The following is a 114795-nucleotide window of genomic DNA, read 5'->3' as shown; positions in this document are numbered from 1 at the left end:
AAGGCCGTCAAGGCTGCGACGGATGCGCTGTTTCCAGACGATCCGCCGGATTTCTTCCGGCGGACACCGCACGGCTACTTTGATGCCGAGGCGATCCTGTCGGAGCTCGAGCGGGCCGGCTTCCAGTCGGCGACTTTCACGAAGGTCGACAAGACTGCCCGTGCATCCTCGGCAAGTGACGTGGCGACCGCCTTCTGCCGGGGTAGCCCGCTCCGCATGGAAATCGAAGCCCGCCAGTCGAAAATCGATGTCGTTGCCCGCGTGGCCGATACACTTGAACAGGTTTTCGGCAAGGGACCGATCGAGGGCCGGATGTCCGCGTTTGTGTTCACCGCCGAGGCCCCACGCCAGACCTAAGCTGCTCGGCGCCCCGTTTCCGTGGTACCGCAGCCACCGTGGCTATCGGCAGGGTTCGATTGCGCCGCCAGGAAGCGGCCCACGTGACGACGCAACACTGTCGGAACATCCTGTGTGGAGCGACGTTCCTTCTATGCAACGCACCCTTTGTCGTTGCACTGACTGCGTTTCCCTCAACTGCAGTCCCAGAGGCCCGGCGCTGTCCAAACCAGCACCGGGCTTTTCTCTCTCGGCTCACCATTCACCCCTTAGATAATTAAGCTCCACCTAAAATAAATCTTGAAATCGCCGTCTCGGTAATGATGATGCTTGGCGTCAGCCAGGAGGGGTATCGATGTCACAATACCAGGAAACGCGGCGGTTCAAATGCACCGGCGACGCTGGAGATCCCTGCATCGTCATCGAACAGATCAAGATTGCTGATGAAGCCATCGCCAGCCCAAGAACAGACTATATGACGGTGGATGGCGACGTCGCCAATCGCCTCGACAGGAAGCACTTTCTGATCCTGATGAAGGGCGAGGTCGTTAAGATTCAGAGGGCTCTAAGGAAAAAGCACTGAGCTGCTACTAAGCGGCGTTGCCATCGCGGCGCGGGCCGACGTCGTGGTGGGTCCCTGCTACCTCGGAATGGACTGAGGTGCTGCTGGGCACATGTCATCAGCGCGTCATGTGACGGTGATGTCTTAACGCACCGAGCGCTGAGACTCGTTTCCATTCGGCGCTGTTCACCGTTGGAATGACTGATGCTGTATATCATTGCCGTCGCCAGTGCCCTGCTGGCAGTCAATACCCTCAGCCTTATGATCGCCGGATGGCGGCTTCGGTCCCGCCAAGACAAGGCGCCAAGCGTCTCTGCGCGCCCTTCAGTCTCGATCGTGATACCTCTTTGCGGAGTGGAACAGTTCTCGCGGGAGACACTCCAAAGCGCACTTAGCCTGGATTGGCCCGACTACGAAGTCATCTTCTGCGTTGCCGACAGGAGCGATCCCATCATTGGTGTAGTCGAGCACACGCTCCGAACAAAGCCGCTGACAAGCGCAAAAATCCTTGTCGGAGACGACCGCATCAGCGCAAATCCGAAACTCAACAATTGCGTCAAGGGCTGGAACATGGCGTCCCATGAATGGGTTGTCCTTGCCGACTCCAACGTCCTGATGCCCACAGACTATCTTGCACGCCTGCTGGCATCATGGCGGCCCGATAGCGGACTTGTCTGTTCGACGCCACTTGGGTCCCGTCCCAACGGGTTTTGGGCGGAGGTCGAATGTGCGTTTCTCAACACTCACCAGGCGCGCTGGCAGTATGCGGGTGAGGCGCTCGGATTCGGCTTCGCGCAGGGCAAGAGCATGCTATGGCGCAAGAAGATGCTCGACGCACGCGGCGGCATCCAGGCACTTGCGGCTGAAATCGCCGAAGACGCCGCCGCCACAAAGCTGGTGAACAGCATGGGTCTCAAGGTACATCTCGTCGCCGGCCCGTTCGAGCAGCCCCTGGGCAGACGGACCTTCCGCGAGATCTGGGCAAGGCAATGCCGTTGGGCGCGGCTAAGGCGCGTCACCTTCCCGCACTTCTTCGCGCCGGAGATCCTGCTTGGTGTGGTGCCCCCCTTATTGCTGTGCACGAGCGCTGCCTTCGTATCCGGGAGTAGTCTTCCCGCAACAGCTTTCGCGGTTTTATGCGCCGCCTACACACCGGAGCTTATTCTTACGGTCCGTAAGAATTGGCACCTGTCCCCGCTGTCACTCGTCGCAATGGTTACGCGCGATGCCTTGCTTCCAATTATCTGGACGAGGAGCTGGTTGGCAGGGAGCTTCGATTGGCGTGGGAACAGGATGGTGATCGGATCGCAGGAGTCGCGTCTCGAAGCTGGCGTGGCTGGATCGACCGCAAGTCCCTAACAACGGCGGGTGCATTCGATACGGTGTCGTATGTGAGGCCGCCCCTTAGGAGCTGGAATGCTCCGAAATTGACCTCAGGTTGGCAACTTGGCCGACGTGCCCTTATCCGCGAAATCGGCACTATGCTTCCGATCCGTTCTATCGTCGCAATTGCGACGAGCGCGCCTCTGTTTGGCCGGCGCGCGCGCCTTCATCATTCAAAAACACTGATGATATCCATAAACTCTATTCGTTTGATTGATGGGAGCAAAACACCCATATTCTCACCATGAAACAAGCGTCATCCGACGAGGAAAGGAAACGGACATGACGACGATTACCTTCAGGCACACCAAGACGCCTTCAAGCGAAGCCCACCTGCATATTGTCGACTATGCCCGCAAGCTGGTACATACATGGCATCAGCGACAGCTTGCCCGCGAAATTGAATCCATGCCTTTCGACATGCGCAAGGACATTGGCTGGCCGTCGGCGGATGACGCGGATGAACGCAAGGTCATGTAATGAATCCGACATTCCTCCCCGTGTGAAAGCGGCGCCTCGCCTTCGTGCAGCGCCGTTTTTTCCGTTTTTACGGCCACCTTATTAAATCTTGAATTTCAGACACATATATTTTCCGCAATCGCCTTTTTTGAACTTTTGACGACAGCGATCGTCATTTGACCTTCGTCAATTTCAGCAATGTCGCAAATTTGCTCTTTGCGGCCGCATTTATCCATGAGAATGTCGCTTTCAGGATATCGAAACGACGTATTCCAAGCAACGAATAGTGCATTCGACCTCGAGCACGGATTTGTCTCATGAATAAGATGTCGCATAAGCAACGCTCTCTCGTCTTCTTCATGGTTCCGCAGTTTACGATGCTGCCTTTTTCAGCGGCAATCGATACGCTGCGCATCGCCAACCGTATGCTCGGCTACCAGGCCTATACCTGGCGGCTGACCTCGGTTGACGGGCAAAAGGTCTATTCTTCCTGCGGCATCGGTATCGAGGCAAATACGTCGCTTGCCGACGAGCGCCGCAATCTCGGTGGCGAGCACCGTCCGAGCATGGTGCTGGTCTGTTCCGGTATCGATGTCGAAGACTTCAATAACAAGTCCGTCAGCGCTTGGCTGCGCGAATCCTACAATCGCGGCGTCGCCGTCGGGAGCCTCTGTACGGGCGCACATATCCTCGCCCAGGCGGGGCTGCTGAATGGCAAGCGCTGTGCGATCCATTGGGAAAACCTGCCTGGCTTCTCCGAAGCTTTTCCGCAGGCCGAGGTCTACGCCGATCTCTATGAGGTGGACAGCAATCTCTATACATGTGCTGGCGGCACTGCTTCGCTGGACATGATGCTGAATTTGATCGGCCAGGATTTCGGCGAAACGCTGGTGAACCGGGTCTGCGAGCAGCACCTGACCGATCGCGTGCGCAGCCCGAACGATCGCCAGCGCCTGCCTCTGCGTGCGCGCCTCGGCGTCCAGAATGCCAAGGTTCTTTCCATCATCGAGCTGATGGAGGGCAACCTTTCCGAACCGCTCTCACTTCTGGAGATCGCCGATGGCGTCGACCTGTCACGCCGGCAAATCGAACGGCTGTTCCGCCAGGAAATGGGGCGCTCGCCGGCCCGCTACTATCTGGAAATAAGGCTGGATCGCGCCCGCCATCTGCTCGTGCAGTCCTCCATGCCGGTTGTTGAAGTGGCTGTCGCCTGCGGCTTCGTTTCCGCCTCGCACTTCTCCAAATGTTATCGCGAACTCTATCATCGCTCGCCGCAACAGGAGCGTGCAGAGCGCAAGATGACGATGGCAACCGCACGCCAGGCCATCGCGGCGTGATGTCAGTCGGGGCGGCTATTGAGCCGCCTCCTCCGTCATGCGCGCGTCGGAATAGACCTGATTACGACCCTTGTGCTTGGCCATATAGAGAAACTGGTCGGCGGCATTCAGATAGTTGTCGAAGGTCTCGTAGCCGGAAATTTCGGCAACGCCGATCGACACGGTGACCGAAAGCTCTTCGTCATCCGCCATCACCTTCAGACGTGAGATATCTGACCGTATCTCGTCACACAGCTTGCTCGCGGCAATCGAGTCCATCATCGGGAACAGGATCGCGAACTCCTCTCCGCCAAGGCGCGAAAGCAGGTTGTCGTCCCCCTCGAAGATCGTCCCCAGCCGATTTGCGACCGCCTTCAGCACTTCATCCCCGATCTCATGACCGTAGGTGTCGTTCAGCCGCTTGAAATGATCAATGTCCAGCACCGCAACGGCGGCCGTAGCCTTCTGACGCAGGCAGTCATTCACCAGCTTCGGCCCGAGATCGTAGAAATAGCGGCGATTGTAGAGCCCGGTCAGATAGTCGCAGGCCGCGGCTGCCCGAAGCTGCTTCAACTGTGTCAAGGTCTCGACGTTGTTGGCGATCCGGCACTGCAGTTCTTCGGCCACGAACGGCCTGTAAAGAAAATCGGATGCGCCGGCCTTCAAAAAGCTCACAGAAAGCATGCGATCGCTCGAGGATGAGACTCCGATGATCCGCAGCCTGTCCGAGCCGAAGCGCCGCCGTATCCGCCGCGTCAATTCGTAGCCGCTCATGTCGGGCATATGATGATCCGTGACGACAACCTCAATATCGTCGTAGGCTTCGAGCGCCGCGAAGGCTTCGAGCCCAGAAGCCGCTTCGACAACCACGTATTGCTGCGCTTCTAGCAGCCCGACAAGGACCTGGCGCGCGGAATCAACATCGTCGACCACAAGAACCCGCGTTTTCCTGTTCGACAATACCCGTCTGACGCTGGCGACAACGTTATCGAGCGCGAACTCATTGTCCTTCAGCACGTAATCGATGACATTGCGCTCCATGATGCGATTGCGCGTATCGAGGTCGAAAGTGGCGGTGAAGACAATGGCCGGAATACCAGCCTGTATAGTGCAGTCGAGCGCTTCACCGTAGGGCGCGTCCGGCAGATTGAGGTCGACAATCGCCATTGTGTAATCGCTTGGCGACTGGGCGATAGTCTCGTTCAGCACTTTGAGGGAGGAGCAAGGCTTGACGTTCAGCCCGAGTTCCGCATGAAGCCGGTGGCACAGAACGGCGGAAAACATCCGGGAATCTTCAACCAGGAGTACCCACTGACCACCAAAGCGTGGCCCGGCCCCATCCCGATGGAGATCCTCCTGGAACGCCATTCACCCCTATCCCCCAGAAAGCCGCAGCGGTCCGAATCGACCATCTTCTCGACTTATGTGAAGATAACTCACAGAAACACGCCTGAGAAGATATCGGGACTTGGCAATACCTGAAATTGCAGAAATCTCGACCTCGAACGCGTGATAGCGCTTCCGCCTACCATCGTCGGGCGGAGGCAGCGCGTCAGGCAACGGCACGCTCCTTGCGCATCGACTGGATTTGCAGCAGTGTGTCCAGGTTCTGGTTGACGCGGCAGTAGAACTCCTCATCGATGAACGGCCGCAGCATGAAGTCGTTGCCGCCAGCCTTGAGGAAGCGCGCCGACAGCAGCCGGTTCGACGATGACGACACCCCGATGATGCGGAGTTCATGTGAGCCGATGCTGGCGCGGATGCGCCGGGTCAGCTCGAACCCATCGATATCGGGCATGTTGTAGTCGGTGATCATCAAACCGATGTCGCGGTTCGCCTTGAGAATCTCGAGCGCCTTGGCGCCGCTGTCTGCTGTGCTGACCCGGAAATTGTAGCGCTTGAGACGGCTTGACAGCAGGGCACGAGCCGTCGGGCTGTCGTCGACGATCAAAACGTGGTGACGATGATTGGTGAGGAATCTGCAGATCGATTCCGCAAGCAGGTCGACTGCAAAGACATTGTCCTTGAGGATATAATCGACAATGTCCTTGGCCATCAGCTTGTCGCGCATGCCTTCCTGGAAGGTGCCAGTGAAGACGATGGTCGGGATGCTGAGATCGACCAGATACTCCAGAGCCTCGCCGTTCTCAGCACCAGGCAGGTTGATGTTGGAGATGGCGAGCGTGATCGGGTCGGTCGACTTGTCGTAGGACAACTGCAGCTCTTCGAAATTCCGGCAGATTTCCACGTCGATATCGAAGAGCTCCTTCAGCCGCTTGCCTATCATCGACGTAAATACGTTCGAATCCTCAGCCAGAATAATGCGCACATCAGCGAACATGCCTCCGGAATATTGCATTCCCGAAATACCCAAAAACGCCATTTCGAAACCTTTTGATGAAACTCCTGTCCCCGGCTGAAATCGGTACAGTACCCGGTTTGAATAAGTATTAATCGACCGCCTTCGCTGACCAACAAAAAGGCGGCCACGAGGGCCGCCCTGATATTCTTCAAAACATGCTTAAAAGACTATGCGCGCAGCGCCGCATTGTCCGGATCGAAGGGGCTCTCGCCGACGACGGTCGCGTTGTACGTCGTGCCGAGGATCTTGATCTTAAGCTTCGTGCCTTCCTTTGCGTAGTCCGGCCGCAGCATCGCCAGCGCAAGCGAACGATTGATACGGAAGCCGAACGTGCCGTTTGTCGCACGCCCGACAAGTTCGCCCGCCTCGTTGTAGATCGCTTCCGAACCGCGGGCATCGACATCATTGCCGGTCTCGACGACGAGGGTTGCGAAGTTCCACTTCAGACCCTTATCCTTGTAGGCCAGCAGCCCCTCGCGGCCGAGGAATTCCTTCTCTGGCTTGATGAAGCGATCGAGTGCCGATTCATAGGCGTTGTACTCGATCGACATCTCGCGCGGGATGAGGCGGTAGGACTTCTCGACCGACATCGACAGCATCGCGCGAATACCGAAGGGCTTGATACCGAATTCGGCTCCGGCTTCCATCAGCTTGTCGAAGATGTAGTTCTGCATCTCGATCGGGTGGTGCAATTCCCAGCCTAGCTCGCCGACGAAATTGACGCGCAGCGCATGTGCGCTCGCAACGCCGATCGAGATCTCCTTGCCGGAAAGCCACGGGAAGTCCTTGTTCTCAAGGCTCGTACGCGTGAGCTTCTTGAGCAGATCACGTGACTTCGGACCGGCAAGCACGAGCACGCCGAGCCGCTGCGTGATCTGCTGCAGACGAACGGAGCCGTCGGTGGGCGCGAGCTTGCGCAGATAGTCATGGTCGTGCGCCTCATAGGCGCCCGCCGAGACAAGGTAGAAGCGGTTCGGAGCCCATTCGTAGACGGTGAACTCGGCACGCACGCCGCCGTGAACTGTCAGCATATGGCAAAGAGCGATGCGGCCGCGCTTCTTCGGGATGGCGTTGGCGAAGATCGATTCCAGCCAAGCGCGCGCCCCGGGGCCGGAGACTTCCATCTTGGCGAAGGCGGACATGTCGAGCACACCGACGTTCTTGTGCACGTTCATGACTTCGTTGCCGACATGCTCGAAGTAGTTCGAGCGACGGAACGACCACCGCTCGAGGATGCGACCGTCCTCTTCCGGGTCAGAGTGATTATGGTTGGTGAGAACATCCTCACCGACGCCGATCTGATCCTTCGGCAGGTCGTAGCCTTCAGGCGCAAACCAGTTGGCGCGCTCCCAGCCGTAGACCGAACCGAAAACAGCGCCCAGCTTTTTCAGGCGGTCGTAGACTGGCGTCGTCTTCAGCGGACGGGCGCCGGCACGCTCTTCATCGGGATAGTGCATGGTGAAGACATTCGCGTAGGCCTCTTCGTTCTTGGCGATGAGGTAGCCTTCGGTTGCATAGGGACCGAAACGACGCGGATCGACGCCCATCATGTCGACGGTCGGCTCGCCATCGACGATCCATTCCGCCAGCTGCCAACCGGCGCCACCGGCAGCCGTGATCCCGAAGGAGTGCCCCTCGTTGAGCCAGAAATTGCTGAGGCCCGGTGCGGGACCGACGATCGGGTTGCCATCAGGCGTATACGCGATGGCACCGTTGTACACTTTCTTGATGCCAACCTCGCCGAAGGCCGGGACGCGGGCAATGGCAGCCTCGATATGCGGCATCAGGCGATCAAGCTCTTCCTGGAAGAGTTCGTATTCGCTCTCGTCCGATGGGCCGTTGACGTAACAGACCGGTGCTCCGTGTTCATATGGCCCGAGAATAAGGCCGCCGTTTTCCTCGCGCATGTACCAGGCGCTGTCGGATTCACGGAGCACGCCCATCTCCGGCAATCCCTTGGCTTTGCGCTCGAGGATGGCCGGATGCGGCTCGGTGACGATGTACTGGTGTTCGACCGGGATGACCGGAATGTTGATCCCGACCATCTCGCCGGTCTTGCGGGCGAAGTTGCCGGTACAGCTGATGACATGCTCGGCGGTGATCTCGCCCTTGTCTGTCGTCACCTTCCACAGGCCGTCCGGCTGCTGCTCGATTGCCGTGACCGTGGTATTGCGGTAGATCGTGGCGCCGCGGTCACGCGCGCCCTTGGCGAGCGCCTGCGTCAGGTCGGCGGGCTGGATATAGCCGTCGTCTGGGTGCTGGATCGCACCGAGCAGACCGTCCGTCTCGCAGAGCGGCCAGATTTCCTTGACCTGTTCCGGTGTCAGCACTTCGACCTTTACGCCGATCGTTTCAGCGATGCCGGCATAGTACATGTACTCGTCCCAGCGATCCTTGGTGCGTGCCAGGCGGATATTGGAGACCTGGCTGAAACCGACATTCATGCCGGTCTCCTGCTGAAGCTCCTGATAGAATCGAACGGAATACTTGTGGATCTGGCCGACCGAATAGCTCATGTTGAACAGAGGCAGCAGGCCGGCGGCATGCCACGTCGAACCGGAGGTCAGTTCCTTGCGTTCGATCAGGACGACATCGTCCCAGCCCTTTTTGGCAAGGTGATAAAGCGTCGAAACGCCAACGACGCCGCCGCCGATGACCACTGCGCGCGCATGTGTCTTCATGGAGAATTACCCTCTGTTCTACTAACCTGTCCGACGAATGCCGCCGACGGAAATCGCCTTTGCGAACTATGCAGCGAGGCCGGGTTTGCCAAATGCCTGTTTACGACATGGGAAAAGCTTGCCGCGACTGCGTGCAAATAGGCAAGCCACAAAAGGCCTCTGGCCGAAAATCGGTGGACAAAAATTGTGATCAGAGAGGACCGTCGTTCACTTTACGACGGCAGATCCCTTGATGATGTCGATTGTTTCGCCGCCATCGAGACCAATCCGATCACCGTCAGGCGCGGTGATGAAGCAGCCCGACCGGCAGAACGTCTCCGATGCGCCGGGATCAAGCACCAGCTGCATCTTGTTGCCGCCCTCGGTAAGGACGATCACAACAGCGGCACTGTCGGTGTTGGTAATGGAAGCTGCGTGAGTTTGGCCTGCGGCCACGAGTGAAAGAAACAGTACGACGGCAAATCTTGCCATGCAGTGCGGCGCGGATGAAGCGCCCTCCCTTGGAGCGTCTCGGCGCTGCTGCCCCAGCAACGAAAACCCGATTGCAGGCGGTATACAGCGACCGCTCTGAACGATCGCTGAACAACCCCTTCACCCCTTGAGATTGCCATCAGCCGACTTGCCGCGCAACCGGCGCACCGTGCCGGCCTCCTCGTCCAGTTCGCTCGTCTCGGAAACGTCCTCGGCCGGCGGCTTACCTGCGTTGGCCGCCGCTCCAACCTGCTCGGGCTGTCGATGGAACACGATGTCGCTCTGCGGAAGAGGTATCTCGATACTCTCCTCCCTGAACCGCTTCAGGATCGCGATGCGGAGATCATTCCTGACCTTCAGGCCATCCCCCATGTCGGCAAGCATGAAGCGAAGCTCGAAGTCGAGCGAATACGGCCCGAAGCGGAGGAATTCCACATGCGGTTCGGGATTGCGCAGGACCACGGGCACCGCGTTGACGAGCTCCAGCAGGATATCCATGACCTTCTGCGGGTCGGAATCATAGCTCACCGAGACCGGTATCTCGGAGCGTCCCATCTTGTTGCGATGGGTCCAGTTGCCGACAGACGCGTTGATCAGCTCGGAATTCGGCACGATGATCGACTGCTTGCGGAATGTCTCGATTTCGGTCGCGCGCACGGAAATCCGCTTTACGATACCTTCAGCAGTGCCGGAGACCACGTGGTCGCCAACCTTGAATGGCCGCTCGACCAGCAGGATCAGGCCGGAGACGAAGTTCGACACGATGTTCTGGAGGCCGAAACCGATACCGACCGAAAGTGCCGAGGCGACGAGTGCGAAGCTCGAGAGGTCGATGCCCGCGGCAGAAACGCCGACGATCGCCGCAAGACCAACGCCGAGATAGCCGATACCCGTCTTGACCGAGTTTCGAACGCCAAGGTCGACATGGCTGCGCGCCATGACGTTGCTGTCAAGCCAGCGCTGGATCCAGCGCGTCAGCAGGTAACCACCGGCAAAAAGCAGGATGCCGGTCATTATCCCGACCAGCGAAATGCTGATACCGCCCAGCCGGACCTCCGTGAGAAGGCGATAGGCGATGAGTTGAAGATCCTGGATATGGAAGCCCCACAGGAGCAGTACCAACGGGATCCCAACCATCAGCGCGATGGCGGAGATACACATGCCGACCAACAGTCCCGCCTGATCGATGGCGACCGGACCAAGCTTGAAGCGCTTTTGGAGGAAGCGACCAAGCGATGTCTCACCGAAGGTTTCGCTGCGCGAAATCGCCTTCCCCGACAGCAGACCAATATAGGTCGTGACGATGATTGCACCGGTGATGATCAACTGTGTTGCGACGAAGCGCGCAAGCCCGACATAGCCGGTCAACGCCGTTATGATCAGACCTGCACCCAGCACGCGCAGAATGATCGCCATGCCGCGGGGCCAATGGCGTCCCGGCGCATCGGGATCCCCGTTTCGCGCTAGCATCGGCCGGCCGAACGAAGCGGCGATGAGGATGAAACCAATGATCAGGGCCGCGGTCAGACTCTTGACGACGGTCAGGACGAGCGGAGACCCCATCGCTTCGCTGATGCTGCCGAAGAGGTAGTCAAGCGCATTGACGACCGCCATCGCAAGCAGGCAGGCGCCGATCGAGCTCGCACCGCGGTTGGAAAGCCTGACAAGACGCCAATGCGGCTCCCTTGGCGCGAACACTGCATTGGTGAAGCGCCTGACGAAATAAATCAGCCCGATCGATCCGAAGAGCGCGCCGATGATCGGCGCGATATCCGGCCTTAGAACGTTGAAACTATTGAGGAAGAAGTAAGACGTCACCAAGAGGGCAGCAAGCGCAAACGTGCGGATCAGCGTCGACCAGAAAGCGATCGAGAGGCGGTTGATATAGGAGGGCTGCTCGTCCGTCTCCTTGCGCTGAAGGTAGCGACCAAAAATGCGGTAGCCGCCAGACAAGAGCACCATTGCCGTCACGAGGGACATGAAGATGGCCGCAAAGAAAGCGAAAGCCTTGAACTTCAGTACGAATCCCAACCAGCTGCTCAGCGCCTGGACGAATTCCGAGCCTTCCTGAACGAAGGCGCGTGCTGCATCGCCGAGAACGGAAAACGAAATGTCGGTGCGCCGCAGCAAGGTGGCGGCAAAAAGCTGACGGCGGGTTTCGGCAATGCGGTTGCCGAGCTTGCCGATGGAGGCGGACAGCGTTTCGGCATCGCCCGTAACGGCGTTGATCTGGGCGCGCTCCGCCGTCAGGGCGTTACGCTCGGTCGTGACGATCTCCGCCTCCGCCGGCTGACCTTCCTTCGGTGGATCGCCGAGCTCGGTCAGGCGGTTTTTGATCTGGTCGAGCCGCGGTCTGAGGCCAACGGATATGTTGAGAACCGAGCGGCCAAGTTCGTCGGTCTTTCCAGCGAGAGCCACCAGCGCGTCGTCATCGTCACGCTTCTGCTTGACGCCATCCTCCAGCGAAGCGAGGTCTTGCTTTGCCTTCTCGATCGCTTTCGCGGCCTGCTCGATTGAGCTGTCAGCGACAGACGCCTGCTCGGTCGCTTGCGGCGGCTGCGAGGCCTGCGGTGCGGGCGTCTGGGCGCTCGCAAGGTTCGCGCCCACGCCCGCCAGCGCTGCGACTAGGAGAATGCGAAGCAAGAGTCGTGTCGGCCGCAAAATATCCCCGCTCGGGTTTGCTGGATCGGATTGGATTCCAGCTTTTCATAAGAAAGAAAGGCGACAGAAAGGCGACGCGATCAGAAGCCGGCGCCCGGCTGCGCCAGATATTCCAGCTCTGCCGCTGTCGATTGCCGCCCGACGAGGGCGTTTCGATGTGGAAATCGACCGTACACTTCAATCACCTCCCGGTGGCGAAGCGCATAGTCGATATATTCCTCATCGCCAAGCGCTCTGAACAACGCCACGGCACGCTCCTGCTCCTCCAGATCTTCGCAATGCTCGAAAGGCATGTAGAAAAACGTCCGGCATTCCGGGCTGACTTTCTGGTCCGCTCCAGCTTCCAGCGCAAGCTTTGCCTCGCTTAGCGCAAGCCCGTCGGTGGCGAATGCAAGCGGTGTCGCGCGATATATGTTGCGCGGAAACTGATCGAGCACGATCACTGCGGCAAGCCTGCTGCTCGGGGTCGAGCGCCATTCCTCCGTCACGCCACGCGAGAGTGCAAGATGGGTGTCACGAAAGCGCTGGCGAATATCCCGATCAAAGTCCAACGTCGCCTTGAACCATTGATCCCGCCCACACTCTTCGAACCAGAAGTCGAAGACCTCCTGAGGCGTACAGACATGTCCGAGTTCCATGTATCCTCCCGACAAAGGCCGACCGATTGCAAAGCGACCGACTATTTCGTGCCGATCTTGTGACCCGACACCTCGGCGCCGGCATCCGGCGCCAGCTGCAGGAAGCGCAGTGACGATATGATGCCGATTGCTCCCACGACAAGAAACGCCCAGCGGAAATCGATGAGCCCCGGACCTTCGACGCTACGCAAAGCGACAGAGATGTTCAGCGCCGCCGCCGCGATCGCGACGCCAAGCAACATCGAAACTTGCTGCAGCATGCTTGAGAGCGTCGAAGCCGAACTGCGTTGTGCCGGATTGATATCGGCAAAAGCCAGGGTGTTCAGCGCAGTGAATTCCATCGACCGCGAGAGGCCCGCAATCATCAGCAACGCGTAGATCATTGCGCGTGGCGTCTCGGGCACGAGAAAGCCGCAAGCCGCAATCGACAGCGCAGCAATCATCCCGTTGAAGAAGAGCACGGTGCGAAATCCAAGCTTGGCAAGCAGCGGCGTCGTCACGGCTTTCATACCGAGATTTCCAAGGAAGTAGACCAGCAGATAGGCACCCGCCTCGATCGAGCTCAATCCGAAACCGAGTTGGAAGAGGAGCGGCAAGAGGAACGGCGTGGCATTGATCGCGACACGGCTCGCCGTCCCGGCAGAAAGGGTCGCAATCGCATAAGTCTGCACCTTGAAGGCGGATAGATCGAGCAGCGGATTGCCGACCCGCAGGAAGTGTCGCGTCGCCATGACCGACAGCACAATGCCGGCCGCGAGCATCAGCAGGATCGGCAGCAGGCCACCATCCCATTTCACGGAAAGTTCGAGCGCCGCCAGCAGGAAAGTCAGCCCGCCAGCGCTGAGAGCGAACCCGAGTGCATCGAGCCGGCCGGCATTTTCTTCGCGCTGTTCCGGCACGAAGCGAAGAACCAACGCCATGCCGAGCACCCCGATCGGCAGATTGATGAGGAAATTCCAATGCCAGCTTGCATAGGTCGTAATGAAGCTGCCAAGCAGCGGGCCGATAACGGGAGCCGTCAGCGCAGGCCAGGTGATCAGAGCGATCGCTTGTACGAGTTCCGATTTGCGAGCATTTTTCAGGACAATGATGCGGCCGACCGGCGTCATCAGTGCACTGCCCGCGCCCTGCACAGCGCGTGCCACGACAAATTCGGCAAGCCCGTCGGACAGCCCGCAGAACAGCGAGGCGATCGTGAAGACAGCAATGGACGCCATGAAGACGCGCCTTGCGCCGTATCGATCCCCAAGCCATCCCGAAAGCGGGATGAATGCCGCCATCGTCAGCATGTAGACGGTGATACCGATACTCATCGAGACCGGTTGAACGCCGAAACTCGCGGCCATCTGCGGCAGCGACGTGGTGACAATAGTGCCATCGAGAATCTGCATGAAAAACGAAACGGCAACAACCAGTGCTACGATCTTTGCCCTGCGGATGCTCTCCGCATCGTTTTTCTCTGTCATCTGCATAGCTGTCATTGATCTGCCGATGTGAATTGGAAGCAGTCGGATAGAACGGGCGGAAGCCGGACCCGATGCGTGCCGAACAGCACGACCGCTAGATAGGCCGATCAGCGCAACGCGGAAAGAGAAAATCCTGAAATCTCAAAGGATTTTGATCGCCGAGAGGCCACCCAGGCACGCCGCAGGCAACTCGTTCTACGCGAAATTTCGAAGCAAAAACAATTGACAGCTACATCTTCTGCGGCCACCGTGGCGCGCAGGGGCAGCGTCAACGTCATTTCAGCGGCTGCGCGGTGACACCCGCCCTCCTGACACAACATCGCCTCGCCATTCACGTGACCGGACTCGGAGCACAATTCGATGATCGACACGCTGCTTGTTCTCAACACCGGCTCATCGAGCCTCAAGTTTCAGATTTTCGAGGATCAGACCCTAAACGTGCTGATGAGCGGCAAGGTCACCGGCATAGGTGACACGGCTGAGATGTGTGCCAAACTCCCCGATGGACAAGAGACGCGAACCTCCCTGCCCGCAAATACCAACCACGATTCGGCCCTTAGCGCCGTAGTAAACCTCATCGGCGGACACGACCACGCCTGGCACATAGCGGCCGTTGTGCATCGCGTCGTCCACGGCGGACAAGCTTTCGTAGAGCCCGTCATTGTCACGCCCGAGGTGATGCGTCGCCTCGAAGCGCTGATCCCGCTGGCGCCGCTTCACCAGCCGCACAACCTCGCCGGCATCACCGCTTCGACCAGACTCGCAAGCGGTGCGCCCGATATCGCTTGCTTCGACACCGCCTTCCACGCCGGGCACGACAAATTGACCAGCAACTTTGCCTTGCCAAAAGACATGCGCGACAAAGGCATCCGCCGTTATGGTTTCCATGGACTTTCCTACGAATGGATCTCGCAGGTGCTGTCCAAGGACTATCCGGACCTCCATGCCGGCCGCGTTGTCGTCGCCCACCTCGGCAACGGCGCCAGCCTCTGCGCGCTGAGGAACGGCATCAGCGTCGACACCACGATGAGCATGACCGCGCTCGACGGCATACCGATGGGAACGCGCAGCGGATCAATCGATCCCGGCGCCGTTCTCTATATGCTTCAGGATCTGAATCTTGGCGTCGAGACGGTCCGGGATATCCTCTATGAGCGTTCCGGTCTGAGGGGATTGTCCGGCATCAGCAACGACGTCGAGACCTTGCTCCGCAGCGACGATCCGCAAGCCGCCTTTGCCCTCGAATATTTCGCTCTGAGAACGGCCCAGCATGCCGCGATGATGGCCGTCTCCATGGGGGGCATCGATGCCTTTGTCTTTACCGGCGGGATCGGCGAACACGCCGGTCCGGTCCGCGATTCAATCCTTGGAAGGCTCCGCGTCCTCGGCGATTTCAAGACGCTCGTGATCCCGACAAACGAGGAGCGCCTCATGGCAACGCACGCCAAAAAGCTCCTCTGCTCGGCAGCCTGAGAAGGCTCCGATCAGGCTAGGGCCAGCTTGTCAATAAAGCCGCTGACCCCCTTGACGTTCTCCACCAGCACACGGATGGCGCGCCGCTCCAGTTCGCTGGATACCGTCCCTTCAAGTATTGCCCTGGAATCATGAACCGATACCTTGATCGCATCGGTGTCGAGACCAAGGTCGCCCTGCAGTCGCGCGCGAATGGCACGAGCGAGGGCATCGTCACCACTCGCCGTTCTTGCCGCCGGCGCCGCAACGATGCCCTTAAGGAGATCGATGCGGCTGACGATGCCGAGAAGGCGCTTGCCGCTGACGACGGGAACGCGCTTGATCTTGTGCTGAAACATGACTTCGGCGACGGCCGCCGCCGGTGTTTCCGGCGTAACGCTGATCACGCTCGCGGACATGACATCAAATACCCGCCAGCTGCGGCTACGGATGTAGTCGTCGAAATCGACGAGCGACGTATTATCAGGATTGCCGGCCGATCTACCACCGCCGAACTCGATGCGTCGCATGAGATCGCCCTCCGTCAACAGGCCACAAAGGTTGCCATCGTTGTCGATCACAGGCAGGCCGCTGATATTCTTGGCAACCATCAGGTCTATTGCCTGATGCACGCTGCTGTCGGCGCTGATCGTCGTGATGTCGGTGTTCATGATGTCTTGAGCAAACATGATAATCCCATTGCACTCTGGAGGAAGTCGAATGGTGCCCGTCTGATGCTTGGCGCTAACAGCGACACATCTGCCACGGAAAATATTGCGCAAATCAGCGCGCAAGTCGATCAGGGATCGCGACCTTAATTTCAACCTCAGAGATCAGTTTTAGATCATGCGCAAAGTAGTTGCAATGACACGGCGCGGACGGATCGGTCGTGAAGCGGAGGCGCTGCGCCGGATGCGGGACCTTCGCCTTTCTGCGATCGTCGGCCGGAGAGTTCAATGGCAGCTATGTGGCGCTTTCAGCCGAGAACGTTCCTGATGGCTCGCATGAAGGCCCGAGAACCGGTGGCAATCAGCTCATCGGGAAAGTCGTAGTCGGGGTTGTGCAGTCGGGGATGATCCTCGCCTGCCCCGAGGAAGAACATGGCAGCCGGCGCCACGGTCCGGAACAGACCGAAGTCTTCCGACGCTTTCATCGGCAGCAGGCTGCTTGCGCTATCATGGCTGACACCCTCGTCATCCAGCGCGCGCCGCAACTCCGTAACCGCTTCGGCGGAATTGTAGCACTGGTGAAACACGTCCTCATAGCTGATCTCTACCCGTAGCTGTCCGGCCTTCGCCTGTGTCAGCACAAGTTCCTCGGCGCGTGAAACCAATGCAGTCATCGCTTCATCCGTCAGCGTCCGTAAGGTCGCCCAGATTTGCGCCTCACCGGGGCTTATGCCGAAGGCCGGCTCACCGAGACGCGCATGTGTGACCGTGATCAGCGAGTAATCCGGTCCGAGCGGCTGATTGTTGCCCGATGCCGTCAGATCATTGAGCAGCCGGGCCAACACGAAAGTCGGTGCGATGCCCTGCTCCGGATAGGAAGCGTGCGATGTCTTGCCCTTTAGAACGATCTTCATTCCCCGCGACGCACAATTGACCGGTCCCTCCTTGAGAAGGACGTGGCCAAGCGGGATCCCCGGGAAATTGTGAAGCGAGAGCGACATATCAGGCGTTAGCGTCGCAAACTTCGGATCCGCAAGCACCGCCGCTGCGCCTGCACCGTTCTCCTCGGCCGGCTGGAACATCAGGATTGCGCGCCCTCTCGCGGGCCGCATCTGCCCGAGCCCCTTCGCGAGTGCGATCAGGATCGCCATATGGCCATCATGGCCGCACAGGTGGCCCTTGCTGGGTACGGTCGAGCGGTGTGGTATGTCGGCGATTTCCTCGATCGGCAGACCATCCAGTTCCGCACGGATCATGATCGTAGGACCTGAAATCGCCCCCTCGTAAACCGCTGCGAGGCCATGTCCGCCGATGCCTGTAATGATCTGATCGGGTCCAGTTGCACTCAGCTTTTCTGTCACCCGCAATGCGGTTTGTGCTTCCTCCCCAGAGACTTCTGGATTGCGATGAAGTTCTCGCCGAAACATCGCGATTTCGCTGAGCTCTTCATCCGTCAAAAACATCGTCTGCATCCTCGCAATACACATGGCCTTTACTGCGCGAAACGCGCGAGGCTCGAACCTAGCCTGTCCGTTTTTCGTCGTCGATGGCGAAGTTCGCTGCATAAACCCCCGCTTTTCCGCAACTTCACATTTGTATATGTAAGTTGGTATTCGCAGGAGAAGTTCATGGAAGCAGAAGACCCCGATCGGTACCGTGCTCCGGCGCTGGACAAAGGGCTCGATATCCTTGAGCTTTTGGCCGGCGTCGAGGAAGGGCTGACCCAAGCGGAGATCGCCAAACGCCTCGATCGCAGCCCTAACGAATTTTATCGCATGCTCGATCGCCTCGTGCGCCGCGGCTACGTGACCAAGCTTGAGGGTGATCGGTTCACCCTCACACTTAAACTCTTCGGCCTGTCCCAGTTGCATGCGCCAACGCGCCGATTGGCGTCCTTCGCCACACCACTGATGCGCGACCTCGCGCAACGAACCAAGCAGGCAAACCACTTGGTTGTCTTTGACCGCGGTTCGGCTGTGGTGATCGCCCAGCACGAGGCGCCGGACTATTGGGGTATCTCGATCCGCGTCGGCTCGCATATCAGCCTTTTCGACACCGGTTCCGGCCATGTGCTTCTCGCCTTCCGAAGCGATGAAGAGCGGAAGATGATGATCGCGGAGCATGCACGGAGCCGCGATGAGGTGAAACTTGGCCCGGAATTTTACGAGCGTCTCGCCCATATCCGCGAGCGCGGCTACGAGATGATGGCAAGCGCGCAAACAGCGGGCGTCCACAACCTTTCGGCGCCGATCCTTGGGCCAGACGGGCGCTGCATCGCAGCTCTCACCTGTCCCTATATTGCTCTGGTCAATGCGCCAACTGCACCCGACATCAGCCAAGCGATCACCATGGTCATGAAGACGGCGGGCGAGCTTTCGCTGCTGGCCGGCTCTGACGTCAGAACACCGGCATAGGCTCAAGAGCTCGCCGAGAGCGCATTTCGGCTAGTCGCTTGCCGGGGGCACCGTCTTGGAGCGCTCGTCACAGTATTTTTGAACGCGCCCCCACGCAGCTTTAAGGCCACTGTCAGCTAGCGGTCCCATTAGAATTCCTGGCGACGATTTGCGATGCCCCCAAGCAAAACCATCATCATGGCTGGGCATGCTGCCGCAAGGCAGGCAAGCAGCAAGGGAGATGACACATGAATGTACTATTGGTTGAGGATAACATCCTACTGGGAGACGCCGTGCGCGATCACATCGCCGCCGACGGTCATTCAGTCGATTGGTGCCTCAACCTCGCGGAAGCGACAGAAGCGGCCGGAACCGGCAGCTACGGAGTAATCTTGCTCGACCTGCGGCTACCTGATGGCAACGGCCTTACTCTCCTGAAGGCGCTTAGAAGACAAGCGAACGCCGTCCCCGTCATCATTCTGACGGCGCACGATCAGACCTCAGATCAGATCGAGGGCTTGCAAAGTGGCGCAGACGATTTCCTGGTGAAGCCGTTCGGGCTTTCCGAGCTCTCCGAGCGCATGAAAGCCGCAAACCGCAAGCACTGAGAGCTGACTTGGCCGCCAGAAGGAGGTGACCGGTAGAACGCTCTCGGGTAGCCACTGTGGCAGCACTGCTGAACCCCGGCTATCTCATCACTGGACGCTCGCGACCTTATCCGTCTTCCGCCGACACGCGGCGAAAACATCCAGATGCGGATCATACACCTTGGTCGCCACGTCCATCAGCCCAAGCACACTATGGAAGAGGTTGTCATGCGAACGGGAGTCATCCGTTTGCTTGGCCATGCAGCTCATCTCGAAGCCGGCGGACTTGGCGAGATCTTCACCGACCCAGACAAGGAACGGCACATGCGTCTGCTGCGACGGCGCCACGATATAGGGCGCACCATGCAGGTAGATGCCGTTCTCACCAAGCGATTCCCCGTGATCCGACACGTAGATCGCTGCACCCGCGACTTTCTCAGAATGCTGCTTGAGCTTGTCGATGACAGTCGAAACGACGTGATCCGTATAGAGGATCGTATTGTCGTAGGCGTTGGTGATCTCTTCGGCCGTGCAACTGCCAAAGTCATTGGCCCTGCAGTCGGGAACGAAGCGTCGGTACTCATCGGGGTAACGAGCGAAGTAGGCCGGCCCGTGACTGCCGAGCTGGTGCAGGACCAAGACGCTGTCGCCCTTCACGTGATCGAGCCAATCGTCGACCTTGTCGAGAAGGATGGCGTCGAGGCACTCACCCTCCTTGCAAAAGCGTGCATCGTTAGACTGCGGCAGCGAGGCATAGGCGACGCGGTCAGTCACGTGATAGCTGCCGGTATCGTTGTCCAGCCAGGCCACGTCAACCTTGGCGTGGCCCAACACATCGAGAAGGTTCTCGGTCGCGAGCCCCTTGCGATGGGTATAGGCCGTTCGCGGATAGATGGAAAACATGCAAGGAATCGAGATTGCCGTCGCTGTACCGCAGCTGGTCGTATTCGGGAAATAGATGACGTTCTGCTTTTCGAGTTCCGGATTGGTCTTGCGTTGGTAGCCGCCCAGGGAGAAGTCATCGGCACGCGCCGTCTCGCCCGCGACGATAATCGTCACGCGAGGCTTGTTGAGGCCGGCAGTGTTAACCCGGTGTGCATCCGTGCCGAGCGGTGCGGCGACCACATGCGCATCCTCCTCGGACGAAACGGCAAAGCCAATGGTGCTGCTGATCGGCGCAAACGGATTTAACCTCTCGAGGATGTCCCTATGAGCCCGCCCGACGCCCGCAAAGGCCCGATAATCGCCGAATCCGACTGTGGCGAAGACCGCCAGGCAAGCCAGAATCACGCCCGTATTGTGAGCAAGCTTGGACAGCACGGGGCGATGCCGGATACGCAGCCACATGATAAGAAGCGACGGCAATATCCCAGTGAGCAGCATATGAAGCACAAAGCGCGCGGTTATCAGATGCCCCGCCTCCGCGCCCGTCGACACTGCCGCGTTGCGGATCATTTCCTTGTCCACGATCACACCGAACTGATCGGTAAACCAGGAGCCGGCAGCTGCTGCGAGCACAAAGAAGATTAAAAACGGCTTGGTGACATACTTGGCCGAGAAAGCCGTGATAATTGCCGTGCTGATCGCTGAAATGCCGATCACAAAAAGCACGAATGACAGATGATCGGCAGCGAAATCACTGTATGCGGCGCTCCAGAACGAATGATTTGTCACCGAAAGAAGGTAGAGGGTCGTCACAAGGCAAAGCGTCACGCTACCGATTGCGGGCCGCCAGTCGATCAGGCGGGCCTTGGTGGCACTATCTTTCAATTGGTCGTCTCCGCGTCCAGATTTGGCGTCGACGGAACCAGGATTGGATCATAGGTAGTTCATGGCCGCCGATAATATTCGCCAGCCATGGCCGTGTTTTCTGACAGTCACCTGAACGCTTGAAGGCGAAGCGTCGCAGCCGCATCTAAAGGGCGGGCATACATTGAGCGATTCAGGCCAGCGGATTGCCGTATTGCGCGCCGGACAGCGTCCGCGACACGGCATTACGCCAGCCGGCGATCTTCGTCTGCCGTTCGGCCTCCTCCATCGACGGCTGGAACCGCCTATTGCAAGCCCAGGCCTTTCCAAATTGCTCGTGGTCCGGCCAGACCGCCGCTCTCGAACCTGCGAGCCAGGCCGCGCCCAGCGCCGTTGTCTCCAGAACAGCGGACCGGTCCACCGGATTGCCGACCACATCGGAAAGGCGCTGCATCGTCCAGTCAGAGCTGGCCATGCCGCCATCGACGCGCAGCACCGTCTCGATGTGATGGCCGCCCCAATCCTTCCGCATCGCGATCAGCAGATCGAGCGTCTGGTAGGCCACGGATTCGAGCACCGCATGCGCCAATTCGGCCGGGCCGCTGTTTCGGGTCAAGCCGAAAATTGCACCCCGCGCCTCCGGATCCCAATAAGGAGCCCCGAGCCCCGTAAACGCCGGCACCACATAGACTTGCTGATTGGGATCGGCCCGCATCGCCAGCGTGCCGCTCTCCGATGCCTGTGAAATAAGGCCAAGCCCGTCGCGGAGCCATTGCACGGCTGCACCGGCGATGAAAATCGAGCCTTCCAACGCATAGGTCGTCTTGCCGCCGAGCCGATAGGCGATCGTCGTAATCATCCGGTTGCTGGATACCACGCAGTCCCGCCCTGTGTTCAGGAGGGCAAAGCAGCCTGTCCCATAGGTCGATTTCATCATGCCGGGCTTGAAGCAGGCATTGCCGATGGTGGCGGCCTGCTGGTCGCCGGCAACACCGAGGATTGGGATGGCCGCGCCAAAGATTTCCCGATCGGTGACGCCGAAATCGTCCGCGCAGTCCTTGACCTGCGGAAGCATAGCTGCCGGAATCCTGAGAAGGCCAAGAAGCTCCTCGTCCCACCGACCCTCCGTTATATTGAAAAGCAGCGTTCGCGAAGCGTTGGTGGCGTCCGTGGCATGAACGCGTCCGCCGGTCAGATTGAAGATCAGCCAGCTGTCGACAGTGCCGAAACACACTTCACCAGCCTCGGCACGCTCCCGCAATCCGTCGACATTATCGAGCAGCCAGCGCAGTTTCGTTCCGGAAAAATAAGGATCCAGTAGCAGACCCGTCTTAGCGCTGAAGAGCTTCTCGTAACCGTCAGCCTTGAGACTGTCGCAGACTTCAGCCGTGCGCCGGTCCTGCCATACGATCGCCTTGTAGAGCGCCCTGCCTGACTTTCGCTCCCAGACAACGGTCGTCTCGCGCTGGTTGGTGATACCGATTGCGGCGATATCGGCCACTGGAACGTTGGCGTTTGCCAAAGCTTTCCGTGCCGTATTGACCACCGTGGTAAAGATCTCATCCGGGTCATGCTCGACCCAACCTGGTTGGGGATAGGATTGCTTGATCTCCTCCTGTGCAGACGAAATCATCTTCATCCCGGCGTCGAAGACGATCGCGCGCGAGGACGTCGTGCCCTGGTCGATCGCGAGAATATGGCCGCTCATTGTCTTCTCCGGCGCAATAGTTCGCCCAGCCGCCGCGAATGCGCCAGCTCATGCGATAAGTCGTTCCCTAGAGGCGGTTGGTGCCGACGGCGACTTTGCGCCGGCGGCATTGCTGTTGGCCGGGCCTCGTACCCGACCAAAAGTAGCCGATCAGTTCGACTGCCAGCTCTTGACCAGTTCGTCGTAGTTGACGGTAACCGGCTTTTCCTTCTCGTTCTCGATCTTCAGCTGGGGAGCGAGGTTGCCCTTGGCGACTGCGTCCTTGTTCCAGTATTCGAGATCATGCTCTTCGGCGAGCTTCGGTCCGATATCGCCCTGAACCTTGGCGCGCTCCAGGCGTTGCAGGACCTTTTCCTGCTCGGCGCAAAGCGAATCCATGGCTTCCTGCGGGGTCTTCGCGCCTGACGACGCATCGCCGATCGCCTGCCACCAAAGCTGAGCAAGCTTCGGATAGTCAGGAACGTTCGTGCCGGTCGGCGACCACTGCACGCGGGCCGGCGAGCGGTAGAACTCGACCAGACCGCCGAGCTTCGGAGCGCGTTCGGTGAAGCTCTTGTCGCGAATGGTGGATTCGCGAATGAACGTCAGACCGACGTGGCTCTTCTTGACGTCGACCGTCTTCGAAGTGACGAACTGCGCATAGAGCCATGCAGCCTTGGCGCGATCGTCAGGCGTGGACTTCATCAGCGTCCAGGAGCCGGCATCCTGATAGCCAAGCTTCATGCCGTCCTTCCAATAGACGCCATGCGGCGACGGGGCGAAGCGCCACTTCGGCGTGCCGTCCTCGTTCACAACAGGCAGACCCGGCTTGACGAAATCGGCGGTAAAGGCCGTGTAGGTGAAGATCTGCTGTGCGATCTCACCCTGAGACGGGACCGGGCCGGACTCCGAGAAAGTCATGCCCTGGGCCGCTGCCGGAGCGTAGGCCTTCATCCAATCCAGGTATTTCTGGATGGAATAGACCGCTGCCGGGCCGTTGGTGTCGCCGCCGCGTGCAACACACGAGCCGACCGGGCGTGAGTTCTCATCGACCTTGATGCCCCACTCGTCGACCGGCTTGCCGTTCGGGATACCCTTGTCACCATTGCCGGCCATGGAGAGCCAGGCATCAGTGAAACGCCAACCGAGCGACGGGTCTTTCTTGCCATAGTCCATATGGCCGTAGACCTTCTTGCCACCAACGTCGCGGCCGGTAAAGAACTCGGCGATGTCCTCATAGGCAGACCAGTTGACCGGAACGCCGAGCTCGTAACCGTACTTCGCCTTGAAGTCGGCCTTGTTCTTCTCGTCGTTGAACCAGTCATAGCGGAACCAATAGAGGTTCGCGAACTGCTGATCCGGCAGCTGATAGAGCTTGCCGTCCGGAGCCGTGGTGAAGGACTTCCCAATGAAGTCGTCGATGTCGAGGTTCGGGTTGGTGACGTCCTTGCCTTCGTTGGCCATCCAGTCCGTCAGGCTGCGTGCCTGCTGGTAGCGCCAATGCGTACCGATCAGATCCGAGTCATTGATGTAGGCGTCGTAGATGTTCTCGCCCGACTGCATCTGCGTCTGCAGCTTTTCGACGACGTCGCCTTCGCCGATCAGGTCATGCGTGACTTTGATACCGGTGATGGCCGTAAAGGCCGGCGCCAGGACCTTCGATTCATACTCATGCGTGGTGATGGTTTCGGAAACCACCTTGATATCCATGCCGGCGAACGGTTTCGCCGCATCGACGAACCATTGCATTTCCTTTTCCTGGTCGGCGCGGGGAAGCGTCGAGAGCTCGCCGACCTCCTTGTCCAAAAAGGCTTTCGCCTCGTCCATGCCGGCATAGGCGGAGCCCGCCATGGCCAGCAACATGCCTGCTGTTGTCGCTAGTAAATGCTTTCGCATAATATCCTCCCAGGGTTGCGATTGCAGTCTTCACGTTTCAGGCGGCCAGTACCCCCGGCCATCTGTCTTTCCTTGCCGTCACACGTAGCGAAAGACGCCAATGGCGTAGACTACGGAGAGGGCAAGAGCCCACCACAGGTTGGGTCCGACAAGACCCAGCCATGCGAGATGAATGAATGCCGCGCCAAGCAGCGATACGAAGAGCCGGTCTCCTCGCGTGGTTTCGAACCTGAGGATGCCCACCCGCGGCGAACCGCCCGGCGCGAAATACTCCCAGACACTCATGCCAACCAGCAGCATGAGAATCGTCAGGAAAAACAATGCGGTCGGCAGCGTCCATGCCATCCAGGAAAAGTTCATGAGTGGTCCTTCCTTGTCAGACGCGGCCGAGCGCGAAGCCCTTGGCGATGTAGTTGCGTACGAAGTAGATGACGAGCGCGCCAGGAATGATAGTCAGCACACCGGCTGCCGCGAGCACTCCCCAATCCATCCCTGCAGCCGAGACGGTGCGCGTCATGATCGCGGAAATCGGCTTTGCGGCAGTGGTTGTCAGCGTGCGGGCAAGCAGCAGTTCCACCCACGAGAACATGAAGCAGAAGAAGGCCGCGACACCGATGCCTGAGGCAATCAACGGCATGAAGATCTTCACGAAGAAACGCGGGAAGGAATAGCCGTCAATATAGGCCGTCTCGTCGATCTCCTTCGGCACGCCCGACATGAAGCCTTCCAGGATCCAGACCGCCAGCGGCACGTTGAACAGGCAGTGGGCGAGCGCCACGGCGATGTGCGTGTCGATAAGGCCGAAGGCGGAGTAGAGCTGGAAGAACGGCAGCGCGAAGACCGCCGGTGGTGCCATACGGTTCGTCAGCAGCCAGAAGAACAGATGCTTGTCGCCCAGAAACCGATAGCGCGAGAAGGCGTAGGCCGCCGGCAGCGCCGCCAGCACTGAGATCACCGTATTCATCACGACGTAGATGATCGAATTAATGTAGCCATTTTACCAGGACGGATCGGTGAAGATCACGCTGTAGTTGCGCAGCGTCGGGTTCTGCGGCCAGAGCGAAAAGGCGCCGGTAATCTCGGCGTTCTCCTTGAAGCTCATATTGATCAGCCAGTAGATCGGCAGCAGCAGGAAGATGATGTAGATCGTCGAAACGACCCAGGAGAAGTTGCCCGCAGGCTTGTATTTCATTGTCTGAGCCATGGTCCTCTCCTTTCTCAGGCGTTCGCGTCGCTGCTGGTCATGACGGTGTAGAAGATCCACGACAGCAACAAGATGATCAGGAAGTAGATGATCGACATTGCCGCTGCGGGACCGAGGTCGAACTGGCCGACGGCCATCTTCACCAAGTCGATCGACAGGAACGTCGTCGAGTTGCCGGGACCGCCGCCGGTGACGACAAAAGGCTCGGTGTAGATCATGAAGCTGTCCATGAAGCGCAGCAGCACGGCGATGAGCAAGACGCGTTTCATCTTCGGCAGCTGGATGTAGCGGAAGACGGACCAGCGCGACGCGCCGTCGATCTTTGCCGCCTGATAGTAGGCATCGGGGATTGACACGAGGCCGGCATAGCAGAGCAGCACGACGAGGCTTGTCCAATGCCAGACGTCCATGACGATGATGGTGATCCACGCATCAAGGGGATCGCGGACATAGTTGTAGTCAAACCCCATAGCCTCAAGCGTATGGCCAAGCAGGCCGATGTCGACACGACCGAAAACCTGCCAGATGGTGCCGACCACGTTCCATGGAATGAGCAGCGGCAGCGCCATCAGCACGAGGCAGACCGGCACGCCGAGCCCCTTCTTCGGCATGTTCAGCGCGATGAAGATGCCGAGCGGGATTTGCAACGCCAGAATGATCAGCGAGAAAGCGAGATTGCGCTGCAACGCCGCCCAGAAGCGGTCGGAGTGAAGCGTCTGCACGAACCAGTCCGTACCCGCCCAGAAGAACTCGTTGTTGCCGAACGTGTCCTGCACCGAGTAGTTGACGACGGTCATCAGCGGAATGACGGCCGAGAAGGCAACCAGCACCAGAACCGGCAGAACCAGAAACCAGGCTTTGTTGTTCCAGGTCTTTTCCATGCTCAGCCCTCCCTGCCGACGCGCCAGGAATTGGCGTAGATGTTGATCGCAGCCGGATCGAAGGTCACGCGTGCATCGGCCGGGATTTCAGAGTCCTCCGTGACGACGATGGCGATCGGCTGACCGGCAAACGTCGCCCGTACGACCTTTTGCCGTCCAATGTCCTCGACCCTGTTGACAGTAACCGGCATCCCCTCGCGGCCGAGATCGATGAATTCCGGACGGATGCCCAGCTCAATCTTTGCACCAGCGGCCATTTGCGGCGCATAGTCCAATGACAGTGTTTCGCTGCCGATGCGGACCGCGTTACCCTGCAGCTGGACCGGCAGAACGTTCATGCCCGGCGAGCCGATGAAGTAGCCGACGAATGTGTGGCTCGGCCGTTCGAAAAGTTCTGCCGGCGTGCCGATCTGGACGATTTCCCCCTCATACATGACGACAACCTTGTCAGCGAAGGTCAGCGCCTCCGTCTGGTCGTGGGTCACGTAGACCATGGTGAAACCGAACTGCTTGTGCAGGCGCTTCAACTGCGAACGCAGCACCCATTTCATGTGCGGGTCGATAACGGTCAACGGCTCGTCGAACAGGATTGCGTTGACGTCGTTGCGCACCAGCCCGCGACCGAGCGAGATCTTCTGCTTCTGGTCGGCCGTCAGGCCCTGCGCCTTGCGCTTGGCCATGCCGCCGAGATCGATCATTTCGAGAATGTCGCGAACGCGGCGATCGACTTCCAGCTCGGCAACACCGCGGTTGCGCAACGGAAAGGCCAGATTGTCGTAGACGGTCATGGTGTCGTAAATAACCGGGAACTGGAACACCTGCGCGATGTTGCGCGCCTGTGTCGAAAGGTTCGTCACATCGTATCCATCGAATAGGATGCGGCCATGGGACGGCTGCAGCAGGCCGGAAATGATGTTGAGCAGCGTCGTCTTTCCGCAGCCGGACGGTCCAAGAAGCGCGTAGGCGCCGCCGTCCCTCCATTCGTGATCGACTTCGCGAAGCGCGTAGTCCGTGTCCGACTTCGGGTTCGGCCCGTAGGCGTGGCGGATGTGGTCGAGCGTGATGCGTGCCATGTCCTTCTCCCTTACGCCTTTGCGCCAGTTGCAATAGCGCGACCGTCGGTGCCAAAGGCCATGACGTGACGCGTGTCGAGATAGACGTCGACCTCGGTGTCCGGATCGATGTTGTGAATGCCATGCGCGAGCATGACCCAGCGCACACCATCGAAATCCAGGTGCACGAAGCTCTCGGAGCCGGTGATTTCCGAGATCTGTGTGCGAGCCTGGAGCCTTGCTGCGGCCGGGGTCTGCGGCGAAAGACCGAGGTGGTGCGGATGGAAGGCAATTGTGACCGGGCCATCGGCCATTCCGGCCAGATGTGCAGGCACCGGCAGCATCGTCGCATCCTGCCTTTGGAATACTCCACCAGCCTTTACGACATCAATGAAATTGAGCGGCGGATCGGCAAAGGTCTTTGCTGTGACAAGATCGAACGGGCTTCGATAGACTGAAATGGTCGGTCCGAACTGGGTCACGCGGCCCTCCGAAAGGGTCGCCGTGTTGCCGCCGAGCAGAAGCGCTTCGGAGGGTTCCGTTGTGGCATAGACGAAGATCGCGCCAGATTGCGCAAAGATCTTCGGCAGCTCAGCCCGCAATTCTTCGCGCAGCTTGTAGTCGAGGTTGGCGAGCGGCTCGTCCATCAGCACCAGGCTGGCATGCTTGACGAGCGCACGCGCAAGCGCCGTGCGCTGCTGCTGGCCGCCGGAGAGATTGAGTGGCGTCCGGTCCAGATAGGGCGTGAGGCGCAACAGATCGGCGGCCTTGCGCACTTCCCGGTCGATCGTCGCCGCATCCTTGCCAGCAATGCGCATCGGCGAGGCAATGTTTTCGTATACCGTCAGCGCCGGATAGTTGATGAACTGCTGGTAGACCATCGCGACATTGCGCTTCTGCACCGGCATGCCGGTCACATCCACGCCGTCGAAATGGACCGAACCACCCGTCGGACGATCGAGCCCGGCCATCAGCCGCATCAGCGACGTCTTGCCGGACAGCGTCGGCCCCAGCAGCACATTCAGCGTGCCTTTTTCAAACGCAAGATTGGTCGCGTGGATATGATTTTCCCCACCCACCATCTTTGCGGCGTTGCGCAATTCAAGCATTCCGGTTCCCGTGCCTCCTCAACAGCGGGGACATTACCGCTTCAACCAGCCATCTGTGCCGGTCGCGCGGCCATGTACTCCTCCAACAGTGCAGCCTGTTCCTTGGTCAGACGCAGGCCGTCCTTCGTTCTTCGCCAAAGCACATCGTCCGCGCTTCTGGCCCATTCGTGATTGATGAGATAGCGAACCTCTGCCTCGTAGAGATCGCCACCGAAACAGTGCCCCAGGTCGTCGGTGCTGGCCGCCCGTCCAAGCAGAACCGACGCCTTCGTGCCGTAGCGGCGCACCAGTCGGCGCGCATGCCGGTCGGCCAGGAACAGATAGCGGCCCTTCAGCTTCGCGACTTCAGCCTCATAGCCGGTTGCTGCGAAATCGCCGCCCGGCAGATGGCTTTTCGCTGTCCACGGCGCACCTTTGGCGCCGATCGCCGCAGCAATCTTTTCCAGCGCATGCTCGGAAAGCCGCCGATAGGTCGTGAGCTTGCCGCCGAATACGTTGAGCAGCGGCGCGCTTTCCCCCTCGCCTTCGATTTTCAGCACGTAGTCGCGGGTTGCCTCCTGCGCCTTGGAAGCGCCGTCGTCAAACAGCGGCCGCACGGCCGAGTAGGTCCACACGATGTCGTCCGGCCGCACCGGCTCCTTGAAATACTCGCTCGCCGCGTTGCAGAGATACGTCGTTTCTTCCTCGGATATCTTCACATCCTTCGGATCGGCCGAGTAGTCGCGGTCAGTCGTACCGATCAGCGTGAAGTCCTGCTCGTAGGGGATCGCGAAGATGATGCGGTTGTCCGGATTCTGGAAGAAGTAAGCTCGTGCATCGTCGAACTTCTTCTTCACCACGATGTGGCTGCCCTGCACGAGGCGCACATGGTGAGCCTCGTTTTGCCCGAAAGCCGCGCGAATAACGTGATCGACCCAGGGACCGGCTGCATTCACCAGCATCCGCGCCTGAAAACTGTTCCCGTGCCCGCTGACGGTGTCGATCGTTTCGATCAACCACATCCCATTCTCACGTCGCGCCGAAACGACCTTCGTCCTCGGCATGATCAGCGCGCCGCGGTCGGCGGCGTCCCGCGCGTTGAGGACGACCATGCGCGCATCGTCGACCCAACCGTCCGAATATTCGAATGCCTTTGTGAAGAGCGCCTTCAACGGCTTGGCGGCCGCATCCCGGCGCATGTCGAGAACCGCGGTCGGCGGCAAAAGTTTGCGACCGCCGAGATGATCATAGAGAAACAGCCCGAGGCGGATGAGCCATGCCGGTCGGATGCCGCCCTTGTGATAGGGCAACACGAAGCGCATCGGCCAGATGATGTGCGGCGCCATCGCCCAAAGCACTTCGCGCTCCATCAGCGATTCGCGCACCAGACGAAACTCGTAGTGCTCGAGATATCGCAAGCCGCCATGAATGAGCTTAGTCGCGCCGGAGGACGTGCCCGAAGCGAAATCGTTCATCTCTGCAAGCGCGACCGAATAGCCACGTCCGACCGCGTCACGCGCAATCCCGCAGCCGTTGATGCCACCGCCGATGATGAAAAGATCGTGAATCTGACGGCTCACGTTCCCCCTCCGAGCCAGAATATACCGCATCGCAAAAAGCTTGCGCAGTTGCGAAAGTAAAAGCAGTTAAAACGAAGATTATTCGAATGTCAAACGAATGTTTTTCGAATTTTTGAAACCCACAGGTCTGCCGTGAACGTCAACGTCATATCGGCGTCCGGCGCGGATATCGTGCCGTCTGCCAAACCGCGAATCCTTCCTCCGGAAAACCCTCAATATTGTTCGGGTGCTCTGAAATAGGCGCGCGGAGCCGCCCCCAGCATCCGCCTGAACATCGTGGTAAAGGCGGCGACGCTGTCATAGCCGAGGTCAAGGGCAACGGCTGTAACAGCCTCCCCGGCTGCAAGGCGTGGCAAGGCAGTAAATACCGCTGCCTGCTGGCGCCACGTCGAGAGACTGATTCCCGTTTCCTTTCGGAAGAATCGGGTAAAGGCGCGCCGGCTCATAGCGAGCCGCTCAGCCCAGTCGTCGATAACCAGCCGGGCACTTGGATTTTCCATGAAGCCGCGGCAGAGGCCGGCCAGGCGTATGTCGGACGGAAACGGCAATCCCAACGGCCTGTCGGGAAGCCGCAGGACTTCCTCGAGCAGCAGGGCCATGACGAGATCATGCCGGCCGCTTTTGGCCTCCGGCAGCGCGACGGCCTCGATGATCAGTGCCCTGGCAAGGTCGGTCAGCGCAACGACGCGGACGGCCGTTGGCGGGTCGGCCAGAGCATGAGGCGCGACATAGGCGGACAGCATGGCAACGTCGCCCAGCATATCGACGGTATGGACAAGCCCGGCCGGTATCCATAGCGCATGCTGTGGCGGCACCATCCACCGCCCCTGTACTGACGACACCATGACGACACCGGCGCGGGCATAGACGAACTGCGCACGACTATGGCTATGCGGTTTTACATGATAGCCGGCGGGATATTCCGCGGGGATGGCATAGACCGGCTCGGAGGCAGCCTCGATGGCAGCAAGTCGCTCCACATGGAGCTTGGCCAGCTCGCTCGCCGCCAACCGCTGTCCGGATTTTGTCATTTTTGGCCCACTCGCGAAACAGCAAGACCAAAACACGAAAGCGGGACAGCAGCAAGTCGGCTATCTCCGGATCGTCAAAGGACGGAGTAGAATCGTGACAAACAGCGCAATGACGGCAGAGAGGCACTCTGCGGAACAGACGGTTTTCGGCATCATCATGGCCGTGAGCTTCTGCCACCTCCTCAACGACACAATGCAGTCGCTGATCCCTGCTCTTTATCCGATGATCAAGGACGGCTACGGTCTCGACTTCACGCAGATCGGCTTCCTTGGCCTCGTGTTCCAAGTTACTGCATCGCTTCTACAGCCGCTGATCGGCATCTATACTGACAAGCGCCCGTTGCCTTACTCGTTGACTGTCGGCATGGGCTTCACGCTGATCGGCCTGGTGCTGCTTGCCTACGCGCACGCCTATTGGGTGCTGCTCATTGGCGCCGGCGTCGTCGGCCTCGGCTCGGCCGTGTTCCATCCGGAATCCTCACGCGTTGCCCGGCTGGCTTCGGGCGGACGCCATGGCCTTGCCCAATCGCTGTTTCAGGTTGGCGGCAATTTCGGCTCGGCGATCGGTCCGCTGTTGGCAGCCTTCATCGTGCTGCCGCGTGGCCAGCATAGCGTTGCATGGTTCTCGCTTGCAGCGCTGACCGGCATGATCATCCTGTGGCGCGTCGGTGCCTGGTATGCGGACCACCGCAAGAACAATGCCGGTCGCAAGGCAGTGGTACCTGCCGTACATGTCCCGCGCGCGGAGGTCATTGCGTCGATCGGCGTCCTGGCACTGCTGGTGTTCTCGAAGTACGTCTACATGACAAGCCTTTCGAGCTACTACACCTTCTACATGATGGAGCGCTTCGGCGTGTCGGTACAGCACGCGCAGATTCTGTTGTTCGTATTCCTCGGCGCCGTTGCCATCGGCACGGTCGCCGGCGGTCCTGTTGTCGACTGGTTCGGCACCAAATTCGTGATCTGGTTCTCGATCCTCGGCGCCTTGCCCTTCACGCTTGCCCTGCCTTATGCCGACTACAGCTGGACGGTCTTCCTGACCTTCCTGATCGGCGTCATTCTCGCCTCCGCCTTCTCGGCGATTGTCGTCTTCGCCCAGGAGCTGGTTCCGGGACGCGTCGGCATGATTGCCGGCTTGTTCTTCGGCTTTGCCTTCGGTATCGGCGGTATCGGCGCAGCGGGCCTCGGCATGGTGGCCGACCACATGGGCATCGAATTCGTTTATCGCATCTGCTCGTATCTGCCGCTGCTTGGCCTGCTGACCATCTTCCTGCCCGATATCGGCAAGGGCCGCCGCCATGCTGCGAAAACCGGCAGTTAAGCCCGTACCGCAGGATACGAAACGACAAGGGCCGAGATCACGATCTCGGCCCTTTTAATTTAAGCTTGGCAAGTCGAACCGGACCTAGATGGCGGTGAACCCGTTGTCGACGAAGAGATGTGCGCCATTGACGAACAACGACTCGTCGCTGGCGAGATAGAGCGCGGCGCGCGCCACATCCTCCGGCTCGCCGATCCGACCCTGCTGAGCGGCAATAGCAGCATCCGACACATCGACGCCAAGGGCCTGCAATTCGCTCACCTCGCGTAACCCATGCGGCGTGCGGATAAAGCCGGGGCAGACGGCATTGCAGCGAATGTTGCGATCCCTGAACTCCACGCCGATTGCCCGCGCAAACATATGCACGGCGCCCTTCGTCGTGTCGTAAAGCACCTCCATCGGCGTTGCGGCCACTGCCGAGATTGACGACGTGCAGACGATGGAACCGCCGCCGGCGGCAATCATCCCCGGCAGCACGGCTCGTGTCATCAGGAACATGGACCGAACGTTCACCGCATGCAGCCATTCCCACTCCTGAAGTGTCGTTTCCAGGAACGGCTTGATGACGATCGTCCCGGCGTGGTTGAAAAGCACGGTAACAGCGCCGAAGCTTTCCTCCACTCCCTTGACCGCCTGGATGACTGCCGCTTCGTCGGATACGTCGGCTACCCAGTACTCCGCAACATGACCAGCAGCGCGGATTTCCTCCGCCGTTTGGCGCGCTGCCGCTTCATTCCGGTCAATGATCGCCACCTTGGCGCCCTCGGCGGCAAAGAGACGGGAGGCTGCCCCACCCATGCCCGTCGCGCCACCGGAAATGATTGCAACTTTCCCCTTCAGCCGGTCGACCATGACCAATCCCCTTGTTTTTTTGTTCCGCCGTCGCTCACTCTAGCTTGAGCGAACGCCCAAGCATCCAGTGTTGAAGGGAGTCCCTTCCAATGTCCAGACATACGGCACGCGGGGTCGTTAACCTTACCAAATAACCAACAGAACAGCTTTCGGTTGTCTCAACGCGCGACACCCGGCATTGGTATTTCCAGCGGCTCACCATCAGCCGCGGTCCGGAAGGGGTCCGGATCGATAGAGCCCGCCCCGAGGGGCCTGGGGCGGGCTTCCTCAAACACAACAAAGACATAAGCGTCGCCGGATCGTGCCGTACAGACTTGCAGCATACTGACTTGGCGCTGCGGCACTTCACGCATGACGCCGCCAACTGGCACACGCTAAGGCTGATCGGCCTCCCGCTGCAGCCCTACGTTACAAGAAAAGCGCGGAAATCATTCACGTTGGTACCCGTCGGTCCGGGTACAAAGAGATCGCCGGCGAGGTTGAAGGCCGACCACGCATCATGACCCGCAAGGAACGCGCGCGCATCGCCGCCGGCGCTCCTGATGCGCGCCACCGTCCCGCCGTCGCAAAAGGCGCCGGCATTGTCTTCGGAGCCGTCGATGCCGTCGGTATCCGCAGCCATTGCCACAACGCCGTCGACACCTTGAAGATCGATCGCGGCCGAGAGAAGAAGCTCGGAATTTCGTCCGCCCTTGCCGTACGTTCCAACTCCGATACTGACGGTGGTCTCCCCGCCAGAAAGCAGCACGAGAGGCTTTGGAGCCGGAGGCCTTGCGGAGAACTCACGAGCGAGCGCCGCATGCATCCGGCCGATATCTTTCGCCTCTCCTTCGATCGAATCCGAAAGAATGAGGGGGTGCACGCCAAGGGATCTCGCCCGATCGGCAGCCGCCTCCAAGGACACGCGCGCCGAGGCAATCACATGAACCTCGTTGTTGGCGAATACGTTGTCGCCGGCGGCTGGCGCTCTCGTATTCCGGATGCAGTCGATTACGCGCGCCGGGAGATCGATCCGATAGTCCCGAATCACTCGGAGCGCCTCCTCCGCATCGCTGTTGTCTGGAACCGTAGGCCCTGACGCAACGAAGGCCGGATTGTCTCCCGGAACATCTGACACAACGAGGCTGACTACCCTGGCCGGGTAGGCAAGGGCGGCAAGCCGTCCTCCCTTGATGCGAGAGAAATGCTTCCGCACGACATTCATGCCTGAGATGGGAGCCCCCGAGGCCAGCAGTGCTTCGTTCAAGGCGCTTTCGTCGGCGAGGGTAAAGCCACTCGGCGGTGCCGGCAGGAGGGCTGAGCCGCCGCCGGATATCAGCGCAATGACCAGATCGTCGGAGGTCAGCCCATGCACATGGTTTATCAGCGCCTCTGCCGCAACGAGGCCAGCCCTGTCCGGGACGGGATGAGCCGCCTGCAGAATTTTGGTCGACCGGCAGTCCGCGATTGGCCCATGCCTGGCAACAGCGAGACCTTCGAACGGATAAGACCAGGCACGCTCGAATGCAGCCGCCATTTGGCTCGCTGCCTTCCCGGCTCCGATAACAATTGTCCGGCCTTTCGGCGGATCTGGCAGGTGGCGGACCAATGCCTCGTAGGGGTCGGCAGCCTTGACCGCCTCATGAAACAGGGTTTGCAGGAAAGCTCGTGAATCGGAAATCAAACCCTACTCCATTTTTAAACTTCGCTGTCCGAACACTTAGCTGACGATCGCCCTCGCCCTCGGTCGCGTTTCGTTGCGCTCGTGAGCAAAGATCGCTGCAGGCAGTGGCGGCAATCCCCGGATAAGGTCAGAGCCTCGTTCGCCAATCATTATGGTCGGTGCGTTGGTGTTGCACGATGGAACCCGCGGCATGACCGACGAATCGCACACCCGAAGCCCCTCGAGACCATGGACCTTGAGATCGAGACCGACAACGGCTTCCGGCCCCGTCCCCATCTTGCAGGTGCCAACCGGGTGGTGGTCGGTTTTCGCGTTGGCGCAGCCGTAATCGAACAGCTGCTCGTCGGTCATGACCTTCGGGCCCGGCAATCGCTCGGCCAGAATATAGGGCTTGAGCGCTGCCTGCTGCATGATCTCGCGGGCGATCTTCAATCCTTCCAGTGACATGACCTTATCATGCGGGTCGGACCAGTAGTTCGGATCGATCAGAGGCGCAGCACCCGGATCAGCTGCGGAAAGCCGCACCGTTCCGCGTGAACGTGGGTGCAGGTAGGCCGAGTTCAGGGTCACACCGGCATTCTTCAGGCGCTCGACCCCCGCCTCGATCCCGGATCCAAGGCCAAGGTGGAACTGAATATCGGGCGACCGCGCATCCGGGTCGGCATACCAGAAGCCTCCGGTCTCAAAGAGGGAGGAGGCAACCGGACCCGTTCTAAACAGGACATACTGAACGCCGGCCCAGATCGTCCTGTGGAGCTTCGCGACGCCATCGTAGGTGTGATCGCCGGTGCATTCGGAGATGACAAAGAGATCGAGATGATCCTGCAGGTTGCCACCAACGCCTGGAAGATCGTGGTGCACCTTGAGCCCTACCGATCGAAGATGGTCAGCAGGACCGATCCCCGACTGAAGGAGGAGCTTCGGGGATCCGATCGCACCCGACGATACAAGAACTTCGCGTTCGGCGCGAACGATCTCGGAGCCACGGTCGGTCGCTATCTCGACGCCGACGGCGCGATGGCCCTCCAGGACAATGCGCGCCACCCTCGCGCCCGTCCGGACCACCAGGTTCTTCCGTCCTTTAATTGGGGAGAGGTATGCCAGCGATGCCGACGAACGGCGACGGTCGCGTTGCGTCAGCTGATAGAAGCCGACACCCGCCTGCTGCCGACCATTGAAATCATGATTATACGGAATGCCGAGTTCCTGGCCGGCCCGTATGTAGGCATCGCAAATCGGCAAGGGAGAGGCAGGCATCGAGACACCGAGGGGCCCCCCGTAGGAGTGATAATCGTCAGCAAAGCGCTGATTGTCTTCGGCGCGCTTGAAGTACGGCAGTATGGAGCGATAGTCCCAGCCCTCACATCCATCCTCGCTTGCCCACAGGTCATAGTCTGCCGCGTTACCGCGGGTATAGAGCTGGGCATTGATCGATGAGCCGCCGCCGATCACCTTAGCCTGCGTATAGCGCAGCACCCTGCCCTTCATGTGCTTCTGCGGAACTGTCTCCCAGCCCCAGCTCGCAACGCCCTTCGTCATCTTCGCGAAACCCGCGGGCATATGGAACAATGGGTTCCAGTCGCCTCCACCGGCTTCAAGCAGCAGCACATTAACGTCGGGATCTTCACTCAGCCGGCTGGCCAACACGCATCCCGCGGGGCCTGCTCCGGTAATAATGTAGTCGAAACGCATTTCTCTATCCTGTTACAAGCGAGGAATGGACAGGCCGCCATCGGCGTTAATCACCGTGCCGGTGGCAAAGCCGAAGTCGCCGGAAGCAAGCGCTGCGCAGATCTTTCCGAGGTCTTCGGCCTCGCCCCATCGCCTCATCGGCACCAGGCCACTTTCGATGAGGGCGTCATATTTCGATGTCACGCCGACAGTCATGTCGGTCCGGATGATCCCAGGCCGCACTTCGAACACCGCGATTCCTGAATCCGCCAGCCGTAAAGCAAGCCCCTGCGAAAAGGCGGCAAGCCCGGCCTTGCTGATGCAATAATCCAGTCGTTCCGGCGAGCTTGCCTCGGCGGAGACAGACGTGATGTTGATGATCGATCTCGGACGATGAGCCGCACCTGTCACGAGCATCGCCTTCACGACGGCCTGCGTGAAAAACACCGTGCCCTTGAGGTTCGTCGCCATGATCGTGTCGAAGTTTTCTGGAAGCAAGCCTAGGAAATCGCCGCGAACCACAGCCGCCATTCCGGCATTGTTGACGAGGCAATCGATGCGCCCAAAGCTCGACAGGACCGCACGCACGGTCTTGTCATGCCTGGAGACGTCGGAAACATCCGCTTGCAGATAGACCGCATCCACTCCCAAGCCCCGAAGCTCGTCGACGACGTCCCGGCTCTCCTGCGCCGCCCCGACACCGGTGATCACGATGTTGTAACCGGCCTTCGCCAGCGCGGTCGCGATCCCGAGACCGATGCCGCGGCGTCCGCCGGTGACTATGGCGACTGGCCTTTCAACCTGCTGTGTCATGCGCGTAAATCCTTCGATGCGATGTGGTCGGCGACCCGCAGCGCCTGACTGGCGACCGTCAGAGCGGGATTCACCGCAGCCGAGGTCGGCAGGAAGCTGGCGTCCACTACAAAGAGGTTCTGGTGATCGTAGGAACGGCAATAAGGATCCAGCGGCGCGCTCGCGGGGTCGTTGCCGATCCTGACGGTGCCGCACTGGTGAGACGGCGTGCGCTTGTCGAACGGCTTTGAAAGAACGATCGGGAATCCGATCGACTTGAGGACCGCCTTCAGCTTCCCGACCAGTTCGAGATGCGCATCCCAGTTCGTCCTCTGCCACTGCAGAACGATGCGCTCCCCATCCACCGTCACGCGGCTTTCCGGGTGAGGTATATCCTCGCTCATTGCATAGAAGTCGATCGCATGGCCCGTAATGTTCTGGAGCAGCCATTCCGGTGCCCAGGGCAGCGAGCCCTTGAGTACCTTTGCCGAGATTCTGCCCAGCAGCTGAACGTTCCCGAGCGGCGGGCCGCCGTTTCCATCAGACAAATAGAAATCATTGAAACCGAAGGTTTTCTGGTAGATCGACCCATTTCGATAGGTCGGCGAAACAGCGATCACCGCCGACGAATTATGGTTCATGAAATTCCTCCCGACCTGATTGGAGGAATTTGCAAGCCCGTTCGGATGGCGCATATCAGCCGAACGCAACAGCAGCACGGCGGATTGAACGGCGCCGGCCGATAGAATGACCAGCTTCGGACCGACAGCCAGGTCCTCGCCGTTCTTGCGGTAGCGGACGCGCTCGATCCTGCCGTTTCCATCAGCCTCGAGCTTCATCACCTTCGCGTTCGTCTCGAGGCGGACGTTCGGATATTCCAAGGCCTTGAGGAGAGCAGCGGTCTCCGCATCCATCTTCCCGTCGCGCGAATTCGGATGCGCATCCCAGGGTGTCTTGGCCTTCGACAGCCAAGCGTCGATATTCACCCCCAACGGCAGCGAAAACGGGTGCAGGCCTTTCGCCTTCAGTCGCGCTCTGACATCAGCAATAGGGGGCTCGTCGGGAACAGCCGGATAGTCGTAGTTGCTCGAATGGGCAGGCTCCGTGGGATCATCTCCGAGGTTTCCCCGAACCTCGTACATCCGTTCTGCGCGGCTATACCAGGGCTCCAGAACCTCATAGGGAAACGGCCATGCGGGCGAGACGCCTTCCCTGTGGCGGATCTCCTCGAAATCTTCCCGGCGATAGCGCGATAGCACCGCACCGTAGAACTTCGAATTGCCGCCAACATTGTAGTAATTGCCGGGATTGAAGGCCGTACCGTCCGCCTCGTACCACACCTCCTTCGGACGAAAATGCCCGCGCTGGAAAATGGCCCGTTGGTCGCGGTTCTCCGGGCGATCGGCAATGAAGTCGCCAGCCTCGAGGATCAGGATCTCGGCACCGGTTGCCGCCAGTCCGGCGGCAACGGTGGAACCACCCACGCCCGATCCTATGATGATGATATCAGGTGTGCTGCTCATTTCGAATATCCAGACCAGACTACGCTATACGCGTCTGGCTTTGAGGATCGAAGAACACCGCCTTGTCGAGATTGAACGCCAGGCGGGCGCTCTGCCCCGGTTGAATTCGGGCATCCGCGCGCAGACGGGCCACGACTTCCTTCCCACCGAGCTTCGTCACTGCGAACGTATCCGATCCCGCCGGTTCCACCACCTCGATCAGGCAGTCGCTTTCGGCGAGGGCCTTGGCGTTGCGGTCCGCGCCATCCGGGTCGGTCAGCGCCTCCGGTCGGATGCCGAAGACGATCTCCCGGCCGGCATGCGCCTCAAGCGCGCCGTTGCCTGATGTGACCGGGAGCCGGACCGGTTCTCCGTGCGGACGCGCCAGCGATACTGTCAATCCCGCGGCCCCCTTCTCGATCGTTCCCGCGAGAAGATTCATGGCCGGAGACCCCATGAAATCAGCCACGAACATGTTGGCGGGGTTGTTGTAGATCTCAGCAGGCGTTCCAAATTGCTGCACCTCGCCATCCCGCATGACGGCGATTTTGGTGGCGAGCGTCATTGCCTCGATCTGGTCGTGGGTCACGTAGACGATCGTCGTGCCGGTCGCCTGATGAAGCCGCTTGATTTCGATACGCATGTCGACACGCAGCTTGGCGTCCAAGTTTGAAAGCGGCTCGTCGAACAGGAAGAGCTTGGGATCGCGGACGAGCGCTCGCCCCATGGCAACGCGCTGGCGCTGCCCACCCGACAGCTGGCTCGGCTTGCGATTGAGCAGATGGCCGATCTGAAGCACCTTGGCGACCTTGTCGATCGCCTTGTTGCGCTCCTCGACAGGTACGCCGCGCATTTCCATGCCGAAGGATATATTTCCGGCAACCGTCATGTTGGGATAGAGCGCGTAGCTCTGGAACACCATCGCGATATCGCGCTTCGAGGGATGCAGGTCGGCGATGCTTCGACCCTCGACGCGGATGTCGCCCGCGGTAATCGATTCCAGGCCGGCGATGGTGTTGAGCAATGTCGACTTGCCGCAACCGGAGGGGCCGACCAACACGAGGAAGCCGCCCTTCTCCAGTTCAAGGTCGATACCCTTGAGGATCTCCAACGAGCCGAAACGCTTCTTGAGACCGGATATTTCGAGGAAGGCCATTGGATTATCCTTTGACAGCGCCCGCCATCAGGCCACGCACGAAGTAGCGGCCGGCGAGAATGTAGACGAGGAGTGTGGGCAAGGCTGCGATCATCGCTGCCGCCATGTTGACGTTGTATTCGACGACACCCGTGGAGGTGTTCACGACGTTGTTGAGCGCCACGGTCATCGGCATGGAATCGCCCGTTCCCGCATAGGCCGAGGCAAACAGGAAGTCGTTCCAAATATTGGTGAACTGGTAGATGACCGTGACGACGATGATCGGCAGCGAATTGGGGAGCATGATGCGGCGGAAAATCTGGAAGAAGCTTGCGCCATCGACCTGCGCCGCCTTCACCAATTCGGTCGGAAAGGCCTCGTAATAGTTACGGAAGAAAAGCGTCGTGAAGCCGAGACCATAGATGACGTGAACGGTGACGAGATTGACGGTCGGATTGCCGAAACCCAGCGATACGCCAATTTCGTTGCGCAACGTCGCCCCGAACCGGCCGAGACTGCCAAGGATGGTCGCCATGGGCAGAAGCACCGACTGGAACGGAATGAAGCAGGCAAACAGCATCAGGCCGAATACCAGCGTGTGGCCGGGGAAGCGCCACTTGGTCAGGATGTAGCCGTTGAGCGCCCCCATGATCGTCGAGATCGCCACAGCCGGGACGACCATCTTGATCGAGTTCCAGAAGTAACCCTTGATGCCGGCGCAGGTCAGACCGACGCAGGCCTCGCCCCAGGCCTTGAACCAGGGATCGATCGTCGGCGACTGCGGCAAGGCCAGCATATTGCCACTCTGGATTTCGTCCATCGTCTTGAACGAAGTCACAAGCATGACGAACAACGGCATCAGATAGATGATCGCGAATATCACCAGCAGGCCGTAGATGAAAATCCGACTGAACATTCTGGAGCGCGCCGCATTGGCCGCGTCGGACATGGTCGAGGTGATAGCGCTCATCGCGATTTCTCCCGGAGCTCGGAATAGAGATAGGGGACGATGATCGCCGAGATCGTCATCAGCATGATCACCGCACTGGCCGAACCGACCGCCATCTCGTTCCGCTTGAACGTGTATTCGTACATGAAGTTCGACGGCAGCCAGGCCGAGCCACCCGGTCCGCCCGATGTCAGCGCCACGACAAGGTCGTAGGACTTGATCGCCATGTGGGCCAGCACGATGAAGGCCGACAGGAAGATGGGTCTGAGCAGCGGAATAATGATGCGCCGATAGAGCTGCACCGTGGTTGCGCCGTCGATCTGCGCCGCCTTCATGATCTCGCTGTCGATGCCGCGAAGGCCGGCAAGGAACATCGCCATCACGAAGCCTGAGGCCTGCCAAACGCCGGCGATTACGACCGTGTAGATCACGAAATCCTTGTTCTTGATCCAGTCGAAGTGGAAGCTCGTCCAGCCGAACTGATGCAGTGTCTGCTCAAGGCCAAGGCCCGGATCGAGGAACCATTTCCAGGCAACACCAGTGACGATGAAGGAAAGCGCCATCGGGTACAGGAAGATCGGCCGCAGTATCCCCTCGCCGCGGATTTTCTGATCCAGCAAAATCGCCAGAAACAGTCCGAGCGCCAGGCATATGCCGATATAAAGGACGCCGAAAATGCCCATGTTGGTGATCGAGGTGTACCAACTGGAGGGCGGATCGCTTTCAAACGTCCAGCGCCAGAGCCGTTGATAGGCGCGCGGCCCGGTCAGGGCGTAAGACGGAAAGGTCTTGGAATTGGTAAAGGACAGATAGACCGTCCAGATGATGAAGCCGTAGACGAAAACAAGCGTGATGGCGAAACTCGGCGCGAGCACGATCTTCGGCAGCGCGTCTTGCAGGCGCGCGCGGATTGAAATTGGCGTTCCCCGGTGTGGCGTAAGAACGGTTTTATCTGTAGTGATGGTGCTCATGGGTTCATCTCCTCCGACGATGTCGTCCGTTGCGGAGCCTTCCCCGCCACGAGGGCGGGGAAGACCGCGGGAGGCCTTGATTACTTGGCGTCCTCAATTGCCTTGACGAGTTCTTCGACCGCCTGATCGGAGGTCTTGATCTGGCCATGCACGAATTTGGAGACGACGTCCTTGTAAGCATTGGCGACTGCCGGAGGAGCGCCATAGCCCTGCGCCAGCGAGCCGAACAGCGTGCCGCCTTCGTTCGCCTTCTTCAGGTCGGCGATACCCTTCTTGCCACAAGCATCGAAGTCGGTATCCGGCACGTCGGTACGGGCAGGAACCGAGCCCTTGACGACGTTGAATGCCGACTGGAAGCTCTTGGAAAGAGTTGCCGTTGCAAGCGCGACCTGGGCCGCCTTGCGATCGTCCGGCACATTGAACATGCCAAACATGTCGGAGTTGTAGATCACGCTGCCGTCAGTGCCCGGGAAGCGGTAGCACAGGAAGTCCGTATTCGGCGTCTTCTTCGCCGCTACGAATTCGCCCTTCGCCCAGTCGCCCATGACCTGAACGAGTGCATCGCCCTTGATGACCATGGCCGTTGCGAGGTTCCAGTCACGTCCGGAGAAGTTCGGATCGACATAGGTGACCATCTTCTGGAGATTGTCGAACGACTTCTTCATCGTGTCCGACTTCAGAGACCCCTCGTCGAGATCGTTCATGGCCTTCTTGTAGAACTCGGGCCCACCTGTCGACAGCACGATGGAGTCGAACATCGTCGCCTCCTGCCAGTTCTGGCCTCCGAGCGCAAGCGGGGTGACACCTGCCGCCTTGGCCTTGTCGAGCAGTGCAATCAGGTCGTCGAAGGTCTTCGGCTCGGTACCGCCGATCTTGTCCATGACGGCCTTGTTGATCCACAGCCAATTGACCGAGTGAACGTTGACCGGAGCGGCAACCCACTTGCCGTCATACATCGAGAACTTCTGCAAAGCAGCCGGGACCGACTTGTCCCAGCCCTCTTTCACCGCCGTCTCAGTAAGGTCGCCCATGACACCGGCCTGTGCGTAGTCGAGAACGGTATAGCCGAGCATCTGAGACGCCGTCGGATAGGTGCCCGCAGCAACCATGGCCTTGAGCGCGGTCATTGCCGCGTCACCACCACCGCCAGCGACCGGCACGTCCTTCCAGGCAAACCCTTGCTTCGCCAGATCCTCCTTCAGGACATTGAGGGCCGCGGCCTCGCCGCCCGACGTCCACCAATGCAGCATCTGCACTTCTTTCACGTCGGCGGCCTTGGCGGCGCCGAGGCCAGCTACCGTCATTGTCACCAAAGCAGTCGTCATCAAAAACTTGCGCATCGTTTTCCTCCCGGTTTGCAAGTTCACAAAAGCGGAAAATCCGCGTTCAAAAGCCCGTGCACACTCCCCGCACAAAGGCCCTGGTTATCACGGCGAAAACGCCGCTTGCGTTAATTTAAAACGTTATAAACTTAACCAAGTCAAGTCACACGCGTTGCCTTTCCACGTTCGAGAAAACACAAGTTACCGTATGTTTTTGTTTGTTTTTTAGCATGCACTGCAGCACAAGCGAAACTGAGCCGCAAATTTAAAACGTTTCCAGTCCGGCATTGCGTCGGCTTGGCTGTCGCGTTAGTGTCCGGCCATCCGACCCCTTTGGAGGAAAGCCGAGCGTGTCTCGCATCGCAATGCCGCCCACGACCAGATCGACCCGCAGGACCGGCAAACCAACGCTGCGTACCATCGCGGATATGGCGGGCCTTGCCGTAACCACGGTGTCGAGGGCGCTGTCGGACGACCCGGTGATCAATCACGAAACCCGCAAGCGTGTCCGCGAGATCGCGATTCAGGTCGGCTATTCCCCCGATCGCGCCGCCCAGCGCCTGAAGACCGGCCGCACAAATGTCATCGCCATCCTGCTTGAGCCGCACGAGGAAATCCTCGGCTATGGCACCTCGATCATGTCCGGCATCGCCAAGGCGCTGCAGGGCACCGCCTACCATCTGATCGTCATGCCCAACCTGCCGCACACAACCAACATCGAGGCGGTCAACTACATCATGCGCAACCACATGGCCGACGGCCTGGTCATGTCGCGCACCGAACCTTTCGACCCACGCGTGCGGTTGCTGATGGAGCACGATTTTCCGTTCGTCACCCATGGCCGCACCGAACTTTCGACCCCGCATCCTTATGTCGACTACGACAATTTCACGTTCGCCTACGAGGCAACCAAGCGGCTGATCGTCAAGGGGCGCCGCAAGCCGGCTCTGATCAGCGGCCCGATGCAGTTCAGCTTCGGCAGCCATATCCTGCATGGCTTCATGACCGCCGTTCGCGAAGCCGGCTGCGCCTATGAGGTCATCTCCGGGATCGACCTCGATCATCCGGCAGGCGCCATTCGCGACCGTATCGCCCGACGCCATCGGGAACCCGACCCACCCGATGCCTTCACCTGCGGCGGCGAAGTCTGCGCGCTCGCCACCGTCACCGGCATGAGCGACTGCGGTCTCACACTCGGCGTTGAATACGACATCGTCGCCAAGCAGACGTCCCAGCTCCTCTCCGCCATCCAACCGAAGGTGGAGACCATCTATGAAGACCTGACGGCCACCGGCGAGCAGATCGGCCGCATTCTGAAGAAACGGATCGGCGGCGAGACGGATATGGACCAGTTGCAGGTACTGCTGACGCCGCAGCCACCCCTTTCCGCAGAAGCTGGAAGCAGCTGACAGCTGCGTTCTTGAACTCCGACCAGAAGTGGCGCCGGTCAAACGCCAGCCCGCATCCCCACCCATCCGGCAGAGACCCAATTTGGCCCGGTCCTGGAGCGCGGGAATGAGAAAGCGAAAGGCACGCCAGTTGCCGCAAGCGAACGTGCGACTAGCGAACGTCGATCCAGCCATCTGCTCCCTCCCTTCTCCCACTTAAGCTCCCTCGGCAATCTTACCGCGGCATCCACCAGCCAGTGCGGCCGCCGATATGCATGTTGAGCGTCTTGGTTTCGGTGTAATCCTCCACCGCGTGACGGCCGAGTTCACGACCGAGCCCCGATTGCTTGTATCCTCCAAACGGCAGCTCGGAAGCCCCGTCCATGAAGGTGTTCATCCAGATCGTCCCGGCTCGCACCTTGCGCCCGACAGTCAGGCAGGTATCGAAGTCACGGCTCCAGACCCCTGCCGAAAGACCGTAGTCGATGGCGTTGGCGACCTGGATTGCCTCCGCCGTGGTTTCGAACGCGAGAACGGACAGGACAGGACCGAAGACCTCCTCGCGCGCAACCGCCATACCGGGCGTCACCGCCTCGAGGATGGTCGGCGCCATGTATTGGCCCATACCCAGGTCAAGTTTTTCGCCTCCATGCGCGACTTGCGCGCCGCTGCTGGTTGCGCCGGCCACGTAACCGGCAATCTTGTCCAGGTGCTGCGGCGTGATGATAGCACCAACTTGCGTGGTTGGATCGAGCGGATCGCCAACTTTGACGTCCTTCGAGAGGTCAGCAACGCGCCTGACGACATCGGAAGCGATGCTCTTGTGCAGGATGAGACGGGAGCCTGCATTGCAGCACTCACCGGCATTAAAATAAGCACCGAAAACGGCCGCATCGATGAACGCATCGAGATCCGCATCGGGGAATACGATCTGCGGGTTCTTGCCGCCCAGTTCCAGCGAGACCTTTTTGAGTGTCTGCGCGGCATTCGCCATGGTGAGTTTGCCGACACCGGTGGAGCCGGTGAAAGACACCATGTCGACCTCCGGATGGGACGTCAGGACTGCTCCGACCTCTGGTCCCGTACCGGTGACAATGTTGACAACGCCGTCCGGAACGCCCGCTTCCTGGAGGATTTCGCCAAGCACAAGCGTCGACCCCGAGGTCAACTCCGACGGCTTGACGACGGTCGTGCATCCGGCTGCTAGGGCAAAGGGAAGCTTCTGGCCGACGATCAGGAACGGAAAGTTCCAGGGAGTGATAATCGACACCACACCGATCGCTTCGCGCAAGACAACGCCAAGCGTGCCGTCTCCAAGCGTGTTGTAGCTCTCGCCGTGCAAATCGCGCGCAAGGGCCGCCGCGTAGCGCCAAATGTCAACCGAGCCCGCGATCTCGCCGCGCACCTGGGAGATCGGCTTGCCGGCCTCGATCGCGTCCAGGAAGGCGAGCTCTTCTGCACGAGCAGCGATTAAATCAGCCGCCTTGAGCAAAATGGCAGACCGCTCGGAAGCGGTCATTCGCGGCCACGGCCCATGATCGAAGGCCTTGCGAGCGGCGAGGATCGCGCGCTCGGCATCCGCTTTGCTGCCAGTCGGGAAACGGCTCACAACGACGCCATGGCTCGGCGCAACGCGCTCGATCGACTGGGCGGACCCCGCTTCCCACTTGCCATCGACCAGCATCTTGAAGTCGCGGATCTTGTGGTCGCTAAGCGCCTTTGGATTGACCAGAACCGTCATTACCATTCTCCCTTGAATTTGGCCGGGCGCTTTTCGCTGAAAGACGCGACGCCCTCCTTGAGATCGGCGGTCTTCGCGACCAGGATCGAACCCAGCGCTTCGACGGCAGTGCCGTTGTCCTCGCCATTTGCCGAAGCGATCATCAGCTTCACGATCTCCAGCGCGGCAGGCCCTCTCGACGCAACCCGTTGCGCATATTCCTTCGCGGCATTGACTGCGTTGCCGCTCGATGTGACCGCATCCACAACCCCGAGCACACGGGCTTCCTCGGCGGTGAATATCTCACCACCCAGCGCCATGCGGCGAACCACCTGCGCGCCGAAGCGCTTCACAAGGCGTTGCGTGCCGGACCAGCCGGGGACCATGCCAAGGCCCGTTTCGGGCAGCCCGATCTTGATGTGCTCTTCGGCGATACGAATGTCGGCGACACCGGCAAGCTCCAGCCCGCCACCGAGAGCGTGGCCATTTAGGGCCGCGATCAGCGGCACCCTGAGGGTCGCAAGTCTCTCGAACACTCGATGGCCGTGACGCACCCAGGCATGGCCGAACTCCTGCGGCTGCATACCGCCCCACGCCTTGATATCGCCACCAGCCGAGAAGCCCTTGCCCTCACCTGTCAGGATTGCCACTCGCACGTCGGCGTTAGCCTCGACATCGTCGGCGGCACCCGCGAGCGCCTTTAGCATGTCCAGATCGAGCGCGTTCAGCTTCTCCGGCCGCGATACCGTCATAATCGCGACGTGATCCTCGACCTGGATCCTGACCGTGCCGCTAGCCATTAAGGACACCCTCCAGAACGCCGGTGCTCTTCTTCGGCAAAGACAGGCCTATGTTTGCTTCGCCAAAGAGCTTCGCATCCATAACCTTGAGGTCCTTCGCTACGATCAGCGGGAATTCGGATTGATCGAGGATGTGGCTCTGCAGGTCGATGCCCGGTGCGATCTCCGTCAGAACGACGCCTTCTGGCATTAACTTCATCACGCACCGCTCGGTGACATAAGTGATGTCTTGGCCTTGCTCGATCGCCCGCTTACCAGAGAAGGTGACATGCTCGACTTCGTTGACGAGCTTCTTCAGCTTGCCTTCCTTCTCGATCACCAACTTGCCGTCGATGATGGCAAGCTTCGCCCCCGCGTTGAACATGCCGGAGAATACGATCTTCTTCGCCCGCGCTGTGATATCGACGAAGCCGCCGGCCCCCGCTGTCACGTGGGGACGGAACGAGAGCTTAGAGACGTTCACGGAACCATTCTTGTCGATCTCAAGGAAAGACAGCAGCGACGCATCGAAACCAGCGCCCTGAAAGTAGGTGAACTGATATGGCGACGGCATATAGGCATCGGCGTTCGATGCGCAGCCAAACGCGAAGTCCAGCAAAGGGACGCCGCCGACGGCTCCCTGCTCGATGACCCAGGTGACTGCGCCGTGCAGCCCCTCCTCAAGCAGGATGCGCGGCACGTTGGCAGAAATGCCGAAGCCCAGATTGACGCAGCTGCCCGCCTGCAGCTCCTGCGCAACGCGGCGCGCGATGACCTTCTGGATATTGAATTCCGGAACGCGAAAACTGTCCAGCGGCCGAAAGATTTCGCCTGATATGGCCGGATCGTAGAGCGTCTGTGTGGTTTGCTTCTGGTCCGGATCGACGATGACATAGTCGACCAACATGCCAGGTACACGCACGTCATGCGGCTTCAGCGAACCTTCCTTGGTAATCCGCTTGACCTGGGCGATGACGATGCCGCCATTGTTGCGGGCAGCAAGCGCCTGATCTAAGCCGCCGAGATAGGCGCCTTCGTGCTCATACGTAAGGTTGCCGCGCTCGTCCGCGGTTGTCGCACGGATGATGGCGACCTGCGGCACGATCGACGGGAAGAACAGCCAGTCCTCTCCTTCGAACAAGACACGCTTGACTACGGGCTCCTCTGCCCCAAGGTCGTTCATCGCGCAGCCCTGCCTCTTCGGGTCGACGAACGTGTCGATACCAACCTTTGTCAGAACGCCGGGGCGTTTGGCAGCAGCCTCCCGATGAATATCGAACATGATGCCCGAAGGAATATTGTAGGCCGGAATCTCATTGTTCGTGATCATCTGCCAGATCAGCGGTGGCTCCGCGCTGGATGGACCCGATGGATAGGAACCGCCGACGATCTTCTTCAACAGCCCCTTCTTGGCGATGTGGTCGACGCCCTTGATGCCGCTCATGTCACCTGCCGCGATCGGATGCAGCGTTGTGATATCCCGCGGATGACCGGTGGTGTCGAAGCGCTCGCCAATCGCCTTCAACATCAGGTCGGGGCAGCCAAGGCCGCTCGATGACGACACAGATACGACGGCTCCGTCGGGGATCAGTGCGGCAGCTTCGGCCGGGGTGATGTGCTTGCTCATTGGGATGACTCAAAGTCCTGTTTCGATTTTCACGGCAGACCCGCTTTTGGTCGCCTCGACAACGGCAAGACCTGTCGCGACCGACCAGATGCCATCCTCCGCCGTCGCAGAAGGACGGCCCTTGCCGGCCACCGCAGCGTGGAAGGCTTTCAGTGCGGTTTCGTAGAGATTGCTCGCGTTGGTCGGCAGTTGCTGCTCGCCATCCGCATTCCTCAGCGTCACCGTCCCATCCGGACGCTGCGTCATAACGTTGCGGCCGACGAGCGAACCTTCGGTGCCGTGCACCTCAAACCCGGTCTCTGCGTATTTGGTGGTGAAGGCATCGTGAAACTGCGCGAGGATACCGTCCTCGAAACGCATCACGCCCATGACGCCATCTTCGACGCCGGGCTTTCCCATGCCCGCCGCCTGCGAAAACGCGACCACCTCCACCGGATCACGCCCGAGAACAAACCGCAGCGTGTCGGTGTCATGGACCGTGATATCCAAAATGACGCCGGCACCGGCTTCGGGCTTATCGAGCCGCCAGCCCTGCAAGTGGACCGGCAGGTAGACGGCATGAAAGACGCGGGCGGCCAGTGGCTTGCCGATTTTTCCGGCGGCAATCGCGTCTCGCATGGCAATGTGAGTGGAGGCATTGCGAAGATGGTGATTGGTGGCGAGCACGACGCCGGCCTCCTTCGCCGCCTTCGCCATGGCGTGCGCATCTTGCAAGGACATCGCCAATGGCTTCTCGCAAAGAATATGCTTGCCGGCGCGGGCCGCAGCGATCGCCTGGTCACGATGAAGCTCGTTGGTCGTCGAAATGTAGACCGCATGGACATCCGGATCGTTCACAAGGGCATGGACATCTGCGACATGCCTCGGGATCCCGTTTTCCGTCGCATAGGACCGGCCGCGCTCCGCGCTCGAACTCATGACGGAGACGATATCGCCGCCGGTCTCACGGATAGCACTAATCACCCATTCGCGCGCGATGGTGCTCGCGCCAATCAGCCCCCAACGAACTGTCATGCCATCTTTCTCCCTGCCTTCTTCTGCGCGGCACCACAGCTCTCGCGAACAACAAGCCGGACAGCGGTCGTGATGCTTTCGGGCTCCGCTTTGCCGGCATTGATCTGCTTGAGGAGAAGCTGCGCTGCGCGTCTACCCATACTCTGAGGATCAACGGAAATGGTCGTGAGAGCCGGGACTGCCGTTTGCGCCTCGATCACGTCGTCGAAGCCGACGACAGCGAAGTCCCGACCGGGCTCCATGTGACGCGCGCGCAAGCCATCGCACACACCGAAGGCGACGGCATCATTGAAGCAAACCGCCGCCGTTGGCCGATCGGCCATCGCCATCGCCCGTCCGATCGCGTCGACACCGCCCGCCCTTGAGGGCGCTGACGAGACTACCAGCTCTTCATGAAAGCCGAGGCCCGCCGCCTTCATGCCGCCCGCATAGCCCGCCAGACGCTCTTCGAAGACCGCCGTATCGGGAAATCCGCCGAGAAACGCAATTCGCGCGTGCCCTAGGGATGCCAGGTGCTCGACCGCCGCTGAAGTCCCGCCCTGATTATCGGAAACAATTGACGAGACCTTCGCACCAGGCAGGCTGCGAACAACGACAACGACCGGAATATCGGCAGCAACGAGCGGCTTGAGATCGGCCGCTTCGGTAGCGCGCGCCGGAGAGACGATAAGGCCCGAGATTCCATGTTCTCTCATCGAGGCAACGACTTCCCGCTGCCGGTCGATGCTCTCGCTGGTATTGGAGAGGAACTGTACGAAGCCGGCGGACTGGACGACCATATCCACGCCAACCGCAAGTTCGGCAAAGAAGCTGTTGGTGAGGTCGTTCACGACAACACCGATGATCTTCGATTTCGCACTTGCTTGGCGCAGATTCGCTGCCCCACGGTTATAGACGTAGCCAAGCTCACGCATCGCTGCATTGACCTTGGATCGCGTCCCCTCATTCACGAGCGGCGACCCTTGCAGCACCAGAGACACCGTCGACTTGGAGACGCCGGCGGCCTTGGCGATGTCAATGACGGTCACCCGCCCCTTGGTCATGAAATTCCTCCCAGCGATCTCGCCAACTTGGACGCTACATAATTGGAACGTTCCAAATATGTCAAGCGCAATCTTCATCTGGCCACGACGGCGAAAATCGAGTCGAAAAGGCCATTATCATTTTGATTCTACTACATGTTCTATATTAGAAACAACCTCATTACGCTTGCCATCTACCGAAACTAAAGAATCAGAAAAACACTATTGCAATTTGGAACGATCCAAATTATTGCGTCGTTAGCTGTCGAGGAGGATCACAATGAGCTTGTCTTTAAATCTGCCGAACACCGACGGTTCCGCCAGCGAATACCGTCTTGTCGGGACGCCGATCGAGCGCCCGTCCGCACCGCCCAAGTTCAACCGGATTGCCTATGCGGCCGCTCACGTTGTGTCCGACCCGCGAAAGGACTTCGACCCCTGGGGTCGTCCGGCGATTGACTGGGACACAACAATCGCCTTTCGCCGGCACCTGTGGAGCCTCGGCTTCAAGATCGCCGAAGCGATGGATACCTCCCAGCGCGGCATGGGCCTTGATTGGGACGGCGCGCGGGAACTGATCCGGCGATCGTTGGAGGAGGCTCGCACCGTTCCGGGGGCTGACCTTGCATGCGGCGCCGGCACCGATCATCTCGCTGCATCCGATGCGCGATCGATCGACGATGTCATCAAGGCGTATGAGACGCAGATCGAATTCGTGGAAAAGAATGGCGGTCGCGCCATCATGATGGCCAGCCGCGCCCTCGCCCGCGTGGCGTCCTCTCCTGACGACTACACCAAGGTTTATGGCAGAATTCTCTCCCAGGCCAAAGACAAGGTCGTCTTACACTGGCTCGGAGACATGTTCGATCCGAACTTAGCAGGCTACTGGGGCAGCGCGCAGTTTGAACCGGCGCTCGAGTGCGTTCTCAGGATCATCAATGAGAACAAGGAAAAGGTCGAGGGGATCAAGATTTCGCTGCTCGATAACGCCAAGGAAATACAACTGCGCAATCGGCTTCCGGAAGGCATCCTTTGCTTCACCGGCGACGACTTCAACTATGCGGAACTGATCGAAGGCGATGGCCGCCGCTATAGCCATGCCCTGCTCGGCATCTTCGATGCCGTTGCACCATCAGCGTCGAAGGCATTGGCCTCACTTGCAACAGGTGATGCCGCTACCTTCCGCTCGGTGATCGAGCCGACCGTTCCGCTCTCCCGCAAGATCTTCGAGGCGCCGACGCAGTACTATAAGGCCGGCGTCGTCTTCCTCGCCTGGTTGAACGGCCACCAGAGCCATTTCAGCCTTCCTGCTGGATTGCAATCGGCGCGCGGCATCAATCACTATGCCGATATTTTCCGGCTTGCCGACAAGGCAAACGTCCTCGACAAGCCAAAGCTTGCCACCACACGCATGAGGCATTTTATGGGCGTATTCGGCATTGAATGAACCGCCGAGGAAGGCGAGCACGTTTTGACCTGCGGCTCATGTCGCCTCGGGGCAAGTCTTCTCCGAGGCGGCTCAAGCATCCATCGAAGCAGCTCAACTGCCTGTGAGCGCGTCGTTGTGCCTAGTAGCTGCAGGGCCGGTGATTGAAACAAACTGAAAAATTAGTGCGTCCTGGTGGCCCGTCAGGTAGAACGGAACCGGGCTGGCTGAAGTATAAGCAGCGCTATAGCCTCATTTGCTGGATATTGTCGTCTTCACAGTCGGCCTCGCTCCACCACGAATGAACGCAAGCGTGTAATGGGTCGCTGCGGCAAGCAGACCGACGATCGCTCCGTAGTTCAAGAAGAAACCCAGTGTGGACTCGTTGAAGTCCCACATATCAAGGCTGTAGGTCAGCACCAGCTTCGATCCGAATGTCATCTCAGCCCAGCTTTTGATCCCCCAGAGTGAAACCGCCGTAGCCGCAAGGCGGAGCGACCTTGTGCAGACCGGGTTGGCATCCCTGATACCAAACACCGCGCGACAGGTGTTCATGATTACGCCCCATCGTGTCCCAAGGTGGACAGAGACAATGAACAACAGCCAGTATGCCGCGAACATATGCACCTCACGCATGGCGAAGGCTCCATCAAGCGCCAGGAAGGTGAACAAGTCACGGGAGATCAGCACGCTTGTAACCATCATGATCGTCATCACCAGCTTGAGAACCGCGATCGTGATGATGTTGAGCCACCGCACGCCATCGTACTTCCCTCTAGCGACGCGCCCGTACCAGAGCCGGTTGAAGACGTTATGGCCGATCACGAGCGTGAATAGCACCGTGCCGAATACCTCGTGCGCGAAGTTCTCCAGCCACCAGTAGGCCAGGCACGCGATAATCAGCGACAACGCAACAAAATCGAGGAGCAGGCGGAAACGCAACATCAGATTCATTCGAACTCGAATCTGCGGATGTCATTGAAGGTGTACAGGAAGTCCCTGTCAGACCTGGAGCTATGGCATCGCTGGCAGCGCGCCGTGTTCTCGGCCATGTTAATGGTCCCGTCGGGCTTGAACCATTGGAACTGCCAATCGCCAGTTCTGCGCTCTTCGCCGTAGTCGTTACCCCAGCCGGAACGCTTCTCCATGACGAAATAGCGGTAGATGTCCCCGTCGCGGTAGTCGACCAGCACGAAATGAGTGCCGTCGGGTATGGCCTGTCCGTTCTTCACGGCTTCGATTGCCTCCCGTGTTGTCATGATGTGTTCGGTGACTTCGCCCCGGGTCACGGTCGTATAGTGCACGAGACTGTCGATGTCCGGCATCGTCGCTCGATTTGGTTCGGCATCGACCTGCCAGCCGGCAAGAACGATGGCACCCACCACCGAGGCGAGAAGCGGAAGACGAAGGATGAATTTGCGCACGAGTGAGGAGCCCTTGCTGGTTAGAGCGACGGTTAATCGGCCGCGAAGACTTCTTTTGCGACGGCAACCGCCGAGACTGCGTTCGGCCAGCCGGCATAGAACGCAAGATGGGTGATCGCCTCGGTCAACTCCTGTTCGGTGACGCCGTTCGTGCGTGCGATCGCAAGGTGGGACCTAAGCTGATCCGGGCGGTTCATCGCTACCAGCGCCGCGACGGTTATGAGGCTGCGGTCCCGCTTCGAAAGTTCAGGCCGTTCCCATATGTCGCCGTACAGGACGTTGTCCGTTAGTTCCGCCAGCTTGGGCGCGGTCGCACCCATCAGTTGTTGTGCTCTTGTCGGCATGGTCCTGTCCTCTTTTTCGCTTGGGGATTGGGCGCAAACCACGCCCGGGAGTGCCGTCACGACAATGGCTAACGTCAGGCACGCGTTGACGAGTAGATGCCTCATGTTGGGTCTCCGGGATTGAGATGTCGGGTCGCGGTCAAGCGGCAACGTTCAGTCGAGCTTCTTTTCCTTGAGGAATGCCCACACCTGGTCGGCGATTTCGACGTTGTTCAGATCGGAAAACATGAAGTGCGTGTTCCCGCGGATGCCGATTTCGGGGAGATGGACGAGCTTGGCGTCTCCCCCGAGCTTGTTGACGGCAGCGACCCAGAGTTTGGCCATCGCGAGTCGGACCCGCCAGTTGTCCCGACCGCGCTCCGTTGTGGGCTCTGTCGGGAAGTTGTCCCCGTAGTAGATGATGATCGGCAAGCGGGTCAGCTTCTCGAAGTCCGCGATAGACACCGTCTCTGGCGACAACGTGCCCGCTGCACTTGGCATCGGCGCAGGCACCTCGCCCTCCGGGAATATGAAACCGCTGCCTGGCTCGAAAGCGACGATACCTTTGACGTTTTGGGTCTTGATCGCCGTCAGCCAGCCGGGTCCGCCGCCTTGCGAATGCGTGACGAGGATGCCGGGTCCGATCTTGTCGAAGAGTGCCGCCATTGCATCCGAAATCACTCCTGCGTCGTAGGGCCCGGTATTCGGCGTGACGAATCGGAAGAATTGGTCGAGAGCCGCCGGGTTCCGGTCGAACTGAACGCCCTCGAAGAAGTTCGGCCATTTGCCCAGCCGGAACTGATCGAAATAGAGCTGGTCGTAAGGCGTCGGCTCGATGGTCGTCGCGACGGTGCTGTTGCCAGCCCGACCACGCCGGGGCTGATCGACGAGATATACGGGAAAGCCGCGGCGCAGGAATATGTTTTGAAAGCCCTCGCGGCCGTCCGGCGTCGTCTCCCAGCTTCGCGCTGATTGGTAGGCACCGTGCAGCATGACGATCGGCATCGGCCTCGCGTTCTCCGGTATCTGGTAGAAAGCGTAGAGGTGATCCCCGTGCAGGCTCTGGCCTTCCGCGGTCGGCGCGTTGTTGTTGTAGGTTCCGGGCATAGCCGCGACCTTGCCGCCCACCGCAAAGCTGCCCTGTCTGTGTATGATAAGAGGACCAGCCTGATCCGCTGTCTGGCTCAATGCTCCGGTGATGCCGACTTGCAACGACAGCAGCAGAAGTAGAGCGAGCTTAGTAAGACGTGTTTTCACGATATCCATCCCCATGGCGCTATATGGGAAGGGTACGCCAGCAACCATGGGCTGATTAGGTGGCGAAAATCGCATGAAGCCATTAGCAAGGCTTATTAATCAAAAATCGTTTATCGGAATGTGATCTGAAACTCGCGATTTTCGAGGCGGATGTCATGCATGAACGCTTGAAAGTACTTCGTCTGCAGCTCTCAAGCCGCTTTGAAACGCTCCATGCGCCGTAGAAAAGTCCCTCGGATCGGTGGCCTCGCCTGCGAAGAAAATCCGTCCATCGAATGAACGGGCTAACTGGCGACGAGCATCGCTCTGACCAGGGAGCGCGTGGCTGTAGGCACCGCCGACCGATGGAGTGGATGTCCAGTTCGAACACACAAGCGGGCGAAGGTTATTCCTTACTTCAAAACCAAAGAGATGCGCGAGTTCGCCGATCGCACCAGCAAACGCAATGTCTGGCCCAGCATCCACCGCCTCCTTGGCAGAGGCTCCGCCGAGGAAGCATTCGATAACAGGCCAGCCGAAAGGTCGGATGTAGTAGGCTCCGGTCCTTGCGTCTCGCGGATCACCTAGCACGAGCGTTTTTGCCTCGAATGGGCTGCTGCCTGAGACTTCGAGAAACAGTTTTTCGTTGTAGCCGAGCGGAAGGGACGCCGCAGCGTTCCGCCACGGATCGAGGCCCGAGGGCCACCTGATGGTGTCGCCCGCGAGAATGTTTGTCGAACAAGTCACCACGACCCGTTCCGCATTGATGGTCCCGAATGCCGTTGTCAAACCGACTTTGCGATCGGCAACCGAAACCGCCTCCACGGGTGTCGCGAGAAAGAGTTCGGCCTTAGCGGGAATAGCAGAACTGACCAGAGTGCCATACCCTTCGCGGATCCGGTAGTCGATGTGGCTGGACGCTTCATCGTAGGAGAGGTAGTCGCGGACGGAAATACGTTCCAACCCGTCGCCGCTCGTGAAGCCGCTCAGAGCCTCAATATAGCCGGTCCATTCGCCGTCTTCCAAAGCGTCTGAAGCAGAGTCACTTTCGGGCGAGCGCTCGGAAATGCGTTGGTACCAAGCCGCGTAGGCACCCCGCGCGGCCTGTTGCTCAGGTGGAGAAAAGCCGAGGTTGCGAAACTGAGTTCCCCAAGCGGGAGGGCTCCGATCAACAGATAGTCCTGCCTCCACCGCGATCTCGGTCCACGGGTTTCGATCCGCCGAATGGAGCCATCCGCATCCCAGATCAAGCCGTAGCCCTGCGGCCAAACTTGTGTAAGCCCGTCCTCCGCTTCGAGGCAGAGCCTCCAGGATAGTGACCGACAGACCAGCCCCTGAAAGTCTTCGAGCGGCTGCGATTCCTGCCGCTCCGGCACCCAAAATAATCACGTCGGCGTCTTGAACCATGCTCTATCCTTCCGCGTCAGCGGCGCAGCATCAGGGTACCGCCTCAATTCAATGAAGGCATTCTAGAACACCAGGCATTCGTTTAGGTATCGAATAGTGCTTGTGGCCATGTCTGGAATTCATGAATGTGGTTCGCCCGGCTCAGCCTTTGAAACGAAGCGCGTCCACCACCAATGCGAAAGCGGGAGAGGCATGGCGTCGGTTCGGATAGTACAGGTGGTATCCTGGAAACGGCGGACACCAGTCCTCTAGCACCCTGATCAACTCGCCCTTTTCGAGATGGTCCACGACCTGGTCTTCAGGAATGTACGTAAGGCCGAGGCCGCGCAGTGCCGCGTCCCGCCGCATCGCGAGATTGTTGAATACCAGCTGCCCCTCCACCCGCACCCGGAGTTCGCGCCCGTCCTTTTCGAACTCCCATGCGAATATGTTGCCATGTGTCGGGAGCCGCATGTTGATGCAGTTGTGTTCCGTCAGGTCCTGAGGCGTTTCCGGCCAGAGGTGCTCCCGGAAGTAAGAAGGGGCCCCGACGACCGCCATTCGCATTTCCGGGCTGATGCGGACGGCGATCATATCCTTGGCGACCTGCTCTCCCAAGCGAACGCCCGCGTCGAAACGTTCTGCGACGATGTCAGTGAGGCCGTAGTCGACGATGATTTCGACCGTAACATCGGGGTTATCAGGCAGAATTTTCTCCAGTGCGGGCGCAAGAACCGAGATCGCTGCATGCTCGCCGGTGGTGATACGGATGGTGCCCGTCGGCCTATCGCGCATTTCGCCCAATGCCGCGATCTCAGCCTGAATTTCCTCGAAACGTGGGCCTGCTGTCTCCAGAAGACGCTGCCCTGCCTCTGTGGGCGACACACGCCGCGTGGTTCTTGTCAAAAGTCTGATGCCCAGCCTCTCCTCCAGTCCGCGGATGGTTTGGCTCAATGCTGACTGGGAAACGGCGAGTTTGACAGCGGCTTTCGTAAAGCTTTCCTCACGGGCGACGGTGACGAAGGCAACGAGGTCGTTGAAGTTTTCCTGCGGCATTCATTAGCGGTCCTTATAGCTTCATCCCGATTACTGCATCTAATCGGAAGGATCGACAAGGGCTAAGTTTCCATCATCAACGCGCAGCCTCGCCGGGAGGACGGCTCTGCAAATCGCCAGATGGAAACAGCCATGCCAGACGTTCGACCAGCCGCCTCCAATCCAAATAAATCCGCCATTCTCGCGATCATATTGATTAGCTACGTGATGATTGTCCTGGATATCTCCGTGGTGCTCACGGGCCTGCCCAAAATTCATCACGAACTCGGTTTCTCGGATGCAAGCCTCGCGTGGGTGCAGAGCGCCTATGCCCTGGCGTTCGGTGGCTTCCTCCTCCTTGGGGCACGAGTTGGCGATATTCTTGGCCGACGCCGCATGTTCATTGTCGGGATGGCGATCTTTACGGTCGCCTCGGTTGCCATCGGTGCCTCGCAGTCGTCCCCATGGATGTTGTCCTGGCGTGCGATCCAGGGACTAGGCTCTTCAATCCTCGCTCCCTCCACACTTGCGCTGCTGCAAACGAACTTCGAGGATGGCGAGGAACGGACACGCGCGGTATCCTATTACAGCGCGGCCGCAGGAGTTTCCGCAACGGTCGGCCTCATTGCGGGCGGCCTGCTGGCCGATTGGCTGTCCTGGCGCGTGGGCTTTTTGATCAACCTGCCGATCGGGATCGCAATGATCTTCGCTTCGCGCACCTACATCACTGAGACAGAGCAACGTCCCGGCAAAGTGGACGCCCCTGGTGCCATAGCGTCGACGCTCGGCATGAGCGGACTGGTCTGCGGTTTCATACGGTCGGCCCAGCATGGTTGGGACCTGGTAACGTTCGCTTTGATTATCGCAGCTACCGTATTGCTGACGCTCTTCCTCCGCATCGAAAACCGCGCCGCGCAGCCGATCCTGCCGCTCCGCCTGTTTGCCGACGCGGAGCGCTCGGGAGCTTACGCGGCGCGTGTCCTTTACCTCGGAGCGATGGTCGGCTTTTTCTTCTTCACGACGCTGTACCTTCAGGAAGTCGCGGGCTTCCGCCCTGCGCTCACCGGCCTCGCCTTCGTGCCGGCGACGATGCTTCACGTTCCCTTTGCCATCGTCGTGCCTCGCCTCATACGCCGCTTCGGCCGCAATGCGATCCTCCTTGTCGGAATGGTCATCGGGATCGTCGCGATGGCATGGCTCAGCCGTGCGGGCGTCGGATCGAACTACTGGACGACAGTGGCGTTGCCAATGGTGCTGATCGGCGTGAGCCAGGGCCTCACTCTCAGCCCGTTGACATCGTCGGGCGTCGCCAGGGTTTCCACCGAAGATGCAGGTGCTGCGTCCGGCGCTGTCAACGTCGCTCACCAAATGGGAAGCTCGGTCGGCCTGAGCGTTCTGATCGCGATTGCCGCGGTGGGGTCGGTCGGCCTGACAGGTACCGAGCTAACCGCATACCGGGCTTCTCATGCGTTCGACGCCGGTACGGTGATGCTGATATTCGCGCTGGTCGCGGCTGTGACCACCATCGTGCCGGCCGCATCTCGTCAACAGTCTGACGCCCACAAAGCTGAATCCTTGGCCGCCGAGAGCGCGGCATAACTCAAGGAGATAAGCGAATGAATTTCCCGCACATCTGGCCGCCCGTGTCGGCAAGCAACCATAGGAGATGAACATGAAGATCAGGAAGATTGGAGACCTCGAAGTTTCCGCCCTCGGGCTCGGCTGCATGAGCATGAGTTCGGCTTACGGTCCGCCCGCTGACAAGGCCGAGATGATCAAGTTGATCCGTTTCTCCCACGAACGAGGCGTCACCCTTTTCGATACCGCCGAAGCCTATGGACCGTTCGTCAACGAAGAGCTGGTCGGAGAAGCGATCGCGCCGATCCGGGAACAGGTCGTCGTGGCGACGAAATTCGGTTTCGATATCAACATGGAAACGGGCGAGCGTAACGGGGGTACAAATAGTCGTCCCGAGCACATCAGGGCCGTCGCCGAGGCAAGCCTCAAAAGGCTCAAGACAGACCGGATCGACCTCTTCTACCAGCATCGCGTTGACCCGGCCGTCCCGATCGAGGACGTCGCAGGAGCGATCAAGGACCTCGTCGCCGTCGGCAAGGTGAAGCACTTCGGCCTCTCCGAGGCAGGCGTCAACACCATTCGCCGCGCACACGCTGTTCATCCGGTGACGGCAGTCCAGAGCGAGTATTCCTTGTTCTGGCGAGGCCCCGAAGCAGAGTTGCTTCCGACACTCGAAGAACTTGGAATAGGCTTCGTGCCGTTCAGCCCACTGGGTGCTGGTTTCCTGACCGGCAAGATCGACGAGAACACTAAGTTCGATGCCAGCGACTTCCGCAACCTCGTGCCGCGCTTCACGCCGGAGGCTCGCAAGGCGAACCTCGCTCTCGTAGACCTGCTCAAGGCAATTGCGGACAGGAAGAATGGAACGCCAGCCCAGATCGCACTGGCTTGGCTGCTTGCTCAGAAGTCCTGGATCGTCCCCATCCCGGGGACGACGAAACAGCATCGGCTTGAGGAAAACCTTGGCGCAGTCGAACTCGAACTCGATGCGACCGATCTCCATGAAATCGAAGCCGCGCTGTCCAAGATTGAAGTCGTCGGCGAGCGGCTGCCCGAAGCCGTCCTCAAGATGACCGGTCTCTAAAGTTGGAGTTTCCGATGTCCCGGTTCGAATTCGATGCGATCGGCACCTCCTGGGAAATCGACACGCCGACGCCGCTGTGTCACCAGACCCGGCGGCAAATCCTCGAACTCGTCGAACGGTTCGACAGGATCTATTCGAGGTTCCGCGACGACTCGTTGATCACGAAGATCGCCGAGGCTGAGCACGGCGGCACGTTCGTTTTTCCGGCTGGGGCCGCGCAGATGTTCGACCTCTACGACCGGCTTCACAAGATAACCGGAGGCGGTCTCGATCCCCTCGTCGGACGCGATCTGGAGCTTCTGGGCTACGATCGTCGATACTCGCTTGTGCCGCAGCCAGCGGAAGTGTCGACTTATGCAAGCAAGCGCACGAGCTGGGGCAGCGACGTTTTCCGCCAGGGCTCGACGCTGATCACTCGAAGTTCGCTTTTGATCGACCTTGGCGCGGTAGGCAAAGGCCATCTCGTCGACCTGATCTCAGGTGTTTTGGGGGTGAGAGGCCTCGAAGACTTTGTCGTCGATGGCAGCGGCGACATGCTGCATCGCGGAGAAGCGGCGCTCGGTGTCGGACTTGAGCATCCGTTTGATCCTACGAAGGTGGTGGGCGTCGCCCACCTCCGAGACGCCTCGCTTTGCGCCTCGGCGGTCAATCGCCGGAAATGGGGAGACAACCTTCATCATATCTTGCATGCCAGGACCGGAAGGCCCGTGAAGGACGTGGTTGCTACATGGGTCGTTGCGAAGGATGCCGCGACGGCAGACGGGCTGGCCACGGCGCTTTTCGTCGTTCCTGCCTCCCGGCTGGAGCCAAGCTTCGACTTCTCCTTCGTTCCGATGTTCGCCGATGGCCGTGCTGAGGTGTCCGACAATTTCGACGGCGAAGCCTTCACCTGAGAAAGGAACAAAATGCCCCGCGAGATCAGAAACGCGCTCGTCGCTTCGGCGCTAACCCTGATGGTGTCCTCGACGGCAGAGGCCCAAGGCGGCAAGCCCCGTCAGTATGCAGACGGCGTCTACACAGCGACCGGGACATACGGCGGCCAACCGTCGCATATAACCTTAAAGGTGACCCTGACTGATGGCGTGATCACCGCGGTGGAGGTCACTCCCCATGCATATGTGCCGGAATCGCTGGAACTCCAGCGACGCTTTGCGGCGGCGGTTCCAAAGGTCGTCATAGGGCGACCGATCGATCAAGTGAACGTTGGCAAGTTGGCGGGTTCAAGCGGAACTTCGCGCGGATTCAACAACGCCATAGGCCAGATCAAGCGCCAGGCGGCTCGTCGGTGACGGCCCTCCGCTTAGCACCCCCGCAGTCAAGAAAATCAGAGGAGTGTAAAGATGTCTACGAGGCACGAAATTGAACTCAACCGCAGAGGCTTGCTGCTGACAGCGGGTACGTTGGCCGTGGCCGCCAATCTCGGGGTAGCCAATGCTCAGGCGACGACCAAGCAAAATGCCTCAGACACAACGTCCGTCACCGAAATCGGACGGCGAAAGCTCGGCTCCCTGGAGGTATCCAGCGTGGGTCTTGGCGTTCAAAACATGAGCCGGACCTACCAGCAAACAATTCCAACGCGTGCCGAAATGCATAACATCATAAGGGCCGCTTTCGACCGGGGCCTGACTTTCTACGATGCAGCAGAGGCCTATGGGCCACATGAGGTCGAAAGGATACTCGGCGAAGGCGTTCAACCGTTCCGGGATCAGGTTGTTATCGCGTCCAAATTCGGCTGGAACATCGATCTCGAGACTGGAGAACGGCTTCCGGGCCTCAACAGCCGTCCCGAACATATCAAGTCGGCCGTCGAGGGAATGCTCAAGCGCCTGCAAACCGACCGCATTGATCTCCTCTATCAACACCGCGTCGACCCGCAGGTGCCGATCGAAGATGTGGCAGGAGCGGTGAATGACTTGATGAAGCAGGGGAAAGTCGTGCACTGGGGCCTTTCCGAGATGGGTCTCAACACGCTTAGGCGCGCCCACGCAGCGCTGCCTCTGACCGCGGTTCAGAGCGAATACTCGATGCTGTGGCGGGGGCCTGAAAAGGGCGCGATCCCAGTGTGCGAGGAACTGGGCGTCGGATTCGTCCCTTGGAGCCCTCTCGGCGTTGGTTTCCTCAACGGCGCGATCGACGCTCGTACACGGTTCGCTCAGGGTGATATCCGCGGCATCGAAGGGCGCTTCGCGCCTGAGAACCTGCCGACCAACCTTGCGCTCGTGGGACTCCTAAAGACGTGGGCGCACCGGAAACAATCACGCCTCGGACAGATCGCGCTCGCTTGGCTGCTGGCTCAGAAACCGTGGATCGTCCCGATCCCCGGCACGACGCAGATGGCTCACATGACGGAGAACATCGACGCGACTGGCATCACCTTTACACCCTACGAGATCGCGGAGTTGAATGCCTCCCTCGCGGCCATCCAAATCAAGGGTGCGAGGCTTCCGGACGCCGTTCAGGCATTCTCGGATGTCGAAGCTCCTGCGAAGTCCTAATCCTCGGAACCTTCGGATTACGACCATCCCGCCCGAAGCCCTTTGTCAGCTTTGGGCCCGAAGGCGACAACAGCCTCGTCCGCAGAGCGCCAAAGGCGTCACGAAGGCCCTACGATGTGTTCGACAAGGCGGGGCGCTTCCTCGGCGATCGCCAATATTATGCCTGACTTGCGCGTAGAGGCGAAATCCAACCCGGCGAAGTAAAGGCCCGGCAGGGTGGCCACGCCATCCTCGTGGACCGGCTGTCCCGCGGCATCGAGCGCACCGGGAAGCCTCATCCAACTGAAATCGCCCTTGAAGCCTGTGCACCACACCACGGTCGTTATGCCGGACCGGGAGAGATCAAGCGAAGCGATCGTCGGGTTCGGTTGTTGCATCGCGACCGTCTCCGCCGGGTCGGGTTCCGAAACGGGTGCATCGATTCCAGCGCGGCTGACATATTCGTCGATATGGCGTTTGATGTGATTGGAGGCTTCATCCGCAAAGCGAACATTCGCTTCGAGATCGTCGGCGAACGAGAGGCGGTCGCCATCCTCGACGCCAGTCAATCGCCCAAGAAGCACGACACCTTGGGCGCTGAGCGCTTGAAGGCTTATCGTGTGCACCGACCCAAGCACACCTCGAGGCGGGATGCGTCCCGCAAGTCGAATGACCTCCTCCCGTCGCACGTCGAGAAACCCACATTCGAGGAGCCAGACCATGATGTCGCGGCCTCGGTAGCGCCGCGGGAGCCGTCCGACACGACTGGTGGCAAGGAAGACTGTTCGGCCTGCTTCCGCCAACTCCTCCGCGATCTGGACACCCGACTGGCCACTTCCGACCACCAGCACCGCGCCGTCGGCAAGATCCGCAGCGCTGCGGTAGCCGGAGGCGTCGATCTGGCGAAGGACGGGCGGTAACGCAGCGGCCCAAACTGGGCGTACCGGACAATTCAGGCTGCCGCTTGCAACGATCACGTTCCGCGCTAAAAGCATGCCGCGTGAAGTGGTCAGCCGATACGCGTCATTCTCGTGCCTGAGTTCGCTCACCGCAGTATCCGGTTCGATCGGGAGCGCGTTGCGCCTGGCGAAGTCCTCGAGGAGAGCGACGAACTGGTCGCGCGTCAGGGCACCGGATGGATCCTCACCGTCATAGCAGTCGCCTGGCATGACGGTCTGCACGTTTGGGGTGTTCATCCGAAAGGAATCCCATCGCTGCGTGCGCCAGGTCTCTCCTATGCGGCCCCGCTCCAGGACGCTATGGCGCAAGCCCCTTCGTGCCAGCCAATAGCTGACGCCGAGGCCCGCCCAGCCGGCTCCGACGACGACAGCATCGAGAACATCGGCACTACCATTCATTTGCCGCGGTGATCTCATGATCGGCATCCCCAGCCATCCCCGCGCGGCATTAAGCCTTGTTCACGACAATTAGTCCAGCGTGGCGGATCTCCACCCGACTGGCCGAGCGCACTCGATTTCGCCAGCCCCAGTCACCGCATGAAACTGCGCCACAGCGCGCTCGCCAAACCGGAAGGCAAGGTCGCCTGATGCGAGGCAGTTCACTTCGTCGCTGGTGCGGATGGCCGTGCAAAAAGCGATGTGAAACTCGCGCCGAAGTTTGCTCGACTACCCAATTATTTCCTCGCCACCGCCTTTGCAGGATTGGCCTCTCGGCTAGCATTGGGTGGTCGGGTCTGACTGGTGCGCCGGGTTCAACGGCGGCTTCGGGCCCGATAGCGGAAGAGGCCTTGGCCGGCAAGCGCCCAATTCCGGTCATTGAAACTCTTATCTGTGCTACGTTTCAATTACATCACGGGCGGCCGGCTTTGTGACGCAAATCGGGGTTGGTAAATAGAGACTCTCCCTCAATCGCGGAATAGCTCTCTCAATCCATTGCAGGAATCAAGTGTTTCGTGTCCGCGCTACCAGCCTTGCAAAATTCTGCCAGCCAAGTCGCTTGCGGTAAACCGGCACATCTGGTCACGAGCGGGATTTTGCGGACGAAGAGAACACGGCATGGATCGCGGCGTCCTTGACGGTATCTTGTCTGCAGGTGCCCTAATTGCGGCTGTGACCCGTGTCCACAGAGTAACTTGCAACGTTGCTCAGGACTTTCGAGGTGAAGTCAAATTCCCTCTCCGATATCCGTGCAGAGGAAGGCGGCGGAGGACCGGGAGCGAATTGTCAGCGGAAGCTGTTCGAGTCGCAACCGCGGCGTCGCAAGTCCCTGAAGAGAGTGGCGACCCCTGCAGGAATCGAACCTGCGACAACCTGCTTAGAAGGCAGGTGCTCTATCCAGCTGAGCTAAGGGGCCGCGTGACCCGGGCTTCATGCCCTGGTCAAATCATCGCGTATGAAAGCGGATCAATGCGTCCAAGGCTGAGTCCGCGTATAGCGGAAATTATCAGGGTAAGCCACCGTCTGGCGTTGCGGATCCTTCGGGGCGATGACCCGATACTCGATGCCGTTGCGCTTCGCGTAAGCTTCAGCGAGTTCCTGCGTTTCGAAGGTCAGCTTCAGCTGCTGGCGCATGTCCGAGGAAGACGTGTAACCCATGATCGGATCGATGGTACGCGGCGTCTCCTGATCGAACTCAAGAACCCAAATATTTGTCTTTGCCTTGCCGGACTGCATCGCGGTCTTGGCTGGGCGGTAGATCTTGGCAGACATTGCTGCAACGCCTCCGAATTAGCGGGCTTTCGCACTCGAAACTTCACTCTGCCCCATATCCGAGGCTTCTCTTCATCCAAACCATCGCACAAAGAGATGAGTTTTGCTTACCGACGAATCCCTTTCTTTTCAAGAAAAAAGCCAAGGCGGCGGAGCGCTGGATCTCCGATCGTTTTCCGGCAGCCCTCCTCTTTTCGCGATCACTCGATAACTCGTGCTCATATCAATCACTCCGCACAGCAAGCTGAACGATGGGGTGCTTAAACCAAGCATGGGGATACGCGATTTATGTATTGCGGGCGCGAGGCGAACCGTGTATTGCCCTCCCTCGTCGGCACGGAGTGTAGCGCAGTCTGGTAGCGCATCTGGTTTGGGACCAGAGGGTCGGGAGTTCGAATCTCTCCACTCCGACCATTTTTCCCCATTATTCCACGGGCTAGTCCATGACGGCGCTCATTGGCGCCACCGGATCCGCCACCGTTTCCGGCCAATTTCTCCGGCATCGTACGCGCCGAGATGGATATCCATGCACGAGGCCGGGCACGCAGTCGCGGCGCACGCGCTGTCGCCGTCACAGCGGATCGAACTGTCGATGCGAAAGAGCTACCGGATATTCGACACAAATGTTATTGCGCATGGCGCGACGCGCTCCGAAGAAGACGTGGAGGACATTGTTACCGGCAAGGAGCTTCGGGGCCAAGGAAACGTTGCTGGTCGGGCGGTCGATTGGTTTCTCGGGCTTTCGTGGGGGTGATCTCGAGGTCGCCACGTGGAACGCGGTCCGGATGGTTTGCTCCTATGGAAGGAGCAAGCACTAGATATTCTTAAATGTCGAGGCATGGTCATCGACTGTAGACGTCTCGAGACCCCCGGCACTCCGAAATGAAATCGCACTCAACACGAGCTCTCTCACTTGTTTCGACGAACCGGCGACTCTCTTAGGCGTGACCGGCGGGGTCGGCAGCGCGAGTTTTGGCGAGAGCGACTCCCGGCCCACCATCCGACGTCGCCTCGATGAACACAACACCGTGCCCCTCCAGGGCGGCCCGCACCCGCGACGCGACTCCCCCAGGACCTTGCCCTCGCACTTTTCCAAGCGGACGACGACGGCGGCGCCTACCTGCGTCCGCGCAGCAGGACGCTCCTCGACCTGGCGACAACGCAACCGTCCGATATGCACATCGACTGTACGGCTCTCTACGCCCTGCGGCTTGGGCCAAGCGGACAGGCGGCTGCCCGTGGCGTTACCCTTGTCAAATAATCAAATGAATTGTATATTTCGTATAATTTGAAGGAGCGCCACGATGGAAAAATTCTCCACGGTAGAATTGCTGCGCGATATTAAGACCGTGACCATGGCGGCAGATCGCCAGCCGGTCGCTATTACTCAACATCGCAAGGCCCGCTACGTCCTCATGACCTACGACGATTTTGAGGCCATGAAGCAAAAAGGCGATCCGCGCAGGGCTTATGGCCCCAATGAGGCCCCCCCTGAACTGGCAGCGTTGATCGGTCCGGAACTGGACCGACTGATAGAGGAAGGAAGCGAGACCAATGGCTGATACTCCGGCCAATGGTTCGATCATCCGCTATCCTTATCTCTGGACATGGCAGCGCGACAAGGGAGAAACTGAGGGGCGGAAGGCACGCCCGGTTTGCATGGTTCTGGCAATCCCGAAAGGCAATCAGACAAACCTGATCTTATTGGCTATCTCAGGCACCCCGCCCCGCTCCGATCAAACCGCCTTGGAGATTCCCCAGCTTGAATGCCGCCGCGCTGGAATCCGTGAGTGGAAGGATGCGTGGATTACCGTCTCTGAATTCAATCATGACATAGCCGAGCAGTCCTTTTACTACGACCCGAGTGCAGAGGTTTTGGGATCGTTCAGCAAGGGATTTCTTGCGAAGATCGCAGCCGCTTTCAAGCCCTTCCTTGCTCAGCCGAGTGCGCGGGTCAGTCGAACCGATTGAGGGGAGGTCCGCCCTTTTGCGATGCCTTCCATGGGATGTCGTGACGGATAAGCTTCATCGTCCGAGCAGCGAGCGCACGGACGAGTTTAGGATTGATCGACGTGAGCGCTGACTGGCTCTTCAGCGCCTTGAAGATGCAATCGAACTCATTCGTGTGAATTGCACGAATCCTAAACTCCAAAGGAACGTTCCCCGCGACGACCATTGTGGTGACGCGCTCGCGTGCCGTCGGCAAGAAAGGTTCCTAGGTATGGGATCACTTGGTCGGGCTGTGATTGTCGCGCAGCGTCAATCCCTCGCTGCAGCGGCATCTCCAGGTGACTGAGCACGAATCGAGAGTTTCTGGGCCTCAAGCGCTACGAAATCGGAAAGCAGCTTGACACGTGACGGCACGGTCCGACCAAGCGCGTGAACAGCACTGAAGCGCATCGGCTTGAGCGCGCCCGAGGGTGTCACATCAATCAATATTCCCGAATCCAAGTCGTCTGCCACCACACAACGCAAGAGCAAGGCTACTCCGAGGCCGTGCCGCGCTGCCGAATGTAGAGCGATGCCGCTGTCGCAGTCTATTCGCCCGGTTGGGAGGATCTTGGACCCGTCGGCAAAGGCGATGTGTGCCGTTCGGCCGCCAACGGAGTACCGCGCAAAGGGCATGCTCTGAAAGTCATGAATTGTCCTCGGCACGCCCCATTTTGATAGAAGCGACGGAGCTGCAACCAGAACCATGTCGAGATCCGCGAGATGCCGAACAACCAGATCGGGTTGCACGACCTCCCCGACCCTGAAGACGACATCGTAATCGTCCCGGATGATGTCGACGAACCTGTCTGTCAACCCGATGTCCAGCGTTAGGTCAGGGTATTCCTCGGCAAACTTGGTGAAGATCGCCCCGAGAAACAGCTCTGACATTTCGACGGGCATACTGAATCGCAATCGTCCGGTTAGTCCGCTGCTACTTGATAGCCCATCGTCCGATGCATCGAGTTCCCGCAGCAGTGGACCGATCCGCTCGAACAGCATCTGCCCGTCGGGGGTCAGCGTAAGGGCGCGTGTCGACCTGAGAAAAAGACGGGATCCGACCAGCTTTTCCAACCGACCGACGCTCTTCGAAATGGCGGAGGGTGATGTTTTCAGATCCCGAGCAGCCGCACTGAACGATCCAACTTCGACCGTGCGCACGAACGCGATCAATCCCGACATCTCATTCAGCAAATGGGTCACCTGAATCTCCGAGGAAAAGGTTTTGTGCCGACGACACGGCTAAAATCCATACAGGCAGCAGCATACGTTCGCCCTGTCAACATGGAGAACGAAAATGCCTAGTCTCAAAGATAAGATCGCGGTCATTACCGGCGGCAATAGTGGCATCGGCAAAGCGACTGCCATGCTCTTCGCCCAAGAAGGCGCTCAAGTCATCATTACAGGGAGAAGGAAGGATGTCGTCGATCAGGCAGCCAAGGATATCGGCAATGGAGCCATTGGCGTCATCGGTGACGTAGCGAGCAGGGGCCATCATCATGACCTTGCAGAAGACATCCGCCGGCGTTTTGGCGCACTTGATATCTACATGGCGAACGCCGGAGTGATCAATCTCTTGCCCTCCGACGAAGTCACGGAGGACGAGTACGACCAACACTTTGCGATTAACACCCGCGGCGTATTCTTCGGCGTTCAGGCCATCTCGCCGCTTATTCGGATCGGGGGCACCATTATCCTGACAAGTTCGCTCGCGGCGACGAGGATACTTCCAAATCACACGTTGTATGCAGGTACGAAGGCGGCGATCGCAGCGTTCGCTCGCAACTGGGCTGTCGAGTTCAAGTCCCGAAAGATCCGCGTGAACGTCCTCAGTCCGGGGCCCGTAGAAACTGAAATTCTAGGCAAACTAGGCGTGTCGGAAGAAAATCGGCCGGAGATGATCGACCAGCTATCGAAAGCAATACCAGCCGGCCGTTTGGGTCGCCCCGACGAACTGGCAAAAGCAGCTCTGTTTCTCGCCTCTGATGCAGCAAGCTTCGTAAATGGTGTCGAGCTCCACGTCGATGGTGGGATGGGGCTCGTGTGACAACAAGGCAGTGAACGCGATCCGATCCTGAGTTCTGCCCTACTTCGAGAAGCTGGTGTGCGAACCCTGTCGCTCAGGGGCAGCACCGGCTTCAAAGTCCCTTGTTGCGGGTGAGATTATGATGTGCCCAACTAGAACGCTCGTATATCTACCGCTGCAATAGCGTCCGCGTAAATGCTGGAGACTATGGGTGTCGAACTAGACCTTAGATTTCGAGTGCAGATTCTGGACTGGCTCGCGGCCGGGATTCGGTACCAGCCGCGGGGGGAAAAGGTCTTCGCGGAGCTCTGTGCCCGCATCGTTGCATGTGGGATTCCTCTTAGCAGAGCGACGCTGCATCTTCGGGTCCACCATCCGCAGTGGCTGGGCACGCGGATGACCTGGATGCGCGGCCAGCCCGATGCCAGCGTTCAGACGATCGCCCATGACGTCGAGGCAACCGACGTATTTCTACGCAGCCCATTTCGGGTGGCGATCGATAGCGGAAAGCGTGTTCGGCAGAAGCTCCAGATCAACGGCCCGCATATTTTTGCAATATACGAGGAGCTGAAACACGACGGCCATACCGACTACGTGGCTTGGCCCCTCGATCACACGCAAGGTCGCCGCCACCTCATTACCTTCGCTACCGATCGTCCCGATGGTTTTTCGGATCAGGAATTGGCGCTCCTCGACACGCTGATGCCGTGGTACTCGCTCGTCACCGAAGTACGGGTAAAGGACCAACTGGCTCGAACGCTGTTGGAGACTTACGTGGGTGCGCACGCCTCCGACGAGATACTGCACGGCGCCATAACGCGTGGCAGTCGAGAGACGATCATTGCAGCCATCCTGATCTGTGATCTGCGAAACTTCACTCGTCTGTCTGACAGTCTTCCGCGTGACGAACTGATCGAAATCTTAAACAGGTACTTCGATGTCGTCGCGGAGCCGATTGAACGTCACGGCGGCGAGATACTGAAATTCATCGGAGACGGCCTCCTAGCGGTATTTCCAATGGATGGCACGGATGCCTGCCAGCATCTGCTCGCGGCGGTGCAGGAAGGATATCAAAGCGCGTCCTGCTTGCGACGAACTGCCGAACTGGTCCGCTTTGGCACCGGCATCCACCTCGGTGAAGTCATGTACGGGAACATCGGCTCCAAAAAGCGTCTCGATTTCACCGTGATCGGATCCGCGGTGAATCTGGCCTTCAAACTCGAGGCGCTCACCAAAACACTAGATCGTCCAGTCCTGCTCTCGGGAGATTTCGTACAAGCAGCCGCATGCTTTGATCAAACCGACTACCTGGGTCCGCAAAGGGTCTCCGGCTTCGATGTTCCGATCGGTGTTCACGCGTTGCGGTTGAACGCCTCTCAAATGCCTTGCTGATCCCAACGGTACTCCTTGAGGAACGCTGGGGCAGCCAGAAAACACGTCTTTGTTCTGGATCACGACATGACGACCCGGACGAAGATAGCGGACGTCCTCGCCGCAAACTCGATCAAAGTTAGCCTGGTCTCAGAAGAACGCCAACTTCGAAGGTTGGTCGCGATGGAAATCGCGGATGCGATGATTGTAGAAGTTAATTCATCGGAGGCTCTCGCCACGGTGCGGAATCTGGCTTCGCTGACCCATACACCGATCATCGTTACTAGCGCCGACTTGAGCGATGAAGACGACAAGGTTCGAGGATTGGAGGCTGGCGCTGTAGACTATCTCGTCAAGCCCTTTGGGTACCGCGAATTCATGGCTAGGCTGACTGTGGCGATGCGCGATAGGACGTCGCCGCTTCCGGCACGCGATCGACGCAGTTATCGCTTTGATGACTACAAGCTATCCGTTCGGCAGCGTTGCTTGATACGGTTGGACGGAAGCGATGTGAAATTGACCACCGCTGAATTCAACCTCTTGATCACGTTCCTCAATGCGTTGGCCGCAGGATGAAACCGGAAAAATCCCTGCGTTCATCGTCTCCATCGTGTCCGGTTGACACAGCTCACTTGAGTTAGCCGTTCGAAGCATCGCTAACATCCCAAAGGCCTGTGGAACTCGATCATGAAGTTCGGTGTTTCGGCGTCTCTCTACCAAAGATGGCCGCCTTCCGCAGGCGGAAGCTGTCGGCGAAGCGCGACCTAGCGACCGGCCACCATGAAATAGTTTCTCCAGCGTGGCGCGCGGGTAATGTTGTAAAAGCAGCTCGGCCGCCGTCGCAAACTCGCCGAAGAGAATGGTCAGACGATGCTCTTCGTTTTCAATGCGATAGGCTCTTGCAGGACCGTCGGATGCAGATCCTGTCGGTCTTGCTCGCGACAGCGATGAATTCCACGTTTCCGCCAATTCCCTTCCCCGCTGATGACCGCCGCGAGCAGTAAGAGCGCGCTGGAAACGCCGGTAGCATACTTAGGTTTGGATTGACGCCAATACTCCCATAGGTCGATGATCGTTCCTCTTGAACGTAGGGATCGAAGGCGCGGTCTCGGCCCGACTACCTGTGCTTGGTTCGGCAAGTGCGATTTTGCCTTTGGCCGGTGAGCATGCCTCCAATAGAGCAAAGAAGCTCTACATCACATGGAAATGCTTCAAATGCTGGTTGCCATCGTAGACGACGACGCAGTGGTTCGGGAATCATTGCTCGATCTGCTCGAGGTGTCCGGTTATTCCGTCGTGACATTCGCGTCTGCTGCCGATTTTCTGGAATCGCCCCGGATCCCCGAAATGCGATGTCTTCTCCTCGACATTTCAATGCCAGGCATGAGCGGCATCGACCTCTATAAGGAACTGAACCGGCGAAAGATCGCGATACCCGTCGTATTCATGACAGGCCATGCGCAAGAGGCGCTGATCAACGAAGCGAAACGGGCAGGAATCTGCTTGTTCAAGCCTTTTGCTGGCGCGGAACTTCGAAGGGCGATCGAAACCGCTATTGAGATCTAGCGCATGTACGAAGCTTCAAATGTGGGCGGCGTAATCTGCACGACGGATCCTTAAGCTTCTTGGCCCTCGACCGGCAAATCAAAGATGAACTTCGCTCCGGTCGGATCATTCTTCTCCACCCAGAGCCTGCCGCCGTGCGCTTCGACGATTGATCGGCATATTGCCAGACCCATCCCCATCCCCTGCCCCTTTGTGGTGTAGAATGGTTCGAATATTCGCTCTGGATCTTCGACGCCCGGCCCGGTGTCGGATATTTCCGTGTAAATCCGCTCGCTGTCGCGTCGTACGCTCAATTGGAGCATCCCGCGATCTGCAGCAAGGTCCATTGCTTCCAATGCATTCCGGATGAGATTGACGAAGACCTGTTGTATCTGGATAGGATCGAAGAACAACGGCGGAAGATCTTGCTCAATTCGGCATTCCATCCGTACGCCCCGTCGCGTGGCTTCTTCAGCCATCAGATCGCGGGCCTCCACCGCCACAGCGTCAAGCGCCTATGTCCTGCGCGCCTCCGGGGTATGCTTGAAAAGGGCACGGATTCGACCGACCACCTCTGTTGCGGTATTTGTCCGGAATGAATGGAGTGACGCCATTCTCCGGCAACGCGTTCATAGTCATCGGGATAGAGCAGTTGCTTCCAAGCGACCTCTCCCTCGCTCCACCAAGCGTTCAACTCGTCTGGCGTCTTGCCTAGAGCGGCTTGTAAGACAGGTGAGAGGTAAATCCACCTGCCGCTCGCATCGAATGCCCAACCGACGCCGGTCAAGTTTTCGACGGTCTTTGCGGCCTCGATAGGCGAATTGCCAGCTGTGACAGTATCAGGCGTCATCGGTTGCTCTCCATCCGGAGCTTCGCTGTGATCGCTCGACATGTTTTACGCCCGCGCCGCGCGTCAGTCCAACGTAGGCACACGATTGGCTGACGACGCACAAGTTCCTTCCGCAACGGAAGGCCATCGACCGCGGGCATCCTTCGACAGGTCCAGGACAGGAAACGATGGGATCGCAAGGGGGCATCGAGGCGGCTGTCACCGATCAAACGTACGTATAGCTTTTGCGCCAACGTGGAGATGCTAGCGTTGCGGCCGGTGTTTCGGCACTGGAACAGGACTAGCATAGGAGTTCGGAATGAACGTCAATTCAATAACCACGACATCCGAAAAGGCCGGGCATGGCTACGTGACATCGATGGACGGAACCCGCATCTTCTACAAGGACTGGGGGCCGAAGGAGGCGCAGCCGATCGTGTTCCATCATGGGTGGCCCCTCAGCGGCGACGACTGGGACGCCCAGATGCTCTTCTTTCTGGGAAAAGGCTACCGTGTTATCGCCCACGATCGTCGCGGACACGGCCGATCGGAACAGGTCGGCGGCGGCCATGATATGGATCATTACGCTGCCGATGTTGCCGCCGTCGTGGAACATCTGGACTTGCGGAACGCTGTTCACATCGGTCATTCGACGGGCGGAGGCGAAGCTACCCGCTATGTCGCCCGCTATGGCAAAGGCCGCGTTCTGAAGCTGGTACTCATCGGCGCAGTGCCGCCCATCATGGTGAAGACACCCGACAATCCAGGCGGACTTCCGACCGAGGCATTCGACGGATACCGTGCTGCGCTGGCGTCGAACAGAGCCCAATTCTATTACGACGTAGCCAGCGGGCCTTTCTACGGTTTCAATCGGCCCGCCACCGTTGCCTCTGAGCCGATTATCCAGAATTGGGTGAGACAAGGCATGATGGGCGCGGCAAACGCTCACTACCTAGGTATCAAGGCTTTCTCGGAAACCGACTTTACGGAAGATCTGAAAACGATCGAGGTTCCGACTCTCGTTCTCCATGGTGATGACGATCAGGTCGTCCCGATTGAAGATTCCGCCCCTCTCTCCGCCAAACTTCTGAAGAACGCGACACTGAAGATCTACAAGGGACTGCCGCACGGGATGGTGACGACCCATGCAGATATCATCAATCTCGATCTGCTGAGATTCATTGCCGTATAAAAACAATGCGGAGGGTGCTTCATGCATCCTCCGCGCCATTCGGTTCAGCCCGCGCTCTGCGGGCGCCCTCAGTTCCTTTGCAGTTTTTCGGCCTTGCGAACCAGATCGGCAATGGAACGGCTCTGCATTTTGCGCATCACGCTCATCCGATGCAGCTTCACGGTCATTTCGCTGATCCCGAGCTGATAGGCGACCTGCTTGTTCATAAGCCCGCTGACGACGCCGAGCATCACTTGCTGCTCTCGCGGGGTCAGCTTATCGACCAGCCTCCGAATCTGCTCGCGTTCGGTTTCAACTTTGCGTCTCTCGCCGTCCAGGCGAATGGCGTGGTCTACAGCGTCGAGCAGATCCCGCGTAACGAACGGTTTGGTGAGGAAATCGGTAGCGCCGGCTTTCATCGCCCTGACGCTGGCCGGAACGTCGGCATAGGCCGTCAGGAAAATGACCGGCATCTTACTTCCGAGCGAGATCAACTGGCTCTGGACATCGAGGCCGGTGCCTCCGGGCATTCGAAGGTCGACAACGATACAGCCAGGGGCGGTCGTATCGGCCGTGCTCATGAACTCAGGTCCACTGGAGTAAGCGGAAGCCCGCCTATTCGTTACCATGAAGAGGTCGAGAAGAGCGTCTCGCATGTGCTTGTCATCATCGATGACATAGACAATAGGTTCGGCGGATAAATCCTGTTTCGTATCTAGCTTTTCCATGATCGATCCTCCACTCGCTGCGGCGCCCTCTCTTATGAGGGGCGGAATGACGTCGATGCCAAGTGGGTGCCGCCGCTGGGTCTGATTATCACGAACGCCAAGCCTAGTGATGATAAACCTTGGTTTACTTGCTCTCCAGCGCCTGACCCATGCATGCGTGCAGCGGCAGCGACAGCGGAACTGTTCATCACCCGACCAACTCCGAAAAAGGAGTGACGCGCCGCGGTCCAATGGCGGTGTTCTCCGTCAGGATCTCTCCGGTTTCCAGTTCCAGCGCCGGCACGTATCCTTTCGGGGTGACGGTACCGAAATCGCGCCGCCTGCTGTCAGTTTCGTTGCGAGGTCGACGCGCTCAATCTCGAAATCGACATCGGCTTCCCTCAACGCGATGTGGTCTGCCAGGCTGCATGCCACAGGAGAGTAGTAGAGCTTCATCGGACGGTTCCTTTGTTGTTCGGTGAACGTGACGGGGCACGATTCAAGAACCGAGCGGCCTTGCTAGGATCCGTCCACGACGTCATTGAATTCCGGGTGCGTCTGCAGGAAGTTCTGCATGAACGAGCACCGGATCACGGCCTTTTGGCCTCTTTCCCGGAGATTATCGAAGACGCCTTTGACGAGGGCGGCACCAATGCCCGTCCCTCGAATTCCGGAACCTCGACGTGGACGAAGACAGGTCGTTCGCCGTCCACCTCATAGTATGCCGCGGCCAACACTCCTGCATGTATCTGGCGCTCAAACCGATGCATTTCAGGGTTGTCTCTCACCTTGGAATCCATCGTTTTTTCCTTCCGTGCTGGTCGTATAGGGTCGCCGGGCCACGACCGTCTGGGGCTGCAGAGCGAGGATACAGTCCGATGAGCGCGGCCGTAATCCAAACGTAAGTTTACTTGCTCGCCATTCTCTCCCGCCGTACCTAGGCCGCGGGCGGACAGCTGGCTTCCGGGGGCGCGTGCGCCGAATGGCCGACAGGGTGGCGCAGACAGACCGGTCGAGAAGCACGCACGTGTTCGGCCGAAAATCAGCGGAGAAGATGATTATTAGACAAGTTCGACGTGGCGGCGTCGCTTTTTGAGATCGAGGCCGATGGGATGCGGCACGGTATGTTTCGTCGCGCATCCGAGCCGTTTTTCACGACTAAGACGACAGGACTGCGGACTTGGCCTGACAATCGTGAGCCACTTCGCCAATGAAGCCGGAGGAAGCTTCCATCTCGCGAGCGAGCTCGGCTTCGGGGCGCGCAACGTGTCGCTGCCGGTAGTCTGAAGCGAGCAGCTTAAATCGACGTCTACCCCAAGTCACACGGGTTTGATGGTGACTTCGATTCACTCCCCTATAAAGTTTTGGGGCTGCACTTCTCACCAGAGGGGCTATAAACTCAGCATCGAGTGCGCCCTTAATTATGTAGAATCGTGCGCGGGGCCAGGAAATCTGCCAGCAAACCAGCAACGGTGGATGGAGTGGTCGACAACGCGGAGGATCGTATGTCGAGTAGACAGGCGCGAACGAGGACGATGTCCACTTCAACGGATTCGGGCGGCGGCACCTCAGATTTGACGGTGCAGCTCGCTGAGAGCATACCGGCGCATCTTTGGTGTGCTGATCCGCTTGGCAGGTTCACCTATATGAACCAGAGCATGCAAGCATACTTCGGCACGACACTTGATGAGGTCGCATTCTTCTTGCGAGGAGACCAATTCGGTTGGCGGCGATATATTCATCCCGACGATCATGAGAGCGTTGCGGCGAAATGGGGGCACAGCCTAGAGACGGGGGCGCACTTCGACAGCGAGCACCGCCTGCGTCGGGACGATGGCGAATATCGTTGGTTTCGAGCATCGGGCAGACCGTCGTACGATGACCGAGGTTTTATCAACGCATGGTTTGGGCAGACGATCGACATCGAAGAGCAGAGGCGCGCCGAGGAGGATCTGCGCAATCGGACGGCCGAGCTGTCATTGCTGGTCGATATGGTCCCGAGCAACTTGTGGCGACTTACACCAGACGGGACTACCACACTGGTGAACAAGCGCATGGCTGACTTTCTCGGTCTGGAAATCTTGGACCAGGCAACTCTCGAGACCGTGATGGATACAATCTTCCATCCGGACGACGCAGCACCCGTAGGGAACGAGTTGGGGCGTTGCCTGATGACGGGCGAAAGCTTCGCCATGAGGTATCGACTCCTTCGGGCTGACGGCATGTACAGGTGGATGTCGGGTCGCGCTGAGCCGATGCGCGACAAGGATGGGCACATCGTCACGTGGTTCGGCCTCTGCCACGAGATTCATGATCAGGTGCAAGCGGAAGATGCCTTGCGGCGCTCGGCCGCGAAGCTTGCCCATGCGACTCAAGCTGCAAACCTGGCCGAACTGTCCGCCTCTATCGCGCACGAGGTCAATCAGCCTTTGGCGGCGATTGCGGCCGATTCAGACGCCTGCACTCGTTGGCTTTGCGTCGATCCTCCGAACGTGGAGCGGGCAAAGCTCGCTGCCGAACGCATTACGACGGCGGCGGTATCCGCAGGGGATGTCGTCCGGCGGATCCGCGCCCTGTTCCAACACATTTCGCAACCTCGAACACTTGAAAACGCAAACCTCCTCATAGAGGAAGTCTGCCGCCTCATGGCCGACGAAGTTGGCGCGAACGCCGTTCGGATCACAACGGATCTGGATCCCAATCCTCCGATGATCGCCCTTGATCGCGTACAGATACAACAGGTTCTGATGAACCTCATCCGGAATGGCATCCAGGCGATGGATAAGACGGAGGATAGCGCGCGTTCACTGGATATACGCTCATGTCGCGATGGGTCCGGCGCTGTGCGAATTGAGGTTCGGGACGCCGGGAGTGGGTTCAGCGAGATCGATCGTGTCTTCGAGCCGTTCTTCACGACCAAAAAGGATGGCATGGGGATGGGGCTCGCGATCTGTCGTTCGATCGTGGAGTCCCATGGAGGCCAATTCCGGATGACCAACAACGACGCCGGGGGCGCGACCGTTGCCTTCACCCTTTCGATGGCAGAAGATCTGTCGCCCGGGCCTCAAGGCGGGCTCGGCTGATGACGATCATCGCAAGAATCCAGGCGATAGCCGTCATCGCGACGCAAACCGCACCAAGGCTCGTATAGCCGCTCGCCGCGATCACAACGCCGCCCAAGACAGGGCCGGCTGCGAAACCCAACAAGTACGCTGATCCCGCCGCTGCTGCCCAACGCCCGCTACGGTCGATAGCCGCGGCAAGGCCGAAGAGGTAGGGCATCGAGAAGTAGTAAAGGATAACCGATCCCACGAGGGCGATCACATAAGCTGTGGAATTTTGCCAGAGGCACAGCACCAGGGCGATAAGCGCATAGCCGAGACAGAACGCGGAAATGGGCATCGCCCTTCCCAAGCGAACGTTCAGCGCCGTGGCCGCTGCCGCGCCGATGAGACCGACGAACGAGGCGATGGTCAACGCGTATCCGACTGCGGTGGTCTCCATTCCTGCACGCTCGCCCAAGGGAGCGCTGAAAGCGTAAAGAGCGGCGGACACTGCAACGAAGAGGAGGATAGCGGCTAAGAGCAATGTGCCGACCAGAGGTGAAATGGCCTCAGCATCCGACGCAGCTTTCTCTTCCTTGAACGGCCGGGTATCCGGAACAAGGAGAAGCAGCGGAGCAAGTGCGAGGGTAACTCCGCCCATCAACGCAAAGACACCCCTATGCGCAAATGCGGCTGTTAGTTCGCCACCTATGCTGAAGAGTGGGACACTTCCAAGGGCCCAGACCAGTTGGAAGAAACCGAAAACCTTTTCGGGATTGCGGCAGTGGGAGGCGACGATGGTCAACGACATCGCATAAAGCGCTCCTTCTCCGACGCCTGCAAGGGTCCGCAGCAAAATCAAGGCTGTCCATCCGCCAGCAATGATCGAAGCTCCTTGAGCCAGCAACATCAATCCAACAGCCGCAATGCAGACACGCCGGTAGGAGAGCCGGGGCAAAACAGGAGCGATCGAGATCGCGGTGAAAGCGAGCGCAAGAAGTTCCACGGAGGTGACGATGCCCGCGTCGCGCTCTGACAACGACAAACCGTCCATCAACCCGGCAATAACAAACGGCGACATTTGGGCGAACAGTCCGCCGATCACCTGGGCGGCAATGACGCCGACAACGAGGGCCGCCGGGTCGCGCGCCGCAGACGGGTTTGAGATATTGATCATGAGACGATTGCCATGCCGCCGGTCTACGAGTGAGACCAGCAAATGTACGCGTTCGCGTTCGGCAGGTAAATCGTATTAAGGTCGCATGTCCGCCTAAGTCCGAGGCGCGGTCGTCCGCGCCGTCCCTAGCTATTCAAACTCAGGCAGCAGCTTTCGCGCGCTGCGCGAACCAGGTCTTGACGTTCAACCGTCCGAGCTTGGCGGTGCCCAGCGGGACCAGGGATTGGTCGTCGACGAGTGAGCCGAAATACCTGGCTTCCTTGTCGACCACCACGGTCCGAGCGTCATGAGTGGCGGCAAGATAGCCGGTCAGGAAGTCGCTCATCGGCTTCTTATCCGGACCTGCGATCTCGATTGTCTGGTTTGCCGCAGTACCAGTCGCAGCCTCCGCGACGAAGCCGGCGACGTCGTCCGCCGCGATCGGCTGGAACGCTCCAGGTGAAACGTGGACAGTCTTGTCGACCGTTGCGCTGTCGGCGATGCCGCCCAGGAACTCCATAAACTGCGTCGACCTGACGATCGTGTAGGGAACGCCGCCCTTCTTGACAATATCTTCCTGAGCGACCTTCCCAGGGAAGTAGCCGTTGTCGGGTGATCTCTCGATGCCGACGATGGAAAGCGCGACGTGATGGCGAACACCCGCCGCCTTCTCGGCAATGATGAGATTGGAGGTCGATTGTTTGAAGAACGAAAGCACGTCGGCCGGCGCGAATGAGGGCGAGTTAGCCAGATCGATCACCACCGCCGCACCGGCAAGTGCGCCGGAAAGCCCCTCGCCCGTTAGAGTGTTTACTCCGGTGGACGGAGAGGCCTGCACGACGTCATGTCCCTGGTTTCTCAGGAGAGCGGCAACTTTTGTTCCAATGAGGCCCGAGCCTCCGATGATTACGATTTTCATGTTTTCGACCTTTCGCTTCGTGATCCTTCGCGGATCATCCGGTTTTCGTAATCGGGTAGCGGCGAAGGGCTGCCGTGGCCCCCGCCGCATCGCAGCGACAACCTTAGTTGTCGGGATACACCAGCTTGGTTTCATCGGTATCGACTACAAAGACTGCGAGAAGCTTCGCAGGCTCGGTTTCGCTGGCATTGGCGCTCACCTGGTGGTGGTCGCCGGGGACTTCCATCCAGTTTTCACCATTCTTGTAGACCTTCACCTCGCCACCATTGACCTGGCTTTTGATTGAGCCCTCGATAACGGTTGCATAGATGAAGGCGCTCTTGGGGTGCATGTGCGAGGGATTGTAGCCACCGGGGCCATACTCGACCAGAACGCCGCGCATGCTCTTGCCGGGGACGTTCGGAAGCTTGTGGTCGAACACCACGGTAACATTGGCATTGTGCGATTTATCCGCGGCCGCGGCGGGAACCGCGATCATAGCCGCGCATAGCAAACCGATTGCCAGCGTTCGCATGGATTATCTCCTTCTCGAGATGATTGATTACGCGCAGATCGTAGGCGATGCCCGCATCGGATGGATAGCTATACGAAGGTTAGCCGTCGCCTGAACGTCACTTCGAACCTTGCGGATAGACCGCATCGAAGATGCGTACGAGATCTGCGACAGACCGGGCGTCAAGCTTCTTCATCATCCGACCACGGTGCAGTTTGACCATGATCTCGCTTATTCCCATCTCGTAGGCGATCTGCTTGTTCATCAGACCCTTGGACACGAATCCGAACACTTCCGCTTCTCGCGGCGTCAGGCTGGCAATGCTGTCTTGGGCATGAAGCAACGACGCATATTTGCCGCGCAGTTCGGCGTTGCGATCCAAAGCGAGTTTCGTTGCCTTGATCAGACTTTCCGAGCTGAACGGTTTCAATAGATAGTCGAAAGCGCCGGCCTTCATGGCGGATACGCTTGTCGCAACGCTGGCGTTTCCCGTCATGAAAATGATCGGAAGCGGGTATCCGAGACCTGTCAGTTTTTCCTGAAGCTCTAAGCCTGTCATCCCAGGCATTCTAATGTCGAGGAGGATGCAGCCGGGCAGCGTCAGATCGGCGTGCTCGAGGAAATCAATGGCACTCTCGAACGCAGCCGCCCGCTGTCCTATCGAGTCAAAGAAATTGAGAAGCGACGCTCGCAAGTGAGCGTCATCGTCGATGATGTGAACCGTGGCGAGCGGGTGCTTCGAACTGCCAGTTTCAGGCATATGGGCCTCCCGTCGTTGCGCCGAGAGCAACAATCGCACCGAAAGACTATGTCAGGTCATGCAGCATTCGCATCCAATGACGCCGTCCTGTCAATGGATTTAGCTTCCCAAGGTGGTGAGCGAAGCGATTAAGTTCAGGTGTTCACATGGTTCCGATGTATCTGGAACATCGACCTTATTCGGTTGAGTAGGTCCAGACGCCGACGCTCATGCTGGATCGACGGCGCCGTCGATCTCTCTCCTATCCGCTCCCTGTGAGCCAGGTTCGCGGCCAGGTCTTCGGCAAGCTCCGGCCGATCCCGCAGCAGCGCAGCAAAGGCGTCCTTGTCGATCTCGTACACGATGACGCGCGTGACAGCTTCCAGCGTGTGGTTTTCCTCCATACCAGCAAGCGATCCCTGTTCGCCGAAAAAGTCTCCGGGTGCCAACCTGGCGATTTCGTCGTTATCCTTCTTCATTGCCACGATGCCTGCCTGCACAATCATGAGTGTCGCGAGTGCCTTGCCCTCCCGGACGATTTCGGTGCCGGGGGCAAGTATTCGTCGGGTTGCGGAGGTTGCGAGAGCGACGCGCTCGTCACTGCTCAAGACAGAGAAGATGGGGATGGCCTCGATAAGGCCGAGCGCTGTTGGGGCCGTAGGCTGCACCTCAAGTCGAGCGTTGCACCCCGCGAACACCGAGCTTTCCAGTGGCGTCGCCAGTTGCAAGCCGTTGGCCCTGCAATGACGATAAACGAGATCGATGACTTCGCTGCGGGCCTCGCCGCGCTGCGCCGGGCTCGTGACGCGGAACTGCAATTCGGCGGTGACTGCGCTGGCGTCGATACCGACGAGCACGACGTTCGGACGGGGTTGCTTCACGATCATGTTGCTGCTGTCGAGCACTGTGCGCATCACCTCCATGATTGTTCGAGGCATCCGCGTCGGAGCCACCCTCACCCGCAGCGTGATTTGATGGTTCTCGTCGGGCTGGCTGACATTGGTAAGGCCCAATTTGGCGAGAACGCTGTTTGGCAGGACAACGACATTGTGAGCGCCGGTAAGGAGGTAGGTCGAGCGCCAGTTGCTGGCCATCACCCTTCCCTCGGTACCGTCGCTCAACTCGATCCAGTCGCCGATCACGTACGGACGACCAAGCGTTAGTGCGATGCCCGAGAACACGTCACCGAGGGTGTTTTGCAACGCCAGTCCGAGGATGATGGCGATGACCCCGGACGTCGCCATTAACGTTCCGATCGGGACGCCAAAGACGAAGGCCAGGATCGAAAGCAACACGCCGAGGTACACGACGGCCACGATCAGGTCCTGGATCAGCCTCGCCTCTCGCGGACGATGATCGAGGACGATGTAGATCCGCACGAAACCGATTACGGCCCAGGACAAATGGACCCACCAGAGGATCTTCGCCGAAACAAGCAGCGCGTTCGCCCCGTCGAGGCTGCCAGGCTCGTAATGGAAGGGAAAGGCATGAGCGTAGGCCAGAACCGCCGTCATCACCGCAAAGAACGCGATCTGCACGATAAGCCGGGCGGTTGGGCGAGACGGGCCTTGCACATGCCACACTACAATCCCGCCGACGCCCAGGACACTGATAGCCAGCGGCAACAATGGAACTTCGTGACCCATATCAAATCTCGCGAGGAAATTCCCACCATACGCACGGCCTGCTGGGGAGGCTATCAAACGAAGGTTTGCCCCTATGGTCTCCGGGCCGCTGCCTGAGGCTGTCGATCACTGATGGCATGCGAGGAAGGTGCGAAGTCAATCGTCCCCTAAAGGTTTGGCTTTGGTGTGATCAATTGCCTCTTGTGCCGCGCGTGCTTCGATCGCCATGGCTCGGTATCGCTCAAAGTATTGCAAGCCGATGTCGGTTACCGAGAAACGGCGGGTCGAACGGTCAATCAGCCGGACATCCAATCTTTCTTCCAATGCGGAGATCCGACGGCAGAACGTAGACCGCGGCGTGCCAAGTTCCCGTTCGGCGGCAGCGAAACCTCTTGAACAACCAACGGCGACAAATAGCCGGAGATCGTTCCAATCTCGCATACGATTTCTCCGACTTCAGACCCATTGGTCCGGTGACGGTCCACAGCCTGAGTATCCAAATCATTCGTTGGGTGTTTCGTCAGGAACCGAAATGGGAAGCGTGACCCGAAAATTCGCGCCTTTGACGCCATTGGCCACGCTGATCGTGCCGCCATGGTCATCGACGATGGATCGACATATCGCCAGGCCAATTCCCATGCTGTCCGTTTTCGTCGAGAAGAAGCCATTGAAGATCCGATCAAGATGCCCGGAAGGAATGCCTCCGCCGGTATCGCGTACAGACAGGGTCATGGCTCCTCGTTCGTCGATCGAAGTTTCGACGAAGATCTCTCGCATTTCTGGGGCGGAGACGGAGATGGCTTGTATACTGTTGAGCAACAGGTTTACGACCACCTGCTGGAGCTGGATGCGGTCACCCAAGACAATAGGAAGCCGATCATCGAGCCATGATGAAACGGCAATGGCTTGGACCTGACTTTCAGCCGCCACGATAGCCAAAGCCTCTTCGACAACGGCATTGACCTCGACTTGCTGTCGCACAGGATCCCGCTTGACGGTCATGTCCTGGATACGGCTGATCACCTGGTTGGCTCGGCGCGAGTTCTCCATGATTCTTGCCATGATCGCCTTCACCTTGGCAATGTTCGGCTCGTCGCGATCCAGCCACCGTGTTCCGGTGTCTGCATCGGTGAGGATCACCGACAGGGGTTGCCGCACCTCGTGCGCAATCGTCGTGACCAGCTCACCAAGCGTCGAAACACGAGCCGCATGCGCGAAATCCGATTCGACTTTGCGGAGCTGCCGCTCGGCTCTGCGCTGTGCCGTGACATCGACCATCATGATCAGCGCGAGGTCCGGGTTGTCAGGTGTTTGAGGGAACGTCGCGAAGAGCAGGACATCGAGGAGCCGGCCATCGAAAGCGCGGAGTTTCATCTCCTCGATATAATTGCAGCCCTCGTTGAAGCGGGCCGCGATGATGCGCGTGGCGGTTTCCGGGCTAGCGGAAAACAGATATCGAACAGGCCCTAGGAGTTCTCCTTTCCCGGAAGCATTCAGCAGCCTGATCGCGCTGTCGTTGACGCCCGTCACGAGGACCGACTCCTTGGCCAGCTCCACGCACCCCGGCGTTTCTTTGCAATGACCAACGATATCGCCAACTCCCGACGCTTTCAGTCCTTCAAAGGCCTCGATCATCATCCGCGCATCTATCTGCCAGAGTGGGAGCGGCACGTTGTTGATCAGATTACGATAGCGCGTTTCGCTGCCCTTCAGCTCCCGATAGACCTGGGGGTCGATCTGCAGGCAAGGCTCGCTGGTGGCTTCGGGAGTGGCGGCGAGACGACCGCTTTCGACGATGCTGAGGATCGCCCCTGCCTGATCACGATGTACCTGGACGCCTAGCCGCAGCTCAACGAATTCGCCGGCCGCGGTCTTTCTACGAGCCCTGCCCTGCCATAGGCTCTTTGCGACGACCGCAGACCAATCGACGCCGTCTTCGCCGACGAACTCAGCCAGCCGCCTGCCGATAACTTCGGTTTCCGCCCATCCGTAGGTAGTTTGCGAGGCCAAATTCCAATGGAGGATCCTGCGATCCGCATTGTAAACGATGACGCGCTCGCTCGTCATATCGGCTACCGACGCCTGGAGCGGATCGACTGGTGTTGCCGACTTGGAGTTTGGCGCGTGATCCATGATACCTCACGATCTGGATGGGCGGCCACCCAGGTAGAAGGCGATGCCGCTCAATCGGTTATCGGCGCAAGCCAGATCCGACCGTCGCCCGACTACGCTTCGGCGTCTGACTGCTTGGGTGACAGGTACGGTACTATACCGTACCTGTCAAATGGCCCACAAACTCACAAGTTATCGCTAGGACGTCTCAATCGGTCATTTCCTGCTGACCGCGCCGTGAAGAAATGTCTCGACTGCCTGGCTCACCACAATGACGAGATCCCTCCCACTCGGAATTGGCCCCCCTAGCAGGGCAGCGAAGTGGATCTGCCCCCGGACGAGAGCCAGAAACTGCCCTGCAGCCAGTTTGGGGTTACCGATCGGCTCCGCAGGTTGGCGCTGGTTCTGTTCTTCAAAATAGTCCGCCAAGAGTTGCGAAACGCGGTTCGTCGAGTCTTGTAGAAATCGTTCCCCGAGTTTCGGTAGATGTGGCGCTTCAGAGCTGACGGCGCGGAACAGCGACAAGCCGTCCGACGAAATGACGGTGCGCAGATAGCCTTCTCCAAAAGTCATCAAGGTTTGACGAAGGTCGCGATTATGCTTGACCTTAAGCCCTTCCATCGTGCGGTCAGCGACACCTGTCACCACCGCAAAAAACAGTTCGTCTTTGCTCGGGAAATACCTGTAAAGGGTCCTTTTGGAGCCGCCGATGATCGCTATTACATCGTCCATCGACGTCCGGGAGAACCCTTTCTCGAAAAAGACCGAGGCGGAGGCGGCGATGATCTCCTCTCGCCTGCTTTCCTCTTTTGGTGACAGTGCATTATGGGCAGGCGTTTTCAAAAGAACTCTCTGAAAAAGGAAGTGCGGTACCGTTCAGTACCACACGATCGCAAGCAGACCAAGCCGTTGACCGGCCTAGTAGCGACGGCTTTCGGGAATTTGGACGATCACTCGAGGCGGCGTCGGAACAGCCAAGACGCCGCACCCAGCGTCACGATGGCAATCGCCAGGAGGGGCAACGTCTGCCGCACAACTTCGGACAACGGAATGTCCTTCAGGAATATGCCTTTCACGATGACGAGAAAATACCGCAACGGATTGACGACCGTGATCGGTTGTAGCCAATCCGGCATGTTTTCGATGGGTGTCGCGAAGCCGGATAGAAGCGTCGCGGGGACAAGAAAGAGAAATGCGCCGAGGATCGCCTGTTGCTGGGTCATCGACAGCGCGGAGATGAAAAGACCGATCCCTGCGATCGAGGCGAGATAGAACAGCGAACTTGCGTAAAGCAGAATGAGCGATCCGCGCAAAGGAACCGCGAAGATGAAGACAGCCGCGAGAATGTAGACGGTCATGTGAAAGAGCCCGATCAGCATCGGCGGGGTGAGCTTGCCGATCACGATCTCATGCGTGCGGAGCGGGGAGACCATCAACTGGTCGAAGGTGCCGAGCTCCCGCTCGCGCGCAATGGACAGCGCGGTCACAATCAGTCCGATCAGAAGCGCGATGTTGGCAATGAGATTGGGTACCATGAACCACTGATAGATCAGGTTTGGATTGAACCAATAGCGCGGTACGGTTTCTATCACTGTCGCCGCCTTCCGCTGGCCCGCCGGTGTCTCGGCTGCCAGGCCGAGCACGATCTGGGTGATGTAGCCGGAAACGATCTGGGCAGCATTCGAGCGACGTCCGTCCAACAGAACCTGCAGATCCGCGGGCTCACCGGCTTCGATAGCACGAGAGAAATCCGGGCCGACGGTTATGGCGGCCGTCACCCTCTGGCGGTCGATCGCCTCGCGTACCGCCTGCGGACTGTCCGTGAGCATGACCTGCCTGAAACGTGGCGACCCCTGGATACGTGCGACAAGCTCCTCGCTCCAATGTCCTGCATCTCGATTGAGCAGCATCACGTCGACATTGCGAACCTCCAGCGTCGCCGCATAGGAGAACACCACGAGCTGCACGATTGGCGGCCCGATCAGAATGGCACGGCCCTTCGGGTCACGAAGCACCGCCAGCAACTCCTTCACCACAAGGGCTATCAGTCTCGACCACCACATCTCAGGCAATCCCTTTGCGCGTGCTGCGGGCAGCGAGGATGAAAAAGACGGAGCCGATCAGGAACATTGCTCCGATGGAGCGAAAGAACATCGGCCATATGTCACCGGCCAGGAAAACCGTCTGCAGACAAGGGATCAGATAGCGGGTGGGCACCACGAAGGTGATCCACTGGATGACTTGTGGCATCGAATTGATCTCGAACAGAAACCCGGACAGCAAGAAGGACGGCAGGAACGCCGTTATCAGCGCCATCTGCGAGGCCAGGAACTGGTTCTTCGTCACTGCCGAGATCAGCAGCCCCTGCCCCAGCGCCGGAACGAGGAAGACTGCAGACAGCAGGTAGAGCGCGCCTATGGAGCCGCGAAACGGGACGCCGAAAACGAACACCGCGAGAAGGACACACAGCGTCATCGATGCGAGCGCGAGCGCGAAATATGGAAGGATCTTGCCAGCGAGGAGTTCGATTGCCGTAACAGGGGTGGCCATGATCGCCTCCATCGTGCCGCGCTCCCACTCGCGGGCGACAACCAGCGACGTCAGCAAGGTCCCGACAAGCGTCATGATGATCGCGATGGAGCCGGGAACGAGAAAGGAGCGGCTCGTCAATTCAGGATTGAACCAGAAACGCTGTTCGACCTTGATAGGCGGTCCATCAGCCACAGTCTCCGACTGTCGAAGCTGCCGCCACGTCGCGACCGCCCCCTGGACGTAGTTCTGCACGAAATTCGCCGTGTTTGGATCGGAGCCGTCGACGATCACCTGGATCTGAGGATGGGTTACGGCCGTATATGTGTCCGTAAAATCAGCCGGGATGACGATGATGCCTCGAATCCGCGCGAGGACCAGATCTTCCTCGAATTCGCGGCGATCGCGTCCCGTCGTCACCGAAAAATAGCGCGAAGCCTGGAAGCTCGCTGCAAGATCGCTGGTGACGGGCGTCACATCCTCGATGACGACCCCGACGCGCGTCTCCTTCGTGTCCAGGGAGATGCCGTAGCCGAACAGGAAGAGCAGGATCAGCGGCAGCACGAAGGCGATCAGAATGCTGCTCGGATCTCGGACGACCTGAAGGCTTTCCTTTCGAACAAGCGCGACAAATCGAAGGGCGCGGCCCGATTGCGGTGCGTTGCGGTGGCCGGTCATTTGGCGTCCCTCGTTTCCGAGCCTTGCACCAGTGCGATGAAGGCGTCTTCCATCGTCGGATCGGGGTTTTCCGCCGTGACGACGCTGGCCTTGAGCTCGTCCGGGGAGCCGAGAGCGATCGATCGGCCGCGATAGATCAGGGAGATGCGGTCGCAGTATTCGGCTTCGTCCATGAAATGCGTCGTGACGAGGACGGTCACGCCTTTTTCGACCAGACCGTTGATATGGGTCCAGAACTCGCGCCGGGTAATCGGATCGACACCCGAGGTGGGTTCGTCGAGAAACAGGGCCTGCGGTTCGTGCATCACCGCACATGCAAGCGCCAGCCGCTGCTTTAAACCGAGCGGAAGGTCTTTTGCCGACATCGACAGGCGCGGTCCGAAGTCGAAAATCGACGTCATCAACTCGATACGCTCACGCTTCTTGCTACCTGTGAGACCGTAAACCCCCGCGAAGAACTGAAGGTTCTGCCGAACGCTCAGATCGCCGTACAAAGAGAACTTCTGCGCCATGTATCCCAGACGGTTGCGCGCCTGCGCGGCATCACGGCGCAGATCGAAGCCCGCCACACGTCCCTCGCCGCCCGTTGGCTTCAACAGACCGCAGAGCATCTTGAAGGTGGTTGATTTGCCGGCACCGTTCGGTCCAAGCAGCCCGAATATCTCACCGCTTGGAATGTCGAAGGTGATGTTGTCGGCTGCGGTAAAGTCGCCGAAGCGCTTGACCAGTCCTTTGGCTTCGATGACCGGCCCCTCTCGCCTGGCGACCAGGGAAGCCTGAGCCTCCGCGAGCCTGGAGCGTCCGCCCGGCCCTCCACCCAGCATGTCCACAAAGGCGTCTTCGAAGCGGCGCGCGGCAGGGCCCACTTTGGCGTCGCCACTGGCCGCAAATCGCGCTTCACGACCCGGCGTCGTTACCAGCCTTATCGCCTCGCCCTGGATCCCGCCATCGACAATGCCGTCTTCATCGAGCAGCTTTGCCAGCATCGTGCGCCTTCGCCCGGAGACGCCGGTCACCCTGAACACGCGACCCTTAACCCGATCAGTCATTTGCTGCGGCTTGCCCGAGAACAGCAGCTTGCCCTCGTTCAGCAGTAGAACGCGATCACAGGCCTCCGCTTCATCGAGATAGGCGGTCGACCAGACGACGCCCACGCCCTCCTTGATCAGGTCTTCGACCATCTTCCAGAGGTCGCGCCGGGAGATAGGATCGACGCCGACGCCAGGCTCGTCGAGAAGCAACAAGCGAGGCTTCTTCAAGAGAGCGCAAGCAAGACCGAGTTTCTGCTTCATTCCTCCGGAGAGCTTTCCGGACAGGCGTGTGGAAAAACGCTTCAGGTCGGTAAATGTGAGCAGTTCGTCGAAAATGCTCGCCCTGTCCTGCTTCGCAAGACCGCGCAAGTCGGCATAGAGCTCGAGGTTTTCCTGGACCGAGAGGTCCTCATACAGGCCGAAGCGCTGCGGCATGTAGCCGATGGCCGCCTGGATGTCGGCCGAGCGTTCGCGCGTGCCGAAGCCCAGAACTTCGACCCCTCCGCTGTCCGGCACCATCAGGCCGGTCATCAAGCGGATCAGGGTCGTCTTTCCAGCACCGTCCGGCCCCACCAGCCCTGTGATCTCACCGCCACGAATGGAGCCAGACACCTGGTCGAGCGCCGGCTTTCCCTGCCCGAAGCGCTTGGTCACACCGTCGAGGCGGACGAAGTCGGCAGCAAGGGTGGTTTCGGCTACGACGTTCATTTCGTCGCCGCCTTGATTTCCGGCAAGCGAAGCGTCACAGGCATGCCCTGGCGAAGATCCTTGCCGGGCGCGTCGATGACGACGCGCAGTCGATAGACGAGATCGGTACGTAGCTCGGGTGTCTCCACGGACTTCGGAGTGAATTCCGCGACTGGAGAAATGAAGCCGATCGTTCCATCGTAGGTCTTATCAGGATCGGTATCGGACGCGATTTTGACCTTCATCCCCGGATAGATCCGGCCGAGATCGACTTCGCCGATGTAGCTACGCACCCAGACAGGCGCTGTCAGGGACAGGACGTACACCGGATCGGATGACGATACGATTGCGCCCGGCTCCTTGATGCGCGACAGGATGACGCCGTCATTGGGTGCGCGCAGCTCGGTATCCGATAGAGAAGTTCTGGCCGTGAGAAGTGCGGCCTCCGCTGCTTTCACCTGTGCAGCGGCAGTGGCGATGTCTTCGACGCGACTACCCTCTTGCAGGAAGGCAAGCGCCTGCTTCGTCATATCCGAACGCGCTGCCGCCATCGCTCTCGCTGCAGTTGCCTCGTCCAGTCCGGCCTCGGAAATGGTCCCTTGCGGCCGTAGTCGCCGCGCCCGGTCGTAGGCCAAACTTGCCTTTTCGAGGTCCGCCACGCTTGCGTCATGAGTGGCCCGTGCCTGCGCGATCTCGGTCTGACGTGGGCCAACGACCAGTTTCTCGTGCGTCGCGCGCAGGGCGGCGACGTTCGCTTCCCCCGAGCTAACGGCATGATCGTACGTATCCTTGTCGAGGCGCGCCAGAATATCGCCGCGCTTTATGACATCGCCTTCATCGACCATCGCTTCCTCGATGCGACCATTTACGCGGAACGCAAGCGAGACCTGGCGGATGTCGATGTTGCCGTAGAGGACCAGTTCCTCGTCAGCGTTACGCGCAATCCCTAGGGCCGCGGGCACGTCGTACTTCCAGGCGGCAGCTCCCAAGGCGGCCAACACGATCACGATCGGTATGGCTTTGTTCATTTCTTTCTCCTGTGGCGAAGCCGATGACGCAACTCGCAAAAGCTCGTCGCAGCTTTATCCCGACCTTCCGGAGGATGAGGTCCCCAAGCGTCTATCCATAGGACGAGGCATGGTTTTCGCGTCGGGAGTGCAACGGGTACTTAGCTCCCGAAGCGATGTCCCCTGCTAGCCCAACGTTGGTTTACGTTGACGCGGTCTGGCCCAGAAAACGGATTGTAGGCACGTCCCAAAACCCATTTGACGCCAAAGATTGTTGCGGTTGTAGCATCGGAACGTCATGCACGCAGCGCGATCCTGCAATTGGCGAACGGCATGGGCGAAACTCGACCCTACCGGCTCACTGGACGAAACCGAGCTTCGCGAGGGTCTTTTGAGACTCCTTACCGGTCAGTGTAGGTAACCTTGACGCCAACTATGCCGAGCGTCTCCGGACAAAACAGACGTCCGGCTGATCCGCGTACCGTAGGTATGGGTTGCCGATCGCGCATCCGTTGAGCGAGCGGCATGCCGGACAGTCGGCCTCCGTACTGGCAGTCGAGACCGGTTGAAGGGAGGCCTTCTCTATTCCGCAATCGTGAATAGCTCGATCGGATCGGCAAAACCCTTCAGGCGGTGAAATTTGGTGGAGACAATGTTGTCGGCCCCGGAGCTACGGCGGAACGTGTCAGACATGAGAACCGACTTTCCGAGCCCCCCGCAGGCAGTCTGTATCCTGCTGAGCAGATTGACGTCCGAACCGATGACCGTGAAATCCAGCCTCCGTCCGGAGCCGATGTTCCCATAGCTCACCTTGCCATAGTGCAATCCCACAGTTGCATCGACGCGGGCACCGTTCTGTTCGAATCCGGCAAGATTGGCGAAGATCTCAGCGGTTGCTGCCAACGCGTGTCGACACGCAACCACAGCGTCGGATGTCGGGAAGAATGCGAGTGCCGCATCCCCCATGAACTTCAGCACTTCCCCGCCGTTGCCCGTGATCGCAGGGATCACCGCATCGAAGTAGGCGTTGAGCAGTTCCAGCACCTTTTCGTCAGGCAGACGATTCGAGAGTTCGGTGAATCCCTTCATGTCGCAAAGCAGAAGTGCTGCCTGCATCGTCTCGATCTCGCCCTGCCGGATTTTGCCGGCGAGGATTCGTTGAGCCGTCATCGGCCCGATGTATGTATCGAGCAGGGACAGCTCGGCGTGACGCATGACCCGCATTTCGCAGGTATTGCGCAACGAAGGCAGGATCCGCTCGATGACACGGATTTCGGACAGCGTGAAGCCGCCTGGCCGCTTCGTCCCAAATCCCGCCGCACTCACCGGCCCATCGACATTGCACAGCGGCGCGATCATGAGCTGGACGAGGTTCCGTCCCGCGAAGACGTCGATATGCTGCCATGGGGAGTCTCTGTCGCCCGCATCGACGATCATCGGCTCACGTGTCTCCATCACCTTGACCAGTGCACTGGAGGCGAACTCGACCTTGATCCCGTGATCCCTGTCATGGATTTCGACGGGTTCGGATGGAGCCCATGCGACCGTTCGGCCGAGGATCTCGGGATGAAGGGTCATCAGATGGAGCGTAAGTCTGTCGATCGGGAGGCCGATCTGTCGTAGCCTGAGACCCAGACCCGCAACCAAGCCGGCTTCGTCGATCGAATGGCACTCGTCGCCGGCGAGCCATTCCAGGACGGCAAGGATGGAGCCAGGATCGACATTGGGCCCGACGCTCCCGCGGTGTCTCCGGGAAATCGGTTCTCGTGTGATCGTGTTCATGGTGATCTCCTTGAGAATTGCTGTTCAGTGTGCGCCGCCACCAGACATCTGGCCGCTTGGTTTTTTGAGGAGAAGCGTTGCGAATAAAGCGACGACGAGGCCCACGCCAAGCAGAAAGAACGCATCGCTGAAGGCCATGATGTTGGCCTGCTTACGCACGCTGGACGCAATGGCGACAATGGCTTTGTGAGTAGCCGTGGCCTGGTCGCTGACGCCGTGATTCATGAAGTAATTTGTCAGTTTGGCGACGCGATTTCGCGTGGCTTCTTCGAAGATGCTGATCGAGTTCGTGAGGATATTGGAATGGAACTGCTCACGCTTCGATATGAAAGTCTGAAGCGAGGCGATTCCAACCGCGCCACCGAGGTTGCGCATCATGTTGAACAACGCCGATGCGGAGCCTGCATTCTCCTGTTCGATGCCAGCAGTCGCAACGACCGAGAGCGGCGCGAAGACAAGGGCTTGCCCGATGGCACGGATGACATTCGGCCAGAAAAGCTGGTCGGCCGCATAGTCTCCGGTCATGTGCACGTTCATGAAATTCGAGGCAGCGAAGAGGGCGAAGCCAATGGCGATCAGCAACCGGACGTCGATCAGCTTCATCAGCTTGGGAACGAGCGGAATGAGAATTAGCTGCGGGATACCGGTCCAGGCAAGCACCATGCCGATCTGTTCTGAATTGTAGCCCTGGATTCTCGCCAGATAGATCGGCAGCACGAACGCAGACCCATAGAGCGCGATGCCGAGCATAGTATTCGCCAAGATGCCGAAGCCGAAGTTACGGCGCGCGAGGAGCCTCAGATTCAGAAGCGGGTTAGCGGTCTTGAACTCGACGATCAGGAAAAGCGTCAGAGAGACTGCGGCGACGATCGAGAGCTTGACGATGAACTCGGATCCGAACCAATCTTCCTTGTTGCCCTCCTCCAGCACCGTTTGAAGGGCGGCAAGGCCGATCGCCAAGGTGGCGATGCCGGGCCAGTCCCCTTTGGCAAGCAGGCCTAGATTCATAGGAGCTTCGTCTAGCGAGGCCCAGAGCAGAGCGACCATCAGCAAGCCGGGGACGAGGTTCACGTAGAAGATGAATTCCCAGCCGTAATTCTCTGTCAGATATCCGCCAATGGTCGGCCCGATCGCTGGAGCGAACGTGGCCGAAAGCGCAAAGAGTGCCAGTCCGATCGGTTGCTTCGGTTTCGGCAGCAACGTGATGATAATCGTGAAGGCCATGGGGATCAGGACACCCCCAGCAAAGCCCTGGATGGCACGGAGCACGATCATCTGTTCGAGGTTTGTGGCGAACGCACAAGCAACGGAAAAGACCAGGAACAGAAGGGCGTTGGTCAGGAGATACTTCCGGAGGGAGAAGACCTGAGCGAGCCAGCCGCTGAGGGGGATGACCACGATTTCCGCAATGAGATATGAAGTCGAGATCCAGCCGCCGTCATCCTTGCCGGCACCGATCGCACCCTGAATGTCGGCGAGCGACGCGTTGACGATCTGGATATTGAGGACGGCCATGAATGCGCCCAAGGTCGATCCGACGACCGCGCACCACATCCGGAGAGGGCTCATCCCGGTTTTGGCGGATTGAGACGATGCAGCTTGCGGCGGCTCTTTGTTGTTCGCTACGAGCTTGAGTGTAGCCATGACATTGCTCCTGTCGCAGTTGCGGAATCGTCACCACGGTATTTCTGTGATCGGAGAAGAGAGACGGTTACCCGCCAGCGCCCCGTTACTTCGCTTCCGAGAGCTGCGCGAGTCTTGTGTTGATTTCCGGCTCTACGGACATTCCGGACCGGAGCTGAGCCGCGCGGGCTTCGTCGTCGATGATGATCTTCACCGGGATTCGCTGGACGATCTTTGTGAAGTTGCCCGTCGCATTGTCCGGGGGAAGCAGGGAGAACTCGAGGCCGCTCGCTGGCGAGACGCTGTCCACGTGCCCTTTCACTTCGAGGCCTGGAAAGCTATCCACCTTGATGTCCACCGGCTGCCCCGCCCGAACGTAGGTGAGTTGCGTTTCCTTGAAGTTGGCAACGACATAGACTGAATGCAGGGGCACCACCGCCATCAACTGCGTGCCAGCGGTGACATACTGTCCAACGCGGATCGAGCGTGCGCCGACTGTTCCGTCGACCGCTGCGACGATACTCGTGTAAGAGAGGTTCAGTTCGGCCTGTTGCGCGGCTGCGGCGGCTCGTTCCCGTTGAGCGACCGCCTGGTCGCGCTGGCTCTTGAGAACCGGCACCCTGTCGTGCGCGGCGATCAACGCAGCCTGGTCGCGTTGGACTGCGGCGGTCGCCTGATCCATCAGAGAGCGGCTTTGTTCCGCACGCGACTGCGTCCCCGCCCCGGTGCTGATCAGGCGCGTATTCCTCTGGGCCTCGGACTTTGCAAAGACAAGCGAAGCATTCGATGCATCGACCGACGCCTGAGCCTGACCGATGACCGATCTCTGCAGTTCGATCTGCGCGTCGATATTCGTGATCGCAGCCTCCGACGCCTTCACGTCGGCCCGCGCCTGATTCAGTGCCGCCTGGAAGTCACGATCGTCGATCCGCGCAAGAACCTGCCCTGCAGTTATGGCGTCGTTGTCATTAACGAGCACCTCCTTGACGTAGCCGGCCACCTTCGGAGCAACCGTCGTGTAGTCTGCCTTTACATAGGCGTTATCGGTGGACTCGATAAATCGGCCGACGGTCCAGTAGTGGTGGCCGAAGTGGACGCCATACGCCCCTCCGGCTAGCAGGACCAAGGCAAGCACACCCTTCTTGACGGCAGATTTCCGGCGGGGAGCGGCAACAGGCGTGGACGCGACCTGTTCGGCGGGTGTTGCTGCGGGATCGTCTCCGTTTATGCCGGGATCCGTGGACTCGAATTCTTCCTTACGGGGTAGTTCAACCATTGCCATCTCCTGCGATCATCGCTCGTGAGCAATCTCTCACGTCCCAAGTGCCCTATGTCGCAGCAATTTATAATTCCTCTCTCACTTTAAAGATTATCCGCTCAGAGTGGATAATCCTCGGATCTCTTCTGCTCGGCCGAGGTTGAGGACGCGCGCCACTTTTTGATTTTCGTTGATCACGGGCTCGGACGAATTTGGGCGCGAGGCCGAACCAGACTGATGAAAAGGGCCGTCGTCTAAAGGCTGGCTGATCTCGAACAGATGCACCCGCGCTGCCGGAGAACAAGCCGGCGCGGCGCGGGCGCGAGATGATCCGACCTGCTAGCGGTACTGAAAACCGAGGTCTAAGTCGGCGAGGATACAGGCGATGAGGCAGCGATCGAATGGTTGTTCAAACGCATGCAGTCGTCTAGTTCGGCCCTAACCCAGCAAGCGGTCAGTAGTCCCAGAAGACTGGCACCCAACGAAAGTGGTCACCGGTGACCGCCACATGGCCGACGGACGGAAACGGTAGATGAGTGGCCACCAGCAGTTCACTGTTCGCCGCCAACTCCCGCAAGAGACGCACCCGGACGCGGGCTGCCTCCTCGGGGTCATGTTCGAAGCCGTTGTACCAGTCGGGGTGTTCGAACCCGACCGCGAACACGGCGTCGCCGGCGAAGGTCAGTCGTTCGCCGCCGGACGCCAGGCGGACGACGCTGTGCCCTGGAGTGTGGCCGCCGGTGCGATGGACGACTACCCCCGGTGCCACCTCGTGTTCCTCATCGAATAGCCGTAGCTGACCACGGTACTCCTTCGAGAACTGCTTGGCGGCCGCCCGAAGCGCGTCCGGGAACCCCGGCGGCATGGAGACGTGAGAAAAATCGGGAGCCTCCCAGAACTTGATTTCGGCGGCCGCCACGTGGATGCGCAGGTCCGGACGCAGGCTGTCCTTCACCCCGTCGATGAGCAGCCCGCCAATGTGGTCCATGTGCATGTGGGTAAGCACCACGTCGGTCACGGACGCAAGATCGATGCCGGCTGCCTCCAGCCGCTTGATCAACTGCCCGGCCCGCGGCAAGTTCAGGTCCGGGTCCAACCCTAGCCCAGCGTCGATGAGTATGGTCTGCTCGCCGCTGCGCACCACGACCACGTTCAGCGCCCAATCATAAGCGTCCGGCGGCAGGAACATGTCGTCCAGCCAGGCGGCCCGGTCCGCGGCGTCGGCATTGTGTCCCAACATCTTGGTTGGCAGCGGCAGCACCCCGTCGCTGACCACCAGGACATCGATTTCGCCGATCCGCAGCGCGTAGCGCGATGGAACCAACTCGCCAGTTCCTGGCTTGCCCAGATGAAAGGTGTTTTCCAAGCTGCTATTTGTCTGCTGCGGATTCATACGGGGTGTTGTTTCGGCCTGCGACATGACGCGCTCCTGTTTTGCGTGAAGACTAGCCTGTCACTCTCCACCCGGTAGGACGCGGATGTCACATACCGTCATGGATCCGGCGCTCGAACCTATGTTTCTGAAAGTGTCACTTTCGAGCGCTCCTTGGTGGCGGCTCCAGCAACCCTACAACCACCCTCAAACGCCTGTAATCCAAACTTAGGTTTGGGATTGGCCGCTAGCCGCAGGCGCTGGGCAAGACTAATTAGCTCTTCTTGACGGCAACGTTATCAAGGACCGCGTGCAGGCCCTTCGCCAACTTCTGCGCGTCGTCATTTGCCGCCGCTCAGAGAGCGCTTGCGGAAAGCTCGAAAGAGACCGGCGCTGTGATCGAGAGCATCACCCTCAGCCTGCCCGGTCAGTCAACGCCGCCCTGTGGATAAGTGGAACGGCGTACAAAACGACGACCGTCACAACGTTACAAAAATTCCATTAACTTATTGCTTTAATTTATATTTTTCAATTTCGAATCTCTCCACTCCGACCATTTTTCCCTAAATTCACGGCATGACTAACGATCGCGGCCTGGCCTCCGAGCGAGAATTGCTGCGGCTTTTTGCCTCCCCCCGCTAAAGCACATGTTCTTGGCTCGCTCCGGAGCAGCAATGGTACTAACGCGCGAAAATTGCGCAGAAACCCGTTGTTAAGGCGGCATAAGGTATCATTCACCATATTCAGCTGCACTTTGTTAACTCTACGGGGAGTCTCAGTATGTCGTTCTTGCGGATTTCACTCACTCTCGTCGTGACCGCACTTGCCCTGCCGGTTTGCGCCGCGGACCTTGCACTCGATGTCCCAGAGATGCCCGTTGCACCTGCCCCAGTTTTCAGCTGGACCGGACCCTATGCTGGCCTGCGCGGCGGCATAGGTTTCCTGAGCAGCGATTTCAGCATACCCGGCGCCAGTTCTTCCGAGGATTTCAACGGCGGCCTGGTCGGCGGCTTCGTCGGCGCGAACTATCAGATGGATACCATCGTCGTCGGTATTGAGGGCGATCTTTCCTACAATTGGAACAAGAAGGATCTGATTGTCTTTGGCACGCCAACAGAGGCAGGTACAGATCTCTCCGGCTCAGTCGTCGGCCACGTCGGCTATGCCGTCGACCGCGCCCTGATCTTCGCCACAGCGGGCTGGGCCACCACGCGTGCCACCATCGATACGCCTGCCGGCGATGCGGACAAGACCTTCAACGGCTGGACGGTCGGTGCAGGCCTCGACTACGCCTTTACCGACAACCTCTTCGGTCGGGCAGAATATCGCTACAACGATTACAGCGACGAAGAGATCCAGGGAACCGACGTCGATCTCGACGAGCAAATCGTTTCGGCGGGCATCGGCGTCAAGTTCTAGCCGCCACCCAGGCTGCAGAGACGGCAAAGAACAGGCGCTCCGATGGGCGCCTTCTACTTCTTCCTTGTGGTCGTTGCGCTCATCGCCTTGTCGCCGGGCTTAATGCCGAGCTTGGCTGTCACGCCGGCATTGAGTTCGATCACGAACTTCACCTCCGTCATCGAATCGATGATGTCTCGTGAGTACGGCACCGCGTTCTGCTTTATGCTGCGGACCGTGCCCGTCGAATCGACAAACAGCATATCGAGCGGCAGGATGGTGTTGTCCATCCACATCTGCACCCGCCGCGAAACGCCGAAATCGAAGATCATGCCGGCGTCTTCGGCCATCTCCTTGCGATACATGAGGCCACGCTGGCGCTGTTCGTTCGTTTCGGCGATCTCGACGATGAAGTTCAGTCGCTTGCCGGTAGCCGTCTGAATGATCAACGGTTCCTTGTCAAAGGTCATCGGCTCTTGGGAAAGAGCCGGACGGGCAATGATGAAAAAAAGCGCCGCAAGGGCGCTTCTGATCCAATGGGCGGGCATACGCATCAGTGCGCGCGGCTCACCGGGCTCGGCACGTCTGGATGGATCTCGGCAGCCATCAAGCCCTTGTCGCCATCGCCGTAACGCACGAGCACAACCTGACCCGGGCGCAACTCGGTGAGACCGAACCGGCGCAACGTTTCCATGTGGACGAAAATGTCTTCCGTGCCTTCGCCGCGCGTCAGGAAGCCGAAGCCCTTGGTGCGGTTGAACCACTTGACCAGCGCGCGCTCAAGCCCGCTCGTCGCCGTCACCTGCACATGCGTGCGAACCGGCGGCAGCATCGAAGGATGTACGGCCGTCGACTGATCCATGGAGAGAATCTTGAATGCCTGATAGCCGCGTTCACGGCGCTGGATCAGCGCGACGATCCGTGTACCTTCGAGAATTGTCTGGTAGCCGTCTCGGCGCAGGCAGGTCACATGAAGAAGGACATCCTGCATGCCGTTGTCCGGGACGATGAAACCGAAGCCCTTGGCCACGTCGAACCACTTGACGACGCCAGTGATTTCAATGAGGTCGACCGCTTCCCCCGCGAGTTGATCGAGGTCGGTGAATTCCTTCGATGAAATCCTGTCAGCCATGTCGCCAGCCCCTCAATACGCGTCACACTGTTACGGTTAACTGATTCTTGAGATCAAGATTAACATGTTGGTAACGGATTAGCGCAAGTCCTACTTTTCGATTATTCCCAATTGCCGATCATACCCCGCTGTCTTGCCCGAAGCTGGTGTTCCGCCACATAAGAATCCAACGCCCCGCATTAGAGAGGAAATAGAATGCGTTATCTCCACACCATGGTCCGCGTGAAAGATCTGGACGCCTCCCTGCATTTTTACACCACGCTCTTCGGCCTCGAAGAAGTCAGGCGCACAGAGAACGAGAAGGGCCGCTTCACTCTCGTCTTTCTTGCAGCTCCCGGCGACAAGGCCGAGGCCGGCGCCAAGGGCGCGCCCTGCCTGGAATTGACCTACAACTGGGATACCGAAGACTATACAGGCGGGCGCAATTTCGGTCATCTCGCCTATGAGGTCGACGACATCTATGCCATCTGCCAGAAGCTCATGGACAGCGGCATCACGATCAACCGGCCGCCGCGCGACGGCCACATGGCCTTCGTGCGCTCGCCGGACGGTATCTCGATCGAGATTCTGCAGAAAGGTGGCAGCCTCCCGACGGCCGAACCTTGGGCTTCGATGGGCAATACCGGCGCCTGGTAAGCCGAGGCTTTTGCGAGGCTTGCGGCTTTTGCGATTTCGGACCTGCGTGTCCGCATCGCGCTTGCCGCAGGCTAATGGCGCAGGCACTCTCCAGCCGACTCAAGGCGAACGACGCGATTTTGGCGCGGCTTGCGCCATCCTCTGGAGAATGCTCGCGTGCTCGCTGTTGAAAAGCGGTTACCTTTCAGACCTGCCCTGCTGATCGCAACATCGGCGACGCTGCTGCTCACCGGCTGCATGTCGGACAAGAAGGCTGCCGATGCCGCGGCCGTCGTCGCCCCAGTCGAACCGGCAGCAGTGGCGCAGCAAGCCGCCGCAACCACGCCTGCCCAACCCGGCTATCGCGATCCCATGGTGGCGAATGTATCGGGCTCTCAGCCTGCGCAGGCTCTGAACGCGCAGCCTATGGCAGCAGGATCGGCCGTTTCTGCTCCCGCCAATATCGGCGGCTTGGCAATGCAATCAACCGGCATCAATGCGCAGGCGATGAGCATCTTTTCGGTACGCACGCTGCCGCAGAACAATCCGACCTCGACCCAACTGCAGCCGGCCGGTGGTAGCGCCTACGCGCCGGTTGGTGTCAGCCCCACGCGCTCGAGCGTGTATAGCAGCCAGGTTCCGGTCGATCAGTCCCAGCAAACACAGCAGGGCCAGCCGCTATTGCCACAGCAATCCTCACAGAACACGAGCGCCCCGACGCAGAGCGCCTCATTCTCGACGGGAGCCCTGGCAGGCCAGACGATGAATGCGCTCTACAGCGCGCCCAGGCAAAACTTGCTCGGCAGTCTTTCCGGATTGCTGCAAAAAGCCTCCCTGCCCGGCATGACGCGGATTGCGCCCAACGGCCTGCATCTTCAAAACGACAAAGTGGAAGTCGGCTGCTTCAAGCCGAACTTGCTGAACGTGATCAAGGCGGTCGAAACGCATTTCGGCAAACCGGTCGTCGTCACCTCGGGCTACCGCGACCCGGACCACAACCGCATGGTCGGCGGCGCCGAAGAATCCATGCACAAGACCTGTGACGCGGCCGACATTCAGATCGACGGCGTGTCGAAATGGGATATCGCAAGCTATATCCGCTCGCTGCCGGATCGCGGCGGTGTCGGCACCTACTGCCATACCGACTCTGTCCACCTCGACACCGGAAAGAACCGGGATTGGAACTGGGGTTGTGGAGGCAGGACTGCTCCGGCGACCATCGCGCACGCCCTGTGACGCTGCTGTTCAGGCGTTCACAACGCTACGTAAGTTCGCTGGATGAATTGCGAACACCGACCAATAGTATTTTGATTCGGCTGCAATAAACGGCATTTCGCACCCGCATAAAATTCCTGCGATTATTATGAAAAAAATCGAATTTGCCGCTTGCGGGATTTAAAGTGCCTGACTATAAGGGCGCCACCGCGAAGGAAGCGCCCTTCGTCTATCGGTTAGGACACCAGATTTTCATTCTGGGAAGAGGGGTTCGACTCCCCTAGGGCGTGCCACTTCAAATTCTCCATTCAATGTTTTCAATACCTTATGAGCGGCATTTGCTAGCGCCGTTTCCCTGCTAGCAGATTTTCGTTTTCGTCCGTTCTCATGGTCACTTCACCTTGCCCATGGCACCCTTAGCCAGCTTCTTCTGGTTGATGTCTGCCACGTAGCGGAGCCCGGTCCCGAGGGAATAACAAGGCTCCCGCTGCCAATCACGCCTCCGTCCGCAAGGGGTGGCACGCGTCCCGAGTTGATGGCATCTAGAAGAGCACGTTGTCGAGCGACCGCTGCGGCGTTGACGACGTTTCCCCGTTGCTGAGTATTCCCGCGCTCTTTCGGAGTCTCATAGCCCAGCCTTGCGTCCGTCAGTGTCCGTCGAATAAAATGGCGCAATGGCTAAGCAGGTCCTCTTCGTTCAAGGAGCAGGCGAAGGCGTCCACGACCACTGGGACAACAAGCTCGTGGCGAGCCTCGCGCGCGAGCTCGGCAAAAGCTATGCCATCCGCTATCCCCGAATGCCCGGTGAAGACGATCCTAGCTACTCAGTCTGGAAGGCTGCCTTGGCGAAAGAGTTCGACTCGCTGGGGGACGAGGCAATTCTCGTAGGTCACTCGTTCGGCGGCACCATTTTGATCCATGCGCTTGCCAAGCAGCCGAAGCTGAGATTCGGTGGGTTGTTTGTCATCGCTGCGCCGTTCTTCGGTGAAGGCGGATGGCCAAGCGACGACATGGGTGACTGCGGCGACGTCTCAGAACGCCCTTCGCCCGGCATTCCCCTCTATCTCTATCATAGCATTGACGACGCGGAGGTGCCCGCTACGCATGTTCATCTCTATGCGAAAGCGATTCCGCACGCCGTGGTTCGGATGTTCGAACGCAAGGATCACCAGTTCAACAATGATTTGAGCGACGTCGCGCGGGACATCCGTTCACTGTACTAAGCTGAGGGCATCGGTTCGCGCCCGGCCAAGCAAGACCAAACAAGTCGTCGCCATCTCCGCTTTCACAAAGCTCGAACGTCTTGTCGAACTGCCTGTTCGTTCCTATTTCTTTGCCTGATGCGCCCTTCGTCTATCGGTTAGGACAACAGATTCTCATTCTGTAAAGAGGGGTTCGATTCCCCTAGGGCGTACCAGACCTCTCGATTGTGGATTGCACGCAGGATGGCACGTACGCGCCACTGGCGCGATCACACTCGTCATGTTTGCCGATCATACCTCGCGATCCGTCTAGGTCATAAAAATCAGCCTAACCTGCATAATCCGCTCTATTTCGACGCGACGACAAGCAGACCCACCGTTTTCTGACGACGCTTTGCGAGCATCTGATTTCGCTCGAGAGCGAGCTGAACCGCCTGGATAGCCGCGTTGGCGATGGCGATACGGGCTCCACCGTGGCGACAGGAGCGCGCAGTATTCTTTCGCGCATCGACACGCTGCCGCTGAAGGATCCCGCCGCCTTGATGGCCTCGGCCGGTGAGATCCTGAGCACCAGCATGGGCGGCTCCAGCGGCGTGCTGCTCTCGATCTTCTTCACGGCCGCATCCAAGGCCATGGCGGAAAAGGCTGATATCGCTGCCGCCCTGCTTGCCGGGCTCGATCGGATGACGTTCTATGGCGGAGCCAGTGTCGGCGACCGTACAATGGTCGACGCACTGGCTCCGGCGCTTGCTGTTTTAACATCAGGTAATGTCGCCGGAGCGGCAAAGGTTGCGGCAGCCGGTGCCGAGTCGACAAAGGCAATGCGAAAGGCAAAGGCGGGCCGCGCCTCTTACGTCGGCGAGAAGGATCTGGAGGGCGTGCCGGATCCGGGAGCTGTCGCTGTGGCAAACGTATTCGAGGTGGCGGCAACGTTGATATAAACAGGGCGGACCTCCGTGCAATCAGAAGCCGCTGATCAGTTCTACCTTCGAGCCGTCAGTGAAGCGCGAGAGTCGGAACGCGCTCGCGTCCACGACAGGCGCCCTGCCCGTGACGATGTCAGCCATCAATCGTCCAGCTGCCGGCCCAATTCCGAAGCCATGCCCGGAAAACCCGGTAGCAATGTGGAAGCCGGGAATGGCGTCGACCGCCGAGATGACAGGCACGGCATCCGGCGTAACATCGATGTAGCCGCCCCAACGCTGCGCGATTTCCACCTTCTCGAACATCGGAAACGCCCTCTTCAGGCCTCCGAGTGCATCCTGCGTCAACTTCTTCGAGGGCACTGGATCGAGAACCCGGTGATACTCGAACGGACTTGCGTCATCCATCGACCAGCGCCGCGGAATACGCAACTCGTCGAAGTAGCGGCCAGCAAGGCGGAAGGAAAGCGACTTCCACTCCGACCTCAAGGCCGGCAGAAACGCTGAAGCATAGCGGAACGAGGCTGGCACGATATCGACGATGTTGTCGTGTCCGCAGGCGACGGTATAACCACCGTCCTGTCGCTTGCGGATCGCGAAATCCTTCGCCCAGATGGTCTGTTCCGGGCCACCCTCCAGCGGCTTTGTGCGCATCACGCTGTTCAGCACCTTGAGCTGCGGCAGGTCGATGCCGAACCGACCGGCAAACAGGCTGGACCAGGCCCCGCCAGCCAGAACCACAGCCTTGCAGGCGATCGCACCACGCTCCGTCACTACGCCGCTGACGGCGCCTGCCGCGGTCTCGATGCCGCGTACGGCGCATTCCGTCAGAATGGTCGCTCCCTTATCGCGCGCCGCTTCGGCGATCGCCGGTGCCGCCTTCTGCGGCTCCGCCCGGCCGTCAGCCGGAGTGTAGAGGGCTCCGGCGATGTCCAGCCTGGATTCGGGAACAGTCTCGGCGAATTCCCGCGCCGTCAGCATGCGGGATTCGATCTCGTAGCCGTCCAGATTGGTGCGCCAGCGTTCGTGGTCGGCCTGTTCCTTCTCGTTGGCGCAGATGAAGATGATGCCGGCGCGCTTGAATCCCGCATCGCGCCCCGTGCGCTTGTCGAGGCCATCCCAAATTCTCAGCGCCTCGGCCATCAGCGGCACCTCGCGCGGATCACGCATCGAAATCCGCACCCAGCCCCAGTTTCGGCTCGACTGTTCCTTTCCGATCCCGCCCTTCTCGCAGAGCGTGACGCGCAAGCCACGTTCGGCGAGCTCCAGCGCCGTAGAGCAACCGATAATGCCGCCGCCGATCACCACGACGTCGCACTCTTTCGGAAGTTCCTCGTCACCATGGACGGGAACGACATACGGACCGGGCATGAGGGATTGTCTCCTGGCAGGGCTTCAAGATCGTTCGACTATGGTAGCCCTACAACCCCGCCACGCGTTTAGAAACCCTGCCCACGCTTTTGTCAGATACCTGCCACTCTCAGGATTGCTTGAAGGCAAAGACATCGACGGGCTCGCCCAATCCCCTGAGGGGGAACGAGCCGAGGCTTTCCATGCCCTCCTCACACGTCGCCATCTCGACGAAGGCTCTGGAGAAGAGTACCGGACGCTTGATCTCCTTCGTCAAGCTTTCCAGGCGCGAGGCGACGTTGACCGCGGGTCCTATGACCGTAAAGTCGAGCCGCCGGCGCGAGCCGATGTTGCCATACATCACGTCCCCAACATGCACGCCGATGCCGTAGCGCAGGACCTCGCGACCATCACGCCCATTCTGCTCGTTCAGGGCGGCAACAGCGCCCGCTGCCTCCTTGATCGCCGCCAGCAGGTTCCTGCAGGCCATCGGATCGGCCAGCGGGAAGATCGCCAGCATGCCGTCGCCCATGAACTTGAGGATCTCGCCGCCATGTTTTTCGATCGGCTCCGACATCGCGTCGAAATAGCCGTTGAGCAAGTCGATCACGTCGTCGCGAGGCCACTGATCCGAGATCGTCGTGAAATCGCGTAGGTCACAGATCAGGATTGCCGCACCGACGGTCGTACCGCTGCCGCGTGTCGTCGCCCCGGCAAGGATCTGTCCGCTGGCATGGGGACCAACGTAGGTTTCCAGCAAAGTCCGCGCGAGAATGTTTTTGATGCGAATCTCGGTGACAAGCGTCAAGGCAGGCAAAATGTCCTTGAGGAAGGCGATATGTTCCTCTGCAAAGCCGCCGGGCCGATCGCTGGAAAAGGTCGCAATATGCCGTTTGCCAAGCGTGTGTTCCATTGGCCAGGCGATATACTCTGTGAGCCCGTCACGTATCAGTTCGTCATAGAACTGATGGTGGCCGTCGCCGTCGCGCATCGTCTCGAGGTTTTTGCGGACTTCAGTCGCACCGCTGAAGATCTCGTTCACGGGGCTGTTGCGGAACTGCGGTGTGTTCTCGACACCGTAACCGAATGTGTCGATCTTGGCCTCGGCCAAACCGGTTTTCCAAAGAATACGTGCTCCGAGCCATTGCGGATGGAGCGTCCTGAAGTGCAACGATGCGCGCGCGACGGGTACACCCTCGTCCCGCAGCCGCTGGCACATTTGCACGAATATGTTGTCGATGAAGCGCTCGTCGCGCGTTTCAGTGACCAGCCAATCAATGATCTTTCGCCGACGCGAGGGCCACACGCCTTCGCTCTGGTCCATGAAATACAAAGGCACATCGGAAAGGGATTGCATGGCTACGCTCCACAAACACAGTCGCTTCCCGATTGAGGGAAGACATTACTCATCCACTAGATGGTGCACGACACGTCAGATTGAAATAGCCGAGACCATCCGAGTATGATTCGTGCTGCTTTTAGCCGAGCATACGCCGGGTCTCTGCAATCGTCGCGGCGCTCGCCGCCAACGGCCGATATTCCAGCCCGATCGCACCACCGTAGCCATGTTCGACGAGCCAATCGACGCGCCGCTTAAGGTCGATATCGCCGCTGCCCGGCTCGTTCCGTCCGGGATGATCGGCGATATGGATGTGGAAAACCCGGTCGATGTTGCCGCCAATCACCTCGGCCGTGTCCTCTCCCATGACGGCGGAATGATAGACATCGTAAACGATGCCGATCTCCGGACGGCTCGTCGCCTTTACGATCTCGATGCCTTCGACCGTTGAATGAAGGAAATAGCCAACGTGATCGATCAACGTGTTGAGTGGCTCGAGACCAAGGCGGACCCCGCTGCCCTCGAGAATCTCGCCAGCGGCGGTCAGGGTTTCGACCAGCGCCGCCTTCTGCTCTTCGCGAGACTTGCCGGGAAGGTCATCGCCCGCCTGCGCAATCAACGTGTGGGCACCGAGGCGCCTGGCCATTTCCACGGAACCTTTCAAGCCTTTCAGGAACGCGTCCTTATTGGCGCGATCGGTAAGGGCAATCATCGGTTCTGCAACAAAACTACTGAGTTCTATACCGGTTTCCGTCAGCGCCCACTCGATGCTGCCGATATCCTTGTTCGTCCACTTCCAGAATTCGACGGCCTCCGCGCCATGTGCATGCGCAAGCCGGATCCTGTCCGCAAAGTTGTCGGCTTCGGCTGCGAACAGCCATTCGATGCAAGCGGAAAGTCTCATGGCGGCCTCGCTCAACCGGGAGCTTTTCTTCCTGACAATAGTCGAGCAGCGGCGACAGGCATATGGCAAAAACCTTCCATGCTCCGTTTCTGTCTTGACGTCATATTCAGCATTGCTAACGTGCAGGTGCGTATTAATCTCCCAACTACGCCCGTCATCATTGACGGGCGTATCTTTTCCGGCTCGACGTAGAAGACAGGATTTGCGGCAGAGGGACGATGGCTGCTGTGGGCGTATCGTTTGGCAAAGCAGGCATCGTAATGGTGGTAGCCGGCTTTCTGCTGGCGTTTCCACGGATGGCCCATTCCCAGCCGCCTGCCGCCACATCGCATCGCGTCTGCGTCTATTCGCTTGCGGTACCGAACTCCGGCGAGCGGCTTTGCATCACACGCGAAACATATGGCCGCGATCTCTGCGTCGCGATCGATCACTTCGCGCGGGAAAACCACCTACCGCCGGAATATTTCGCCCGCCTGATCTGGCGGGAGAGCCGCTTCAGGGCGGGCGCCATCAGCCCCAAGGGCGCGCAGGGCATCGCACAGTTCATGCCCCATACGGCCAGGCTGCGCGGCTTGAGGGATAGTTTCGATGTCCTCGAATCCCTCAAGGAATCAGCACGATATCTCGACGAGCTGCGAACACGCTTTGGCAATCTCGGCCTTGCGGCCGCAGCCTACAATGCCGGCGAGCAGGGACTTGCAGACTATCTCGATAAAGGCCTGCTGCCCTTCGAGACGCGCAGCTACGTCCTTGCCATTACTGCGAATACGATCGAACAATGGAAGAACAACCCTCCTGATGAGGCCGCGCAATTTCTGACCTCGGACAAGCCCTTCATCGATGGTTGCATCGAGCTTGCCAGCAAGCGCCGGCTGACCGAAACCGCCTCGGTTCAACAGGGGCCGTGGGCACCGTGGGGCGCGCAGCTTGCGGCACATAACAACGACGCAGCCGCCCTTCGCCTGTTTTCGGCGGCCGCACGTCAGCTTCCGGCATCGCTCGCGGGTGAAGAGCCGGTCATCGTACGCGTGCGTGACCGCAGCTTCGGCTTCAGGCCGCGCTACGCAGCCCGTATCGGCAGGCAGACACGCGCCGAAGCCGACAAGGTCTGCGTGACCGTCCGCGCCGCCGGAGCGGCCTGTACCGTTTTTCGAAATTGAGACAGTTTCGAATATTGCAGCGAAGACTTTTCTAGCGCGGCCATGAACATTGGCGCGAGTTGTGCGTTTCCCCCGCGGGAGGAAAGGCCATGCACAGCACATCAAACAGACAGATCAGAAATCCGGGGCCGCGGGGTCGGAGTATCGTCAACCAAGGCAGACGCACCGGCGCCGATTCCGCAGAAGAGCGCAAGCTGCACAAACTCCTCAAACGCCACGCCCCTGAACAAGATATTCAGCCGAGTGGCATCAGTAAGCCGCCGAAACTTCGATAGCGGCCGCCGAACCGAAAGTATCAGTCGGTCAGGAAATCCGGGGCAGTCTGCTGATAGGTCAACTTGAGTGTTCCATCAGGCTGGACCACGTATTTCTCGAACGTGCGGTAACCCCATTTTCCCAGGAACGTGTTCTTGATCACCGTTCCAGGTGGGTATGGTGAGTGCGCGACGCGTCCATAGGTCAGGCTTCCAGGTATGGGCTCAAGCGGCGGCACAGTTGTGTTGCAGCCGGCAAGCGCCATTGCAACGAGTATCGCGGCATATCTCACGGTTTCCTCCCATGCCGACCCTTAAAAAGCTGGCCGCATGAGAATGCGGCCGGCTTTATGCGCGATCGCCGAGCGATTGCCGGCGAGACACTGTTAGCCTTGCGGCGTCAACGTCATGGACGTTCCGGTAGCAGCAACATTGATGCCGAGCTGGCCGGTGACGCTCAGCGTCTGCAATTGGACCGAGCCGCTAGTGCCGCCAACGAGGATGTTGGCACCGACACCAGCAACAAGCGTCGCTTCAGCCGATGCGCCTTGATAGAGGCCACCCAGCGAACCGCGATGGTATCCCGTGGTCGGTGCAAACACCGCCCATACGATCCGGCCGCGCGTGGTGAACCCGACATCGACGCCCAACTTACGGATCGCGCCGGTGTATCGATCCTGCGCCTCGCTACCCGAGGTCGGGCTGAAGACGCAATCAACCGATTTTGCCGAACCGAGGACGTAACCGACGCCACCACCGACATCGCAAGTAAGTATCCCGATCTTGACCCCGTCACGCACGTCGGCCTCGGGCGCTTGGTAGGTGGTCGCCAAATCGGCCGCGACAACGCTTGAGGCCAAGGCTTGCATCAGGGATGCGGCAGCAACAACGGTTGCGATCTTCTTCATCATTTTCTCCTTGTATTGCACGGCGATAGATAGCGTATCGCTGCGGTTTACCAATGCCGTTGATGCATGGCTGCCCTTCGTATCTTGCAGCCTAAATGAAGCTATTCGGGAAGCATCCGCGCCGTCGCGACCGGCACGACACTGCCTACCTGGTCGCCAAACAGCGCGATCACGGCGAAGCACAAAGGCGTCGCCGTGATCCGTGTGCTCAGACCGTGAGGTAGTCCGAGCTAGTTGAGATTTTCGAACTGAGCCATGTTCTGCTGGGTCACGAGCTGGAACGGGATCCAGACCTCGCGATCCAGTTTCTCGCCTCTCACGGCCTTTAAGGCTGCGTCAATCGATCCCTTGCCCTGCCCCTTCGCGTCCTGGAAGACGGTGACCTTCAGGTCTCCAACCTTCATTGCCTGCAGGGCCTCAGGCGTGGCGTCGATGCCGGCGACGAGGATCTTGTCGGTCGACGCACCTGAATTCTTGAGTGCGGCAATGGCACCCAGCGCCATTTCGTCATTGTTGGCGATGACCGCATCAAATTCGAGACCCGAGGTCAGCCAATTCGAGACCAGATCGGCACCGTTGACGCGGCTCCAGCTTCCGACTTGCTCCTGAACCACGTTCAGGCCGCTGCATTCGGGCGTCTTGATAACGTCATGCACATCCTGCGTCCGCTGACGGGCGGCCTGGCTGGTCAGATCACCAATCATGATAACGACATTTCCCTTGCCGCCGAGCATCCGACAGACTTCCTTCGTCTGCAGCGTCCCGGATTCGACTTCGTTGGAACCAACGAAGGCCTGCTGCTTGCCGAGCGTCGACAGATCAGTTGGCTGCACGTTCACGTAGATGAGCGGAATGCCGGCCTCTTCGGCAACCTTGCTGAGCGCGGGAGTGCCATCGGAATCGACAGGATCCACGATGATCGCCGACACGCCGCTGCTCGCAAAGTTGCGAACCTGATCCAGCTGCTTGTTGACGTCAGTCGTTGCATCTTCGATCTGCAATTCCACGCCGATCGACTTGGCGTAGGCGTCCATACCGTTGACGATCAGCGTCTGGAAGTTGTTCGACAGCGTTCCCATTGAAACGCCAATGCGTTCGGCGGCATGAGCTTGAGTTGCAAGCACCAGTGCGAGCGCGCTGGCGCTCAAGAGTTTGAACATGTTCTCCTCCCAGAGATGGTGCGGCACCCGATGTCCGCATCAAGACGGTAGTTGCGCCCGCTTCCCTCGTCCGCGAAAATTGTGATGAAAAAACCTCATCTTGAGAGGTTCGCCGGCATCTATGAAAGCAAGAGCCCGGCGTATCGCCGGGCTCTAAGCTCAGGAGGATGATTGATCTCTCAACTTGCCTGCTGCTGTCCGCGCGCCTTCTTTTCCTGGCGCCGGCGCGCCTGCTCCATGAACCGCTTGTCCATCCGCTCCTGCGCCTCAGCCGAGCCGTCGTGGAAGGTGCCGAACCACTTGTCGAGGGGGATCACACCGTCAGCGTAGTTGCACTCGAAGTACTTATGATGGAGGTAGTGGTCGTAGGCGTGGGTGTCGATCGCGCTGTCCTCGCCGAAGACGATCTTGTCGAAGCCGGCATGACCGGGGGCTGGAGCAAGCCCCGCATGCACGAGGTGAAACATCGCATGGACGGGGTTGGACGGCACGATCCAATGGATCACCACGCCCGAGAAATAAAGCAGATGCTCGACGGGATGCATGGCCAGGCCGGACCAGGGGCCGGGATTGACGTTGTTGTGATGCAGCTTGTGGACGGCATGGTAGAGCGGCGGCCAGTGGATCAGACGATGCACGAGGTAGAAATGGAGGTCCCGAAACGTCGGAACAAGAAGCATGATGATGCCGCAGTAGACCGGATGATCCGCAAACGAGACGTAGGGGATAATGCCGTTCGCAAATGCCCAGAGCGTGACCGCCTCGAAGGCGGTCCAGATCGGGACCGCGCTAGCGAAGGTCCAGATCACGTTGTCGATGGTCTGATTTCCGAAGAGAAACGCGTCGTTGCCGACCGACGGCCATTTGGCATTGTACTTGAAGTTCGTTCCCTGCTTGCGCTGCATATAGAGGCGCAAATGGAACATTCCGAAAAACATGAACACGAGCGCCGCATTGCGCACCAGGAGATACGCGATCCAGCCGATGGAGAAGGTCTTCGTCGTTTCGAACGACGGCGTCGCGTATAGCCAGAGCACCGTCCCGACGACGGCATAGAGGACGTTCCAGGGCATTAGATATCCCGGATAGCCAAAGACCCACTTCAGAAATCGGATCGGCTGAACCGGCCAAACGAAGACAGGTGGGTAGGTGAGCAGTTTGGACGGCGCCCAATCGCCCCTTTTGTTGCGCTTTCCATAAAGTGTATCGTCCATTGCCACTCCTCCGCATCGATTAGCTCTGAAAATACCGAAGCAGTCGGTGGGAGCCCACACATTGCTTGAGGTGTTTTCCTCATTTTGCAACTGTGCTCATATGCTGCCGCCGACCGATAGTCTCGGCAGGAGGAGCCAAACATGTCCAAAGTGACTCTGAAGGATGTCGCCCGAGAGGCGAAGCTCGGACTGGCGACCGTCGAACGTGTCATCAATGGCCGCGGTGGCGTCACGGAGAAGACCATCGAGAAGGTCATCCGGGCAGCAAAGAAGCTCGAATACGGGACACGCCAGTCACATTTCAACCGCGGCGCAATCCGCATTGAGGTCATCCTCGTTCGCCCCGAAACGAGCTTCTTCGCCCGGCTGAATCAGGCCTTCGAACGGATCGCCGCGTCGCTCGACAAAAATGTCATTCTGCACCGGACCTTCGTCAAGGAGAGCGATCCTGTTGGCATGGCGCGTCACGTTGCCAATCCGGCGTTCCGGCGCTCCGGGCTGATCATATGCGCACCCGACGATCCGAGGGTCAGCGCAAGTCTCCGCAAGGTAAGCGCGGCCGGCGTGGAAGTGGTTCAGATCGTTGCCCGTTGCGATCCCGATATTCCGTTCGTCGGCATTGACGACTACGCAGCCGGTCGTTGTGCCGCCTACTACATGACCGGCATGCTTGGTTCCCGCGGCGGAAGGCTGGTTGCCCTCTGTCATAGCGGTGCCTACGCAAATCACCGCCAGCGCATCAAAGGATTTTCCGACTACATCGCCGAGAAAGGTTCTCCGGAGCATTCCTTCTCGCTTGTCATGTTCGGCCATGACGACGATCTTCAATCGGCTGAACTCTTGAGCGAAGCGCTTCGCCACAACCCTGAGATCATCGGCGTCTATTCGGCAGGTGGCGGCGACGAAGGCGTGGCGATCGTCCTGCAGCAGTGGGCTAAGCAGAAAGATGTCTTTTGGGTCGGCCACGAGCTGACGGACAAGAAGAAGCGCCATTTGCAGTCCGGTCTCATGGACATATGCATCGACCAGACGCCCGAGGTTCAGGCGCGCCGGGCTGTCGACATGATCCTGCACAAGCTCGACATTGTCAGAGCCGAGATCATAACCGATCCCGTGCGCTTCATGACGATCAATGCCCAGAACGTTTAACCGCTTTGCATTTGATCAAAACACCTCAACGAACGCCTCGCCACGACCGCAATTTCATGCTGTTTAGCCCTCAACTGAACTTGTGGAGGCGCTGATGCAATCCCTATCCGTCTTCCAGTCGCTTTGGGCTATGGAACGTCGCAGCGCCATCCAGCCTGAACTCTCGCTTGAAGAACGCATCGAGCAGATCGCAGAAGCCGGCTTTGATGGGGTAAGCGCCCATTGGTACGACCGGAACTACGTCAGGCGCTTGCACTCGCTCCTGAAGCCGCACGGCTTGAAGGCTGAAGGCCAATGCTTTCCGAAGAGTGTGGATGACCTGAAGCCGGTGCTGGAGAACGTTGCCGAATATGGTGTTGCCCATATCTGTCTGCAACCCGACGTCCGGCTTCGCCGCGTCGAGGACTGTCTTCCGCTACTCGAGGGCTGGCAGCGACTGAGCGAGGAAGCGAAGATTCCGGTTTATGTCGAGACCCATCGCGACCGGATGACGACCGACCTCTTCTTCACCCTCGACCTCTTGGATCAACTTCCCAGTCTCCGGTTGCTCGGCGATCTGTCGCACTTTCTTGTCGGGCGTGAATTTGCCTGGCCGGTATCGGCCGAGAACCATGGCATGATCCATCGCATCCTAGACAGTTCGTGGTCCTTCCACGGACGTGTCGCCTCGCGAGAACAGGTGCAAATAGAGATCTCGTTCCCTCACCACCAGCCGTGGGTCGATCTCTTCATGGACTGGTGGGAGTATGGCTTTCGGAGCTGGCGACGCCGGGCTGGCCCCAATGATACGCTCGCCTTCACCTGTGAACTCGGCCCAAAGCCCTACGCCATCACCGGCCGCGACGGGCAGGACACTACCGACCGGTGGGAGGAAGCACTGCTGCTGAAACAGCGCGTGAAGGAACTCTGGGCACGCACCGCCTGACAATTGATCGAAAACAACAATCTGGGAGGAATTCGACATGGACGTTCGCGCCGCCGTTGCCGTTGAGGCTGGCAAGCCGCTTGAAGTGATGACCGTTCAGCTGGAGGGGCCACGGGCCGGCGAGGTGCTGGTCGAGGTGAAGGCGACCGGCATCTGCCACACCGACGACTTCACCCTGTCGGGCGCCGATCCGGAAGGCCTGTTTCCGGCCATCCTCGGCCATGAGGGCGCCGGCATCGTCGTCGATGTCGGCCCGGGTGTGACCTCGGTGAAGAAGGGCGACCATGT

The 114795-nt window shown here is 59.3% G+C and carries 103 protein-coding genes, 4 tRNA genes and 3 pseudogenes (1 of these 110 only partly in view); 37 read left to right on the top strand and 73 right to left on the bottom strand.

Annotated features, from left to right (window positions below):
• The 5 genes from FHX09_RS17595 to FHX09_RS17575 form a co-directional block, all read left to right on the top strand.
• On the top strand, positions 1–357 hold the end of the coding sequence (locus FHX09_RS17595; protein WP_132592840.1) for a methyltransferase domain-containing protein. It extends 456 nt beyond the left edge of the window; 357 of the gene's 813 nt are visible here — the last part of the coding sequence; its start codon lies beyond the left edge, outside the window; it ends in the stop codon at positions 355–357.
• A gap of 334 nt (positions 358–691) precedes the next feature.
• Complete coding sequence (locus FHX09_RS17590; protein WP_132592838.1) at positions 692–919, top strand: hypothetical protein; 228 nt, start codon at positions 692–694, stop codon at positions 917–919.
• 183 nt (positions 920–1102) lie between these two features.
• Positions 1103–2257, top strand: coding sequence for a glycosyltransferase (locus tag FHX09_RS17585; RefSeq protein ID WP_132592836.1), 1155 nt, complete (start codon positions 1103–1105; stop codon positions 2255–2257).
• A 306-nt stretch (positions 2258–2563) separates the two neighbouring features.
• Entirely contained in the window at positions 2564–2761 is a 198-nt protein-coding gene (locus FHX09_RS17580) for a hypothetical protein (protein ID WP_132592835.1), read from the top strand.
• Positions 2762–3057: 296 nt separating this feature from the next.
• Entirely contained in the window at positions 3058–4077 is a 1020-nt protein-coding gene (locus tag FHX09_RS17575; protein WP_007788400.1) for a GlxA family transcriptional regulator, read from the top strand.
• A 15-nt stretch (positions 4078–4092) separates the two neighbouring features.
• On the opposite strand, the gene FHX09_RS17570 is transcribed toward FHX09_RS17575, so the two are convergent.
• From FHX09_RS17570 to FHX09_RS17540, 7 genes are all read right to left on the bottom strand, one after another.
• The gene (locus tag FHX09_RS17570; RefSeq protein WP_007788401.1) at positions 4093–5424 is read right to left on the bottom strand and encodes a diguanylate cyclase; all 1332 of its coding nucleotides are present in this window, start codon (positions 5422–5424) and stop codon (positions 4093–4095) included.
• Positions 5425–5608: 184 nt separating this feature from the next.
• Positions 5609–6439: a response regulator gene (locus FHX09_RS17565; protein WP_132592833.1), complete on the bottom strand. Its 831-nt coding sequence runs from the start codon at positions 6437–6439 to the stop codon at positions 5609–5611.
• A 146-nt stretch (positions 6440–6585) separates the two neighbouring features.
• Complete coding sequence (locus FHX09_RS17560; protein ID WP_007788405.1) at positions 6586–9099, bottom strand: FAD-dependent oxidoreductase; 2514 nt, start codon at positions 9097–9099, stop codon at positions 6586–6588.
• A 207-nt stretch (positions 9100–9306) separates the two neighbouring features.
• Positions 9307–9570 (bottom strand): hypothetical protein, encoded by a 264-nt coding sequence (locus FHX09_RS17555; protein ID WP_132592831.1) that lies wholly within the window; start codon positions 9568–9570, stop codon positions 9307–9309.
• Positions 9571–9690: 120 nt separating this feature from the next.
• Positions 9691–12231 carry a mechanosensitive ion channel family protein gene (locus tag FHX09_RS17550; protein ID WP_132592829.1) on the bottom strand — a complete coding sequence of 847 codons (2541 nt, stop codon included), beginning with the start codon at positions 12229–12231 and terminating at the stop codon, positions 9691–9693.
• Positions 12232–12311: 80 nt separating this feature from the next.
• Entirely contained in the window at positions 12312–12869 is a 558-nt protein-coding gene (locus FHX09_RS17545; RefSeq protein WP_132592827.1) for a DUF924 family protein, read from the bottom strand.
• A 41-nt stretch (positions 12870–12910) separates the two neighbouring features.
• Complete coding sequence (locus FHX09_RS17540; protein ID WP_183721618.1) at positions 12911–14350, bottom strand: MFS transporter; 1440 nt, start codon at positions 14348–14350, stop codon at positions 12911–12913.
• 345 nt (positions 14351–14695) lie between these two features.
• Here FHX09_RS17540 and FHX09_RS17535 point away from each other — a divergent pair, with 345 nt between their 5' ends.
• Entirely contained in the window at positions 14696–15808 is a 1113-nt protein-coding gene (locus tag FHX09_RS17535) for an acetate/propionate family kinase (protein ID WP_007788415.1), read from the top strand.
• An 11-nt stretch (positions 15809–15819) separates the two neighbouring features.
• On the opposite strand, the gene FHX09_RS17530 is transcribed toward FHX09_RS17535, so the two are convergent.
• The gene (locus FHX09_RS17530) at positions 15820–16476 is read right to left on the bottom strand and encodes a CBS domain-containing protein (protein WP_007788417.1); all 657 of its coding nucleotides are present in this window, start codon (positions 16474–16476) and stop codon (positions 15820–15822) included.
• 287 nt (positions 16477–16763) lie between these two features.
• Positions 16764–17918, bottom strand: coding sequence for an amidohydrolase (locus FHX09_RS17525; protein ID WP_183721615.1), 1155 nt, complete (start codon positions 17916–17918; stop codon positions 16764–16766).
• Between the two features lie 165 nt (positions 17919–18083).
• Here FHX09_RS17525 and FHX09_RS17520 point away from each other — a divergent pair, with 165 nt between their 5' ends.
• Positions 18084–18869, top strand: coding sequence for an IclR family transcriptional regulator (locus tag FHX09_RS17520; RefSeq protein ID WP_007788420.1), 786 nt, complete (start codon positions 18084–18086; stop codon positions 18867–18869).
• 227 nt (positions 18870–19096) lie between these two features.
• On the top strand, positions 19097–19456 hold the full coding sequence (locus FHX09_RS17515; RefSeq protein ID WP_007788424.1) for a response regulator: 360 nt from the start codon (positions 19097–19099) through the stop codon (positions 19454–19456).
• An 87-nt stretch (positions 19457–19543) separates the two neighbouring features.
• Here FHX09_RS17515 and FHX09_RS17510 read toward each other — a convergent pair whose 3' ends face one another.
• The 10 genes and pseudogenes from FHX09_RS17510 to FHX09_RS17465 form a co-directional block, all read right to left on the bottom strand.
• Positions 19544–21205 carry a phosphoethanolamine--lipid A transferase gene (locus FHX09_RS17510; RefSeq protein ID WP_132592823.1) on the bottom strand — a complete coding sequence of 554 codons (1662 nt, stop codon included), beginning with the start codon at positions 21203–21205 and terminating at the stop codon, positions 19544–19546.
• Positions 21206–21377: 172 nt separating this feature from the next.
• Positions 21378–22892 (bottom strand): glycerol kinase GlpK, encoded by a 1515-nt coding sequence (glpK, locus tag FHX09_RS17505; protein ID WP_132592821.1) that lies wholly within the window; start codon positions 22890–22892, stop codon positions 21378–21380.
• A 150-nt stretch (positions 22893–23042) separates the two neighbouring features.
• Positions 23043–24767, bottom strand: a complete 1725-nt coding sequence (locus FHX09_RS17500; protein ID WP_183721612.1) for an ABC transporter substrate-binding protein — start codon at positions 24765–24767, stop codon at positions 23043–23045.
• A gap of 78 nt (positions 24768–24845) precedes the next feature.
• On the bottom strand, positions 24846–25127 hold the full coding sequence (locus tag FHX09_RS17495; protein WP_007788434.1) for a DUF2160 domain-containing protein: 282 nt from the start codon (positions 25125–25127) through the stop codon (positions 24846–24848).
• A 16-nt stretch (positions 25128–25143) separates the two neighbouring features.
• Positions 25144–25959: pseudogene (locus FHX09_RS17490) on the bottom strand (carbohydrate ABC transporter permease).
• A gap of 26 nt (positions 25960–25985) precedes the next feature.
• Positions 25986–26852, bottom strand: coding sequence for a sugar ABC transporter permease (locus FHX09_RS17485; protein WP_007788437.1), 867 nt, complete (start codon positions 26850–26852; stop codon positions 25986–25988).
• Positions 26853–26854: 2 nt separating this feature from the next.
• The gene (locus FHX09_RS17480; protein WP_184450465.1) at positions 26855–27925 is read right to left on the bottom strand and encodes an ABC transporter ATP-binding protein; all 1071 of its coding nucleotides are present in this window, start codon (positions 27923–27925) and stop codon (positions 26855–26857) included.
• Between the two features lie 11 nt (positions 27926–27936).
• On the bottom strand, positions 27937–29013 hold the full coding sequence (locus FHX09_RS17475; RefSeq protein WP_184450463.1) for an ABC transporter ATP-binding protein: 1077 nt from the start codon (positions 29011–29013) through the stop codon (positions 27937–27939).
• 41 nt (positions 29014–29054) lie between these two features.
• On the bottom strand, positions 29055–30572 hold the full coding sequence (glpD, locus tag FHX09_RS17470; protein WP_132592817.1) for a glycerol-3-phosphate dehydrogenase: 1518 nt from the start codon (positions 30570–30572) through the stop codon (positions 29055–29057).
• Between the two features lie 212 nt (positions 30573–30784).
• Positions 30785–31603 carry a helix-turn-helix transcriptional regulator gene (locus FHX09_RS17465; protein ID WP_132592815.1) on the bottom strand — a complete coding sequence of 273 codons (819 nt, stop codon included), beginning with the start codon at positions 31601–31603 and terminating at the stop codon, positions 30785–30787.
• Positions 31604–31712: 109 nt separating this feature from the next.
• On the opposite strand from FHX09_RS17465, the gene FHX09_RS17460 reads away from it, so the two are divergent.
• Positions 31713–32924 (top strand): MFS transporter, encoded by a 1212-nt coding sequence (locus FHX09_RS17460; RefSeq protein WP_037081644.1) that lies wholly within the window; start codon positions 31713–31715, stop codon positions 32922–32924.
• 84 nt (positions 32925–33008) lie between these two features.
• Here FHX09_RS17460 and FHX09_RS17455 read toward each other — a convergent pair whose 3' ends face one another.
• The 9 genes from FHX09_RS17455 to FHX09_RS17415 form a co-directional block, all read right to left on the bottom strand.
• Positions 33009–33776, bottom strand: a complete 768-nt coding sequence (locus FHX09_RS17455) for an SDR family oxidoreductase (RefSeq protein WP_132592813.1) — start codon at positions 33774–33776, stop codon at positions 33009–33011.
• 403 nt (positions 33777–34179) lie between these two features.
• Positions 34180–35439 (bottom strand): glycerate kinase, encoded by a 1260-nt coding sequence (locus tag FHX09_RS17450; protein WP_132592811.1) that lies wholly within the window; start codon positions 35437–35439, stop codon positions 34180–34182.
• A gap of 36 nt (positions 35440–35475) precedes the next feature.
• A complete protein-coding gene (locus tag FHX09_RS17445) occupies positions 35476–37131 on the bottom strand; it encodes a GMC family oxidoreductase N-terminal domain-containing protein (RefSeq protein ID WP_132592809.1) in 1656 nt (551 codons plus the stop codon).
• Positions 37132–37143: 12 nt separating this feature from the next.
• Positions 37144–37923 (bottom strand): 3-ketoacyl-ACP reductase, encoded by a 780-nt coding sequence (locus FHX09_RS17440; protein WP_184450461.1) that lies wholly within the window; start codon positions 37921–37923, stop codon positions 37144–37146.
• Positions 37920–39425 carry a GMC family oxidoreductase gene (locus FHX09_RS17435; RefSeq protein WP_183721603.1) on the bottom strand — a complete coding sequence of 502 codons (1506 nt, stop codon included), beginning with the start codon at positions 39423–39425 and terminating at the stop codon, positions 37920–37922. The genes FHX09_RS17440 and FHX09_RS17435 overlap by 4 nt, the downstream gene beginning before the upstream one ends.
• Before the next feature lie 19 nt (positions 39426–39444).
• Entirely contained in the window at positions 39445–40560 is a 1116-nt protein-coding gene (locus FHX09_RS17430; protein WP_007788461.1) for an ABC transporter ATP-binding protein, read from the bottom strand.
• A gap of 4 nt (positions 40561–40564) precedes the next feature.
• The gene (locus tag FHX09_RS17425) at positions 40565–41509 is read right to left on the bottom strand and encodes a carbohydrate ABC transporter permease (RefSeq protein ID WP_132592803.1); all 945 of its coding nucleotides are present in this window, start codon (positions 41507–41509) and stop codon (positions 40565–40567) included.
• Positions 41506–42459 carry a sugar ABC transporter permease gene (locus FHX09_RS17420; RefSeq protein ID WP_007788465.1) on the bottom strand — a complete coding sequence of 318 codons (954 nt, stop codon included), beginning with the start codon at positions 42457–42459 and terminating at the stop codon, positions 41506–41508. The genes FHX09_RS17425 and FHX09_RS17420 overlap by 4 nt, the downstream gene beginning before the upstream one ends.
• Before the next feature lie 80 nt (positions 42460–42539).
• Complete coding sequence (locus FHX09_RS17415; protein WP_132592801.1) at positions 42540–43799, bottom strand: ABC transporter substrate-binding protein; 1260 nt, start codon at positions 43797–43799, stop codon at positions 42540–42542.
• A 347-nt stretch (positions 43800–44146) separates the two neighbouring features.
• Here FHX09_RS17415 and FHX09_RS17410 point away from each other — a divergent pair, with 347 nt between their 5' ends.
• Entirely contained in the window at positions 44147–45190 is a 1044-nt protein-coding gene (locus tag FHX09_RS17410) for a LacI family transcriptional regulator (protein ID WP_037081647.1), read from the top strand.
• Positions 45191–45404: 214 nt separating this feature from the next.
• Here the strand turns inward: FHX09_RS17410 and FHX09_RS17405 are convergent, their stop codons facing one another.
• The 5 genes from FHX09_RS17405 to FHX09_RS17385 are packed head-to-tail and all read right to left on the bottom strand — an operon-like array spanning position 45405 to position 51352.
• Positions 45405–46916, bottom strand: coding sequence for an aldehyde dehydrogenase family protein (locus FHX09_RS17405; protein ID WP_183721597.1), 1512 nt, complete (start codon positions 46914–46916; stop codon positions 45405–45407).
• Entirely contained in the window at positions 46910–47689 is a 780-nt protein-coding gene (locus FHX09_RS17400) for an enoyl-CoA hydratase/isomerase family protein (protein ID WP_184450459.1), read from the bottom strand. The genes FHX09_RS17405 and FHX09_RS17400 overlap by 7 nt, the downstream gene beginning before the upstream one ends.
• Positions 47682–49295: an acyl CoA:acetate/3-ketoacid CoA transferase gene (locus tag FHX09_RS17395; protein WP_184450457.1), complete on the bottom strand. Its 1614-nt coding sequence runs from the start codon at positions 49293–49295 to the stop codon at positions 47682–47684. The genes FHX09_RS17400 and FHX09_RS17395 overlap by 8 nt, the downstream gene beginning before the upstream one ends.
• Positions 49296–49304: 9 nt before the next feature.
• Positions 49305–50309 (bottom strand): Gfo/Idh/MocA family oxidoreductase, encoded by a 1005-nt coding sequence (locus FHX09_RS17390; protein ID WP_184450455.1) that lies wholly within the window; start codon positions 50307–50309, stop codon positions 49305–49307.
• Entirely contained in the window at positions 50306–51352 is a 1047-nt protein-coding gene (locus FHX09_RS17385; protein ID WP_132592795.1) for a LacI family DNA-binding transcriptional regulator, read from the bottom strand. Before FHX09_RS17385 ends, FHX09_RS17390 begins: the two co-directional genes overlap by 4 nt.
• 259 nt (positions 51353–51611) lie before the next feature.
• Between FHX09_RS17385 and FHX09_RS17380 the strand changes: the two genes are divergently transcribed.
• On the top strand, positions 51612–52778 hold the full coding sequence (locus FHX09_RS17380) for a dihydrodipicolinate synthase family protein (protein WP_132592793.1): 1167 nt from the start codon (positions 51612–51614) through the stop codon (positions 52776–52778).
• A 231-nt stretch (positions 52779–53009) separates the two neighbouring features.
• On the opposite strand, the gene FHX09_RS17375 is transcribed toward FHX09_RS17380, so the two are convergent.
• The 6 genes from FHX09_RS17375 to FHX09_RS17350 form a co-directional block, all read right to left on the bottom strand.
• Positions 53010–53711 carry a DUF4405 domain-containing protein gene (locus FHX09_RS17375; RefSeq protein ID WP_132592791.1) on the bottom strand — a complete coding sequence of 234 codons (702 nt, stop codon included), beginning with the start codon at positions 53709–53711 and terminating at the stop codon, positions 53010–53012.
• Positions 53708–54181 (bottom strand): cytochrome P460 family protein, encoded by a 474-nt coding sequence (locus tag FHX09_RS17370; protein WP_007788481.1) that lies wholly within the window; start codon positions 54179–54181, stop codon positions 53708–53710. Before FHX09_RS17370 ends, FHX09_RS17375 begins: the two co-directional genes overlap by 4 nt.
• Positions 54182–54213: 32 nt before the next feature.
• Positions 54214–54630 (bottom strand): carboxymuconolactone decarboxylase family protein, encoded by a 417-nt coding sequence (locus tag FHX09_RS17365; protein WP_132592787.1) that lies wholly within the window; start codon positions 54628–54630, stop codon positions 54214–54216.
• Between the two features lie 48 nt (positions 54631–54678).
• Positions 54679–55761 (bottom strand): alpha/beta fold hydrolase, encoded by a 1083-nt coding sequence (locus tag FHX09_RS17360; protein WP_348649177.1) that lies wholly within the window; start codon positions 55759–55761, stop codon positions 54679–54681.
• A gap of 153 nt (positions 55762–55914) precedes the next feature.
• On the bottom strand, positions 55915–57147 hold the full coding sequence (locus FHX09_RS17355; protein WP_184450452.1) for an NAD(P)/FAD-dependent oxidoreductase: 1233 nt from the start codon (positions 57145–57147) through the stop codon (positions 55915–55917).
• Positions 57148–57288: 141 nt separating this feature from the next.
• Positions 57289–58182, bottom strand: coding sequence for a LysR family transcriptional regulator (locus FHX09_RS17350; protein ID WP_132595249.1), 894 nt, complete (start codon positions 58180–58182; stop codon positions 57289–57291).
• 132 nt (positions 58183–58314) lie between these two features.
• Between FHX09_RS17350 and FHX09_RS17345 the strand changes: the two genes are divergently transcribed.
• From FHX09_RS17345 to FHX09_RS17325, 5 genes are all read left to right on the top strand, one after another.
• The gene (locus FHX09_RS17345; protein WP_184450451.1) at positions 58315–59760 is read left to right on the top strand and encodes an MFS transporter; all 1446 of its coding nucleotides are present in this window, start codon (positions 58315–58317) and stop codon (positions 59758–59760) included.
• A 73-nt stretch (positions 59761–59833) separates the two neighbouring features.
• Positions 59834–60823, top strand: coding sequence for an aldo/keto reductase (locus FHX09_RS17340; RefSeq protein ID WP_184450449.1), 990 nt, complete (start codon positions 59834–59836; stop codon positions 60821–60823).
• A gap of 14 nt (positions 60824–60837) precedes the next feature.
• A complete protein-coding gene (locus FHX09_RS17335) occupies positions 60838–61716 on the top strand; it encodes an FAD:protein FMN transferase (RefSeq protein WP_184450446.1) in 879 nt (292 codons plus the stop codon).
• Positions 61717–61728: 12 nt separating this feature from the next.
• On the top strand, positions 61729–62112 hold the full coding sequence (locus tag FHX09_RS17330; RefSeq protein WP_184450444.1) for a hypothetical protein: 384 nt from the start codon (positions 61729–61731) through the stop codon (positions 62110–62112).
• A gap of 51 nt (positions 62113–62163) precedes the next feature.
• A complete protein-coding gene (locus tag FHX09_RS17325) occupies positions 62164–63318 on the top strand; it encodes an aldo/keto reductase (protein WP_184450442.1) in 1155 nt (384 codons plus the stop codon).
• Positions 63319–63416: 98 nt separating this feature from the next.
• On the opposite strand, the gene FHX09_RS17320 is transcribed toward FHX09_RS17325, so the two are convergent.
• From FHX09_RS17320 to FHX09_RS17310, 3 genes are all read right to left on the bottom strand, one after another.
• Positions 63417–64673: an NAD(P)/FAD-dependent oxidoreductase gene (locus FHX09_RS17320; RefSeq protein WP_348649175.1), complete on the bottom strand. Its 1257-nt coding sequence runs from the start codon at positions 64671–64673 to the stop codon at positions 63417–63419.
• An 860-nt stretch (positions 64674–65533) separates the two neighbouring features.
• Positions 65534–65610, bottom strand: a tRNA-Arg gene (locus FHX09_RS17315).
• A gap of 50 nt (positions 65611–65660) precedes the next feature.
• Positions 65661–65966 carry an ETC complex I subunit gene (locus tag FHX09_RS17310; protein WP_007788506.1) on the bottom strand — a complete coding sequence of 102 codons (306 nt, stop codon included), beginning with the start codon at positions 65964–65966 and terminating at the stop codon, positions 65661–65663.
• 337 nt (positions 65967–66303) lie between these two features.
• Here FHX09_RS17310 and FHX09_RS17305 point away from each other — a divergent pair.
• From FHX09_RS17305 to FHX09_RS17290, 4 genes are all read left to right on the top strand, one after another.
• Positions 66304–66380: transfer RNA gene (locus tag FHX09_RS17305), tRNA-Pro, on the top strand.
• A gap of 112 nt (positions 66381–66492) precedes the next feature.
• Positions 66493–66720, top strand: coding sequence for a hypothetical protein (locus FHX09_RS17300; protein ID WP_184450438.1), 228 nt, complete (start codon positions 66493–66495; stop codon positions 66718–66720).
• A gap of 550 nt (positions 66721–67270) precedes the next feature.
• Complete coding sequence (locus FHX09_RS17295) at positions 67271–67528, top strand: prevent-host-death protein (RefSeq protein ID WP_007788512.1); 258 nt, start codon at positions 67271–67273, stop codon at positions 67526–67528.
• On the top strand, positions 67521–67937 hold the full coding sequence (locus FHX09_RS17290; protein ID WP_007788514.1) for a hypothetical protein: 417 nt from the start codon (positions 67521–67523) through the stop codon (positions 67935–67937). The genes FHX09_RS17295 and FHX09_RS17290 overlap by 8 nt, the downstream gene beginning before the upstream one ends.
• Here the strand turns inward: FHX09_RS17290 and FHX09_RS29475 are convergent.
• Both FHX09_RS29475 and FHX09_RS17280 read right to left on the bottom strand, forming a co-directional pair.
• A complete protein-coding gene (locus FHX09_RS29475; RefSeq protein WP_210301560.1) occupies positions 67921–68172 on the bottom strand; it encodes a hypothetical protein in 252 nt (83 codons plus the stop codon). The genes FHX09_RS17290 and FHX09_RS29475 overlap by 17 nt on opposite strands.
• A gap of 53 nt (positions 68173–68225) precedes the next feature.
• Positions 68226–69158, bottom strand: a complete 933-nt coding sequence (locus tag FHX09_RS17280) for a LysR family transcriptional regulator (protein WP_183721577.1) — start codon at positions 69156–69158, stop codon at positions 68226–68228.
• Between the two features lie 94 nt (positions 69159–69252).
• Here FHX09_RS17280 and FHX09_RS17275 point away from each other — a divergent pair, with 94 nt between their 5' ends.
• From FHX09_RS17275 to FHX09_RS17260, 4 genes are all read left to right on the top strand, one after another.
• Positions 69253–70002, top strand: a complete 750-nt coding sequence (locus tag FHX09_RS17275) for a glucose 1-dehydrogenase (RefSeq protein ID WP_007788521.1) — start codon at positions 69253–69255, stop codon at positions 70000–70002.
• A gap of 375 nt (positions 70003–70377) precedes the next feature.
• A complete protein-coding gene (locus tag FHX09_RS17270; RefSeq protein WP_246699465.1) occupies positions 70378–71373 on the top strand; it encodes an adenylate/guanylate cyclase domain-containing protein in 996 nt (331 codons plus the stop codon).
• A 15-nt stretch (positions 71374–71388) separates the two neighbouring features.
• Positions 71389–71928, top strand: coding sequence for a response regulator (locus FHX09_RS17265; RefSeq protein ID WP_281414871.1), 540 nt, complete (start codon positions 71389–71391; stop codon positions 71926–71928).
• Positions 71929–72552: 624 nt separating this feature from the next.
• Positions 72553–72918, top strand: a complete 366-nt coding sequence (locus tag FHX09_RS17260) for a response regulator (protein WP_037081656.1) — start codon at positions 72553–72555, stop codon at positions 72916–72918.
• A gap of 50 nt (positions 72919–72968) precedes the next feature.
• On the opposite strand, the gene FHX09_RS17255 is transcribed toward FHX09_RS17260, so the two are convergent.
• Positions 72969–73376: an ATP-binding protein gene (locus FHX09_RS17255; RefSeq protein WP_246699464.1), complete on the bottom strand. Its 408-nt coding sequence runs from the start codon at positions 73374–73376 to the stop codon at positions 72969–72971.
• Positions 73377–74045: 669 nt separating this feature from the next.
• Between FHX09_RS17255 and FHX09_RS17250 the strand changes: the two genes are divergently transcribed.
• The gene (locus FHX09_RS17250; protein ID WP_007788533.1) at positions 74046–74918 is read left to right on the top strand and encodes an alpha/beta hydrolase; all 873 of its coding nucleotides are present in this window, start codon (positions 74046–74048) and stop codon (positions 74916–74918) included.
• 68 nt (positions 74919–74986) lie between these two features.
• Here FHX09_RS17250 and FHX09_RS17245 read toward each other — a convergent pair whose 3' ends face one another.
• From FHX09_RS17245 to FHX09_RS29965, 3 genes and pseudogenes are all read right to left on the bottom strand, one after another.
• Positions 74987–75625, bottom strand: a complete 639-nt coding sequence (locus FHX09_RS17245) for a response regulator (RefSeq protein ID WP_184450432.1) — start codon at positions 75623–75625, stop codon at positions 74987–74989.
• Positions 75626–75848: 223 nt separating this feature from the next.
• Positions 75849–76060, bottom strand: a pseudogene (locus tag FHX09_RS17240) (glutathione S-transferase); the annotation flags it as partial.
• A 134-nt stretch (positions 76061–76194) separates the two neighbouring features.
• Complete coding sequence (locus FHX09_RS29965; RefSeq protein ID WP_246699463.1) at positions 76195–76404, bottom strand: hypothetical protein; 210 nt, start codon at positions 76402–76404, stop codon at positions 76195–76197.
• A 681-nt stretch (positions 76405–77085) separates the two neighbouring features.
• Between FHX09_RS29965 and FHX09_RS17230 the strand changes: the two genes are divergently transcribed.
• A complete protein-coding gene (locus FHX09_RS17230) occupies positions 77086–78687 on the top strand; it encodes a PAS domain-containing protein (RefSeq protein WP_348649174.1) in 1602 nt (533 codons plus the stop codon).
• Here the strand turns inward: FHX09_RS17230 and FHX09_RS17225 are convergent.
• The 16 genes from FHX09_RS17225 to FHX09_RS17150 all read right to left on the bottom strand — a co-directional run bounded on the left by FHX09_RS17225 (position 78632) and on the right by FHX09_RS17150 (position 97680).
• Positions 78632–79825 carry an MFS transporter gene (locus FHX09_RS17225; RefSeq protein WP_183723086.1) on the bottom strand — a complete coding sequence of 398 codons (1194 nt, stop codon included), beginning with the start codon at positions 79823–79825 and terminating at the stop codon, positions 78632–78634. The genes FHX09_RS17230 and FHX09_RS17225 overlap by 56 nt on opposite strands.
• Before the next feature lie 139 nt (positions 79826–79964).
• Positions 79965–80723 carry an SDR family oxidoreductase gene (locus tag FHX09_RS17220; protein WP_183723084.1) on the bottom strand — a complete coding sequence of 253 codons (759 nt, stop codon included), beginning with the start codon at positions 80721–80723 and terminating at the stop codon, positions 79965–79967.
• A gap of 103 nt (positions 80724–80826) precedes the next feature.
• Positions 80827–81237 (bottom strand): cupin domain-containing protein, encoded by a 411-nt coding sequence (locus FHX09_RS17215; protein ID WP_007788549.1) that lies wholly within the window; start codon positions 81235–81237, stop codon positions 80827–80829.
• 97 nt (positions 81238–81334) lie between these two features.
• Positions 81335–81976 (bottom strand): response regulator, encoded by a 642-nt coding sequence (locus FHX09_RS17210; RefSeq protein WP_183723082.1) that lies wholly within the window; start codon positions 81974–81976, stop codon positions 81335–81337.
• Positions 81977–82110: 134 nt separating this feature from the next.
• Complete coding sequence (locus FHX09_RS17205; protein ID WP_184450428.1) at positions 82111–83601, bottom strand: mechanosensitive ion channel family protein; 1491 nt, start codon at positions 83599–83601, stop codon at positions 82111–82113.
• 135 nt (positions 83602–83736) lie between these two features.
• On the bottom strand, positions 83737–84021 hold the full coding sequence (locus tag FHX09_RS17200) for a LysR family transcriptional regulator (protein WP_183723078.1): 285 nt from the start codon (positions 84019–84021) through the stop codon (positions 83737–83739).
• A gap of 60 nt (positions 84022–84081) precedes the next feature.
• The gene (locus FHX09_RS17195) at positions 84082–85713 is read right to left on the bottom strand and encodes an ATP-binding protein (RefSeq protein ID WP_183723076.1); all 1632 of its coding nucleotides are present in this window, start codon (positions 85711–85713) and stop codon (positions 84082–84084) included.
• Between the two features lie 195 nt (positions 85714–85908).
• Positions 85909–86535 carry a TetR/AcrR family transcriptional regulator gene (locus FHX09_RS17190; RefSeq protein ID WP_246699462.1) on the bottom strand — a complete coding sequence of 209 codons (627 nt, stop codon included), beginning with the start codon at positions 86533–86535 and terminating at the stop codon, positions 85909–85911.
• Positions 86536–86642: 107 nt separating this feature from the next.
• Entirely contained in the window at positions 86643–87755 is a 1113-nt protein-coding gene (locus FHX09_RS17185; protein ID WP_183723074.1) for an ABC transporter permease, read from the bottom strand.
• A 1-nt stretch (position 87756) separates the two neighbouring features.
• Positions 87757–88899 (bottom strand): ABC transporter permease, encoded by a 1143-nt coding sequence (locus tag FHX09_RS17180; protein ID WP_183723072.1) that lies wholly within the window; start codon positions 88897–88899, stop codon positions 87757–87759.
• Positions 88896–90638, bottom strand: coding sequence for an ATP-binding cassette domain-containing protein (locus FHX09_RS17175; protein ID WP_183723070.1), 1743 nt, complete (start codon positions 90636–90638; stop codon positions 88896–88898). Before FHX09_RS17175 ends, FHX09_RS17180 begins: the two co-directional genes overlap by 4 nt.
• Positions 90635–91645, bottom strand: coding sequence for a secretion protein HlyD (gene hlyD, locus FHX09_RS17170; protein ID WP_183723068.1), 1011 nt, complete (start codon positions 91643–91645; stop codon positions 90635–90637). Before hlyD ends, FHX09_RS17175 begins: the two co-directional genes overlap by 4 nt.
• Before the next feature lie 561 nt (positions 91646–92206).
• Complete coding sequence (locus tag FHX09_RS17165; RefSeq protein ID WP_184450426.1) at positions 92207–93406, bottom strand: adenylate/guanylate cyclase domain-containing protein; 1200 nt, start codon at positions 93404–93406, stop codon at positions 92207–92209.
• A gap of 24 nt (positions 93407–93430) precedes the next feature.
• Complete coding sequence (locus FHX09_RS17160) at positions 93431–95050, bottom strand: MDR family MFS transporter (protein ID WP_183723066.1); 1620 nt, start codon at positions 95048–95050, stop codon at positions 93431–93433.
• A gap of 85 nt (positions 95051–95135) precedes the next feature.
• On the bottom strand, positions 95136–96305 hold the full coding sequence (locus tag FHX09_RS17155; RefSeq protein ID WP_183723064.1) for an HlyD family secretion protein: 1170 nt from the start codon (positions 96303–96305) through the stop codon (positions 95136–95138).
• Positions 96306–96741: 436 nt separating this feature from the next.
• Complete coding sequence (locus FHX09_RS17150; protein ID WP_183723090.1) at positions 96742–97680, bottom strand: MBL fold metallo-hydrolase; 939 nt, start codon at positions 97678–97680, stop codon at positions 96742–96744.
• Between the two features lie 759 nt (positions 97681–98439).
• Between FHX09_RS17150 and FHX09_RS17145 the strand changes: the two genes are divergently transcribed.
• Positions 98440–99078: an outer membrane protein gene (locus FHX09_RS17145; RefSeq protein WP_132595038.1), complete on the top strand. Its 639-nt coding sequence runs from the start codon at positions 98440–98442 to the stop codon at positions 99076–99078.
• A gap of 53 nt (positions 99079–99131) precedes the next feature.
• Here the strand turns inward: FHX09_RS17145 and FHX09_RS17140 are convergent, their stop codons facing one another.
• Complete coding sequence (locus FHX09_RS17140; protein WP_184450424.1) at positions 99132–99611, bottom strand: DUF192 domain-containing protein; 480 nt, start codon at positions 99609–99611, stop codon at positions 99132–99134.
• Positions 99611–100189, bottom strand: coding sequence for a cold-shock protein (locus FHX09_RS17135; protein WP_007535143.1), 579 nt, complete (start codon positions 100187–100189; stop codon positions 99611–99613). The genes FHX09_RS17140 and FHX09_RS17135 overlap by 1 nt, the downstream gene beginning before the upstream one ends.
• Positions 100190–100384: 195 nt before the next feature.
• Here FHX09_RS17135 and gloA point away from each other — a divergent pair, with 195 nt between their 5' ends.
• The 6 genes and pseudogenes from gloA to FHX09_RS17105 form a co-directional block, all read left to right on the top strand.
• On the top strand, positions 100385–100825 hold the full coding sequence (gloA, locus tag FHX09_RS17130) for a lactoylglutathione lyase (RefSeq protein ID WP_007788571.1): 441 nt from the start codon (positions 100385–100387) through the stop codon (positions 100823–100825).
• A 156-nt stretch (positions 100826–100981) separates the two neighbouring features.
• On the top strand, positions 100982–102040 hold the full coding sequence (locus FHX09_RS17125) for a D-Ala-D-Ala carboxypeptidase family metallohydrolase (RefSeq protein ID WP_184450422.1): 1059 nt from the start codon (positions 100982–100984) through the stop codon (positions 102038–102040).
• A gap of 197 nt (positions 102041–102237) precedes the next feature.
• Positions 102238–102312: transfer RNA gene (locus tag FHX09_RS17120), tRNA-Glu, on the top strand.
• 381 nt (positions 102313–102693) lie between these two features.
• A complete protein-coding gene (locus tag FHX09_RS17115) occupies positions 102694–103242 on the top strand; it encodes an alpha/beta fold hydrolase (protein ID WP_132595205.1) in 549 nt (182 codons plus the stop codon).
• A gap of 119 nt (positions 103243–103361) precedes the next feature.
• A tRNA-Glu gene (locus tag FHX09_RS17110) sits at positions 103362–103436 on the top strand.
• 168 nt (positions 103437–103604) lie between these two features.
• Positions 103605–104162: pseudogene (locus tag FHX09_RS17105) on the top strand (DAK2 domain-containing protein); the annotation flags it as partial.
• Positions 104163–104183: 21 nt separating this feature from the next.
• Here the strand turns inward: FHX09_RS17105 and FHX09_RS17100 are convergent.
• From FHX09_RS17100 to FHX09_RS17090, 3 genes are all read right to left on the bottom strand, one after another.
• The gene (locus FHX09_RS17100) at positions 104184–105515 is read right to left on the bottom strand and encodes an FAD-binding oxidoreductase (RefSeq protein ID WP_132595207.1); all 1332 of its coding nucleotides are present in this window, start codon (positions 105513–105515) and stop codon (positions 104184–104186) included.
• Positions 105516–105624: 109 nt separating this feature from the next.
• The gene (locus FHX09_RS17095) at positions 105625–106851 is read right to left on the bottom strand and encodes an adenylate/guanylate cyclase domain-containing protein (protein ID WP_132595209.1); all 1227 of its coding nucleotides are present in this window, start codon (positions 106849–106851) and stop codon (positions 105625–105627) included.
• A 121-nt stretch (positions 106852–106972) separates the two neighbouring features.
• Positions 106973–107737, bottom strand: a complete 765-nt coding sequence (locus FHX09_RS17090; protein WP_132595211.1) for a TIM barrel protein — start codon at positions 107735–107737, stop codon at positions 106973–106975.
• A gap of 218 nt (positions 107738–107955) precedes the next feature.
• Between FHX09_RS17090 and FHX09_RS17085 the strand changes: the two genes are divergently transcribed.
• Positions 107956–108897 carry a lytic transglycosylase domain-containing protein gene (locus FHX09_RS17085; RefSeq protein ID WP_132595213.1) on the top strand — a complete coding sequence of 314 codons (942 nt, stop codon included), beginning with the start codon at positions 107956–107958 and terminating at the stop codon, positions 108895–108897.
• A gap of 295 nt (positions 108898–109192) precedes the next feature.
• On the opposite strand, the gene FHX09_RS17080 is transcribed toward FHX09_RS17085, so the two are convergent.
• From FHX09_RS17080 to FHX09_RS17065, 4 genes are all read right to left on the bottom strand, one after another.
• Positions 109193–109444: a hypothetical protein gene (locus FHX09_RS17080; protein ID WP_183723058.1), complete on the bottom strand. Its 252-nt coding sequence runs from the start codon at positions 109442–109444 to the stop codon at positions 109193–109195.
• Positions 109445–109537: 93 nt separating this feature from the next.
• Complete coding sequence (locus tag FHX09_RS17075) at positions 109538–110059, bottom strand: DUF992 domain-containing protein (RefSeq protein ID WP_132595221.1); 522 nt, start codon at positions 110057–110059, stop codon at positions 109538–109540.
• A 230-nt stretch (positions 110060–110289) separates the two neighbouring features.
• A complete protein-coding gene (locus FHX09_RS17070; protein WP_007790771.1) occupies positions 110290–111219 on the bottom strand; it encodes a sugar ABC transporter substrate-binding protein in 930 nt (309 codons plus the stop codon).
• 179 nt (positions 111220–111398) lie between these two features.
• A complete protein-coding gene (locus FHX09_RS17065) occupies positions 111399–112433 on the bottom strand; it encodes a sterol desaturase family protein (protein WP_184450420.1) in 1035 nt (344 codons plus the stop codon).
• A 141-nt stretch (positions 112434–112574) separates the two neighbouring features.
• Here FHX09_RS17065 and FHX09_RS17060 point away from each other — a divergent pair, with 141 nt between their 5' ends.
• The 3 genes from FHX09_RS17060 to FHX09_RS17050 form a co-directional block, all read left to right on the top strand.
• Positions 112575–113582, top strand: a complete 1008-nt coding sequence (locus FHX09_RS17060; RefSeq protein WP_007790778.1) for a LacI family DNA-binding transcriptional regulator — start codon at positions 112575–112577, stop codon at positions 113580–113582.
• A gap of 94 nt (positions 113583–113676) precedes the next feature.
• The gene (locus tag FHX09_RS17055) at positions 113677–114507 is read left to right on the top strand and encodes a sugar phosphate isomerase/epimerase (protein ID WP_183723051.1); all 831 of its coding nucleotides are present in this window, start codon (positions 113677–113679) and stop codon (positions 114505–114507) included.
• Positions 114508–114544: 37 nt separating this feature from the next.
• Positions 114545–114795, top strand: a 251-nt coding sequence (locus FHX09_RS17050; protein ID WP_184450418.1) for an alcohol dehydrogenase catalytic domain-containing protein, incomplete at its 3' end; no start/stop codon positions are given.

This window comes from Rhizobium sp. BK538, assembly GCF_014197575.1.
GTDB lineage: Bacteria > Pseudomonadota > Alphaproteobacteria > Rhizobiales > Rhizobiaceae > Rhizobium.
Note: the sequence above shows the minus strand (reverse complement) of the source record. Positions and strands in the feature narration are given on the sequence as shown.

Excerpts from the sequence above, each read along its gene's own strand:
- FHX09_RS17335 (WP_184450446.1), top strand. The coding sequence starts at position 60,838 with ATGTCCCGGTTCGAATTCGATGCGATCGGCACCTCCTGGGAAATCGAC.
- FHX09_RS17455 (WP_132592813.1), bottom strand. The coding sequence starts at position 33,776 with ATGGTCGACCGGCTGAAGGGGAAAGTTGCAATCATTTCCGGTGGCGCG.
- glpK (WP_132592821.1), bottom strand. The coding sequence starts at position 22,892 with ATGAGCGGCCATATTCTCGCGATCGACCAGGGCACGACGTCCTCGCGC.
- FHX09_RS17420 (WP_007788465.1), bottom strand. The coding sequence starts at position 42,459 with ATGAGCACCATCACTACAGATAAAACCGTTCTTACGCCACACCGGGGA.
- FHX09_RS17210 (WP_183723082.1), bottom strand. The coding sequence starts at position 81,976 with ATGCCTGAAACTGGCAGTTCGAAGCACCCGCTCGCCACGGTTCACATC.
- FHX09_RS17295 (WP_007788512.1), top strand. The coding sequence starts at position 67,271 with ATGGAAAAATTCTCCACGGTAGAATTGCTGCGCGATATTAAGACCGTG.
- FHX09_RS17060 (WP_007790778.1), top strand. The coding sequence starts at position 112,575 with ATGTCCAAAGTGACTCTGAAGGATGTCGCCCGAGAGGCGAAGCTCGGA.
- FHX09_RS17515 (WP_007788424.1), top strand. The coding sequence starts at position 19,097 with ATGAATGTACTATTGGTTGAGGATAACATCCTACTGGGAGACGCCGTG.
- FHX09_RS17095 (WP_132595209.1), bottom strand. The coding sequence starts at position 106,851 with ATGCAATCCCTTTCCGATGTGCCTTTGTATTTCATGGACCAGAGCGAA.
- FHX09_RS17300 (WP_184450438.1), top strand. The coding sequence starts at position 66,493 with ATGCACGAGGCCGGGCACGCAGTCGCGGCGCACGCGCTGTCGCCGTCA.
- FHX09_RS17160 (WP_183723066.1), bottom strand. The coding sequence starts at position 95,050 with ATGGCTACACTCAAGCTCGTAGCGAACAACAAAGAGCCGCCGCAAGCT.
- FHX09_RS17320 (WP_348649175.1), bottom strand. The coding sequence starts at position 64,673 with ATGAGATCACCGCGGCAAATGAATGGTAGTGCCGATGTTCTCGATGCT.
- FHX09_RS17140 (WP_184450424.1), bottom strand. The coding sequence starts at position 99,611 with ATGCGTATGCCCGCCCATTGGATCAGAAGCGCCCTTGCGGCGCTTTTT.
- FHX09_RS17175 (WP_183723070.1), bottom strand. The coding sequence starts at position 90,638 with ATGAACGTCGTAGCCGAAACCACCCTTGCTGCCGACTTCGTCCGCCTC.
- FHX09_RS17155 (WP_183723064.1), bottom strand. The coding sequence starts at position 96,305 with ATGGTTGAACTACCCCGTAAGGAAGAATTCGAGTCCACGGATCCCGGC.
- FHX09_RS17390 (WP_184450455.1), bottom strand. The coding sequence starts at position 50,309 with ATGACAGTTCGTTGGGGGCTGATTGGCGCGAGCACCATCGCGCGCGAA.
- FHX09_RS17365 (WP_132592787.1), bottom strand. The coding sequence starts at position 54,630 with ATGAGGCATCTACTCGTCAACGCGTGCCTGACGTTAGCCATTGTCGTG.
- FHX09_RS17325 (WP_184450442.1), top strand. The coding sequence starts at position 62,164 with ATGTCTACGAGGCACGAAATTGAACTCAACCGCAGAGGCTTGCTGCTG.
- FHX09_RS17480 (WP_184450465.1), bottom strand. The coding sequence starts at position 27,925 with ATGGCACGCATCACGCTCGACCACATCCGCCACGCCTACGGGCCGAAC.
- FHX09_RS17375 (WP_132592791.1), bottom strand. The coding sequence starts at position 53,711 with ATGAATCTGATGTTGCGTTTCCGCCTGCTCCTCGATTTTGTTGCGTTG.
- FHX09_RS17405 (WP_183721597.1), bottom strand. The coding sequence starts at position 46,916 with ATGGTAATGACGGTTCTGGTCAATCCAAAGGCGCTTAGCGACCACAAG.
- FHX09_RS17560 (WP_007788405.1), bottom strand. The coding sequence starts at position 9,099 with ATGAAGACACATGCGCGCGCAGTGGTCATCGGCGGCGGCGTCGTTGGC.
- FHX09_RS17570 (WP_007788401.1), bottom strand. The coding sequence starts at position 5,424 with ATGGCGTTCCAGGAGGATCTCCATCGGGATGGGGCCGGGCCACGCTTT.
- FHX09_RS17255 (WP_246699464.1), bottom strand. The coding sequence starts at position 73,376 with ATGGCTGAAGAAGCCACGCGACGGGGCGTACGGATGGAATGCCGAATT.
- FHX09_RS17310 (WP_007788506.1), bottom strand. The coding sequence starts at position 65,966 with ATGTCTGCCAAGATCTACCGCCCAGCCAAGACCGCGATGCAGTCCGGC.
- FHX09_RS17435 (WP_183721603.1), bottom strand. The coding sequence starts at position 39,425 with ATGAGCAGCACACCTGATATCATCATCATAGGATCGGGCGTGGGTGGT.
- FHX09_RS17425 (WP_132592803.1), bottom strand. The coding sequence starts at position 41,509 with ATGAGCGCTATCACCTCGACCATGTCCGACGCGGCCAATGCGGCGCGC.
- FHX09_RS17185 (WP_183723074.1), bottom strand. The coding sequence starts at position 87,755 with ATGTGGTGGTCGAGACTGATAGCCCTTGTGGTGAAGGAGTTGCTGGCG.
- FHX09_RS17165 (WP_184450426.1), bottom strand. The coding sequence starts at position 93,406 with ATGAACACGATCACACGAGAACCGATTTCCCGGAGACACCGCGGGAGC.
- FHX09_RS17565 (WP_132592833.1), bottom strand. The coding sequence starts at position 6,439 with ATGGCGTTTTTGGGTATTTCGGGAATGCAATATTCCGGAGGCATGTTC.
- FHX09_RS17350 (WP_132595249.1), bottom strand. The coding sequence starts at position 58,182 with ATGCCGCAGGAAAACTTCAACGACCTCGTTGCCTTCGTCACCGTCGCC.
- FHX09_RS17395 (WP_184450457.1), bottom strand. The coding sequence starts at position 49,295 with ATGAGCAAGCACATCACCCCGGCCGAAGCTGCCGCACTGATCCCCGAC.
- FHX09_RS17430 (WP_007788461.1), bottom strand. The coding sequence starts at position 40,560 with ATGGCCTTCCTCGAAATATCCGGTCTCAAGAAGCGTTTCGGCTCGTTG.
- FHX09_RS17535 (WP_007788415.1), top strand. The coding sequence starts at position 14,696 with ATGATCGACACGCTGCTTGTTCTCAACACCGGCTCATCGAGCCTCAAG.
- FHX09_RS17220 (WP_183723084.1), bottom strand. The coding sequence starts at position 80,723 with ATGAAAATCGTAATCATCGGAGGCTCGGGCCTCATTGGAACAAAAGTT.
- FHX09_RS17340 (WP_184450449.1), top strand. The coding sequence starts at position 59,834 with ATGAAGATCAGGAAGATTGGAGACCTCGAAGTTTCCGCCCTCGGGCTC.
- FHX09_RS17145 (WP_132595038.1), top strand. The coding sequence starts at position 98,440 with ATGTCGTTCTTGCGGATTTCACTCACTCTCGTCGTGACCGCACTTGCC.
- FHX09_RS17135 (WP_007535143.1), bottom strand. The coding sequence starts at position 100,189 with ATGGCTGACAGGATTTCATCGAAGGAATTCACCGACCTCGATCAACTC.
- FHX09_RS17200 (WP_183723078.1), bottom strand. The coding sequence starts at position 84,021 with ATGCGAGATTGGAACGATCTCCGGCTATTTGTCGCCGTTGGTTGTTCA.
- FHX09_RS17270 (WP_246699465.1), top strand. The coding sequence starts at position 70,378 with ATGACCTGGATGCGCGGCCAGCCCGATGCCAGCGTTCAGACGATCGCC.
- FHX09_RS17400 (WP_184450459.1), bottom strand. The coding sequence starts at position 47,689 with ATGGCTAGCGGCACGGTCAGGATCCAGGTCGAGGATCACGTCGCGATT.
- FHX09_RS17460 (WP_037081644.1), top strand. The coding sequence starts at position 31,713 with ATGACGGCAGAGAGGCACTCTGCGGAACAGACGGTTTTCGGCATCATC.
- FHX09_RS17465 (WP_132592815.1), bottom strand. The coding sequence starts at position 31,603 with ATGACAAAATCCGGACAGCGGTTGGCGGCGAGCGAGCTGGCCAAGCTC.
- FHX09_RS17345 (WP_184450451.1), top strand. The coding sequence starts at position 58,315 with ATGCCAGACGTTCGACCAGCCGCCTCCAATCCAAATAAATCCGCCATT.
- FHX09_RS17355 (WP_184450452.1), bottom strand. The coding sequence starts at position 57,147 with ATGGTTCAAGACGCCGACGTGATTATTTTGGGTGCCGGAGCGGCAGGA.
- FHX09_RS17525 (WP_183721615.1), bottom strand. The coding sequence starts at position 17,918 with ATGTTTTTGACGGATGAAGAGCTCAGCGAAATCGCGATGTTTCGGCGA.
- FHX09_RS17260 (WP_037081656.1), top strand. The coding sequence starts at position 72,553 with ATGGAAATGCTTCAAATGCTGGTTGCCATCGTAGACGACGACGCAGTG.
- FHX09_RS17245 (WP_184450432.1), bottom strand. The coding sequence starts at position 75,625 with ATGGAAAAGCTAGATACGAAACAGGATTTATCCGCCGAACCTATTGTC.
- FHX09_RS17500 (WP_183721612.1), bottom strand. The coding sequence starts at position 24,767 with ATGCGAAAGCATTTACTAGCGACAACAGCAGGCATGTTGCTGGCCATG.
- FHX09_RS17520 (WP_007788420.1), top strand. The coding sequence starts at position 18,084 with ATGGAAGCAGAAGACCCCGATCGGTACCGTGCTCCGGCGCTGGACAAA.
- FHX09_RS17115 (WP_132595205.1), top strand. The coding sequence starts at position 102,694 with ATGGCTAAGCAGGTCCTCTTCGTTCAAGGAGCAGGCGAAGGCGTCCAC.
- FHX09_RS17275 (WP_007788521.1), top strand. The coding sequence starts at position 69,253 with ATGCCTAGTCTCAAAGATAAGATCGCGGTCATTACCGGCGGCAATAGT.
- FHX09_RS17100 (WP_132595207.1), bottom strand. The coding sequence starts at position 105,515 with ATGCCCGGTCCGTATGTCGTTCCCGTCCATGGTGACGAGGAACTTCCG.
- FHX09_RS17385 (WP_132592795.1), bottom strand. The coding sequence starts at position 51,352 with ATGACCAAGGGGCGGGTGACCGTCATTGACATCGCCAAGGCCGCCGGC.
- FHX09_RS17545 (WP_132592827.1), bottom strand. The coding sequence starts at position 12,869 with ATGGAACTCGGACATGTCTGTACGCCTCAGGAGGTCTTCGACTTCTGG.
- FHX09_RS17085 (WP_132595213.1), top strand. The coding sequence starts at position 107,956 with ATGGCTGCTGTGGGCGTATCGTTTGGCAAAGCAGGCATCGTAATGGTG.
- FHX09_RS17180 (WP_183723072.1), bottom strand. The coding sequence starts at position 88,899 with ATGACCGGCCACCGCAACGCACCGCAATCGGGCCGCGCCCTTCGATTT.
- FHX09_RS17495 (WP_007788434.1), bottom strand. The coding sequence starts at position 25,127 with ATGAACTTTTCCTGGATGGCATGGACGCTGCCGACCGCATTGTTTTTC.
- FHX09_RS17575 (WP_007788400.1), top strand. The coding sequence starts at position 3,058 with ATGAATAAGATGTCGCATAAGCAACGCTCTCTCGTCTTCTTCATGGTT.
- FHX09_RS17555 (WP_132592831.1), bottom strand. The coding sequence starts at position 9,570 with ATGGCAAGATTTGCCGTCGTACTGTTTCTTTCACTCGTGGCCGCAGGC.
- FHX09_RS17580 (WP_132592835.1), top strand. The coding sequence starts at position 2,564 with ATGACGACGATTACCTTCAGGCACACCAAGACGCCTTCAAGCGAAGCC.
- FHX09_RS17150 (WP_183723090.1), bottom strand. The coding sequence starts at position 97,680 with ATGAATCCGCAGCAGACAAATAGCAGCTTGGAAAACACCTTTCATCTG.
- FHX09_RS17090 (WP_132595211.1), bottom strand. The coding sequence starts at position 107,737 with ATGAGACTTTCCGCTTGCATCGAATGGCTGTTCGCAGCCGAAGCCGAC.
- FHX09_RS17075 (WP_132595221.1), bottom strand. The coding sequence starts at position 110,059 with ATGAAGAAGATCGCAACCGTTGTTGCTGCCGCATCCCTGATGCAAGCC.
- hlyD (WP_183723068.1), bottom strand. The coding sequence starts at position 91,645 with ATGAACAAAGCCATACCGATCGTGATCGTGTTGGCCGCCTTGGGAGCT.
- FHX09_RS17250 (WP_007788533.1), top strand. The coding sequence starts at position 74,046 with ATGAACGTCAATTCAATAACCACGACATCCGAAAAGGCCGGGCATGGC.
- FHX09_RS17475 (WP_184450463.1), bottom strand. The coding sequence starts at position 29,013 with ATGCTTGAATTGCGCAACGCCGCAAAGATGGTGGGTGGGGAAAATCAT.
- FHX09_RS17065 (WP_184450420.1), bottom strand. The coding sequence starts at position 112,433 with ATGGACGATACACTTTATGGAAAGCGCAACAAAAGGGGCGATTGGGCG.
- gloA (WP_007788571.1), top strand. The coding sequence starts at position 100,385 with ATGCGTTATCTCCACACCATGGTCCGCGTGAAAGATCTGGACGCCTCC.
- FHX09_RS17530 (WP_007788417.1), bottom strand. The coding sequence starts at position 16,476 with ATGTTTGCTCAAGACATCATGAACACCGACATCACGACGATCAGCGCC.
- FHX09_RS17330 (WP_184450444.1), top strand. The coding sequence starts at position 61,729 with ATGCCCCGCGAGATCAGAAACGCGCTCGTCGCTTCGGCGCTAACCCTG.
- FHX09_RS29965 (WP_246699463.1), bottom strand. The coding sequence starts at position 76,404 with ATGGATTCCAAGGTGAGAGACAACCCTGAAATGCATCGGTTTGAGCGC.
- FHX09_RS17195 (WP_183723076.1), bottom strand. The coding sequence starts at position 85,713 with ATGGATCACGCGCCAAACTCCAAGTCGGCAACACCAGTCGATCCGCTC.
- FHX09_RS17055 (WP_183723051.1), top strand. The coding sequence starts at position 113,677 with ATGCAATCCCTATCCGTCTTCCAGTCGCTTTGGGCTATGGAACGTCGC.
- FHX09_RS17215 (WP_007788549.1), bottom strand. The coding sequence starts at position 81,237 with ATGCGAACGCTGGCAATCGGTTTGCTATGCGCGGCTATGATCGCGGTT.
- FHX09_RS17585 (WP_132592836.1), top strand. The coding sequence starts at position 1,103 with ATGCTGTATATCATTGCCGTCGCCAGTGCCCTGCTGGCAGTCAATACC.
- FHX09_RS17290 (WP_007788514.1), top strand. The coding sequence starts at position 67,521 with ATGGCTGATACTCCGGCCAATGGTTCGATCATCCGCTATCCTTATCTC.
- FHX09_RS17540 (WP_183721618.1), bottom strand. The coding sequence starts at position 14,350 with ATGACAGCTATGCAGATGACAGAGAAAAACGATGCGGAGAGCATCCGC.
- FHX09_RS17410 (WP_037081647.1), top strand. The coding sequence starts at position 44,147 with ATGCCGCCCACGACCAGATCGACCCGCAGGACCGGCAAACCAACGCTG.
- FHX09_RS17485 (WP_007788437.1), bottom strand. The coding sequence starts at position 26,852 with ATGGAAAAGACCTGGAACAACAAAGCCTGGTTTCTGGTTCTGCCGGTT.
- FHX09_RS17440 (WP_184450461.1), bottom strand. The coding sequence starts at position 37,923 with ATGACACAGCAGGTTGAAAGGCCAGTCGCCATAGTCACCGGCGGACGC.
- FHX09_RS17380 (WP_132592793.1), top strand. The coding sequence starts at position 51,612 with ATGAGCTTGTCTTTAAATCTGCCGAACACCGACGGTTCCGCCAGCGAA.
- FHX09_RS17225 (WP_183723086.1), bottom strand. The coding sequence starts at position 79,825 with ATGATCAATATCTCAAACCCGTCTGCGGCGCGCGACCCGGCGGCCCTC.
- FHX09_RS17070 (WP_007790771.1), bottom strand. The coding sequence starts at position 111,219 with ATGTTCAAACTCTTGAGCGCCAGCGCGCTCGCACTGGTGCTTGCAACT.
- FHX09_RS17205 (WP_184450428.1), bottom strand. The coding sequence starts at position 83,601 with ATGGGTCACGAAGTTCCATTGTTGCCGCTGGCTATCAGTGTCCTGGGC.
- FHX09_RS17415 (WP_132592801.1), bottom strand. The coding sequence starts at position 43,799 with ATGCGCAAGTTTTTGATGACGACTGCTTTGGTGACAATGACGGTAGCT.
- FHX09_RS17445 (WP_132592809.1), bottom strand. The coding sequence starts at position 37,131 with ATGCGTTTCGACTACATTATTACCGGAGCAGGCCCCGCGGGATGCGTG.
- FHX09_RS17590 (WP_132592838.1), top strand. The coding sequence starts at position 692 with ATGTCACAATACCAGGAAACGCGGCGGTTCAAATGCACCGGCGACGCT.